This window comes from Sphingobacterium sp. HMA12 (assembly GCF_002933815.1).
In the GTDB taxonomy this organism is placed as follows: Bacteria; Bacteroidota; Bacteroidia; order Sphingobacteriales; family Sphingobacteriaceae; genus Sphingobacterium.
Map to the genome: position 1 here is coordinate 260 of NZ_BEYR01000005.1, position 115343 is coordinate 115602.

A 115343-nucleotide genomic window follows, 5' to 3' on the forward strand; every position below is an offset into this window, starting at 1 on the left:
TTCTCTCGCTTCAACTTCCGTATCCGCTATATTCCGATAGGCATTGCGCCTCTCTTTATCTTTTTTGTTTTTCCCTCCGTTTCCGTTGGGACTGCAAAGGTAGAAATCTTTTCTGAACTTCCAAAAACTTTCTGAAGTTTTTTTTCTTTTTCTTTTTTCCGATTTCCGTGTTTAAAATAAACTGGGCGGGATTTTAAATCCTGTCGAACTCTCTTAAACCCTTCTTTTTTCATCGGCTCCCTCTTTCGAAGTAACCCTGCCTCCCTTGCGGAGTGGTGCAAAGATAGGGAGTTTTTATAATCACTTCCAAGCCTTTTGTTAAACATTTTTTAATATTTAAGTTAACTTACTGTAACATTGGATGATTCATTTGAGATGGCGATCAATTAAATGGCCCAATCAGGTTAAATTATCAAATTAAACTGGGAAACTGCTTCCTATAAATTTCAGTTTAACCAATTCCCTTAGCAAACAATTTCACAGCTAAAAGGACAAATTAAATACTATTTACTGCTTTCTTCTATGCCAATAAAGTCGCTATAGAAACAGAAAAGGTCCAGACATAAGCCTGGACCTTTCTATATGAAATAATCTATAATAGATTAATCTTCTTCTTTCGAAGCTAATAATTGATCGTACTCTTCGCGAGAACCGACAATTAAGTTGCTGTATTGACGGATACCTGTACCAGAAGGGATCAAGTGACCAACGATTACGTTTTCTTTCAAACCTAACAAGTTGTCACGCTTACCTGCGATAGCAGCTTCATTCAATACTTTTGTTGTCTCTTGGAAAGAGGCAGCAGAGATAAATGATTTGGTACCTAATGACGCTCTAGTGATACCTTGCAACAATGGACTTGAAGTCGCTGGAATTGCTTCACGCACTTCTACAAGTTTTAAGTCACGACGTTTTAAGCTTGAGTTTTCCTCTCTCAACTTACGTAAAGAAACAATTTGTCCTGGACGTAAGCTATTGGAATCTCCGGCATCAACGACAACTTTCTTGTCGAACAAGGAATCATTTTCTTCCATGAAGTCCCATTTGTTTACAGCTTCTTTCTCTAAGAAACGTGTATCTCCTGGATCCTCGATGTTAACTTTTTGCATCATCTGGTGAACGATCGTTTCGAAGTGCTTATCATTGATTTTCACACCTTGAAGACGATATACCTCCTGGATACCATTCACGATATAATGTTGCACCGCTGACGGTCCTTTAATCGATAAGATATCTGCTGGAGAAATCGAACCATCCGATAATGGCATACCTGCTTTCACGAAGTCATTATCCTGAACGAGGATATGTTTAGAAAGTGGCACCAAGTATTTCTTGATCTGACCATCACGTGATTCAATCGACATCTCACGGTTACCACGTTTCACACCACCTAATGTTACCACACCGTCGATTTCTGTTACAACAGCAGGGTTAGAAGGGTTACGTGCTTCGAATAACTCGGTTACACGTGGAAGACCACCAGTGATATCTCGTGTTTTACCTGTAGAACGAGGAATCTTAACTAAGATACCACCTTCTTTAACAGTCACTCCGTTAGCAACAGCAACGTGGGCACCTACTGGAATATTGTACGTACGGATAACCTCTCCGGATTTATCAAGAATCTTGATGGATGGGTTTTTCGTTTTATCACGTGTTTCAATAATTACTTTCTCTTTGTGACCAGTTTGCTCATCTGATTCCTCGCGGAAGGTAACACCTTCAATGATTGCATCAAATTCAACTTTACCTGCAAATTCAGAGATAATTACGGCATTATATGGATCCCATTCGACCAATTTATCACCTTTAGCTACTGTACCGCCATCCTCAACGAACAACTGCGAACCATAAGGGATATTTTGTTGGAAAACAATTTTATTATGTGCATCTATGATCTTAACCTCACCAGAACGTCCTAAGACAACCTGATGTGTGCCATTATCATTTGTCTGCGAAACGGTACGCACATTTTCAAATTCGATTTTACCATCGTATTTAGAAATGATACTGGAATCAGCAGCAATGTTCGATGCCGTACCACCCACGTGGAACGTACGAAGTGTTAACTGTGTACCCGGCTCACCAATTGACTGAGCTGCGATAACACCGACAGCTTCACCCAATTGAACTCGTTTACCAGATGCCAAGTTACGACCGTAACAACAAGCACACACACCACGTTTCGATTCACAAGTTAATACAGTACGAATTTCGATACCCTCAATACCTGATTTCTCGATAACTTCAGCGATTTCTTCCGTGATATCTTCATTCGCGGAAACAATCAACTCATCTGTTTCCGGATGGAACACATCATGTAATGGTGTACGACCTAAAATACGATCGAACAATGGTTCAACAACATCGTCATTATCTTTCAACGCTGTTGTATAAATACCACGTAAACCACCACAATCTTGCTCCACAACGATCATATCCTGAGCAACGTCATGTAAACGACGAGTCAAGTAACCCGCATCGGCCGTTTTCAACGCCGTATCGGCAAGACCTTTACGCGCACCGTGGGTAGAAATAAAGTACTCCAATACAGACAAACCTTCTTTAAAGTTTGACAAAATCGGGTTTTCGATAATCTCACCACCAGAAGTACCTGATTTTTGAGGTTTCGCCATCAAACCACGCATACCACATAACTGACGGATCTGCTCTTTCGAACCACGGGCTCCAGAATCCAACATCATATAAACTGAGTTGAAACCTTGATTATCGTTAGAAAGAATGTCCATAACGTGTGCCGTCAATCTGTTGTTGATACGCGTCCAGATATCGATGATTTGGTTGTAACGTTCGTTGTTGGTAATGAAACCCATGTTATAGTTGTTCATTACTTCTTCAACTTCGTTTGTTGCTTGCTGGATCAGCTCAGCTTTCGCAGCAGGAATGTTCAAATCTTCCAAGTTGAAAGAAAGACCACCTTTGAAAGCTGTTTGATATCCTAATTCCTTCATATCATCCAAGAACTGTGCTGCACGAGCCATACCCGTCGTCTTCACAATCTCACCGATGATATTACGCAAAGATTTTTTAGTAAGCAATTCATTGACAAATCCCATTTCTTCAGGAACAACTTGGTTGAAGATCACGCGACCTACAGTTGTCTCTAATAAGGTATCAACGATGCTACCATCTTTTTGTCTAATTTTTGTTTTAACTTTAATCCAAGCATGAAGGTCAATTTGCTTCTCATTTAAAGCGATGATTACCTCTTCAGCCGAATAAAAAGTCATATCTTGACCTCTTACGATGTGATCACCAGCAGTTCTACGGCCTTTAGTAATATAATAAAGACCCAATACCATGTCTTGAGATGGTACCGTGATTGGCGAACCATTTGCAGGGTTTAAGATATTGTGTGCTCCCAACATCAAGATTTGGGCTTCCAAAACTGCAGCATTACCAAGAGGTAAGTGAACTGCCATCTGGTCACCGTCAAAATCGGCGTTGAACGCTGTACACACTAATGGGTGTAATTGAATAGCTTTACCTTCTACCAATGTAGGCTGGAAAGCCTGAATACCCAAACGGTGAAGCGTAGGTGCACGGTTTAGTAATACAGGGTGACCTTTCAATACATTTTCAAGGATATCCCATACTACTGGATCTTTACGATCAACAATTTTTTTAGCTGATTTCACTGTTTTTACAATACCACGCTCGATCATCTTACGGATGATAAACGGTTTGTAAAGTTCAGCAGCCATATCTTTAGGAAGACCACACTCGTGTAATTTCAAGTGAGGGCCTACAACAATTACCGAACGAGCCGAATAATCCACACGCTTACCTAACAAGTTTTGACGGAAACGACCTTGTTTACCTTTCAAAATGTCAGATAAAGACTTCAATGCACGGTTACCTTCCGTCTTAACCGCATTCACTTTACGTGAGTTATCAAACAAAGAGTCTACCGCTTCTTGAAGCATACGTTTTTCGTTACGTAAGATTACTTCAGGAGCTTTGATCTCGATCAAACGTTTTAGACGGTTGTTACGGATAATGACACGACGGTATAAGTCGTTCAAATCCGAAGTCGCAAAACGGCCACCATCCAAAGGCACCAAAGGACGCAATTCAGGTGGAATGATCGGCACAATTTTCACAATCATCCATTCTGGACGATTCTCGATATTTTCACGTGAGCTACGGAAAGCTTCAACCACATGAAGACGTTTTAACGCTTCATTTTTACGTTGTTGCGAAGTCTCGTTAGCAGCTTGGTGACGTAAATCGTATGACAATTGATCCAAATCAATACGTTTCAACAAATCTTCCAAAGCCTCAGCACCCATCTTAGCGACAAATTTTTGAGGATCGTTATCGTCTAAATATTGATTTTCTTTTGGTAAAGTATCTAAAATATCTAAATATTCTTCTTCAGTCAAGAAGTCCATGAAGTTGATACCATCTTCTTCCTTAATACCAGCTTGGATAACCACATAACGTTCATAGTAAATGATCATATCCAATTTCTTGGTTGGAAGTCCCAATAAATAACCGATTTTATTAGGAAGAGAACGGAAATACCAGATGTGCGCAACAGGAACCACCAAGTTGATGTGTCCCATACGCTCACGACGTACTTTTTTCTCCGTTACTTCAACACCACAACGGTCACAGACGATACCTTTATAACGGATACGTTTGTATTTACCACAGTGACATTCGTAATCCTTTACAGGACCAAAAATACGCTCACAGAATAAACCATCACGTTCTGGTTTGTAGGTACGATAGTTAATCGTTTCCGGTTTTGTAACTTCACCACTTGAGCGTTCCAAAATAGTTTCTGGAGAAGCCAAGCTGATCGTAATCGAAGTGAAGTTGCTTTTAATTTTATTATCTTTTTTGTAAGACATACTTATTCAAAAGTTAAAGCTTTATAAAGAAGCTTTGAAGGACTGGAGCCCTTCAAAGCCCTAATTGCTTAATTAATCCAATGTGATATCTAGACCCAATCCGCGCAACTCGTGTACCAATACGTTGAACGATTCTGGTACCGATGGTGTTGGAAGATTGTTACCCTTTACGATTGCCTCGTAAGTTTTGGCACGACCAACCACATCATCCGATTTCACAGTCAAGATCTCTTGAAGGATGTTAGATGCACCGAATGCTTCCAATGCCCAAACCTCCATCTCACCGAAACGTTGACCACCGAATTGTGCTTTACCACCCAGAGGTTGTTGCGTGATCAATGAGTAAGGACCGATAGAACGTGCGTGCATTTTATCATCAACCATGTGACCTAATTTCAACATGTAGATTACACCCACTGTCGTTGGTTGATCAAAACGATCACCTGTCAATCCGTTGTACAAATATGTACGTCCGGATTTTGGTAGACCTGCCTTCGCAACCCAATCTTGTACCTGATCCATTTCAGCACCGTCAAAGATTGGCGTAGCAAATTTAACGCCCAATTTTTGACCAGCCCAACCCAATACGGTTTCGTAGATCTGTCCCAAGTTCATCCGTGAAGGTACCCCTAGTGGGTTCAACACGATATCAACCGGAGTACCGTCTTCCAAGAATGGCATATCCTCATCACGTACGATACGTGCAACGATACCTTTGTTACCGTGACGACCAGCCATCTTATCCCCTACTTTCAATTTACGTTTTTTAGCAACGTAAACTTTAGCCATCTGCACAATTCCTGATGGAAGTTCATCCCCCACAGATACTGCGAATTTATCACGTTTGAACGAACCTAACTCTTCATTAATTTTAATATTATAATTGTGAAGGGCCATTTTGATCAACTCATTTTTATCTTCGTCAGTTGTCCATCCCATTGGGTTGATGTTGTTGTAATCTAATTCAGCTAAGATTTTTTGCGTAAACTTAGCACCTTTAGCGACTAACAACTCTTTATATACATTGTATACACCTTGGCTTGTTTTACCATTCACTACAGTGAATAATTTTTCCACCAAACGCTCCTTCAATGATTTAACAGCTCTATCGTGAGCAACCTCTAGTTTCTCTAACGTTTTTCGTTCAACTTCTTTAGACATTTTCTTCGCACGAGAGAACAACTTCGTATCGATCACGACACCTTTTAATGAAGGTGGCGTTTTCAGTGAAGCATCTTTCACGTCACCAGCTTTGTCACCAAAGATTGCACGCAATAATTTCTCTTCCGGAGAAGGGTCGGACTCACCTTTAGGCGTGATTTTACCGATCAAGATATCACCGCCACCAACTTCTGCACCGATACGGATAATACCGTTTTCGTCCAAGTCTTTTGTCGCTTCTTCAGATACGTTAGGAATATCAGCGGTCAATTCTTCTTCACCACGTTTCGTATCACGAACTTCAAGTTCGAATTCTTCAATGTGAAGAGAAGTAAACCAGTCTTCTTTCGCTACACGCTCAGAAATTACGATCGCATCCTCAAAGTTATATCCTTGCCAAGGCATGAACGCTACTTTCAAGTTACGACCCAATGCCAATTCACCATTTTCAGTAGCATAACCTTCACACAATACCTGTCCTGGTTCTACTCGTTGGCCTTTTCTAACGATAGGCTTCAAGTTCATACAAGTATTCTGGTTGGTTTTCTTGAATTTGATCAATTTATATGTTCTGACATCATCATCAAATGATACAAGGCGATCATCGTCGTTTCTGTCATAACGGATCTTAATTTCATCAGCATCTACATACTCTACCACACCGTGACCTTCAGCGTTGATCAAAGTACGTGAATCTTTCGCTACCCGCCCTTCAAGACCAGTACCTACGATAGGAGCTTGTGGACGCAATACAGGCACAGCCTGACGTTGCATGTTCGATCCCATCAATGCACGGTTGGCATCATCGTGTTCCAAGAAAGGAATCAACGAAGCCGCAATAGATGTAATTTGGTTTGGAGCGACGTCCATATAATCAAGCATATTAGGCTCGATAATCGGGAAGTCACCCTCATATCTGGCTTTCACTTTCGCATCTTCGAAATTACCTTTGTCATCATACAAAGCATTCGCCTGTGCAATTGTTTTGCCATCTTCATCCTCAGCAGATAAGTATACGACCGGTTCGTCAACCACAACCACTCCATCTTTTACCTTACGGTAAGGAGTTTCGATAAAACCTAAGTGGTTAATTTTCGCGTGTACAGCCAATGAAGAGATCAAACCGATGTTTGGACCCTCTGGTGTTTCGATTGTACAAAGACGACCGTAGTGCGTATAGTGAACGTCACGAACCTCGAAACCTGCCCGCTCACGAGAAAGACCACCTGGACCTAAAGCTGACAAACGACGCTTGTGCGTAATTTCAGCAAGAGGGTTAGTTTGGTCCATGAACTGAGACAACTGGTTTGTACCGAAGAACGAATTGATTACCGACGAAAGTGTACGTGCGTTAATCAGATCCGTTGGCGTAAATACCTCGTTATCGCGGATGTTCATACGCTCACGGATTGTACGGGCCATACGAGATAAACCTACACCAAATTGAGCATATAATTGTTCACCTACAGTACGTACACGACGATTTGACAAGTGGTCAATATCATCCACCTCTGCTTTAGAGTTGATCAAATTGATCAAATACTTCACAATTGCGATGATGTCCTCACGTGTTAATACTTTCGTATCGTCCGGAGTACCCAACTTCAATTTACGGTTGATACGGTAACGACCTACGTCTCCCAAATCATAACGTTTATCAGAAAAGAACAAACGGTCGATGATACCACGAGCAGTTTCCTCATCTGGTGGTTCAGCGTTACGCAATTGACGATAGATATGCTCTACCGCTTCTTTTTCTGAGTTGGATGTATCTTTTTGTAAAGTGTTATATATAATAGAATAGTCCGCATTATTAGACTCGTCGTCTTTTGCTAAGATAATAGACTTAACACCAGCTTCGATAATCAAATCAATGTGATCCTCTTCTAGAACAGTTTCACGCTCAAGGATAATTTCGTTACGGTCGATAGATACTACTTCACCAGTATCCTCATCCACGAAATCTTCTACCCATTTTTTCAATACCCTAGCCGCAAGACGACGACCAACATATTTTTTAAGACCAGATTTACTAACTTTTACTTCATCCGCTAAATCGAACAATTCCAAGATGTCTTTATCCGAATCGTAACCGATAGCACGCAATAAGGTAGTAACTGGGAATTTCTTTTTACGGTCGATATAAGCATACATGACATTGTTTACGTCTGTAGCGAATTCGATCCAAGATCCTTTGAAAGGAATTACCCTTGCAGAATAAAGTTTAGTACCATTTGTGTGTCTACTTTGACCAAAGAAAACGCCCGGCGAACGGTGTAATTGCGATACGATGACACGCTCTGCACCATTTACCACGAAAGTACCTTTAGGAGTCATATAAGGGATAGTCCCTAAATATACATCCTGAACAATAGTTTCGAAATCTTCGTGTTCTTCATCATTACAAGATAACTTTAACTTAGCCTTTAAAGGAACGCTATAAGTCAAGCCACGCTCGATACATTCTTGGATATCATAACGTGGTGGATCAATGAAATAATCCAAAAACTCTAGCACAAAAATGTTTCTTGAATCAGAAATAGGGAAGTTTTCCGAGAATACCTTGAACAGCCCTTCCTGATGGCGGTTGTCAGAAGTAGTTTCTAATTGAAAAAACTCCTTGAAAGATTCCAATTGCACATCTAAGAAATCTGGATATTCCAATACTTTCTTACTTGTTGCAAAGTTTATTCTTTCTTGTTGAATATTATTGTTTGCCAAGGGAATATGAATTTTAGTTTTAAAAAAACTGCGCTTACATGTATGCTGTAAACCACATGTCCACTGTGCCCAGCATATACACAGCATAGTGGCGTATTATTATAAATAGGAATAGACTCTGACGAAAAATCGTCAGAGTCTAAACCTTTTCGGGCTAATTAGTTGAGATTATTTAATCTCAACAACAGCACCAGCTTCTTCTAATTGTTTTTTCAAAGCTTCTGCTTCGTCTTTAGATACACCAGCTTTCAATTCTTTAGGTGCTCCGTCAACTAAATCTTTAGCTTCTTTCAAGCCTAATCCAGCTAAATCTTTAACCAATTTAACTACAGCTAATTTTTGACCACCAGCTTCTTTCAAGATAACGTCAAATGAAGTTTTCTCTTCTGCAGCAGCAGCACCACCTTCAGCTGGAGCAGCAGCTACAGCAACAGCAGCAGCAGCAGGCTCGATGCCATACTCGTCTTTTAAGATATCAGCTAATTCTTTAACTTCTTTTACTGTTAAGTTAACTAACTGTTCAGCAAGTTGTTTTAAATCTGCCATTTTATTTTGAATTTTTGAATGTACTTTGTAAAAATTGTTAATTAAATTGTAACGAATGATTCTGTTCTAGAGGATTCGTTAACCTCTTTCTTCTAAAGCTTTTACTAAACCTGCAACCGTATTTCCTCCTGATTGAAGAGCTGAAATAACATTTTTCGCAGGTGACTGCAATGCAGCGATAACGTCAGCGATAAGTTCGTTTTTAGATTTAAGATTAACTAATGCAGTTAATTGATTATCTCCTACGAATGCTGTTGCTTCAATGAAAGCCGCTTTTAACAACGGTTTCTCACCTGTTTTGCGCAATTCTTTGATCAATTTAGCAGGTGCATTAGCGACTTCGGAAAACATCATTGTAGACGCACCTTTAAGCGTTCCAAAAATATCTTCTTCTTCAACACCAGCTTCGATCAATGCTTTCTTGATTAAAGTGTTTTTAACAGCTTTAATTTCGATACCTTGCTCAAAACATTTACGACGAATGTTATTCACTTTTTCAACGGACAACTCAGCAGTATCGGTAATATAGAAGTTACCGTAAGATTTAATCTGTTCGGCCAAAGCTTGAACAATTTCTTGTTTTTCTTCTTTTCTCATGATTAAATACCTGCTACTGATTTAGTCTCAATATGAATACCAGGACTCATAGTTGAGGAAATGTGAATACTTTTAAAGTAAGTTCCTTTAGCTGCAGATGGTTTCAAACGTGCTAGAGTTTGTAATACCTCTAATGCGTTATCATATATTTTATCTGCATCGAACGACGCTTTACCAATAGAAGTATGGATGATACCGGTTTTGTCAACTTTGAAATCGATCTTACCACCTTTTACATCTGTTACAGCTTTACCAACTTCTGTTGTAACTGTACCAGTTTTAGGGTTAGGCATCAAGTTTCTTGGACCTAAAATACGACCCAATTTACCAACTTTAGCCATAACACTAGGCATAGTAATAATGATATCAACGTCAGTCCAACCACCTTCAATTTTGCTGATGTAATCATCTAAACCTACGTAATCTGCACCTGCTGCCTTAGCTTCTTCTTCCTTATCAGGAGTACACAAAACTAAAACGCGAACAGTTTTACCAGTACCGTGAGGTAATGTTGCAATACCACGCACCATTTGATTTGCTTTACGAGGATCTACGCCCAAACGAACGTCGATATCCACAGAAGCATCAAATTTGGTCAATGAGATTTCTTTAACTAAAGCCGAAGCTTCTTTCAAAGAGTATGCTTTACCAGCTTCAATTTTGGATAGTGCCGCTTTTTGATTTTTTGTTAATCTAGCCACTTTTCTTAAATTGATTTCTTAATTAATTGTTCCAAGGAGCATTACCGGAAACAGTAATACCCATACTACGTGCTGTACCAGCTACCATTCTCATAGCAGCCTCTACAGTAAATGCATTTAAATCAGGCATTTTATCTTTAGCAATTGTCTCAACTTGTTCCCAAGTGATAGCCGCAACCTTTTTACGGTTAGGCTCGCCAGATCCACTTTTTAATTTTGCAGCATCTTTCAATTGAACTGCTACCGGTGGAGTCTTGATGATAAAATCAAATGATTTATCCGCGTAAACTGTAATGACAACAGGCAATACTTGACCTGGTTTGTCTTGCGTACGAGCGTTAAACTGCTTACAGAAATCCATGATATTCACACCTTTAGCACCTAATGCAGGTCCTACTGGAGGTGAAGGATTCGCAGCTCCGCCCTTAACTTGTAATTTTACTAACGCACTGACTTCTTTTGCCATTTTGTTTTGAATTTAATTTTGTTAAATGTCTGTTAGTAAGTTGGAAGCAAATAACGTAACATTCATCGATCGGGACGTAACACCCCAACCGAGGTGCAAATTTAATAAGAAGATTTGAATCCTGCAAGTATATAACTTTTAATTTTTCAGGAATTTACGTTTTTTTATGTTTACCGCAAATCGAATCATTCAAAATTTTACAATCTTATTGTTCAATAAGCTATTGTGAATTATTTTCGGTTCCAAAAAAAGATTAATCAGCCTTATTATTTCCTAACGGACTTCAACATCCAAACCATTCTTTCCCGAAGATAGCGTCATAAACACGGTGCACCACAGGAACACCTTTCACCACACCAGGTCTTTTACCTTCAACTTGATAATAAGATCCAGCATCCATTAAAGCCCACGGTAAATGGGACTTTGGCAGTTTGGGTACGGGTATGGACAGTTTAGGCTTTTCTACCAAACTGATCTGTTCTTGACTTCCACTTTTCAAACGGCCTCGGAGCAGCATATAGGCACTATTGACACAGGAATACAATATCCCAATAGAACCTCTGTAGTCAATTCCAATTGGTAATAATAAAATGCCGGATATCTAAAAGCCGAACAACCATCAAACGTAGCTGTCAGTTGATTTTCACATATACGAAGAAACAGAGCGGAAAACATTTTCCACAAATTATGCACTACGTAAATTGAGATCCCGTTGCATAGCCTACAAAGGGGGGCTGGATAAAACGATTGCACTTTTCGGCACTTATACTACTCACTATGCTAATATATATAACAATAGATTCAGATAAATCGTTCGCCTTTTCATTTGCAGTAAGATAAAAAAAAGCCTTACATTTTCATGTAAAGCTTTTCTCTATCGTTAATTACTAATCTTATTCTTTTTCTACTTGCATATAGTTCAACTCAAGTGGAGTCTTACGACCAAAGACCTTCACCATGACGATCAATTTCTTCTTATCTTCATGAACTTCTTCGATCTCACCAGTAAATCCATTGAAAGGGCCATCGTTTACTTTCACTGTTTCACCCACATAGTAAGGAACATTAATGGTTTCACCTTGTTCAGCCATTTCATCCACTTTACCTAGGATACGATTTACTTCTGCTTGGCGCAAAGGAACAGCATTACCAGCTTTATCTCCCAAGAAACCAATTACGCTATTGATATTTTTGATAACGTGTTCTAACTCTCCGTCAAGAGCAGCTTCCAATAAAACATAACCAGGATAATAGTTACGCTCTTTAGCAACCTTCTTGCCATCGCGCATTAAGTAGTATTTTTCCATTGGAATCAACACTTGAGGAACCAAGTGTTCAATACCTAAACGACTAACCTCGGCATCAATATATTGCTTTACTTTCTTTTCTTTACCACTTACAGCACGAACTACGTACCACTTTAAACCTTGATCTGCCATAAATAAATACGATTGAAAAATTAAGAAGCAATACCGTACAAGAATTCTAACCCTACACTTGAAGCTTTATCCATCACAAAGACTACCAATGCAATAAGAAGAGACGCAACAAGCACAATAACAGCTGAACTTTGTAACTGAGACCATGTAGGCCAAGTCACTTTCTCAGTGATCTCTACATAAGAGTCTTTAAAAAAATCAAGTACTTTTGCCATTTTAGTTTATCTGTTTTTATAAGCACGGGCACCAGGACTCGAACCCAGACCAAAGGTTTTGGAGACCTTCGTTCTACCTTTAAACTATGCCCGTGTATTTCTTATTTTGTGATGCAAATATAGTGTTTTAAACCACTTTCTGCAAATCTTTTTTAACTTTTTTTTATTTTAATCCGATAAATCGCTTATCGAAAAAAATAAGCTAATCAACTTCAGTCGATTAGCTTATTTTATATTTTTCTAGACCTTTATAGACTAGATGATTTCAGTTACCTGACCAGCACCTACTGTACGACCACCCTCACGGATAGCGAAACGTAGACCTTTTTCCATAGCGATAGGAGAGATCAATTTAACAGAGATCGTAACGTTATCACCTGGCATAACCATTTCAGTACCTTCTGGTAAAGAGATTTCTCCAGTTACGTCAGTTGTACGGAAATAGAATTGAGGACGGTATTTGTTGAAGAATGGAGTGTGACGACCACCTTCAGCTTTTGACAATACGTAAACCTCAGCTTTGAAATGATCGTGAGGAGTTACTGAACCTGGTTTACAGATAACCATACCACGTTTGATATCAGTTTTCTCAATACCACGTAACAATAAACCTACGTTATCACCAGCCTCACCGTAATCTAAGATTTTACGGAACATCTCAACACCTGTTACTGTAGATTTCAAGTTCTCAGCACCCATACCTAAGATCTCAACTGGATCACCAGAGTTGATTACACCTCTTTCGATACGACCTGTAGCAACTGTACCACGACCAGTGATTGAGAATACATCCTCGATAGGCATCAAGAAAGGTAAGTCAGTCAAACGTGGAGGAATTGGAATGTAGTTATCTACAGCATCCATTAATTCCATGATTTTCTCAACCCACTCAGGCTCACCATTCAATGCACCTAAAGCAGATCCTTTGATTACAGGGATATCATCACCTGGGAATTCGTAGAATGACAATAACTCACGAACTTCCATTTCTACTAAGTCTAACAACTCAGGGTCATCAACTAAGTCAGTTTTGTTCATGAATACTACTAACGCAGGAACACCTACCTGACGAGCCAACAAGATGTGCTCACGAGTTTGAGGCATAGGACCATCAGTCGCAGCAACTACGATGATAGCACCGTCCATTTGAGCAGCACCAGTTACCATGTTCTTAACGTAGTCAGCGTGACCTGGACAGTCAACGTGTGCATAGTGACGGTTAGCTGTAGAATATTCTACGTGTGCAGTATTGATTGTGATACCACGCTCTTTTTCTTCAGGAGCAGAGTCAATTGAATCAAATGAACGAGCTTCTGACAAACCTTTATCAGCCAATACTTTAGTGATAGCAGCTGTAGTTGTAGTTTTACCGTGGTCAACGTGACCGATAGTACCAATGTTTAAGTGTGGTTTACTACGGTCAAATTTCTCTTTTGCCATGTTTATGCGAATTAGTAATTATAAATTATTTCTATTTGTTATATACTCTTGCTTAACTTTTACACAAGTACGAGCCAAAGATGGGATTTGAACCCACGACCTCTTCCTTACCAAGGAAGTGCTCTACCCCTGAGCTACTTCGGCTTACTAAAAAACCTTATTTACGTATTAATGCCCCCACCTTTAGATACATTATTATCAAAGAAGATAGAGACTAAATTTAATACTTGAAAAATTTGAGCGGAAGACGAGGTTCGAACTCGCGACCTATAGCTTGGAAGGCTATCGCTCTACCAACTGAGCTACTTCCGCTTAATAATTAGAAACTAGAGTAAATCTAAACTCCAATTAAAAAAAGTGTGGAGGGAGAAGGATTCGAACCTTCGAAGCCGAAGCAACGGATTTACAGTCCGTCCCATTTGACCGCTCTGGAACCCCTCCAGACCTGTAACTTTCGTTACATTTAGAGCCTCTTATCGGGATCGAACCAATGACCTACTGATTACAAGTCAGTTGCTCTACCAGCTGAGCTAAAGAGGCTTCTAATATTTTTAAAATAACTTACGTTCTATCAACGCCAATCCGACAACTTTATCTTTTCAGCGAGTGCAAATATCGAATTTACTTTTGATTTTTGCAAGTTTATTTTTTACTTTTTTTTCATTTAAAGAACTAAGCAAACTTCGTTATTGTGAACCGTTGTTCCCTTGTTTGCTGATGCAAAGATAGACACAAAACTCACTTTACAAAAATATTTATCAAAAAAAAACGACACTTTTTGTCAATTATACTGATATGCAGCACAATAATTTTTAATTGACTATTTGCCTATTTTGGTTATTTGCCTAATGTGCTATCTTTGGGCATGCAAATTTTACCGCAATCACTTTCAAAACTTACCCGCTATACAGCACTACTTGCGCTATTTATAGCTGGTAAAGGCGATTTGAAAGCTCAAAATATTATTCAAAAATTGAGTAAAAAATTTCTTTCGGCTGAAAAAGACTCTACCCGATCAGGCAGTTTTATGGTTTTACCTGCCGTCGGTTACGCACAGGAAACGGGAGTAGAATATGGATTAGCAAGTTCATATAACTTTTACCTGGACAAGTCTGACCCCCATATCCGTACCTCCACAATGACGCTCATGGGGACATTTACATCCAAACATCAGTCAAATTTTAAATTTCAAACTGACCTTTGGACAAAAAATAACGATTACCATTTCGTCAGTGAAGTCCGATACCGCAACTGGCCATTTAATTACTATGGCATTGGCATGGATACCTGGAAGACGGATGAAGAACGGGTTGATCAAAAGCTATTTCGATTAAAACTGGAAGCGGAGAAAAAAGTCGGCAACCATCTTTATTCCGGTATCAATATACAGTACGATAATTTTTCAATCCGTAGCGATAGCAGCGACCATATATTCAATCAATCGGGTCTTATCGGAAAAGAGGGCGGTCAACAATTGCTGCTTGGTGTATCTCAATTATTTGACAATCGAGATAATGTTTCCTATAGTACACGTGGATATTATGCCAAATTACGCCTGGCTTACGCACCTAAGTTATGGACCAGCACAGACTTCAATGGAGCAAATCTGGATCTGGACCTTCGTGGGTTTATTCCATTGCATAAAAAAGTCACACTGGCACTTCAGGGGATCTTTCGTTCGACATTCGGAAAAACAATTCCTTTCTATAATTACCGTGAACTAGGTGGTGACATGATGATGCGCGGCTATTACCTCGGTCGTTATCGTGACAAAAATTACCTTGCTTCGCAAGCGGAATTACGTTACCGTTTTCATCCTCGTTTTGGTATTGTCGGTTTTTCGGGAATTGGATCAACCTTTTCAAAAGAAAATAGCAGCAGATATGTACCGAGTTACGGTGGTGGCTTGCGCTACTTCTTTAGCTTAGAACATAATAGCAGCATTCGATTTGATTATTCCTATGGTGAACAAAGAGCCGGGGAGAAAAGACAATCTGGTTTTTACCTATCTTTAAGCGAAGCTTTTTAACTAAAAACGGGGGCTTCACCTTTTCGACTCCCCCGTTTTTTTAATTTCATTCGGATCCCACAACAGTTTCTATTCAGTTGTTAACGAGTCCCCTTTCAGCTTCTAAAGACCCTCTCCATTCATAAAAAAATCAATCAGGCATCTGATTAATGCTATTTTCGTTCTGTGACCTTAATTAAGTAAGCCATGACCCCACGTCAAGTCCACCTTTTCATATGGAATCATTATACTGATAAGATGCTCGCATTTCGATCATAAAACGAAGCTGAATGCTTCCGGGCTCTTATTACACTTTAAGCAAAACTTGTAGGAAGTAAAGAGAAAACTAAAACCTGATCAGAAAATTTTCCTTTCGTTGTCCGGCTCTGAAAAAGACCAAACCAATTCGATACAGATCTATGGTGACAACTACGCGATCATCATGCTTGAGCTTGTTCCAATAGTTTTCCCGTTCGACCGACAAATGGGGCTCATTTACGATCAGCATATCGCGTTCACCCACAGTCTCCAGAAAATTCAGGTCTAGATTCGTCTGGTCAATATAATAGATCTTGCGAGAAGAATGATTTCCAAGATTATTCTTCAATAAGTTCACATAGCTTATGCTGTTTTTTTCGGTTAAATATGCAAACTGATCGTAGGCAAAAGCCTTCAGTAGACGTTCGAGCAATAGATATTTTTTATTTTCCGCCTTCCCCTTCGCACGAATAGCGGCAGGCAAATTTCCGATCGCACGCGCATCCTCTTTCCGATAGATTACTTCATCCACCAATTTATAAACAAACGGAGAATGCGTCCCATGCCGGCTATGAGATATGAAATAGTGGTGCCAATACTTCAGATGGTAGTTCATTTCGCTGCAAACATCGAAAAATTTACCCTGATATGCAATTAAATTCTTGCACTATAGCGGGATATTTGAGCATCTAAGGCAACACAAAAACATAAATTAGGTTACCAAGAATAACTGTGATTAGTTACATCCCCAGATACCGCTTTAATTAATTATTTCACATGGAACATTCAATAACAATTTAAAGGAGAAATCCAGTTAAACCCCGCCCCGATTAAAAAGAAGGACTACAGCTAAAACATACTGTTGCCAGGATAGTACGTTAAAACTGGAGTACGAAAGCACTACCTTCCCCTTCCACGCTGTTGAGAAAAATGGTGCCCTTATGCAACAGCATAATCTGCTTGCTCAGCGTCAACCCAACCCCGGTACCCGTTTTCTTTGTCGTAAAGAAAGGTGTAAATATTTGTTCTTGAAGATCCGCAGGAATTCCTGAACCATTGTCTTCAATACGGATCTGCACTTTTCCGTCTATTTCCAATGCAGACAAACTAATATAGGCCTCCGTCCTTGCTTTTACGGCATCAATCGCGTTTAGCATCAGATTAATGATAACTTGTTCTATCAGATTGACATCAGCATACAGTATCAACCGGGTGTTCTTCAGGATAATATCAACATCAATATTCTTCTGAATCAGGGTCGGTTCGAGCAATTGATAGATATGTTCAAATAGCTGAGAGACCTGAATTGGAGCCACCTGTGGCTGATCTACTTTGTTGATCATACGGTAGCTTTTTGCAAAATGCAGCAGTCCTTCGCTTCGACGCTTGATCGTGGATATACCTGTTTTTAAATCTTCAATATCCTCATGCCCTCTAAAATGATCCAAACGCCCATTGAGCGTTTCGGCCAACGAACTGATCGGCGCGATAGAATTCATGATCTCGTGCGTAAGCACACGTAATAATTTATGCCAGGCTTTTGTCTCAGTCTCATCAATAGCTTCGTTGATATTTTGATAGACGACAATCCGAAATACGGCATCCTGGGTTTCAAAACTAGAACTCTGGATCAACAATTTTATCTTTCCTTTACTCGATTGAACAGACTCCATTTGTTGCCGCCCATTGTCCAACGCCATGGTCTTTTCATAAAGGTCGGGATTTTTCTTTTTCAGTCCGGCAATATTCCCAAGATGTGGTAGATGGAACAGCTGTTTAAAAGCATCGTTCACCCACATTACTTTTCCCGCGTCCATTTCATAAAAGATGATAGCCGAGTTAAGCATATTGATGACACGATCGAGGTACTGATGCTGTATCTCCTGCTTAATACTGATTTCCTTATACGTTTCGTTAATTTGATTAAAAGCGCGGAAAAGCTGCCCTTCAACCGACTTTGGATTTTTAACCAAAAAACGTCGCGTGAAGTCACGGTATTTGACTGCTTCGGCAAATTCTACAAGCTGCCGTTCCAAAAAATTATATTGGGCATACAGGTTGAAACCAAGATAAAGCATTATACAAAAGATCAATGCGGCTTGTACGTATTCATGCTTCATCAACAGGTAGGCACCGACAACCGAAGCCGCCAAAAGCAAAATAATCTTAATTACATTTAAAACTTTTCCATGTCTCATAGACTAGATATCGTATTTCTCCAAACGTCTGTAGAGTGCCGCGCGCGTTAGCCCCAATTCCTTTGCAGCTTTACTGATATTGCCATTATAACGTTCGATGGCTGATTTGATGGCTTTCCGCTCCAATTCTTCCAGATTTTGACTACTGGGTATGGATTCAACAACAACCTGCTCAGTCTGTTGTTCAATGGGTGAGAAAAATAGATCATTTCCCGCAATACTTACTTGGTCAGCCATAATGACTGCCCGTTCGATGCTATATTGTAGCTCACGAACATTTCCCGGAAAATGGTAAGCAAAAAGCTTTTTTATGGCGTCCGGTTCAAATCCTTCTATTCGCTTATTGTATTTCTTAGCATAGATATCCAAAAAATGTATGGCCAATAGTCTAATATCTTCTCCCCTTTCACGTAACGGTGGTACCTGAATCTCTACCGTATTGATCCGATAAATCAAATCTTTTCGAAAACGACTTTCGTCAGCCAACTGTTTCAGGGATACATTAGTAGCTGAGATTAAGCGTATGTCAACCGGGATCGGCTGGTAAGAACCTAGTGGCGTAACCTGTCGGTTTTGCAGTACGGTCAATAGTTTGGCCTGCTGCTGTAAGGAGATATTTCCAATTTCATCCAGAAACAACGTTCCACCACTTGCTGCCTCGAAACGTCCCTGACGGTCCTCCCGCGCATCTGTGAACGCTCCTTTTTTGTAGCCGAAAAGTTCACTTTCAAATAAGGTCTCTGTCAATGCGCCCACGTCAACTTTAACATAGACCTGATCCGAGCGTAACGAGCGCCGTTGAATCGCCTGTGCAATCAGATCTTTACCGGTACCATTCTCGCCCAAAATCAAGATATTGGCATCTGTTGGCGCTATTTTCTCAAGCTTATATTGCAGTTCATCCATGACCACCGAATTACCAATTAGGTCCGGGCTATTACTTGACCGCAACAGTGAACTTTTATTTTTCTTCTCTTTGTTTTTTGATTCTGCGAGTGTGCTTTCAATTGTTGCCAGCAACTGTTCATTTTCCCATGGTTTGACCACGAAATCGGCGGCTCCCTGTTTTAGCGATTTTACGGCCAGATCCACCGCACCATAGGCTGTGATCATAATCACATGAACCTGTGGAAACTTTTCTTTGATCCGTGACAACCAATATAAACCTTCATTCCCGGTATTGATGGTACTTCTGAAATTCATATCCAGAAGCACAAGGTCATAAGGCATTTTCTCCAAATGCCCAATCAGGTTTTCTGGATTAGATTCGACTTGAACATGGTTAACTTTAGGTTTTAGCAGGATCCTTGCTGCTGTGAGTAAATCTTGGTCATCGTCGACAACTAAAATAGATGCTTTTTTCATATTCCCTGGCTTCTTTCAGACACTAAGATAACTATAAATTTAACGAGCCTGCGTAATAATCATTGATATATTTTTGTAGCAACCATTCATACTGCTTGACAACCAACTGGATCTGGCTATTATCATACTTGTTCTTCGCCGTTAAAAATATGACTGAATTACTGTTCCCCAGTTCGAATACAACTTTGGCGATGCGAAATGATTCCGCATAATTTGTATTTTGCTCATGCAATTGTACAATGGTATTACTTGCATTCTTGAGATTAAAAACAGCATTTGCAGTCTCGGCCCTCAAATTATTTAACGCAATCTCGCGTTGAAATTTGCTCGATTCCAAATCCAATTTAGCCAGTTTAACATCATTCCTAACCTTAAATCTATTAAAAACAGGGATTGAAAGATTTAATGATACGTACTTTCCTACATTATTTTTCATCTGATACCAATAATCCCCATCCATTCCATTTTTGGAATAATTCGTATTTAATCCACCATTTAAAGATAAAGAAGGCCAATAAGATGATTGCGCTATTTTGATATTCTTTTCGGCCGCCTTAATTTTCCATTCCAATGCGGGAATATCCGGGAGGCTCTCCGTCGCCAATTTATAAAGCGCTACCGCCTCCAATTTTTGTGCGTCAGCTGTTAACGCCAATGCCTGCAAATCGCCCAATTGCGACTCCTCCATATTTAAAAAACCGGCTAACTTTACACGATTCGTATACAGGATTTGTTTATTGCTTTCGATCATATTAATATCGTTAGCAAGTTGCCCTTTTAGATCAAAATAATCTCCGGGATTAATTGCTCCTTCTTTTTGCATCGCTTCAGCACGACGTACCTGCTCTCGCGTTACCTCTGTTTGCATTTCCGCTTGCTTCAAAACATCCTGTGCGGTTAACACCTGAATATAAGCCGTAATAACATCCAGTTTCAGTGCGTTGACCTGCGAATCAAACTCAAGTTTTCCAGCCGTCTTCGCATCTGCGCGCATTCGAATATCATTCAATATGCGAAATCCATTAAAAACGGGCACACTAGCGTCCAACGAAAAATTTCCAGAGGAATTATTCCTAGTAATATACTGATTTGTGGAGTTATCGACTGAACGCCCCGAAGTGAGGCTATGACCTAGATTTCCATTTAAATTAGGTAATCGATTCGCTTTTGCCTGTGAAAGATTCACCTCCGCACGTTTAATAGTTAATTCATTCTGTAGTAAGGTAGGATTGGCTTTTATCGCCAATTGAATACATTCGGCCAAGCTGCGTTTTGATCCATCCTTATCTCCGTTAGTTGCGACTTCTATTTTTACAACATCCTTTTCTCCAATTCCTTGCTCGGTCTGTTGTGCTTCAACTTTCATATAGGTCAGCAAAAAACACAATGTACTATATATATAGATTCTCTTCATATCTACTTTTTGTTTTCCAAGCAGACCATCCCCATGCCAAACAATAAAATTTCTGATTATCAACAACATGCATAAAACTCCAAACGACCAATGTCCAAGTTCGTACAATGAACTGTCCGATATTGAACACCCTGATAATCTTATTAAAATACAACAAAAATAAACACTAAAAACCCAAGATACCGCTAGGGTTGTACGCCATCGTACATGAAGTGTCCGCTATCGAACACCAAACAGCAGTACACACAAAATAAACAACTAAAAATCAATAAGTTAAATTATTGGCACAGCTTTCATAGTTACATAGCAAATTGATATTAAATTATGGACAGACCTTTAGAAAAGAAGAAGTGGAATAGCAAACGTATCATGACCATCGTAGGGATTGCTGGCATTGTCGGACTAATCGGTGCTAGTTTTTACTTTACCTCGGGCAAAAGTAAGCTAAATGTAGAAGCGGACCGTATCTCTATTGTCGAAATAAAAAATGGTAACTTTCAGGAGTTCATTCCGATCAACGGTACAGTTCTTCCAATCAGCAGCATCTATTTAGACGCTTCTGTGGGTGGTCGCGTAGAAGAAAAATTTGTTGAGGATGGTACTGTCTTAAAAAAAGGAGATCCTATTATGCGCCTATCCAATACCGATCAAGAGCTCACATTGGTTCAACAGGAAACTCAGGTACTGAACCTTTTGACACAGTCGCAGATCGCCCAGACCAATGCCCAGCAAGCATCTATTAACAACCGCAACCAAATGGCAGATGTTGAACAGGCCTATAGGGAGGCTGAACGGATTTACCGCCTAAATCAGAAATTGCTGAACGAAAAAGCCATAGGATCACAGGAATTTGAAAAATCAAAAAATGAATATAACTACCAAAAGGAACGCGTTAATCTAACGAAACAGATCTTAAAGCAAGACGAGATATCCAACGCTCAAAAAACCAATCAGGACAAACAGACCTACCAACGTACACAAAGTGCGCTGGAATTAATGAAAAGGAAAATCGGAGATCTCATCGTACGCGCACCTGTAGATGGTCAGTTAACAGCCTTTGATGCCGAAATCGGACAGAACAAAAATGCAGGCGAGCGTCTGGGCCAAATCGATGTTTTGACAGGTTTTAAAGTCCGTGCCGATATTGACGAACATTATATCAACCGCATTTTTCCTGATTTGCAAGGAGAATTTTCCATCGGTGATAAAACCTATAAGCTACGCATCAAGAAGGTTTACACACAAGTAACCAACGGGCGGTTTCAAGTCGATATGGAATTTATCAATGACGTACCTAAAGGAATCCGTCGTGGACAAACTTTACAGATACGTCTCGCCTTAAGCGACGAAACCAAAGCTTTATTGCTAGCCAAGGGTGGATTTTACCAACAAACCGGTGGTAATTGGATCTTTAAATTGGATAAAAATGGAAATACAGCTTACCGCGTAGACATCCAACTGGGCAGACAGAACCCTGAATATTATGAAGTGATCAAAGGATTACAACCGGGAGACAAGGTAGTTGTATCAAGCTACGAGACCTATGATAAAGTGCAGGAACTAAGTATTAAGAGATAAGTTTAAATTGAAAAATAAAGCCAGGGGTAATCCACTGGCTTATTTAACAAAAATCTGAATAAGCAAACACCAATTACGCAATACCACGATGATAAAGAACTTTATAAAAACAGCCTTTCGTAACCTTTGGAAAACCAAAGGTTACAGCTTTCTCAATATATTTGGGTTAGCGATAGGCATTGCAGCAGCTTCGTTGATCTTTTTATGGGTAGAAAACCAATTGAGTTACAACGATAACTTCCCAAACAAGAAGGACATCTACGTTGTCAAGTCAAAACAGACCTATGAAGGTGCAACCTTTGTTTTCGAATCAACCCCCGGTCCCCTGGCACAAAATATAGCGAAAGAGATTCCGGGTATCAAGCATGCCGTACGTATGACCTGGAATAGCCCAATGTTGTTCTCTGTTGGTGACAACAATTTATTCCAAAATGGGTTATATGCTGACCCGACCCTCGCAGATGTACTTTCTCTTGAATTTATGGAGGGAGACCGTAAGACCGCGTTTGACAAAGTAGATAACATTATTTTATCAGAATCTGCTGCGAAAAAATTATTTGGCAATCAGCCAGCCCTTGGTAAAACAGTAAAAACCAATAACAAAGAACTCTACATCGTTTCAGCTATCACAAAAGATCTTCCTAAAAATAGCAACTATGAATTTCAATGGCTAATTCCTTTTAAAAAATTTGAGACTACTCAAGAACAGCTAGTTAACTGGGGAAACAATAGCATCCAGACATTGATCCAAGTTGAAGAAAATGCAAATATTGACCGCATCAACAAACAGCTAATGAACTATGTCAAAAACAAGACCAATGGTGAGGTTACTTTTTCACAAAACTTCCTTTATCCAATGGAAAGATGGATTACGTATAACCGTTTTGACAACAGTGGAAATGAGATTGAAGGAAGCTTAAAAAATATTCGTCTATTCACCATTATTGCCTGGATCGTTTTACTAATTGCCTGCATCAATTTTATGAATCTCGCTACTGCCAGATCCGAGAAAAGAGCAAAAGAAGTCGGAATGCGAAAAGTGGTTGGCGCAAGTCGCCAATCGTTAATTAGTCAATTTCTTGCAGAATCTTTGGTCCTAGCCGCTATTTCCTCTTTAGTCGCTATTTTACTGATCTATATTTGTATTCGGCCATTTAACACCTTGATTGGCCAAGACCTTCAGGTCGATTTATTAAAACCGATACATCTTGCCTTTATCGTCACAATCACTTTAATCTGTGGACTATTTGCAGGAAGTTATCCAGCATTCTTTCTGTCTGCTTTTAAACCACTATCGACGATCAAGGGAGCAAAGCAGAAAACTGGGACCGGAAGTCTAATACGCAAGGGATTGGTTGTGCTACAGTATACCGCCTCAGTTGTACTGATCATTTGTACAATCATCATTTATCAGCAGATACAACATAATAAAAATAGAGACCTAGGCTTTGACAAGAGCCAGGTATTGACCACCACACTGCAAGGTGACATGGCCAAACATCTTCCTCTGATCAAAAACCAGCTCATAGCAACGGGGCTGGTAGAACAGGTAGGTGTCAGTGATGTGAGTATCCTCAACATTTACAATAACACATCTGGTTTCAATTGGGAAGGAAAAGATCCCAACACAAGTATTCTAATCGGAATGCTGCGCGCAGATGAAGGATTAGTACCAGCATTAGATCTTAAAATGTTTGATGGAAGAAACTTCCACGCCAACTTACTAGGAGACAGCACTTCGGTTCTTATTAATGAAACTCTGGCTAAATTAATCCGCAAAGATGGTCATGTAGTGGGTAGTATCCTTAATTACGGCGAAGAAAATTATACCATTGCCGGAGTCGTCAAAAACTTTGTTTATAACAACGTATATGCCGATCCAGATCCGATGTTATTTATTCCCTTGGTCAGAGAGAACGGTCTACTAAATATCCGAACAAAAGCCGGAATTGATCTACCACAAGCTATTCAGCAAATTGAAAAGATTATTGTAAAAAATAATCCCGGATTTCCTTTCGATTACAAATTTTTGGATGAAACCTTCAATAGCAAATTTCAGGCTGAACTTTTTATACAACAGCTATCCAGCGTATTCGCCATCATATCTATTATTATCTCGTGCTTGGGCCTATTTGGTTTAGCCGCCTTTGCTACAGAACAACGTGCCAAGGAAATCAGTATCCGCAAAGTACTAGGAGCGTCAGTTTCTAGGCTTATCCAGATGCTCAATCGTGAATTTATTATCCTTATTGGTATCTCCTGTATTATTGCTTTTCCAATTGCCTGGATTTTTATGCACAAATGGCTGGCAGACTACGCGCATCATATCACAATTTCCTGGACAGTTTTTGTGTTGAGTGGACTAGCTGCAATAGTAATAGCTTTATTGACGATCAGTTCGCAGGCCTTTAAAGCTGCAATTGCCAATCCGACCAAAACACTCCGAGACGAATAAACAGACAAATAAACAATTTGAGAAGAATATAATTAAACAGAATAATAACCGCCTAAAGCGATTGCCAGGCAAAAAAAATAAAACCATGAGCGCAAAAAATATGATTAAAATAACCAATCTTCAAAAGTATTACCGCACAGAAGAAGTAGAAACTGTCGCATTAAACAATTTAAATATTCACGTGAAAGAAGGTGAATTTGTTGCCGTGATGGGTCCTTCTGGTTGTGGCAAATCAACTTTACTGAATATTATCGGTTTATTGGATGATTTGGATGAGGGAAGCTACCTGTTCAACGAGATTGAAGTCGCGAAATTCAAAGAACGTGGCCGTTCAGATTTACGCAAGCACAATATAGGCTTTGTATTCCAGAGTTTTAATCTGATTGATGAATTGACGGTATTTGAAAACGTGGAACTTCCTCTTGTCTATACCAATGTCCCGGCAGCCGAACGTAAGAAACGTGTCGAGGAAGTACTGGAGAAAGTACAGATCATGCACCGCCGCAACCACTTTCCGCAACAGCTTTCCGGAGGACAGCAACAGCGCGTGGCTGTAGCTCGTGCTGTCGTCAATAATCCCAAACTGATCCTTGCTGATGAGCCTACCGGTAACCTGGATTCCAACAACGGTAATGAAGTGATGCAGCTCTTAACAGAATTGAACGAAGCCGGCACAACCATCGTGATGGTAACGCACAGTGAACATGACGCCAAATTTTCGGATCGTGTCATCCGTATGCTGGATGGTCAGGTCATTATGGAAACAACATCATTAGGATCCTAGCAAAGCTAGCGGCCCATTTTAAGGACAAGAAATGTTCTTAAATATCAAGAGCGCTTACCAATAGCGGATCAAGAGCTATTAAACGAGTTTAAAGTATAAAACGATGAAAGGTTTAAAATTAATTTTAAGACAATGGGGACGTAACCGTCTCTTTACCTTCCTTAATATCATCGGTCTAGCGATCGGGATCAGCGCAAGCTGGGTGGTATTTCGAATTGTCAACTACGAATTCAGTTTTGACCAGAATCATCCCGGCAAGGAACGGATTTATAAACTTTACTCGGCCTTTAAGGAAGGTGAAAATATACACCGTTTTGATGGGACCCCCTACCCTCTAGGTGCTTATCTCGGTGCTAATTTAAAGAAGGATCTGACCGGATTGGAATTGGTTGCACCTATCGCTAACCGATCATTTGAAAGCATCAAGGTTAAGCGTTCCGATAATGAAACCTTGGAGTTCAATGAGCAGGACAAAATTGTTGCAGCCACTACGGACTATTTTAAACTTGTTTCCTACAAATGGATTGTTGGTAATCCGAATACCGCACTCAAAAACAACAATGAGATCATCCTGACGGCCTCACGTGCAAAACAATATTTCCCCGATGCAGACTTAAAATCCCTTCTCGGCAAGACTATGCAATACGATGATCAGCTCCTTACTGTGGTCGGAGTGGTCGCCGACTTAGACTATCCGAGCAGTTTTGTCAATAAGGAATTTATACGTGTAAACCCCAATCCTCAGGAAGCAGAAAATTGGGAGAATTCAAGTTCAAATTTCCATGTTTATGTTAAATTAACCGACAACGGAAGTGCCGCGCAAGTCACTGGCACTGCAACCAAAAAGTTCAATGAGATGGTGGGTGATAAATTTAAACAGCACAATATAACTGCTGGTTACGAATTAGCTCCGCTTAATGAATTACATTTCAATAAACTCATCCTAAACAGCAGCGACAAGCAGATCATGTTTGGACTTATTGGCATCGCGGCATTTTTGCTCATACTGGCTAGCATCAATTACATCAACTTGACGACAGCCCGCGTTCCCGCCCGGGCCAGGGAAATCGGCATTCGAAAAACATTAGGCGAGCAACCCCGACACTTGACATTGTCTTTTATCAAAGAAACCTTTTTAACCTGTCTATTTGGGCTATTATTCTCCTGGCCATTGGTCAAAATATTTGAACTTACCTTTAGTTCATATCTCCCGGAAAATATAAATGCCTATTCAGATAGTCTACCTGTGTTTATCTTTCTAGTGTGGCTTATTATCCTACTAACGTTGATTTCAAGTCTGTATCCAGCCGTCCTTATTAATAAAGTCCATGTCGTCGAAGCCATAAAAATACATACGGCCGATAAAATTTCCTTTGGTGGTATTTCACTTCGAAAGATTCTCATCGTCTTTCAATTTGTGATCGCTCAGGCTTTTGTTGTACTGACTGTGATCATGGGTTTACAGCTCCAACATGCCTTAAACAGCGATGCTGGCTTTCAGGATGATGCTGTTATTACCCTCAAACTACCCTATAAAAAAGCAGAAGATTCAGGCAAAAGTCCGTTTCTTTTGAAAGAACTTCTTCGAAAATATCCTGAAATCGACCAGGTTTCGCTAGGCCACCTCCCAATGAATAACGACCAATGGGGAAATAATATCATAATGCAGAGCGATACCGGTCAGGTTCTGGTCAATATGCCTTTTAAATATATCGAAGAAAATTACCTGGATGTATTCAAAATGAAACTACTGTCAGGGCGGGCGCTCAAACTTTCGGATACAACCTCAGGAATACTGATCAATCAAATGGCCATTGGTAAGTTTGGATTTAAATCCCCTACTGAAGCCGTTGGAAAAACCGTTTCCGTAAACGATCGTCTAACGACAATTGTCGGCGTACTGGCCGATTTCCATAACTTTAATCTTCACGCCCCATTAGAACCCCTTGCTATGCAAATATCAACCAACAAGGGCACGCTGCAGAATATTAATATTAAATTAAATGGAGATCCAAAAAAATGGCGTCAGGCGATTGCATCCATAAAAAATGAATGGAAAAACGTATATCCAAATGCACCGTTTACCTACCAATTTTATGATCAGCGGATCAAAGAACTCTATGAGAAAGATTATCGCTTTTATAAAATAATCAATTTGTCAACATCCATTACTATTTTGCTAAGTTGCCTGGGATTGATTGGATTAGTGACATTAACCACACATCAACGGACAAAAGAAATCGGTATACGGAAAATTCTGGGGAGCACAATCAGTGGAATTGTGCTATTGCTATCCAAAGATTATATCAAACTAATTATTATTTCGATCCTAATTGCTACACCAATTGCCTGGTTAGCGATTGATAAATGGCTAACAGATTTTGCTTTTAAGATAACACTCAGCTGGTGGATGTTTATCGTTCCGGCGATAGTAACTATTGGCGTAGCGTTTTTAGCCATGAGCTATCAATCCGTCAGTGCTGCCCGTGCAAATCCTGTAGATAGTTTAAGAGATGAATAAAGAGACATTTTATAAAATAAACCCAATAAAACTGAATTGTAATGAGTAATATAAAATTGATTTTTAGACAGCTTTGGCGTTATCGTCTTTTTACTTTTTTAAATATATTGGGGCTCGCTATTGGGATAAGCGCCTGTTGGTTTATTTTTCGTATTGTCAATTATGAATTTAGTTTCGACCGAAAGCATCCTGAAAAAGAGCAGATCTACAAAGTATATTCGCATACACAACACGAAAATGAAAGTGGAGATTTTGACGCTGTACCCTTTCCTCTTGCGTATTACTTAAAAGAGAACACACAAGATGCCGAATTGGTCGTGCCTTACTATAATCGTTATTTTGAAGTCGTGACGCCTTCATCCAAAGGTGAAGCACCGACAGAATTTGCAGGACAGGAAAAGATTTTCGCGACCACTGCCGACTATTTTAAAATGGTCCCTTACAAATGGCTTGCCGGAAGTCCGAATCAGCTTTTCAAACTCCAAAATGAGGTTGTCCTTACCGCATCCCGCGCAAAAGCCTATTTTCCCAAGCTGCAAAATCAGGATATTATTGGCAAAACCATTTCGTATGATAGCACGCAATTTACGGTATCGGGAATTGTCGAAGATCTAAGCTATCCAAGTACTTTTATTGGTAAGGAATTTATCAAAATACCTGATCAAGATCCAAATATGGACAATTGGCTCATGCTGATGAACTACTACCAGCTTTTTGTTAAAGTCAAATCGTCTGATCATATCCACAATCTTGAGAACATCATCAACCGTAAGACACTGGAAATGAATGGCGAGGAATATAAAAAAAGAAATATTAAACGAAGTATCCGTTTCTCGGCGCTGTCTGACCTCCACTTCAATCCTATTATACAGAATCACAGCAATATCAAAGTGCTCTATGGCCTTATCGGAATAGCTATTTTTCTACTTGTTCTGGCTGCTATCAATTACATCAATCTAAGTACAGCAATGGTACCTATGCGTGCACGCGCTATCGGTATCCGAAAAACATTGGGTGAACGGGAAATTTACTTGACCCGAAGCTTTTTGACAGAGACTTTTTTGATCGCGCTATTTGCGTTATTTCTTTCCTGGCCATTGACAAAAATGATGGAATTGCTGCTCAGTGATTTTATCCCGCCAGACATCAACAACTACAACGATCAGTTCAACCTCCTATTATTCGTCATTGGATTGCTCGTCTTAATTACATTATTTGCGGGAATATATCCATCGATACTGATCAACAAAGTAAGATTGATCGAAGTGATGAAAATAAAATCACTGTCAAACAATTCCAACAAAGGGGTATTTCTCCGTAAAGGTCTGATTATCTTTCAATTTATTATTGCACAGATTTTCCTTATTGGCACGTTTGTGATCAGCATTCAGATCAAACATATGCTCAAAAGCGATTTAGGCTTTGATCAGGATGCTATAGTCACCGTATCAATTCCAAATAGAAACGCCGATAAAGCGACAACAGATCCATTTGTTTTTAAGCAGGCATTAGCTAAATATCCCGGAATCAGCCGTGTTTCCTTGGGGCATTTTCCTATGGACGACAGTTATTGGGGTAATCCGATTCGCAAATATGGCGAAGAGGAAAGTAAAAATCAGTTTATGCAATACAAATTTGTGGATCAGGATTACATTGACCTTTACCATATCAAATTGCTTGCAGGTCGTAAACTGTCGATGTCCGACACAAGTTCGGGTATTGTAATCAATGAAAGAGCCATGACAGAATTGGGCTTTAAAAACGCTGACGAAGCAATTGGACAGGCTGTTGTATCCCGCGACAAAAACGTTAAAATTGTTGGTATCATAGCCAATTTCCACAGCAAAGATCTCCACCAGCAATTGAACCCCATTGTGATGGAGGTTTCGACCAATAGAGGTCCACTGGGACATATTAACGTTCGCTTGGACAGTGATCCTAAAAAATGGCCAACTGCACTGGCAAACCTCGAAAAAGAATGGAAAAGTATCTATCCAAATGCAAAATTCAGCTACCGTTTTTACGATCAGGAGATCAAATCCCTTTACGAGACTGACATGCGATTGTCCAAGATTATCAATTTGGCGACCGCAATCACCTTATTGCTGAGCTGCCTTGGTCTCGTCGGTTTAGTGACGATAACAACCGTACAACGCACAAAAGAAATTGGAATCCGCAAAGTATTGGGAAGTTCGGTTACCGGTATCATCGGTTTACTGTCCAAAGATTACATCAAACTAATTATCATTTCAATTTTGGTATCGACACCAATTGCGTGGTGGGCCATGCATGAATGGTTACGTGATATTCCATTTAAAATTGAAATACAGTGGTGGCTATTTTTTATCCCGGCGATACTCACGATAGTGATCGCATTTATGACATTAAGTTTCCAATCATTGCGGGCTGCCCGTGCAAATCCGGTAGATAGTTTAAGAGACGAATAGAACAGTAAAGAGGCACAATAATAATCAATGCAATAAACACCTATCCTCATGATAAAGAATTATTTAATAACGGCAATCAGAGAATTAAGGAAAAGAAAATTCTATACCGCTATCAATATATTAGGTTTATCGGTCAGTCTTACAGCCTCGATATTAATTATTCTATGGGTACAGGATGAACAAAGTTTTGATAAATTCCATCCAGACTATGAACAGATCTACAAAGTCAATTCTCATTTGGATCCCGAGCACAATGGCGCGATATGGGGTATCTCACCGGGTCCGATCGGAAACTATGCACAAAATATACCTGAGGTGGAGTATGCGACACGCGTTTCACAGGATTATAGTATCACACTGGTCAATGATAAGCTGAAACGTCCCGTAACGGATATAAACATCTATTATGTTGATGATAATTTTTTCAACATATTTCACTTCCCTTTGCAAGAGGGTTCCCTATCAGGTTTTCAGGCAAATTACAAACAGGCACTTATCACCCCATCGATAGCAGAAAAGCTTTTTAGTAGCCAGCAGGTTATCGGAAAAACTTTCCGTTATCAGAAAGATCTATTCACCGTGGCGGGTATCCTAAAAGATCTCCCACAAAACTCCTCGATGCAGTTTGACGTGGTTATTCCATTGGGTTATTATGCACAGCGGTTTACAAAATCGGGCGGTAATGGCAAATGGAAAACAATCGATGAAGATATGGGCAATTACAGTTTTTCAACTTATGTTAAAGTCAAACCCAACGCTTCTGCAGCACTTATCGGTAAATCTGTCACCGACTCCTATACCAAAGCCCGCGACGGCGAAAATTCAACTGTATTTGTTTTAGACCCCTTAAAAACCATGCATCTAATTGCACCCGACGGGAATAAATCAACGCTTCGCATGGTGCAGATTTTTGGGATCATAGCGGTATTGCTGCTGGTCATCGGGTCGGTAAATTATGTCAATCTGAGCACCGCAAGGGCATTAGATCGGTCGAAAGACGTTGGTATTCGCAAAATAATCGGTGCCAACCGTCTCCACCTATTCCTACAATTCATTACGGAAACGGTTGTTGTATTCCTTTGCTCACTACTAATCGCTTTCATTCTTATATTCATCCTTCATACAGGATATAATCAGATCACACAAAAATCAATCAGTTTTACCTTCCATAATACCGCGATATGGCTATACATTGGGATCGCAATTATAGGGACACTGGGTCTATCTAGTATATACCCTGCGATACAACTTTCATCATTCAATCCAATCCATTCGTTAAAAGGAAAATCCGTAAAAGGTGTTTCCTCAAATACGATGCGTAAAATATTGGTGGTTTTCCAATTTACGCTCTCCGTGACACTGATTGTATGTACCCTAATGATCCGAAACCAATTGGCTTTTATCCAAAAGATCAATCTCGGCTATGACAGAGATCATGTCATGAGCCTTCGTCTTCCACAGGAAGCCTATAAACATATGGATGCGATACGGACCGAACTCAAAAACAACAACGCTATTCAGGCTGTTTCCTTGTCCAGTGTTTACAATATGACGGATTACGGAAATGCAACCAGCGATATCGAATGGCCGGGCAAGTCTAAAGACAACAAACTGATTGTTGCTCAGGCCACCATTGATAAGGATTTTATCCCTCTAATGAATATACAATTTCTGGAAGGAAAAAACTTTAGCGGCATGCCTGCTGATTCATCTGGATATATCATCAATGAGACCTTGGCAAAACAAATGAGCTTAAAACCGCCATACGTGGGATTAAATATGAGTTTTCATGATATCCCGGGAAAAATTATCGGTGTGGTAAAAGACTTTCACTTCAAATCCATTAAAGATAAAATAGGACCGCTGGTCTTTTGGACGCGTTATGGAGGTGGCACTGTATATGTCAAAACAAGTACGACAAAAGCTCCTGAGGCCATTAAGGCATTAGAAAAGATCTATAATCGCTATCCTTCCGATGCTCCATTTAATTATACATTCATTGATCAGCAGTTTGACAATTTGTATAAATCGGAACACCGCACCGGCCTGTTATTCAACATTTTTGCGGGCATCGCAATTTTTATATCCGCTTTGGGCCTGTTTGCGCTGGCAACGCACGAAGCACAAATGCGCATAAAGGAAATCGGAATCCGCAAGGTACTTGGAGCAAGCACCTTTGGTGTCGTCAGACTACTGGGCAAAAATTTCGTGATCCTCGTTTCCATTGCTATTTTGATCGCATGCCCTATCGCGGTTTACCTGATGAAACAATGGTTGAGCAATTTTGCCTATAAAACAGATTTGGACGTACAAACCTTTATCCTCGGAAGTATTTTGGCCTTGCTGATCGCAATTATCACCGTTAGCTATCAGGCCGTTCGCGCAGCTTTGAGCAATCCAGTAGACAGCTTAAGAGACGAATAATTTTCAATATAAAAGTAATCGAAGAAAAATCCATCAGTCGGGATTTGAACAATAGGTTAATAATCGATTAATATCAAAAAGGAAAGACTTACAATGGTTAAGACATACATTAAAATAGCCTGGCGCAACTTAGCAAAAAATAAAATGTTGAGCGGTATCCATATTTTTGGATTGGCTATCGCTATAACAACTGCTACCTTACTTTATCTGACATCGATGCATGAATTGTCATATGACAAATTTATTAAGGAATATGAGCGAGTAGGATTGATTTATTTTCAGACACAACCTGAAAATAGCATCAACTACAATGCTACGATGGCAGCTCCGATGCATGACATTCTAAAATCAGAAATACCAGAAATTAAATATCTTAGTCGTTACCTTCATAGTGTGCTGCAGCTTCGCAAAGGTCAGAAACAATTAACGTTGAGCAACAAATATGTAGATGCAGATTTCCTTCCTATTTTCAGTTTACCGATGTTATCGGGAAATAATAAAGCACTCGATAATCTAGATCATATTGTCCTTGACGAACAGACAGCAAAGAAACTCTTTAATAGCAGTGATGTGATCGGTCAGCAAGTTGAAGTCAATTTAAATGGACAATGGGAGGCTAAGACTGTTAGCGCTGTCTTGAAAACTTTACCAAGCACTTCAAGCCTTAACTTCAACACGCTGCTACGCTTTGAAAAAAATCCCAATTACCCGTCTTATAAAGATAGTTGGGATCAACAGGATCATGTCCTATTTGCAAAAATGAATTCGGAGAACGCGGATGATTATATTTTCAGTCAAGCAGCTCGATCGTCTATGCAACAACATTTAAAAACGAGCAGTGACAAATTAAAACGTAGTGGTGCATTACCCGATAAAAGGGGGGACTATATTTCCCTCCACATTCTGCCCATGTCCGAATATCACCTAAACTCCCTTGGGTTAGGGAATGGTGGATCTCCTACTTTTCCATGGATGTTGTTACTGATTGCTGGACTGATTTTATTTGTTGCAAGTTCCAATTTTGTTAATCTCTCTCTCGCTAACTCGATAGTCCGCAACCGCGAAATCGGTACACGAAAAACTTTAGGTAGTACTATTGGCCAATTAATACTGCAATTATGGACCGAAGCTCTACTCCTTTGTGTGATAGCACTTAGTTTAGGCATAGGTTTAGCTTGGTTAGTACTACCTGAGTACAACGCGATGACTAATTATAAGCTAACCTTTGTTCAACTGTTTACCTTGCCTAATTTTATCGTTTTTGTTTTAGTATTTATCACACTAACGTTATTTACTGGTGCATATCCTGCATGGCGCATAGCCCGCACCAATCTTATACAGAACCTCAAAGGTACCGCAAGAGTTAGAGCAGGACGGTTACGCAATAGTCTTACGATACTGCAATTCAGCATCGCCATGGTTATGATTGTGGCTACCATAGTTGTAGGAAGCCAACTCCATTATATTGCCAATCGTCCATTAGGTTTTGATAAAACTGAAGTGGTAAGCATTCCAATAGGCAGCGGTATAGATCCGGAAATAGCGCTCCAGCGAATGCTCAACGAACTGGCGTCGCAACCCTGGGTAAAGAGTGTGAGTGCGTCAGATATGAATATCGGCCGAGGAAGAGATGGAAGCACGGGTACCAGTATGATCGGATTCGAACATAATGGAAAGCAGATTCATACGAATTTCATGTGTATAGATTACGACTACTTAAAAACGCTAGGCATCCGATTGCTTGCTGGAAGGGACTTTAATCGTAATTTTAGTACCGACACTACGGCTGTGCTTATTAATAAGCAGATGGCTGAGGCGTTAGGTGGCATAGATAAAGTTCTCGGCAACAGCATCGATATGAATGGCAAACCTAGGGTTATTGGTGTGGTCGATAACTTCAATTTTCAGGATCTATACAAAAAAGTAGGTCCATTAACGCTTGTCATCAATCCACATGGCTTCCCTGTAGAATATATTTTTGTGCGTATACAAACCGATAATTTATCTAAAAGCATTGCCGATATTGAACAAATTTGGAAAAAAATTAACCCCAAAGCCAATGCATCTCCTTCCTATCTGGATGAGAACACAGAAAATATGTACAACGCCGAACAGCGTTTTTCCCGTATCATAATCGCCGGAGCAACAGCAGCCGTTATGATAGCCTGCTTGGGATTATTCGCTCTGGCGCTGTTGACCATTAATCGCCGAATAAAAGAAATAGGTATTCGAAAAGTATTAGGATCTTCGGTATCTGCTATTGTCTTATTGTTATCCCGAGATTTTGTAAAACTACTTTTCATCGCTTTTGCCATAGCGGCGCCTATAGCATGGTGGATGCTAACTAAATGGCTGGAAGACTTCGCCTACCATATTGAACCGAGTTGGTGGATGTTTGCGCTTGCCGGCACAACAACAATAGGCCTTGCCCTGTGCACAATCGGCATACAGGCCTTTAAAGCAGCACGTGCTAACCCGGTAGATAGTCTAAGAGATGAATAAAAGAAGCTCAATAGTGATCAGAGAAAGTGATGGGTATCAGAAATGATCCCATTACGATCTCTAAACGATTATTTCATCAACAAACAAAGGGCATTAACTCCATACATAGTTTAAAATACGAATACATAAGATAATGAAGAGCTCATAAGGCAATTACTAGAAACAGGTAACCTACATAACTGAATAAATTAAAAAACAGCAACCATGATACAAAATTATATTAAAATAGCCTGGCGCAATATTCTCAAAAATAGAGGTTATGCCACCATCAATATAGTAGGCCTCGCCATTGGCTTGGCTTGCTGTTTATTAATTGTTATTTATGTACAGAATGAACTTTCCTACGATAAATATCATGTCAACAAAGACCGCATTTTCCGCGTCGTACATGACTATAAAGAAGTCGGTAGTACAGAACAACATCAGATCTGGGGAAATGCCCCGATCGGAGAAGCCCTGAAAGCCGACTTCCCAGAGATAGAGAAGATCGTTCAATTCTCCGGGCAAACGTCCATCCTATTCAAACAAGGAGAAAATAGGTTCCAGGAAGAAAATGTATTTTTCATGGATTCTACTGCATTTGATGTGTTCAGCTGGAAAATTTTAGCCGGCGACCCGCATACAGCACTAAAAAATGCCTATTCAGTTGTATTAACAGAAAGCACCGCTAAAAAATATTTCGGCGACCAGAATCCTATTGGTAAAACCATTGAAGGCGGGCTCGCTGCCGGCCGCGCAGATGCAGGCTTATATACCGTAACTGCTGTGATGGCAGATGTACCGGCCAACTCACACTTTACCTTCGATGCTCTGCTCTCAATGAGTACATTCCGAAAAGCAAGACCTGATGTCTTTGAAAAAGAAGGTTGGGGCTATGTGGACTTTTACACATATTTTCTCGCCTCAAAAGACTTTGATCCAGTAAAATTCAATCAAAAAATACCTAATTTTCTCAAGCGACATATCCCGGTGCAAGAAAATGCCAATTCAAGATACAATTTCCGTCTTGAGCCCATGCTTCAGGCTTATATGCATTCTGCAGCAGATCGTCAGCCGGGAACGACTGGTAGCTTTCAAAATTTGTATATTTTCGCGATCATCGGCGGATTTATATTGCTGATCGCCTGTGTTAACTTTATGAATCTTGCAACTTCCAGATCCATGGAACGTGCCAAGGAAGTCGGTGTCCGAAAAGCAATCGGCGCAAATAAAGCCAATCTGATTTTCCAGTTTATGGCTGAATCGTTGGCGCTTGTTTTTCTCAGCGGATTATTGGCAATTGTTCTTGTACTTGCTTTTCTCCCTTTTTTAGAAGCATTTTCTGGAAAACACCTGACCTATTCCGCATTGATGAATGGTACTACTTGGGCAATATTCATTTTAGCAACAACCGTCACCGGACTTTTAGCGGCAAGTTACCCTGCATTGATCTTGGCAAGCTTTAAACCGATTAAAGTCCTTAAAGGAGCTTTTAGCAACAGTAAAGGCGGGACTTTGTTACGTCGGAGTCTCGTCGTTTTTCAATTCTGCCTTTCCATTGCACTGATTGCAGGAACTGTGATCGTATTTTCGCAATTGAATCAGTTGCAACAGCAAGACCTTGGATTTCAAAAAGCACAACGGCTAGTCATCGATTACAACTTTGACGAAAAAGTCAACAACAACTTAGAAGCAATCAAAAATACACTCGCAAAAGATAAAGATGTACAGTCGGTGACAGCTTCACGCACCGTTCCGGGAACTTTCTTTCCAAATGCCGGAACAGAAATTATGTCAACAGATGGAAAAATGACCAATTTCGCTCCATCACTCTATGAAGTAGATATAGACTTTATCCCAAATATGGGCATCAAGATGGCTGCGGGAAGAGCTTACTCACGCGATTTTCCAGCAGATAGCGCCCATTCACTTATCATTAATGAATCTGCAGCCAAATTATGGGGCTATTCAAACCCACAGGATATCATCGGAAAACAATTTAGACAATGGGGCAAAGAAGGTACGGTCATCGGCGTTGTAAAAGATTTCAATTACCTGTCCCTGCATCGCAAAATTGAGCCTCTAGCGCTACGACTTGAGCCAAGTAGCAGCCGTTATCTAGCCGTTAATTTACAACATGTCAATCAACAAACGATCGACAGAATCGGTAAATTATGGACTGAACTCGCTCCCCATCGTCCCTTTTTGTACAGTTTCTTAGATGATAATTTTAACCGTCAATACGAAGCCGATTTTAATTTTAGAAGACTCTTTACCGCATTTTCAAGCCTTGCCCTTTTCATTGCTTGCTTAGGTTTACTTGGACTGGTGACTTATACGGCGCAACAGCGCACCAAAGAAATCGGAGTGCGGAAGGTTCTCGGCGCATCCATCTATAATTTGGTGCTATTGCTTTCCTCTGACTTTATCCGACTATTGGTCATCGCAATTTGTATCGCCACACCATTATCGTGGATAGCAATGAACAAATGGCTGGACAACTTTGCGTACCATATTGAACCAAAATGGTGGATGTTTGCTTTTGCAGGGTTGTCCGCCGTTGTCATTGCCCTGATTACCGTTAGCTACCAAACATTTAAAGCCGCGAAAGCAAATCCGGTCGATAGTCTAAGAGATGAATAGATAAGAAAGAAAAGTTATGATCATCATAAAATAATTAACAATGAATACGCTTATATTAAAATCAGCTGTTCGCCAGCTTTTGAAAAATAAATTATTCTCTCTGTTGAACATTGTCGGATTGTCTATTGGCATTACCTCCTGTTGGATGATATTCAAAATTGTTAATTATGAATACAGCTTCGAAGAGGGAATTCCAAAACTGGAACGCAGTTTTCGTTTAATATCTAAATTTGGTAATGAGGGAAAAGCGACTTATAATTCAGGCGTCGCAAAGCCATTTCATCAGGCCATAAAAAAAGAAATTCCCGGAGTCGAATTAGTGGCACCGGCATTTCGAGATTATGGTATATCTGCTGTTACCATCAACAAAGGTGCTGCTGATCAGAAATTGGTAGAAGATTTTGCCGATGCTGATGGAAATGTTATTGAAACGACAACAGATTATTTTAAACTCGTGGGCTACAAGTGGCTCGCCGGTTCGCAGGAAAACGCATTTACTACACCTGATAATCTGGTATTGACCCAAAAACGGGCAGCGCTATATTTCCCTAATCAGCCAGTAGACCAGTTAATCGGCAAAACTATCTTCTATAACGATACAATCCCTAAAACTATTTCAGGCGTGATAGCTGATCTGGATTTTAACAGCGAATTCAATGGCACCGAGTTTATGCCGGTTAAAGATGAAATGTATCCGCTCTATGTTTGGACAAATGTCAGTGGTACAAACCGTCTATATATCCGTTTGAAAGATGGTGTTAAAAATACCGATATCCAAGCAGCCATAGCAAAAATAGGCAAGAAAAATTGGATCGCGTTTCAAGAAGCGCAGAAGGCCGAAAACGAATATAAGTGTCAAATAGAAGTGATGCCGCTCAAAGAATCTCATTTTGCGGCACATGTACAGGATTGGAAAGGCGAAAAGACAAGCAAAACACTTATTTATGGGCTGGTAGCGGTTGCTATTTTCTTAATGGCTCTTGCCTGCATTAATTACGTCAATCTCAGTACCGCACAACTCCCGGCACGCAGCAAGGATATTGGAGTCCGCAAGACATTGGGAAGCAGTCAGGGTACATTGGTTCTTCAAATTATTTTCGAATCCCTTATCACCATTTTTATAGCACTCTTATTTTCGGTCTTATTGTCCAAACTCGCATTCCACTATTTTCAGGAAATGATCCCCAATAAAGTGCAGAGTTTTACCAGTTCAGGTTCATCTAGCTTATTTATCGCTATCCTGCTCGCAGTAACAACGGGAATAGCCGCAGCTTATCCGGCTTGGTTAATCAAAAAGGTACAACCTGTCAATCTATTTCGGGCAGGAAAACAATTCCAGATTGGAAAGACGCAGATCAACTTGCGTAAAACCCTCATTGTCTTTCAGTTTTTTATTGCACAATTCTTTACTGTATCGGCCCTGATCATCGGCCAGCAGCTATCGTATACATTGAACAAAGAAATGGGATTTAATAAAAACGCTGTTGTCACCTTGGATATGCCATATAAATTGGTTGATAAATTTTGGAACAAAAGTATAGACCAGCAAAAGAAACAGACTTTGCTCAATGAAATCAAAAAAATCAAAGGCATCTCCGCTGCTTCAGTGGGCACGCTACCATTAACCGATAATTATTCCTCCTCATGGCTTCATTTCCAAGATCCTTCGGGCAAAGAAAAAGTCTCATCCGATGTTTACTTTAAAAATGCGGATCCCAATTATATTGAAGTCTATGACATGAAATTAATAGCAGGAAATAATCTTACGCAGTCAGATACCACCAATTCCTATGTAATTAATGAATCTGCCGTCAAAGCTTTTGGGTTTAAATCGCCACAAGAGGCACTCGGCAAATACATTGGTCAAGGACAGAGCACCTACCCTATCGTCGGTGTAATTAAAGATTTCCATGCGCAAAATTTCTATACAGAAATCAAACCTTTAGCATTGTGTAGTTTTAGCTTCGGATCCTACACTTTCAATATGAAATTATCAGGTAACAGTAGTGAATGGAAATCCGCCATTGAAGATATTAAAAAAGTATATGCTCGGTTCTTCCCGGAATATCCTACCGAAATCAAATTCTACGATGAGACCATTGCCTCTCTTTATCAAAAGGAGCAAAATATGGCCAAACTGATCAACTGCAGTACAATCGTTGCCATCCTAATTGGTTGTTTGGGACTATTTGGACTTATCACATTAGCAGCCTTTCAACGTAGCAAAGAGATCGGGATCCGAAAAGTTCTGGGCGCTAGCATTCCCATGATTTTTCATTTGCTGGCCAAAAATTTCATACAGTTGATTTTGATCAGTATTCTCATAGCGGCACCACTAACTTGGTGGCTGAGCAATAAATGGCTGGAAGACTTTTATTACCGCATAGATATTTCAGCGGCTCCATTTTTGCTCGGAGCGGGCCTATCGCTATTCGCAGCAGTTTTTACCGTTAGTTTTCAGGCCGTAAAAGCAGCTATTCAAAACCCTGTCAATAGCCTTAGAGACGAATAAATAGTATAATCCAGAAAAAACTTTATATATAGCACGAAACAAACACATACGATCATGATCAAGAACAATATAAAGACAGCATGGCGAACGATCAGAGCCAACCGATTTTTCAGTATTCTTAATATTAGCGGGCTTGCTATTGGGATCTGTGTATCGCTATTATTATTTGCCTTTATCCGACAGGAATTGAGTTTTGATACCATGTATTCAAAAGCTGGTAATATCTATCGGGTCTACATGAAACTTTCCGCAGAATATAATCAGGAAAAAATGATCACGCTACCTAATGCAGTAGGTCCAGCCTTAAAATCAGATATTACGCAGGTGGATAATATGGTGCGTCTCGTAAAAGACGGCTACGGTGCCACAGCCTCTATCCGTACCGAAAATAATAATTTCTCCGAAAAACAACTCTACCTCGCAGATTCAACCCTGTTTTCCATCTTTGATTTCCAATTTATTGAAGGGAATGCACGTACCGCTTTTTCGAACAAAAAAAGCATTGTCCTTTCCCAATCATCAAAAGAGAAATTATTTGGTTCACAGGAAGCAGTTGGCAAACTAATCAGCATCAATCAACGAGATACCGTACAGGTCACCGGTGTCTTTAAAGATCTTCCGGCCAATAGTACTATAGATTGTAACATGGTCATGAATATTATGGATTCATGGATGGGACAAAATGTGTTTTGGAGCAATGCGAGCTATGAGACCTATATCCTATTAAAAAACGGAGCAAATCCGGCAACCATTGCCCAGGAAGCAACCAAATTGATTGATAAATACATCGAAAAAGACCATCAATATTATACGCAATTTTTTCTGCAACCTTTATCGCAGGTACACCTTTATTCTTCAGATCTAACAAAGGGTGTTACTACACGTGCCGGAAATATAAACATTGTTAGGACATTATCGGTTCTCGCTTTTTTAGTCATCGTGATTGCATGCATCAACTACATGAATCTAGCGACAGCCAAATCACAGAAAAATGCAAAACAAGTAGGTGTCAATAAAGTACTTGGCGCTACGCGTAACCAACTTATCGTGCGGTTCTTCGTGGAAACTGCTACGATCAGTCTCTTCGCAATGCTCATAGGGGTTATTCTCGCCGTCCTATTCATCCCCGCATTCAATTTGGTGGGTAAGACCAATATGACAATTCAACATCTTCTTAATTGGAATATGCTGGGGATCTTGGCATTCGCATGGTTGATCATTACACTTGTTGCCGGCAGCTATCCAGCGCTATTCCTTTCAAATATCAAATCAATATCCTTAATGAACAAAGGATACAATAAGCAGGGAAAAACAGTCTTAATCAGACAAATACTTGTTGTCTGCCAATTTTCTATTTCGATTGTACTGATTATCGGGATCAGTATCATGCTAGCGCAAATGAATTTTATACGGAACAAGGATTTAGGCTATCAGCCCGAAAATGTTGTCTCTATTTCTATCCGTTCTTTAAAAAGTCAGAAAAAACTCCAGACCCTTAGTCAGCAGATTCAAAACCTGACCAACACAGTATCCACGACCTTGGCACAATCTATACCCGGATTTAATGAAAGTGGAAAAACAACTTATAAATTAACTACCGACAAGCAGGGCTTGCCGACTTCAACCTGTGTTACCTATGGCAGGACAATCAATACTTTGGGATTAAAATTACTTGCGGGGACGGATTTACCGGATGTTATCGGGGGTACTGATTCAACATGTTATGTGTTGATCAACGAAAAAGTAATGAAGTTTTTAGGGTATAAAACACCAGAAGATGCTATAGGAAAGCATATCGTGACTGAAATGAGCGCAACTAATTCCATTATAACGGGTATTGTTCGCGATTTTAATTATACGAATCTAAAATCTGAGATTGGTGGATATACCTATTACACCATGAATGGTTCATCCGAATCACCACGGAATTTGTTGATCCGCTATAAAACAGCAGATCTTCAAAGCTATATTGAAGGGGTAAAAAAGATCTATACCGCTATTGCTCCCGACGCAGCATTTGATTTTTCTTTTTTAGATCAACATGTACAGAATCAATATGAAAATGAAATTCGTTCATCCAATGTCATGACCCTATTTTCATGCTTGACTTTATTTATTGCCTGTCTAGGTCTATTGGGACTGGCAGCATACACAGCCGAATCAAGAAGCAAAGAGATCGGTATCCGTAAAGTTCTTGGAGCTAGTATTGCCAGCATCATTCATTTACTTTCTGTTAACTATATCAAATTGATCTCTATTGCGTTTCTGATTGCGGGACCAATTGCATATTACTTATTCAGTAGCTGGCTAAATGATTTCGTGTACCGCATCGATATGCCTTGGTGGGCCTATATCGTCGCCGTCTTGACAGTTGCACTAGTGGCTTTTATCACGATAGGATTTCAGACATTTAAAGCTGCATTGCTGAATCCGGTAAATAGTTTGAGAGACGAATAGATCCGGTAATGGGGGCAAAAATGATAGACGTTAATTTCGAATCTAAAACATATCACAATGATAAAGAATTTCATCAAAACCGCATGGCGCAGTATTTTTTCCAACAAATTTTACAGCGCTATCAATATCCTGGGGTTGACCGCAGGATTAGTTGTGGGAATCTTCCTACTACTATGGATAAAGGATGAATTATCCTTTGATCGTTTTCATAAGAATCAAGATTCAATCTACAAAATTGGGATCGAGGGCGGAACGGGAATCTCAAAACGAATATTTGGATCTATCATTGCCCCTATTGGGAGTTTTGCCAAAAGAGAAATTCCCGAGGTTCAGGACGCCGTACGTATCTTTAGGATCGGTGATGCCACCATCAAGTATAAAGACAAACGATTTACAGAAAAGAATTTCGCTTTTGTAGATCCCAGTTACTTTAGTGTTTTTGATTTTCCTCTTATTCAAGGCAACCAGAAACAACCTTTTCCCGACAACAATTCCGTTGTTCTTACTGAGACTACAGCCCGTCGGTATTTTGGTGATGAAAATCCAATCGGTAAAACGGTGGTATTGGGAATAGAAGATTTATGTGTAGTAAGTGGAGTTATCCCCGACTATCCCGAAAATTCTTCCTTCCAATTTCAGGTGCTTCTCCCCCTTTCACGGTTTAATGAACAGGCTTACATCAAAAACAAAACCACCTATGACAATAAAACCTATCTGTCATCGATGGATGAAGATTGGTCCAGCTTCTCCTTTGAAACTTACCTCCAATTGAGACCCGATGCGAGTCCCACGGTAGTGGCCCAAAAATTACAAAAGATACACGAACGCAATAAACCCGAAGATGGCCCCGTACCTTACATTACGCAAGAATTAGCTAAAATGCATCTTTACCAGATGGATGGCAGCGATGGAGGAATTGGCATAGTCCATATCTTTATCGGCGTCGCTTTGATGATTCTTGTCATTGCGAGTATCAATTATATCAACCTCTCTACCGCACGCTCCTTGTCCAGATCCAAAGAAGTTGGCATCCGGAAAATCATCGGAGCCGGAAGAAAAGAGTTATTTTTCCAATTTATTCTGGAGACGACACTGCTCTTCGCGATCGCCGTTATTTTGGCCATCAGCATTGTTTTTATCTTTCTCCCCCTTTTTAATAATTTCTCCGGCAAACATATTTCTTTGCAGCTATCCAGTATTGATCTATGGAGCTATATTTTAATCATGTTAATAGGCACATTGCTATTGACCAGCATTTATCCTGCCCTGTTACTTTCAAACTTTGACCCGATCAAAGTATTAAAGGGCAGATTCGGAACAAAGAAATCAAATTTTAGAAAGATATTAGTGGTAGTACAGTTTACAGTAGCTATTGTTCTTATCACAATGACGATCGTCATTGGTCGACAATTGGAGTATATACGTAACAAAAACTTAGGTTACGAAAAGAGCAATATTATTTCTGTTCCCATGGCACCAAAAATGGCACAACATTTTGATGCCGTCAAGAGTGATCTCATGAAAAATAAAGGTATCAGTGATGTCATTCGACTTGGAAGGGATATGGTATATGGCGGTGGATCGACAGGAGATAACGATTGGGACGGAAAACCCAGCAATTCAAATCTTTGGTTCAGCATTACTTATTCGGATCAATCTGCACTTGATTTTTTCAAAATAAAACTGGCACAGGGAAAAGACTTCACCGGCTCGACTGCGGATTCTACGCATTTTCTCATCAACGAAACTGCCGTTCGTGAGATGGGATTAAAGAATCCAATTGGTGCCCGTTTACGGATCCGAACTGTTCCGGGAACCATTATTGGTGTTGTCAAAGATTTTAATTACGCCAGTGTACGTCAAAAGATCGAACCCATGGTCTTTCAATTTAGTCCAAAAGATTGCCAGCAGCTTTATATAAAAACAAATCCTGCCGGAACCGAATCGGCATTGCATGCTTTGCAGCAGATCTGGAAAAGCTATTATGACGATATGCCGATCAGCTATAGCTTTCTGGAGGAAAGTTACCAAAAGCAATATATGAGCGAGCAAAAACAGGGAATATTGTTTAATTTCTTTGCCATAATAGCGATACTGATTTCCTGTCTCGGGCTTCTTGGACTATGCACCTATACGGCACAACTGAAAACCAAAGAGATTGGCATTAGAAAAGTCCTCGGTGCCACAGTCTTCCATATTATCCAAATGTTGAATAAAGAATTCTTGCTTTTGATCATTTTCGCTAATATTATTGCACTACCCGTTGCAGGCTATTTCACATCGAACTGGCTGGCTGGATTTGCCTTCAGAACAACAGTACCGATAATCATATTTTTAAGTGCAGGTTTCCTAACGATTATTATCACCTTGTTTACTGTTAGTTTTCAATCGATTAAAGCAGCTATCGCTAACCCGGTCAAGAGTTTAAAAGACGAATAGCTTGAACGCACGAAAACCAGTCCTATGCATTGAACAATTGATCAGTACACCAAAACAACAACACAAACATCAAACACCGCCATGATTAAATTATTTTTGAAAACCGCTTTACGGAATCTTAGACGCAACCCTTTAAATACGGCAATCAATATCCTCGGACTGTCCTTCGGATTTACGGTTGCTTTGGTGAGTACGTTATGGGTATTGAAACAATTCTCTTTTGATAAATATTACAGCAATTATCAACATATTTATCAGGTGATGATGACGGGAACTTTCAATGATGAGAAATCTACTGATCGCTCCACCCCTATTCCTTTGGTCAAAGCGATTGCATCTGATTTCAAAAATGAGATGCAAGACGCAGCTCTGGTGACCAATATGGAAAGCAATAATATCAAAGTAGGCGACAAAAAACTGAATGCACCTGGATTTTATGCTATGGGAAAGTTTGCTGAACTATTTTCCTTCGAATCCTTGCAGGGAAATAGCACTACGCCAACTACTCCATCCACCATCATTGTCTCCGAATCTCTAGCCAAGCGACTATTTAATAAAACCGATGTTATTGGGAAAACTCTACAGTTGAATGGGAAAGAGCAATATACCATTCAAGGTGTTTATAAAGATATTCCCGAAAATAACACCTTTTATGGTTTGGATTACGTATTACCATTTGTCGACTATCTCGCTAAAAACCAAGGCATAGAAGAAAGCTGGTCCAATTGCTATTTTAGCACCTTTGCCAGGATCGAAAATCCTGCGTTTGTTTCCTCCTTGGAGAATAAACTGACAAATATCATCAACAAAAATCTGACAGATATAAACCCTGAGATTCTGTTGCATCCCATGTCCAAATGGCATCTTTATGATTCATTCAAAAATGGTAAAAATGTAGGCGGGCAAATTCAATATGTGTGGATGTTTGCCTGGATCAGTATATTTATTCTTTTGTTGGCCAGCATAAATTTTATCAACCTCAGTACGGCCCGAAGCTTAAAAAGAGGGAAGGAAATTGGTATTCTAAAATCGTTCGGTGTCAACCGTCGGCAACTGATTGCCGGATTTCTAGTGGAGTCCATCCTGTCCGTATCCTGTGCTTTTCTGATAGCGCTTATAATAAGCACTTTGCTTCTTCCGTGGATAAATACCATCACCAATACCACATTGCGCGTTCCATTTACGAGTATTCAGTTCTACTTATACTCCTTTTTGGGGATTCTCTCCATTGGAATTCTGGCTGGAATATACCCCGCGCTATTCTTATCCTCTTTTAATCCGATCCTCGCGCTCAAAGGAAAGATGAACATCGGCAAAAGAGGATTCAATGCCAGAAAGGGAATGGTTATCGTACAATTTGCGATTTCCATCTTTTTGATGATTGCAACCTATCTGGTGATAGAACAATTGCACTATACAAAAGACCGTCCGATCGGTTATAAAAGTTCAAACTTAGTCAACGTTACTAGCAGTAGCCAGTTAATTTCCAAAAACTTTGAGATCCTGAGAAAAGAACTGATTGATCAAGGCCTGATTCAGGAGGCATCACTCACTTCGAATTTTGTCAATAAGCTTTCCTTAACTGGCGGTGGTTTTAACTGGCAGGGGAATGAAGCAAAGGAAGGATCCATTATGGGCATTTTCACCGTAGATGAAAACTTCGCCAAAACGGTACAATGGAATTTTTTGAAGGGAAGAAATTTCTCCAAGGATTTCAAGACAGATTCCACGGGAGTAATTATCAATGAAGCTGCGGCCAAATTTATGGGGGTTACAGATCTGACAAGCAAACAATTGTCCAAAAGAGGGATTAACTACACAATTATCGGTATTATACAGAACACCTTATCCGAATCCCCATTCAAGTCCATTACGCCCACGGCCTATTTTCTTGATTTTATACAAAAAAATAAAATAACACTTCGACTGAATGAACAGCAAGATATCAGTCAGACGATGAAAGCAATCGCACAACAATTCATTCGCTTTGATCCAGATCTCATTTTTGATTATGCATTCACAGATAAAGAATATGCCAAGCAATTTAAACAGATGGAAATGATTAAAAGCCTGACAAGCATTTTTACAGGCCTTGCAATTCTGATTTCGTGCCTTGGCCTATATGCTCTGGTTGCCTTTCTAACCGAGCAACGGGAAAAAGAAATTGGTATTCGAAAGGTGCTGGGAGCTTCTGAAATTGGCTTGTGGAGATTACTATGCACCGAATACTTCTGGTTGACATTGATCGGTTTTCTTATCGCCGCTCCTCTGGCCTACCTGTTAATGGAAAAATGGCTCGACGATTATGTCTATCGTATTTCAATTAAATGGACGGTATTTGCCCTTACGGGATTAACTGCACTTGGCATCACCCTCATAACGGTTAGCTATCAAGCTATTAAAGCGGCATTGGCCAATCCGGCCATCACATTACGTAACGAGTAGGTACACATGTACGGCGACGGACAGCAAACTGTCCGTTTCCGAACATATCCCGGGGCTACCGGAACAAAAACACAACTAACAATCAACAAGTTACACTTATGGCAAACGAATTGAAATAGCTATTTCTATCATGGCATGCCCAGCATACGGCTATCTATTTGGATAAACGGCTTTGTAAAACAGAAAATTATGAAAAAGTTACAAAAAACTCAATACGATGATAAAGAATTACCTTAAAATTGCCTGGCGAAATATCAAAAAAAATAAAGGATTTTCCTTATTAAACATGTTTGGTTTAAGCTTGGGTATTACCTGCTTTTTGTTACTGGCAGCCTATATATTTCACGAATCAAGTTATGAACGTTTTTTTCCAAATGCTGACCGTTTAGCTTATTTCAGTCTTACCTATAAGGCACCCAACAGTGCAGAAGAGGTAAATTCCAGTGTAACGCCAACAGCCTTGGCACCCACCCTGCAAGCAGAGCTTCCTGAAATCGAACAGGCTACACGATTATATGGATATTCCAAAGCGGGAAACGTAGAATCGAAAGACGAAACGACGAAGGAAAAACAACTCATGTATGCCGACCCCAATTTTTTTAACACCTTAGGTTACACCTTTATCGAAGGTGATTCCAAACATGCATTAACTGAACCGAACCAGATCGTGCTGACCAAGGAGCTAGCCGAAAAATACTTTCCCAAACAATCCGCATTGGGAAAAACATTATCCATTGATAAGGTCAACTGGAAAGTAACCGGTGTCATACAAGACCTGCCAACAAATACACAGATCATCTTCTCTGCCATTCTTTCCAACAAAGGTTTAGCGCGCTACAAGCAACCTGAATGGTCTTCCGCAAACGATATCACGATTGCACTGTTAAAGAATAAGGAGAGTTTTGGAGCCATTCAACAGAAAATAGATCAGATCACCAAAGCAAAATTCGCTGAGGCGACGAAGCAAGGTTATCAATTTAGCTTTTCAATTGAAAAACTAATCGATATCCATCTACATTCTAAGGCGGCAGGTTCCGGTAATCTGATGTATATCTATATTCTGATGGCCTTAGGTGCTGCACTTATCATCCTGACCAGCATTAACTTCACAAATTTAATATTGGCACATGCCATCGAACGCAAAAAGGAAATTGGAGTCAAGAAAGTTCTGGGGGCGGCCCGACATACAATTTTTCTTCAGTTTTTTTCAGAATGCAGTTTGATGGTGTTGCTCTCCCTCTCCTTAGCCTTACTGGCTACATTTTTATTATTGCCTGTATTCGGTTCGTACATGGGAAGTGAGATTAAATTAATCGTATGGACCGACCCTAGATTCTATGCTATCCTGTTTTTATTTTTTATCGTATTGACATTAATTTCCGGAGGATGGCCGGCCTATTCTATTGCCAGTTCAAAACCGATGTCTATTTTCAAACGGAAATTGACCGAGAAGCAACGCGGAATATCTTTTAGCAAAGTATTGGTAGCTTTCCAATTCAGCATATCCATCTTCTTTATCATCTGTACCTTATTTGCAGTGCGGCAGATGCAATTTATACAGTCCAAAAATACGGGACTGGACCGTACGGATATGCTTGTGATCGACGGACAGGGATGGCAGGATAAAGAAAGGCAGTTGTTAAAAGATGAGTTGATGCAGCTCAATAGCGTCGAAGGCGTTACAGCTTCCTATGACAATCCCGTTAATATTCAGGGCGGATATAGCATTAATGAAGTTGAGGGGCAGCCGAGCGATTTCGAAATGAATGTGACGGCAATTCCTATCGAGAAAGATTTTGTCTCCGTCTTTCGTATAAAAACAGTGGCTGGGGAGCCTCTTTCGGATACGGATATTTTACGTGCACGGGATACTGTATCTCCGGAATATAGTTTTGTGATCAATACCCTCGCTGCTTCAGCCATGGGATTTACCCCGCAACAGGCTGTCGGTAAAAAAATCAATATGAACGGTCGTAAAGGAAGCATTAAACAAGTGGTCGCCAGCTTTAACTTTGCTTCTCTTCACAACGAGATTAAACCTATCGTACTTTTTCCCGAATACTATTATTTTGGCAATATTTTTATCAGACTCAACCCCAATACACCAATTCAAGACGCAATAGCACAAGTGAATTCTGTCGTGAAAGAGATAGACATGAAGAATCAATTTGAATATCATTTTTTAAATGATGACTATAGCAAATTGTATTTAAAAGATCAGCAGACAACAAAGGTTATGCAACTCTTTTCGATTATTACCATTGCCATTGCTTGTATGGGTTTATTCGCACTATCTGCTTACACCGTACAACAGCGTGTAAAAGAAATTGGAATCCGTAAAATACTGGGCGCTTCCGTATTCAAAATCGTAAAAATACTCAGCGTCGACTTTATGGTACTCGTCTGTTCCGCCCTCTTGATCACGATACCCTTGGGTTGGTACGCCATGCATCGCTGGATGGATAATTTTGCCTATCACATTACATTGGACTGGTGGGTGTTTATTGTAGCAGGATCCGGTGCACTGTTGGTATCCTTTATTACAATCAGTTTTCAGACCATAAAGGCAGCAGTCACAAATCCCATTGACAGTTTAAGGGATGAATAATTGTTAAAATAGCAACGACATGATGAAGACATACATCAAAATTGCTTGGCGCAACCTGATGAAGAACAAATCCTTTTCCTTGATCAATATCATAGGGCTGGCTATCGGCATGGCAGGAGCATTACTTATTGCGCTTTGGCTGCAAAATATGTTAACCATGGATCGTTTCCATGAGAAAGATGACCGCCTTTACGTATTGAGCAATCGGGATGAATTTCAAGGGGATAAATATGCTTGGACATATACTCCTAAAATATTAGGCCCATCGATGGCTGCAGATTTTCCAGAGATTGAAGCATTTACACGATATGATGAAGGCAATAAGTTCTTAACCACATTCGGGGATAAAAAATTAATTGCAAATACAGTATTTGTCGATCCCGGATTTTTTAAGATGTTCTCATTTCCCCTTGTCAAGGGATCTAATAATATTCAGTTTGACAACCCAAAAGGTCTTGTCCTAACCGAAAGTTATGCTAAGGCTTTATTTGGCGATGAGGATCCAATTGGCAAATCGGTTAAGATAGACTCCGTTAACCAAGTCGCTGTCCAAGCTATACTCAAAGATCTACCTACGAATTCAAGCTTCAAGTTTGAAATATTGCTCCCTCTAGCATATGCAAAAACAATTGGTTATGTGGATGACAACTGGAGCAATAACTCGATAAGCACTTATGTTTTATTAAAAGAAGGTGCCTCTTTAACAGCATTTAATAGCAAAATCAAAACTTACCTGAGAGATCATATCAATGCAAAAAATAAAGCGGAAGGCAGTCTGTCAGCTAGAAATACAGGTGAAATTTTTGCTTTTTCTTATCCAGATTCTTTCCTTTACAATAATGGTAAGGGCGGAAATTATACTTCAAGGCGCATTGACATCGTCAAGCTTTTTGCCTGGATCGGTATTTTTATATTGTTGGTTGCCAGCATCAATTTTATGAATTTAAGCACGGCACGTTCTGAGCGACGAGCGAAAGAAGTGGGAGTCCGAAAGGTAATTGGTGCAAATAAGGCAAGCTTAATGGTTCAATTTCTGACCGAAAGTATACTGATTAGTCTGATCGGAATGGTGCTGGCAACAGTATTTGTTTTTATTCTTCTACCTTTCTTTAATGAACTTGTCGAAAAACAACTCAGCCTTTCCTTATTGAACTTACAAACTTGGTTGTTTCTCATGGCCTTTGCATTAGTGACAGGCATATTAGCAGGTACTTATCCAGCCTTTTTCCTCTCCTCTTTTCAACCTATCAAGACACTGAAGGGAAAATTTGTGTCCAAAACAAGAGGACTTAGTATTCGTTCGATTTTAGTGGTTGTTCAATTTAGCCTGGCCATTATATTAATTATCGCCACAGTCATCGTTGCAAAACAAATACAATACACCAAACAGCGCGACCGTGGTTATAATGAAAATGGTCTACTCTATAGCAGTATCAAGGGTGACTTGGAAAAGAATTATAAAATCCTGCGGGACGAATTGTTAGCTAGCAATGCGGTTGTTTCGGTATCCAAGAATATGTCTCCATTGACAGATTCATATAGCAATGGTTGGGGGTATACCTTCGGTACACCGACTGAAGAAGACAAACGAATTTCTTACAACCGTTTTAGTACCGATGCAGATGCGGTAAAGAATCTTGGACTGACATTAATCCAAGGTCGAGATATTGACATCTATAAATTCGCTACCGACAGTACTGCCCTATTAGTAAACGAATCGGCTGTCAAAAGTCTACATCTCAAAAATCCGATTAACAGCATCGTTGATGGTGATGGTACAAAATGGACTGTAGTTGGTGTCATCAAAGATTTTATTGTAGGCTCACCATATGGCGATAATACGCCAATGATTATCATGGGACCTAAAACATGGTTTACAACAATTCATTATCGATTGAATACAAATCGCAATATCACAGAAAATTTGAAGACTATTGAATTAATCTTTAAGAAATTCAATCCAGATTATCCTTTTGAATATGAGTTCATTGACAAAACTTATGAAGAGAAATTTAAAGAAACAAAAGCAATAGGTACGCTTTCTATGGTATTTGCAGGATTGACCATCTTTATTTCCTGTCTCGGTCTATTGGCTTTGATCGCCTACATGGCCGAAACGCGAATGAAAGAAATTGCCGTGCGTAAAGTGCTTGGCGCGACTGTCGCGCAAGTAACCTCATTACTTTCGTTAAATTTTATCAAACTTGTCATCGTCTCCATTTTTATTGCCACACCAATCGCTTGGTGGGCAATGGACAAATGGTTGCAAGATTATAGTTACCGCATCCAGATCCAATGGTATTATTTTGTTATTGCAGGGCTAATGGCAATTTTAATCAGCATGGCAACCATAAGTTACCAAGCCATTAAAGCGGCACTTAGCAATCCGGTGGATAGTTTAAGGGATGAATAATTGTTAAAATAGATAATAAAGATTAAAAACCCGATAGATGGCAAGCTGGATCTTTTTAAAACTCCTGTTTTTGCTATCTATTTATAACCAATTCGAGAACAATGCTTAAAAACTACTTTAAAATTGCATGGCGCAACCTGTGGAAAAGCAAAGGCTACTCCGCAATTAACATCATTGGGCTTTCCATCGGTATGGCTGCTGTACTGATTATTGGGATATGGGTACAAAACCAGTTGCAATTCGATAATTTTTACAGCAATAAAGATCGCCTATATAAACTTTGGAATAAATATCAAAATGACGAAGGAAAAATAAGTTTAATGGATGTCACCTCAGGGCGAGCAGCTCCTGCGCTATTAGAGGATTATCCAGAGGTCGAACGCGCTGCTCGTATGTATTTTGGTATAAACAGATTACTGTCGTTTGATGACAAAAAAATAAAATCAAAAGGAAACGAGGTCGACCCATCATTTCTGCAGCTATTTGATTTCAAACTTCGACGGGGAAATAATCATCAGGCGCTAGCAGAAACAAAGAATATTATCCTAACGGAAAGTCTCGCAAAAAGTATATTTGGGGATATCGATCCATTGGATAAAACTATTATTCTCGACAATAAAGAGCCCTATAAAGTTTCTGCGGTTATGCAAGATTTACCGAGTAACACAAATTTCGATTTTACCTATTTAATCCCATTAGCAGACGCAAGCAAATATTCTCCAAATTGGAATACGATCACATTCTCAACCTATGTGCAGTTAAAATCGGGGACCGATATCGACGCTTTCAATAATAAGCTCATCAATATTATCGAAAAAAAAACCAACAAGGAGCTAAAAGGATCACTGTTTTTATATCCTGTATCCAAAATGCATCTATATTCCAAATTTGCACAGGGCATTCCAGTCGGAGGAAAGATTGATCAAGTTAAATTGGTTGCAGGAATCGGCCTATTGATATTATTGATTGCATGTATCAATTTTATCAATCTCAGCACGGCAAGAAGCCAAAAAAGAGCAAAGGAAGTTGCTGTACGAAAAGTTGTAGGAGCCAGACGTCTCAATTTAATTGTCCAATTCCTAACAGAATCTATACTGCTGGCTTTTATATCAGGGCTAAGCGCGATATTATTGACTAAGCTTGCGCTCCCCTTATTTAATAAGATTTTAGATAGACCTTTAGCCTTTTCATTTTCAGATACAACAATATGGCTGTCGTTGGTAGGCTTTATCTTCATAACGGGACTATTGGCTGGATTATATCCAGCATTTGTACTTTCCGCTTTCAAACCCATTAAATCACTAAAAATATTTGCGCGGTCAAAACAGTTTTCATTGAATTTCCGGGAATTATTAGTTGTTTTCCAATTCAGCATAGCCGTTATTCTGATTATTGCTACGATTATCGTCAAGCAGCAAATTGAGTATGCAGGACAGCGTGACATAGGCTATAATACGGCTCAGTTGCTCGAAGTCGGAATAGAAGGTGATTTAGGGAAAAACTATGAAGCTATCAAATCAGAATTGATCGAAAACGGAGTTGCTACTGCCGTAACACGGATAGGATCATCAATCACAGGCGGGTCTGGAAACTCCTGGGGTGGTTTTTCGTGGCTGGGAGCTACTCCTGAACAGGAGAAAAAAATGGGTTTTGACCTGGGAAGAGCAGAAAGTGACCTTGTCAAAACACTCGGATTAAGGCTTATAGCAGGTCGTGATATAGATTATTCGAGATTAGCTGCCGATAGTACTGCTGCGCTACTAAATGAAGCAGCTGTCAAAGAAATGAAGTTGGAAAATCCAATTGGAACTTATCTCAAGTGGGGAGACAACACCTATACCATCGTTGGAGTAATTAACGACTACATCAGTGGTTCGCCTTATAACCCGGTAAAACCGATGCTTATATACGCAAACAAGACAGCACTATATAATCTGGTTATCCGTACAAATCCCAACGCTTCCATGGGCGATCAACTCAAAAAAATCGAACGAATTATTAAAAAATTCAATCCCGCATATCCATTCGAGTATCAGTTTGTCGATCATAAATTTGCAACTAAATTCAAAGACCAACAACAAACTGCTCAGCTCGCGTTTATCTTTTCGGGGCTAGCAATCTTTATTTCCTGTCTGGGTCTATTTGGGCTAGCATCTTATATCGCTGAGTTGAGGACGAAAGAAATTGGTATTCGTAAAGTACTGGGCGCCTCAGTAAGTGGAATTACGGCTATGCTATCGAAAGATTTTGTCAAGCTTGTTATTATTTCCATTCTAATTGCTTCACCAATTGCATGGTGGGCAATGAACAAATGGCTACAGGATTTCTCGTATCGCATTGAGATACAATGGTGGATTTTTGCATTGGCAGGGATCGCCGCCTTGCTGGTGGCCTTCGTAACGGTAAGTTCACAAGCTATCAGAGCGGCAAATCTCAATCCGGTAAAAACATTAAGGGATGAATAATTACTTCAATAGAAACAACATGATCAAGACATACATCAAAGTCGCCTGGCGGAATTTACTTAAGAACAAAGCTTTTTCGGCAATTAATATCTTTGGGTTAGCCATCGGTATGGCTGGGGCCTTACTTATTGCCCTATGGTTGCAGAATATGTTGGGTACAGACCGTTTTCACGAAAAAAGTGATCGGCTTTACATTATCAGTAACCGCGATACCTATCAAGGCGAATTACAGGCCTGGACAAATACGCCTAAGATCATGGGGCCAACACTGAAAAGTGATTTCCCCGAAATCGAAAGTTTTACGCGTATCGAGCAGGACGATAAATTTCTAACAAGCTATGGGGATAAAAATCTTGTTTCCAGTGCCAGTTTTGTCGACCCCGGATTCTTCAATATGTTCAGCTATCCATTGCTTAAAGGAGATAAAACCAATCCGCTTAAAGATGCAAACTCAGTTGTCATTACAGAAAAATATGCAAAAGCGCTGTTCGGTGATACTGATCCAATCGGAAAAACCATCAAAATAGAATCGAAATATTTAGTCACCGTCCAGGCGATTGTAAAAGATCCTTCCAGCTACAGTAGTATACAATTTGATTATCTGCTTTCATGGGAGCTGGCCAAGAAAATGGGCTTCGTAGATGAAAATTGGTCAAACAATTCAACCTATACTTACGTGCTGTTACGGGAAGGGACTACATTGGAAAACTTCAATGCTAAAATTAGACTTTTCAGCCAGAACCATATCAATGTAGGTGATAACGAAATCAAATCAACAAACGAAATCTTCGCATTTCCATACAAAGACACTTATCTCTACAACAAAAGCGAAAATGGTGCCTATACAGCCGGAAGGATCCAATTAGTTCATTTATTTACCTGGATCGGTGTTTTTATTTTGCTTGTTGCCTGTATCAACTTCATGAATCTCAGTACAGCTCGCTCCGAAAGAAGAGCCAAAGAGGTCGGCGTACGTAAAGTAGTCGGTGCACAAAGAAAAAGTCTTATTCTACAATTTATTATTGAGAGTATCCTGGTCAGTATTGGAGCAATGATACTCGCGCTCGTAGCCATCGTATTAGTTCTCCCAGCCTTCAATGATCTGGTTGAAAAAAACCTTACCATCTCTATTCTGTCCGGTGATACCTGGTTGTTCTTAATTGGCTTCACATTGTTGACTGGAGTATTAGCGGGAAGCTACCCTGCATTTTTTCTCTCCTCCTTTAAACCTCTGAAAACATTAAAAGGAAAATTAAACACCTACAGCAAAGGGATCAGTGTACGCTCTATCTTGGTTGTTGTCCAATTCAGCCTCGCAATTATCTTGGTCATAGCGACCGTCATCGTTTCGCAACAGATCCAGCATACCAAGGATCGCGATCGGGGTTATAACGACAATGGACTTGCTGCAACCCGATTTACGGGCAAACTTAACAGCGGAAAGATCTACCAGACTCTTCGAAATGAATTGTTGGCCAGCAATGCTGTGCTCTCGGTGACAAAAAATATGTCCCCTGTCACGGATCGCTACAGCAATGGCTGGGGCTTCTCCTGGCAGGGCAGTACAGAGAGCGATAAAAGAATCTCCTTTGACCGTTTCAGTACCGATGCCGATGCCGTGAAAACGCTGGGTTTTAAACTTGTTGCCGGACGAGATATAGATATATACAAATATCCAACAGACAGTAATGCCATGTTACTGTCTGAAACAGCCGTCAAACAGATGCGCTTGCAGCATCCCGTTGGGCAAACAATAAACGGTGACGGTCAGGACTGGATCGTCGTTGGAGTAATTAAAGATTTTATCACGGAATCTCCTTTTTCGGCAGGTTATCCAATGGTCGTCTTTGGGCCTAAATCCTGGTTTACAAATATCCACTATCGCTTAAATCCAAACAACAGCACTGCGGCGAATTTGAAAACCATCGAAGCCATCTTTAAAAAATTCAATCCGGAATATCCATTTGAGTATAAATTCATCGACGAAAATTTTGAAGCTAAATTTAAAGAAACGCAGTCTATCGGGACGATTTCAATGCTTTTTTCAGGTTTGACCATCTTTATTTCCTGTCTTGGTCTACTTGCTTTGATCGCATATATGGCCGAGACACGTATGAAAGAAATCGCGGTCCGCAAAGTACTCGGAGCAAGTTTGACACAGGTGACTTCATTGCTGTCAGTAGACTTTATTAAATTAGTGATTATTGCTATTCTGATCGCCTCACCAATCGCTTGGTGGATAATGGACAAATGGTTGCAGGATTATAGCTACCGCATCCAGATCCAATGGTATTATTTTGTGATTGCGGGGCTAATGGCGATATTAATCAGTATGGCAACCATAAGTTATCAAGCCATTAAGGCCGCACTTAGCAATCCGGTGAATAGTCTGAGGAATGAGTAAACAATATGAACAACCAATACGATCCCATTATGATAAAGAACAATCTAAAAATTGCGTGGCGGAATCTAAGAAGAAATTCTTCCACCTCGATCATTAATATCACCGGGTTAGCCTTGGGGATTGCGATCTGCTTACTGATAAGCCTATATGTCGCTGATGAGTTCAGTTTTGATCGGTTCAATACAAATGCGGATCGAATTGTACGTGTCGTCTTTCGGGGTACGGTACAAGGGGGAACGATGAATGAGGCACATGTCATGCCGCCTGTGGCAGCCACAATGAAAGCTGAATTAGCCGAAGTACAGGAAACAGCACGTTTGAGACAAGCTGGAGCACCCTTATTTACGGTTGGTGATAAAGTTTTTCGTGATGAACAGATGGCCTATGTGGATGCCGCTTTCTTTAAAATATTTACCTTACCGTTTATCAAAGGTGATGCTAATACCGCAGTGAAGATGCCTTACACCGCAGTAATATCTGAATCCATGGCACGTAAATATTTTGGAACGACAGATGTTCTAGGTCGGGATCTCGCCATAAAAGGTGATCAAAATATCCTAAAAATTACTGGGGTAATGAAGGATATTCCCAGAAACTCGCACTTCCATTTTGATATTTTTACCTCAATGACGGCACTGGAAGACTCCCGTTCAAACTCCTGGATGACATCCGAGTATTATACGTATGCGCTGCTCGCAGAAAATACCTCATTAAAAAGTCTAGAGAAAAACTTAGCGACATTATTTGACAAACATGTTGGCGCCCAGTTTATGGCAGGATTCGGAATGAGCTACGAGGATTACAAAAAATCAGGCAATACAATAGGTCTCTATTTACAGCCCCTGACCGATATTCATCTACACTCCAATTTTGGCTACGATCTAAGTCCATCGGGTGATATCCGATACATTTATATTTTTAGCGCTATAGCCCTGTTTATGCTATTGATCGCGACGATCAATTTTATGAACCTATCAACGGCGAGTGGTTTCCAGAGAAGTCGCGAAGTAGGTGTACGGAAAGTGCTAGGCGCTGACAAGCAAAGCCTGATCCGTCAGTTCCTCTCCGAAGGCATTCTGCTGACCTATCTGGCATTGTTTCTGGCAGTCGGCATTGTTTTACTTGCCCTTCCCCTATTTAATCAGTTATCAGGTAAATCTATAGCCATCCATCAGCTCAATTTTGCCAAAATAATCCCCCTCCTACTCGCATTCGGCTTATTGGTCGGTCTATTTTCGAGTACTTATTCTGCTTTATATCTAGCGGCATTCAACCCTTTGACCGTATTAAAAGGACGTTTGTTGCGATCTACAAAACGGTTCAATCTCAGGAGCAGCCTTGTGGTCTTCCAGTTTATTATTTCCGTGGGACTCATTTTCTGTACCGTAGTTGTCGTCCGACAACTCGATTATATGCGGAACATCAAATTAGGCTATGAAAAAGAAAATGTCATTGTGATCCAGAGTTGGCCATTGGGCGAAAACGAAAAAACGTATGTCAAGCAGTTATCTGAAGACAGCCGTATCAAGCATATCTCCCGCTCATCTTACCTACCCGCTGGAGAAACCAACAACAATAACTTCTTTGTCTATCCGGACGGAAATACGGAAAAATGGGTCAAGACACTACGTTATGATGTAGACGAGGAATACATTGCTGCAATGGGCATGCAGCTTCATGAGGGACGAAATTTTTCGAAAGCTTTTGGTAACGATACCTTATCCATTATTGTAAATGAAACCGCCGCAAAAGATCTGGGTTGGAAAGGAAAAAGCCTTGGCCGTACATTGACCAATAAGGATAATAAAACCTATCGTGTCGTGGGTGTTGTCAAAGATTTCCATTTTAAATCGCTACATGAACCCATCTCGCCCTTGGTCATGGTACTGGGCGACCAAGCTGGAAGTCTGATTGTCAAAACAGAGACAAAAGATACCGAGGCGCTGATTCAAAAGTTGAAAGCTGAATACGACGCTTTCCCTTCCGATATCCCATTCAACTATTCTTTCCTCGATGAGCGCTATGCCCAAACCTATCAGGCCGAAGTCAAAACAGGAATATTGTTGAGCATATTCGCCGGACTGACGATTTTTGTCGCTTGTCTGGGTTTATTTGGATTAGCTATTTTTACGGCAAACCAGCGCCGGAAAGAAATAGGTATACATAAGGTCATCGGCGCCTCTGTCCCCGGTATTACAGGGATGCTTTCGGCAGAATTTATAAAACTTGTCCTTATCGCTATCGTGATTTCTTCACCGATAGCCTGGTGGGCGATGTACAAATGGCTGGAAAATTTTGCTTACCGCATTGAAATACAATGGTGGATGTTTGCCGTTGCAGGGCTACTCGCCATACTGATCGCCTTGCTGACCGTTAGTTCGCAAGCCATCAAGGCCGCTCTAGCAAATCCGGTTGATAGCCTGCGGGAGGAATAATCTCCAATACGACAAAACGATGATATTGTAAACGCAACACAATAAAATTATGATTAAAACATATTTCAGATCAGCGCTACGTCAACTATTGAAACATAGCTACTATACCTTTTTAACAATTGCCGGTCTAGGTTTGGCAGTTGCATGTAGCTTATTTATCTATAGCTATAATAGCTTCCAGTATAGTTTTGATCAGTTTCATATCGATAAAGATCGCACCTTTCTAGTCGTACAGGATCTCAAACTAGAGCAGGTCGAACATAGCAAAGGGGGATCCTATGCCATGTACAACGCTATTTCACGTGAAATTCCACAAGTGGAACGAACAGCGTTGTATATGGATAATAAAGACCTGACGCTACGGGTAGCGGATCAATTGTATAAGACAGAGGGTAAAGCAGCGTTTGTTTCATCAGAATATTTCAGCACCTTAAATTTCCCTTGGCTGGAGGGATCCCCAAAAGATCTGGATCAGCCTAACACCGTCGCGTTGACCAAAACAATTGCCAAAACTTATTTTAATAACGATAATCCTTTAGGTAAAACGATCCTGGTCGATAGCAAATTCCCAGTGAAAGTTGTGGGTATCATAGATGACCGTAACAAAAATTCAGATTTCCGTTCAGAAATCTATTTTTCGCAAAGTTCTGCTTCTACTTTATGGCAAATCCCTCAAAACGACGGGTTCTTTAATAATTGGGGCTACTCCAACTCAAGCAATAATATCCTTGTCACCTTAAAAAACGCCGCCGATAAAAATACCGTCGAGCAGGCCATACATGCGCTGGTTGCCAAGTACTGGCACAAAGATGTACTACAGACATTCAGTTATAAACTCCTGCCCTTAACAAGTTACCATTTTGACACAGATTACGGAAAGGGAACACAACGTACACTGCTGAATATTCTGGTCGCAATTGCCATCGGAGTCAGTATCATGGCATTGGTCAATTACAGCAACATCACCTTTGCCAGACAAATGAACCGCAGTGTAGAAATGGGCGTGAGAAAGGTACTGGGCTGTTCCAAAAGACAACTCTACATTCAGTTTCTGATCGAAACCCTGATCCTGACCGCTGCTGCTATCATCTTCGCCTTAGTTTTATTGCTGATCTTTTCCAATTGGGCAAATCAGGCTCTTTTTCCTAATGAACCCATACAGATTGTCCATCCCCTGTCATTTATAGCGATCATTGGTGTCATCTGGATTTTAACGAGCCTATTGACTTCCGTCTATCCCCTCATTTTTGTCAACCGGATGAACATCCAGCAGGCACTGAAAAAGCTGACCATAGGCCCCTGGAGTTTTAGTCGTAAAACGCTTATTGTTTTTCAGAATGTGATCGCCATGATGCTGCTGATCGCTACTTTTGTGATTGTCTTACAGGTAAATCACCTCAAAAACACCGATATAGGATTCAGCAGGGAGCAGGTTATCTTACTTCCGTTCACAAAAAAAATGATCCAATCAAAAGCGAAAATCGCTCATTTTATCAGTAATAGAACCGATATTCAATCCTATACTTTTAGCGATAATCCACCTTCATCTGAAAAGGTATGGGGCGGAACCATCCAGTTTGATAACAGAACGGAATGGGAAAAATGGCCCGCCCGATACGCTATTGGTGATTCTGCTTACATCAGCACATTCAACATCAAATTATTGGCAGGAAGAAATTTCAATGACAATACGCAGAAGCCAGAATTTCTGATCAATCAGAATATGGCTACCGCATTAGGCTTTAAAGATCCCAATGCTATTATCGGCAAGTCTTTAAACGCCGGTGGGCTGAATGAAGAACAAGCGGGAACAATAGTAGGCGTTGTTGCAGACTTTAGCACCAATTCGCTGAACGAACCCATCTCCCCTACTGTAATTGGGTATAATGAAACACGGTTAAAAAATGTAGCGATTAAACTAAAAGGTACCGATCATCAGCTGCTCGTGAAAGATCTGGAACAACAATGGAAAAACTGGTATCCCGATGAAGTGTTCCAATATAAATTCTATGAGCAGCAGATTGCTCAGCTCTACAAGAAAGAAGCATTACTGGAAAAACTGATCTGGATCGCTGCTATCGTCGCGATAAGCATCAGTATACTCGGTTTTCTAGGATTGCTCTCCATCAATATCCTAAAACGAACAAAAGAAATCGGAATCCGGAAGGTGTTAGGTTCTTCGGTAACAGGTATTATTGTATTGTTGTCACAAGATTTCTTTAAATGGATAACAATTGCTTTTTTACTTGCTACACCACTTGCGTATTATCTTATGAACCGCTGGCTGGACAATTTCCCTTTTCGGATCAGTATGGGCTGGTGGATCTTTGCATCCGCTTTCTGTGTTGGACTTATGTTAACGATTGCCGTGGTATCCCTACAATCTATAAAGGCTGCCACAGCCAATCCTGTTGATAGTTTAAGAGACGAATAGGAAGAGGAGGCTGTCTGCTTATTTACTATTCGTTCGGGAAATCGGCGAGATCAAGGTGTTCGCGGGTGTACAATGACTGTCCGATTTCGGACAGTCCAGTCGCCGAAACCAATTTTAATAAACTAACAATCAACAACCTACACACTTGGCTAAGGATTTGTATTATCGTACACAAATTAACAAAAATCAAAGTCTGCATCCGTTCCGTATGCAGTGATGAAAATAAACCTTATACGAGTGACAATGACTTTTACAAACTTCAAGATTGCCTGGCGGAATATTCTAAAGAAAAAAATTCAAAACCTGATCAACCTAGTTGGATTGACTCTTGGCATTACCTTTTTACTACTGGTGGGAGCCTATGTATGGGATGTTCAACAGGTAAATAGCAAGATCAAAAACATAGATCAGCAATTTTTATTACAGAGCAAGTATAAGAAAGAAGGATTTGGAATCAATTTGACCACGATCGGAGCACTACCCAAAGCCCTATATGAAGAATATCCAGATTTGGTGGCCAGCTATTATCGTATTGATGGATTGACAGGTATTATCGCCAATGGTGCAACGATCCATGAAGAAGGGATGGCTCTCGGTGATCCTAGCCTTTTGACCATGTTTGGTTTTGAGCTTTTAGCAGGCAATCCGAAGACAGCACTGAACAATCCCTTTTCTGTGGTGATCACTGAACAGGCCGCCTTAAAATATTTTGGAAACGTCGATGTTCTGGGAAAAACCCTGCAGATTAAAAATTTCAAAGGCGAAAAACATGATTTTGAAATTACTGCCGTTATAAAAACTGCTCTACAAAATGCGATCATGGATCTGACAAAGGATATGCATTCCGATATCTTCCTACCCATTGCCAACGAACAATACTTCGGCAGATCCGTGGATAACTGGAATAATCCTTACATTGCAGGTTACCTCGAATTGAAAGTCGGGGTGACGACACAACAATTGGATGCGGCGATTCAAACGCTGGTGCATAAAAACACCGATCAGGAATTCGCCAGCCAATACAGCCCCGACCTAAAACCGTTGAAAAGCTATTATCTAGATGATAATCAAGGCGCTGTCCGCAAGATGATTCAGACGTTAATCTGGATAGCCATTTTTATCCTGGTCATGGCCATCATCAACTTTATCAATTTTAGTATTGCACAGCATATTACACGATTGAAGGAAATCGGTGTGCGCAAGATTATGGGTTCTTCCAGATTACAATTGGTAAGGCAATTGCTGACAGAATATATCCTCATCGTAGCTATTGCAGCATTGATCAGTCTACCCATCTATAGCGTAGTACGCCCCCTATTTGCACATGTACTGATGCGCGAGCTGCCCTCTCTGATCAACCTGCCGGGATATTTTTTTGGTTTATTAGGTCTGTTAACCGTAGTGGTCGGTATGCTGGCGGGACTATATCCGGCAATTAAACTGTCCAATATCAAGATACTTCCCTCGGTCAAAAATCAGTTCTCCGCATTGGGCGACAAGCAATTGGTTCGAAAAGTGCTCTTATTCTTTCAGTTCGCCGTTGCGCTGCTCCTCCTGGTCTGTACCCTGATTATCTCCAAACAGGTCAATCTATTTATAAACAGCAATTTAGGATACAACAAGGATTATTTATTGACGGTACAGGCACCAAGGGACTGGTCCGAAAATGGTATCCGGAAAATGGAGACCATCCGGCATGAGCTGCTGCAAGAATCAGCGGTCAAGTCCGTGAGCCTTTCCTATGAGACACCCGGGCTATTAGGCTTCAATATGCAGCCTGCATTTGGCAATAATAACGATACTGATATCCAGGTACAACGGATTAACAGTGACGGTTACTTTCTGGAAACTTATGAAATCCCCCTGTTGGCGGGTACTTTTTTACCGAAAAATGCGGTGACCGGTACCACAAATCGACCCGTTGTCATCAACAAAAAAGCCATGGAAGATTTTGGTTTCAGTAACGCCCAAAATGCGATCGGTCAACAGATCGCACTAAACGATCCAAAAGATAAGATGACCATTGTGGGCGTCACCGACAACTTTGTCGCGAATTCTCTTCATCGGGCATCTCCGGCTATTGTCTGGACAGATATCCATGAGAGTTTCCAATACCGATACCTGAGTATCCGTTTAGAACCGGGCAAAATGTCCAGCGCGGTACAAGGACTGGAAAAGAAATGGAAAGAATTAATGCCTGATGCACCATTTAAGTATCAATTTATGGATGACCGCATCAAAGGTTTATATGAAACGGAACTGCAACTGCATCGGGCAGCGCAGATTGCGAGTGCTGTTTCACTTTTGATCGTTGTATTGGGGTTGACCGGTCTGATCTCCCTATCGATCCATCTCCGTAACAAGGAAGTAGGTATCCGCAAAGTACTGGGTGCCTCATTAGCACATTTGATGCTGTTATTTTCGAAGGAATACTATGGCATATTTCTGTTAGCGGTTTTGGTTACAGTCCCATCTAGCTATATGCTGATGCAACATTGGCTACAGAACTATATCATCCGGATAGAAATCAATGCATTTACCTACCTGTTGCCACTGGGCATACTACTGAGCGTACTTGGTCTACTGGTGGGCTTCATTGTATTTCGGGCCACCCGGTTTAATCCGGTCGAAAAATTAAGGGATGAATAATATCATAAACCAATCCATATAAACAGTATGATAAAGAACCATCTTAAAACCGCCTGGCGGACATTGACACACAATCGGATCTATTCGCTATCAAACCTCGTTGGGTTAACCATTGCTTTGTTCGTATTTATGTTGATCAGTTCACTTGTCGTTGATGAGCTTTCCTACGACAGACAATGGAGCAGATCCAATGAGCTTTACCGAATGCGAATAGTGCCCAAAGAAACAAAGGAAGGTATCACAAACAATATTTCAGGAGCTCCCGAAGGTATCTCGGCCACATTAAAAGCTAATTTTCCGGAAGTACTTGGTTATACTTCAATCAATTCATTTTCACCAAAATTAACCATAAACAAGCGCTCGAAGCAACTAGCCGAAATCAATACGCTGGAAATTGACAGTGGTTTTTTCAATCTTTTTGACGCAAAAATAATCGCTGGAAATCCGAAACAAGTCATTGCCGGAGCAAAAAATATCACATTGACAGCCTCCGCTGTACAAAAACACTTCGGCGGAAAAGACGTGCTCGGCAGCACATTCTACAATAAACCACAAGAAGGGGAGCCCGAAGCTTATTATGTCAATGCCATTATTGAGGATATGCCCTATAATTCTTCCTTTCAGACAGAAGCCCTCGTGCTGATGCCTAAGGTCAATGAATTCAATCCGGCAGAGACTGGTTCATTGCAAACACAGCTTCTATTGCTCAAAAGCACAACTGACATTAACAGCTTTTCAACTAAAATAAACAAATGGTACAATGCACAGAAACTGAATGACTGGGCGAAAGGACACAATCTTATCATTGAGCCCATCAAAGACATACATTTACAAAGTATTACAGGATGGGAGAATCCGATGCAGGATATTTATCTGCTGGCTGGAATAGCGCTCTTGATCCTTGTATTGGTCAGTATCAATTACATCAACCTGAGCTTTGCCCATGCCTTAAAACGCGCACAGCAGATAGGAATCCGCAAAGTATTGGGTGCAAGCCGAAAGAATCTGATTATGCAAATGGGCCTGGAGAGTACCATACTCTTTGCCGGCTCTTTTCTGGTTGCATTTTTTGGTTATGTGCTTATCAGCCCGGCATTTGAACATTATTTAGAACATCCATTGACGATGAGCTACCAGCATTCCTTATTGATGTTTGTTGGATTATTATCCATCTGGATCCTTCTGGGCTGGCTGTGCAGCTTACCTACGGCATTGTCTCTATCAAAAACGCAGCCATCATTGGAACTTCGGAGGCAGCTTTCTTTCTTCAGACTTCCGCTCAATATGGCATTTACCAAAGTACTGGTTGTTATCCAGTTTGCCATTGCCATTGTCGTAGCGATCTGTATGATGTCCATGCGGGCGCAATTGAATTACCTGTACAGCAAAGATCTTGGCTACGAACCTAAAAATCTTTTGGCCATCAACTATACCTCCTGGGAAGGAAAGGATCAGGCTTTCAAACAGGAGCTATTAAAAAATTCATACATCTCATCGGTCAGCCTCACAGGTTGGACTCCCTTTAGTGGGAGTGTGGATTTTAAAACAGTAAAAGACCCCGATAATCCGAACGAAGATCTCGCTGTTGTATTTGTTTATGCGGACTATGATTACATCAAAACAATGGGCATAAAGCTTCTTGACGGCCGGCCTTTGAGTGCGGACTATGCAATGGACAGACCATTTACGGATTCTGTACACAATGGACAACCGGTCTTTACAAACATGCTCATTTCCGAAGGCACCGCCCAGCGGCTATCTTTAAAACTCAATAGGAGCAACGAGCCTCTAAAAAATACACCGGTGGGCGTATTTAAAGAGTTTAACGGAGCAAGTTTAAAGTTTCCGATCGGCCCTTTTGCGATTAAGGCACAAAAGGAATGGGAAGGCGGCTGCATGCTTATCCGCGTAGAAGAAGGCAAGAAAAAGGAAGCTTTAGCCTTGGTAAACAGTACCTGGAACAAATTTTTCCCTAACCGGATCGCACAGATCAACTGGCAGGAAGATCAGGTACAGCATCAATATAACAAAGAGAGAAAACAGTACCAGCAACTGGCACTCTTTACGGGTTCCAGCATGCTGATTGCTATCTTAGGGATCGTAGCTATTGCCATCTATACGCTAGAGCGGCGGGTGAAAGAGATTGGTATCCGGAAAGTGCTTGGTGCTTCGGTCAATACGATCACCTATATGATTTCCAGATCCTTTATCATACTTCTGCTGATCGCTATTCTAATTTCTTTCCCAATAGCATGGTGGTTTACGCACAAGTGGCTGGAAAACTTCTACTACCATATTGATGTTCCGATCGCTCTATTTGTTTTCACCGGAATGTTTATCGGTCTGATAACTTTAGCGATTATCGCCGTCCGGATCTTCCAGACAGCCCGTATCAATCCTGTCAATAGTTTACGGGATGAATAAGAAAAAATAAGCCGTAGGTTGTTAGAAGTCAAAAGTGCATTTATTATTAACCGATTGGGAATGAAAGTTTATAATTGGTGTACCTACGGCTTAGAATCTTTGAAGCAATTTTTAGCTGTTTGCTGTGAACAGTTAAAAATTGCTTATTTCTTTTCAGTCGATTCTGGCTGAGCAGCTAAAACATAGACAAATGCATATGGAAATTCTTTCCGAACAATTTTGCGTTCGTCAGACAGACTGAGCAGATCATCTAGCACCTTCATCAGATTTTTAGGTCGTACATATCTCTCCAGTTTCTTGCAACATAACTTATGCACCTCGTCAGGTTGTTTTTCCTCGTTAAAATATCCAGCATCAATTGTCTCTTCCAAAAAAACCGCTATCTTTTCCACTTCATTCGCTGTAGAACTTTCATAAGGATCAATATCATGACGAATGTCTATTAATTTAAATTCGGTTACTCGCTGATCTTGCTCTTCATCAACTTGATATAGTTCATAAATAATTCGGTCAGCCAGTTTTGTCATATGCAATTCGTATCTTTTTTCCGCTGACGATATATTAACCCCCATATGCACCATAGTATCTAGATTATTTATCGCTAATACATCATTCATGACAAATACATCGTGCATAAAAATTTGCTTAATCCTGAATGTCTCAATTTTAGTCATAAAATCCAATGGCTTACCCATCAAAAAAGAAACTTCCTCAGGCGACAAATGCCGCGAGATACGGTGCAATATCATCCGGTAAAATATCAATATTTCTATCTCTTGACATTTCCTTTTATACACTCTCGTGCTGGGTTTAAATTTATTATCCATAATATCTATATAGATTTTCAATACAAAAGAATAGAAAATATCTCAAAAACAAAAACATTTGTATAAATAAAAATAACATTATATATATTTATCTATACAAAAGGACAGATTATTAAAATAAAAGGATGACAAAATTAGGTGAATTTTTAGCGAAGAAATCTGTGAATAAATCCCAGATTGCCCGCAAAACAGGATTAAGTAAAGCTAGGATCAATGAATTAACCATGACCGAAACAGCTAAATTACGTTTAGATGAAATGTACTTGATTGCCCTGGCCATCGATACAGATCCGGCCAAAATGATGCTCGAACTCTGCGCACATCTCGAACTGAAAGAGATTGAGGAATAAAATACGTTCCCGGAAACCTTTAACAAGATGATCTGTGCGGTATTGGACGAAAAACTGTTCGATATCGTACAGGCATAAAATTCATTAACTAAATCAAAATGTTAAAAATCAGAAACTTAACAAAATGGCAATACAATTGACTTCAGTTTAAGGTCTTCATTGATCGGTCGATTACAGATCAATAAGATCTTAAAAATGTATTGTTATGATAGGAAATAGCCTTAAAATCGCTTGGCGGAACATGGCAAAAAATAAACTCTATTCTTTTATAAAGATCGGAGGATTTGCTTTTGGTATCGCAATATGTATTCTTATCGTACTTTACATCAAGCAAGAGACGAGTTACAACAAATTTTATCCAGCGATGGATCGAATTTATCGTCTGGTGGTTCAGCTTCCGATTGAAGGTAAAATACAACGTTGGGTGTCACTTTCAGCACCCGTGGCCCCAACGCTTAAAGCTGAAATTCCTTCCATAGAACAAACAGGCCGAATACTTCCCAATCCTTTATTTGGTGCGGGCAGCAACCAGCTCTCCCTGAACGATAACCCGCAAAGCTTTTACGATGATGGCTTTGTGTATATTGATCAATCTATTCTGGACATGTTTCCGACACCTATGGTTTCAGGAAGACTTGCGCACGCATTGGATCGACCCAACACATTGGTCATTACGAAAAGTAAAGCGGAAAAATATTTCAAAACTGATCCTATCGGACAGACCATCTATCTGAACAATAACAAGTCCAGACTATATACCATTACCGGCGTAATCGAAGACATGCCTCAAAATTCTACCCTGGCCGATTATAGCTTCTTTATCTCTCTTGCTGGGGAACCTTTTTACCCTGGCGAACAAAACCAATGGCTCAGCAATAATTACACGGTCTACGTTAAATTAAAACCACAGGTCAACATTGAACAAACAGAAAAAGAGATCTTAAAAAACTATAAAGAGCACTATCTGCCTGAATACAAAAAATCAGGCCGTAAGCTCAATCCTTTATTCGAGCAGGCAAAAATCAACTTACAAAATGCACTTGATATCCATTTAAAGTCTACGGATATTGATGATGATAAAGTCAGTACACTGAATCGAGGTGATATCCGCATGGTCTGGACATTTGCCACAGTAGCGTTATTTATTCTGCTGATTGCCTGTATCAACTTTATCAACCTGTCTACGGCCAATGCCGCTACACGGGCCAAAGAAATCGGTATCCGGAAAACAATTGGTTCGACAAGGTCATTATTGATCGCACAATTCTTGCTCGAAGCGATTTGTTATAGTGTATTATCTCTTTTCGTGGGACTATTGCTGAGTTGGTTTTTGTTGCCCATATTCAACAATCTCGCCAATAAGTCCTTGACCATTCCCTGGACATCCCCATACTTTTTCCCGTCTTTATTGCTGGCGATAATTTTCATCGGTAGCTTGGCCGGAATCTACCCAGCCGTATATCTATCCCGATTTAAACCGATTGCTGCATTGAAAAATAAGACCGCGGGAGCCAAATCATCATTATTCAGAAATGGTCTTGTCATTTTTCAGTTTGCAACTTCCATCATCCTCATTGTAAGCGCCCTGGTGACCAATCAACAGATACGCTATATCCTGGAAAAAGACCTGGGTTTCAAAAAAGGACAGGTGATCGTCCTGCGTGGCGTTGGTACATTGGGAAATCAGATCCCTAGTCTTAAGAATGAATTAAAATCCATTCCAAATGTCAGCTCAGTTTCCCTCGGTGATTTCCTCCCTGTCCCCATTGATGGTGCCAAAAGAAATGGTAATCCTTTTTGGAATGAAGGTAGACGAGAGATCGATATGGCGACACAGGGGCAGTTTTGGGAGATTGACCAGGATTATCTGGCTACGTTCGGATTACAATTGACCAAGGGCAGAAATTTCGATCCCAAAATGGCCACGGACAGTACCGCTGCAATCATCAACCAGAAATTGGCGGATGACCTGGGATTAAAAAATCCGATCGGAGCAAAAATAACCAATGGTAATATCTGGACAGTAGTTGGTGTCGTGGACAATTTTATTTTTGAGTCGCTGAAAGGTAAGGGGTACGCTGGTCTATGTATGGTACTGCGGGGTTATCCTTCACTCCTCTCGATTAAAGTTAAGCCCGAAAACCTACAGGAGACCCTGAACGGAATTAACACGGTATGGAATAAATTTTCACCTAATCAAAAAATCAATTACAGCTTTTTGGATGAGGGTTTTGCTTCCCTTTATCAAGATGTGGAGCGGACGAAAAATATATTCAGCTGTTTTGCAATCGTCGCCATTTTTGTGGCTGCACTTGGTCTATTTGGACTGGTCACCTATGTGACACAACAGCGGACAAAAGAAATCGGTGTGCGGAAGGTGCTTGGTGCCAGTACCCTCAGATTGCTGAAACTGCTGTCCGGAGACTTTATAAAATTGGTGTTTGTTGCCTTGGTCATTGCCTCACCTGTTGCGTGGTGGGCAATGAACCAATGGCTCAGAGACTTCAACTATAAAATAGATATCAACTGGATGTACTTTATTCTGGCGGGTATGGGGGCTGTCCTCATCGCCTTAGGTACCATTAGTTATCAAACATGGAAGGCTATCCGAACCAATCCGGTCGATAGTCTGAGGGATGAATAAAATCAGAAGATCTTAAAAATTGGTGTTTGTTGCCTTGGTCATTGCCTCACCTGTTGCGTGGTGGGCAATGAACCAACGGCTAAGGGGGATGAATGTTCGATTGCGAACGAAAACTGTCCGAAATCGAACAACAAAAACAAACAAAAACTCCCTAACAAACTCATAATAAAAGCATTAAAACACTGGCAAGGGGATTGTATTTTTTATAGCATGGCACAAAATGATTTCAAACTGGCTTGGCGTAAACTCTTAAAAAATAAGGGGTTCACGTTCTTGAACATTATCGGACTGACGCTTGGTTTTACCGGTTTTATTCTTTCCTATCAATACATCAATCGGGAAACAAGCTTTGATAAATGGAATCCAAACTATAAGGAAATCTATCAGGTTGGTCTGGAAGCCGAAGGTGCTTTTACGGACGAAACCTCGCCTTCCCTGGCTCCGTTGCTAAAACAGCATTTACCGGATATTGTCTATGCCGGTAGAAAAATGGTCTACAACTATGGTAGCTATCCGTTATTTGGGGAGAAGACGGTGCTTATCAAAAACGCGGCATTAATTGATTCTTCTACTGCCCGGATCTTTCAGATAGAAAATGCCAACGGACCGCTCTACAAAAACAAAGATCAAAAGGATGCGACCATAGTCAAAAGTCCTATTGCCGAACAGCTTTTCAAAAAGGAGGATTTAACATTTGACAGCCCCCATTCCATCCCGTCTATGAGCCTTGATCTGGGTATGCGTGATATGATTTACGGCACCATCAAAAAGCAAGGTCTTTCGATGATTGATTACGACCTTCTTTTTATCCGTGAACCACAGGATCTCTTTGCTGAAAATAATCCCTTTTTATACCAGACTTTTATTCAGGTCAGACCGGGAACAGATATCGCTAAGTTGACCGATCAGATCAACACTATTTATCACAAGGAAATCGCACCAAAAGATAAAATACGCTCTTCCGGTTATGCCAAAGGCAAGATCTACTTAGACCCCTTGGCCAACCTGCACCTGCGACCAAAAACCGGAAGTAACACGGCCTATATCATGACATGGATTATCGGTATTCTTTCCCTGTTGATCCTCCTGCTCGCCTCCGCCAATTTCGCCAATATGATCATGGCGCAAGCCGATCAACGTCTTAAAGAGCTTGCCCTCAAAAAGATATTGGGAAGTTCGCGCTGGGCTATCGTAAGGCAATTGTTATTGGAAGTGTTTATACTGACCAGCAGCGCTGCAGTATTGAGTTTCATCACCTTGGCACTTACCGGGAACATATTACAAAGATGGTTCAATGATGATCTGAGAAGTTATATTTCAAGTTCCGAAACCATTATCCAGCTCTGTGTCGCTGTACTATTAACAACAATCCTTTCCGCAATATACCCTGCCATAGTTCTTTCAGGTTTCAAATCCGTCAATCTGCTCAAAGGCGGATTATCCTCAATACTTAAAAAAGGAACATTCCGAAATGCTTTACTAACCTTTCAGATCAGTATGGCGATTCTGTTTATTTCAGGTATGCTGGTCATTAGGGCCCAGCTTCAATACATGCAACATACAGATAAAGGGTTTGAGCCAGCGCAAGTGGTCAATTTCAAAGGAGTGGGCATGTATTACGACTCCAAAATTGATGGTTCTTTCCACCAATTGAAACGGCGATTAGAAAATGATCCGAGCATTGAGGTGGTGGCTTCCGCAACAAATATCCCGGGAGAAGGGGAACAACCTCCCAATATGGAATTCTCCTATGCACAAAAGAATATTTCCTTTGCGCATGTCGGTATCGATCCGGGTTATTTCAAAACATTAAATATCCCCAATCTACAAGGAAATAGTGATCTGTCAATGGATCAGTTGCTCCGTGACTCCCTTTCAAACTATGCGGTCATCAATGAATCTGCCGCTAAAAATCTGGGACTATCAAATCCCATAGGCGCTAAAATCAGTGGCTGTGACACAAATTTCGAAATCGTAGCCCTGGTCAAAGACATCAAGGCCTATGGTTTTGAGAATGCCGTTCAACCTACCCTCTATTCTTTTAAAAATGAATGTGGGAGCATGCGAATTCAGACGACACTTATGGTGAAAACAACCCCCGGAATGGTCGATCGGGCAATTGAGACAGTCAAAAAAGAATGGACAAAAAATACATCTGCCAAGGATTTACCGCTAGACTATTCCTTTATGGATCAACAATATGCTTTACAACACCAAAAACAGCAGGAACTACAGGTTGCTTTCAATAGTTTCGCCAGCCTATCGGTTATTATCGCTGCATTGGGCCTGTTCAGCATGGCCGCTTATCAGGCCGCATTACGCAAGAAAGAAATGAGTATCCGAAAAGTACTCGGTGCCTCAGCACAACTGCTATTTGTCCAATTGAATAAACCCTTTTTCAGACTATTTCTGATCGGTATCGGCATAGCCCTTCCCTTAGCTTACTTACTCATGGACAAATGGCTTTCCAATTTTGCATATCATGTCGATATACAGTGGTGGTCGTTTTTGATCCCGATATTTTGCATATTTATCTTAATATTGATTTCCATTAGCTTCCAATCGTTGAAAGTTGCAAGAACAAATCCGGTAGATAGCTTGCGGGATGAATAAGTAAAAATTAAAAGACAAAATAAAAAAGAGATACCAGGTAAGCCCAGGCTTGTACAACCAAAATCTCAATACTCAATACTAAAATCTCAATACTAGAAAATGATACAATTAAAACATTTATTCAAGTGGTATAACGTAGGTGGTACACGCTCATTTGTTCTCAAAGATGTCAGTTTAGATATAGCAGAAGGTGATTTCATATCCATTATGGGCCCTTCGGGTTCAGGCAAATCCACCCTGTTGAATATTATTGGTATGCTCGACGAACCGGATGAAGGTGAATATATTTTTATGGATGAAAATGTATTGGAGATGAAAGCAAAAAAACGGACGCAACTCTACCAATCCCATATTGGATACGTATTTCAAGCTTACCATTTATTGGATGAATTGACGGTATATGAAAATATAGAAACACCGTTGATCTATAAAGACATTTCCAGCAAGGAACGAAAAGCCATTGTTGCCGATATGCTTGACCGTTTTGGCATTGTGGGAAAGAAAGATTTGTTTCCCGCACAGCTATCCGGTGGACAGCAACAGATTGTCGGCATCGCACGTGCATTGGCCGGCTCCCCGAAACTCTTGTTGGCAGATGAACCTACGGGTAACCTCAATTCCAAACAAGGCGAAGAGATCATGGAGCTTTTCAAACAATTGAATGATGACGGTGTCACGATCATACAAGTTACCCACTCCGAAAAAAATGCGGAGTACGGCAAAAGAATTGTCAATATGCTGGATGGCCAGCTCAAATAATTGTTTACCAATTTAACCTGAATAATCCCTACTTGGTACATGAATTACTGTAGGGATTTTTTTGTATCCATTTCTCAATTCATTTTTTTAACTTCGTTATGATGAATGAGAGAGAGCTGAAATCGTTAATATTCCTGTTGGACGATACCGATCAACAGATTATTCAGGAAGTGGAGCATCAATTGAAAAGCCAAGGTCCTGAAATTGTTCCTTATTTGGAGAAATTTTGGGAATCCAGCTTCGATCCAAGGGTACAGGGGCGGTTGGAAAACATTATCCATGAAATTCAGTTTGAGCAGACCAAAAATGAGCTACAGATCTGGAATCTGAGCAATTCCTTCAATCTGCTGGAGGGACTTATCATCCTCAATAACTATCAGTATCCTTCTTATGAAGACCATAAAATCGTGTTGAAGATCGAAGATCTGAAAACAGAGGTCTGGCGCGGACTGCAATACGATATGAGTCCCCTGGAGAAGGTGAATCTGCTGAATCACGTGCTATTTGGCTCCTTTGGCTTATCGGGCAATACAAAAGACTATCACCATCCGCAAAACTCTTATATCGGTCAGGTTTTGGACACGAAACAGGGAAACCCTCTGACCTTATCCTGTATCTATAGCATTATTGCACAAAAGCTGGATATCCCGATCTATGGGATCAACTTACCCAAGCACTTTATCTTGGCTTACATGGATACCGATGAGCATGGGAAAGAACATGTTTTGTTTTACATCAATGCATTTAACCGGGGGCAGATCATGCAAAAAAGCGATGTGAATTCGTTCCTGAAGCAGTTAAACTTAGGTCCGGACCGAGAGTTTACTTATCCTTGCGACAATGTGACGATCATGAGGCGCGCCTTACGAAATCTGCTCTCGGCCTATGAAGCGAATGAAAGTGTAGGCAAGCAACAGGAGATCAAAGAACTGTTCGAATTACTTGCCTGATACATATTGACAAACTAGAAATTAGTTCTTTCCCTGGCATCCAGAAAGATATAATTTGGAGTCAGTGTCCCATAATTTTTTGTCATCTCGGGTGTTGCATTCCCTTGATCCGTTAATTTAAAACGCGAGATCTTTTTCGTAGTCAAATCGGAGACGTAAAAGAATTTGCCATTTTCAGTACGCTCGTCAATGGCTACTCCCCAAGGTGCGCTCAATCCCGTACTTGTGCCACCGACCACATAATCAGGGGCAATCGTTTTTTCACCACTTCCACTGAACAGCTCCTTCGGGTTTTTAAAGAACAACACCTCTGCCCCCGCGGTAACAGCCAATAACGCCTTATTTGGTGCGTAAGACACGGCTCCCAAGGCTGTTTTTCCCTGTACATAGACTTTAACGGCCGGGGAGAAAGTATTCGAATTCACAATGGTGTCTGCCGCTCTGTCGATCAACTCCCGCTTAAGACTTGTATAAACGGCAAAACCGCTTCCCTTATTTGCACCATCCTGATCAAATCCAACCAACAACAATTTTTCATTGGGGTCACTCGTGTTACTTTGTAACAGGGTCACTGAGGTCGGAACAATATTCCCCAGACTGATCTGCTTATCGATAATCTTTGAACCACCCGTTGATCCGCCTTTTCCTTCCGGACGGCTTACCGCATATAACATATTACGTCCTGTCACTGCAAGTAGAAAATTGGTCACCGCCGATCCCGATGTACCATTTTGTTGCGCATAGGTATAATAAGCCAGTCCCCTGACATTCGTAAAGCCCGTATAGCCAATAGCACTTGCATTTCCCGGAATCCCGTAAATATCGTCTAGTGCGATCCGCTGGATAAAGGTATCCTGAGCAACTGATCCTTCACTCGCCTGAAAAATTGATTTCGCATTGGGATCAAAAATCACCGGTCCCCCACCTTTGGCTGGAGAAAGATACTGATAGATATTATCCAGGTTATTGGTATCAGCAGGATCCACAATAAAGAGATTTTTAATCGAAGAATTATTCGGCTGATAATCCTTAAAGGAGATATACAATCTTGAAATAAGTGTTGCCTCTCCACGATCAGGTTCATCATCTAATTTTTTACAGGAAGCAACGCCTATTAAACTGGCGAATAATACAATAACACAGGTTTGAAATGAAAATTTCATATATTTTTTATTATAAATAGCTTATTGCGTCAAACATACAAATCTACTAATATATGCAGAATATCAATGAATTTATATAATTCTTTTGGACATATATTACGACAACTCAAACGGAAATATTTGCCATTCCGCTACTTTTTGATTAAAATTGCCTTTGTTTTTGATATCATATACATTATGGAAAAGAAGGAATTTGTACGGGAGAAGTTGGCATTACCGGGAGAAGGCAAGAAATTGCTTTTACATTCCTGCTGTGCACCCTGTTCCGGAGAAGTCATGGAAGCATTGATTGCTTCAGATATCGATTTTACGATTTATTTCTACAATCCCAATATTCATCCACGCAAGGAATACGATCTGCGTAAGGATGAAAATATCCGGTTTGCCGAAAAACACAATATCCCTTTTATTGATGCGGATTACGATGTGGACCATTGGTTTGACCTGGCTAAAGGCATGGAACAGGAGCCTGAACGGGGGATCCGTTGCACCATGTGCTTTGATATGCGTTTCGAGAAAACAGCAGAATATGCGGCGGCCAATGGCTTCGATGTGATCTCGAGTTCTTTGGGAATTTCCCGTTGGAAAAACATGGAGCAGATCAACGACTGCGGCCTACGTGCAGCTTCCCGTCACGAAGGTATGGAGTACTGGACATTCAACTGGCGCAAGAAAGGTGGTTCAGCACGGATGCTTGAAGTCTCGAAAAAAGAAAAGTTCTACATGCAGGAATATTGCGGCTGCGCGTATTCACTACGTGACACCAATAAATGGCGCATGGCAAATGGACGCGAAAAGATAGAGTTAGGTAAAAATTATTATGAATAAGTCGTGCCATGCGTATATATAAAGCATTCGACTGGAATATTTAAAAAAATATTTCGATCCTAATGATTTTATACATACCTTTGCAGGCTCAAATGCAAGATTGTGAAACATCTAAAACAATACAGAATTCCCTTTTCGGGACTCAACGCTGGAAAGCACAATTTTGAATTTGACATAAATAAAAAGTTCTTTGACTGCTACGAACATTCGATTGTAAAAGATGGCAATCTGAAAGCAGAAGTTGAATTGCAAAAACAGGAAAACCTGCTGATTTTGCATTTTGATATCCAAGGCGAGATTCAATTGACTTGTGATACCTGCTTGAAAGAGTTTATGTCACCGATTTCAATTCAAGAACGGATATTGGTCAAATTCACGGATGAAGATTGGACAGACAATACTGAAGAAGTGTTGATCTTATCAAAAAGCGACCATGAGTTGGATATAGCTGAGTTATTGTACGAATACATCAATTTAGCTGTTCCCTATATCGTGAAATGTGAGGAGCAGGGAGAAGGCATAGCATGCGATCCTGAAATGCTGGCTTTATTTACAAGCGAGCCGGATGCAGAGGAGCAAAAAGAAGAAGAAATTATCGACCCACGTTGGGAAGCATTGAGAAATATTAAAAATAACTAAAACAAAAATACGAGATGGCACATCCAAAACGTAAAACTTCTAAATCAAGAAGAGACAAAAGAAGAACACATTATAAAGCTGAAGCTCCTAGCTTGACAGTATGTAAAGAAACTGGCGCAGTTCATTTACCACACCGTGCATACACTGTAGACGGAAACTTGTACTACAACGGTAAATTGATCATTGAAAATACAGCTGTTGTCTAAGGTAAACCTTTCATAACACCAAAACATCCCAAACAAGCAATATTTTAGAAATTTGCTTTATTTTGGGATGTTTTTTGCGTATTATTGATTTACTAAATAATAACGGATGAAGATTGGTTTAGATATTTTAGGAGGAGATTATGCTCCTAAAGCAACGATAACAGGTGCGATTGAAGCACAAAAACAGCTTACTGGAGACCAAAAAATAGTCCTTTTTGGTAAAACTGAAGAGACTAAACAATTAATCGATCAAGCCGGAGGAAATTCATCTGACTTCGAATATGTGGAAGCTCCAGAAGTCATTGCAATGGGTGAACATCCAACCAAAGCGATAACTCAAAAACCCAACTCAAGTATTGCGAAGGGATTTGAATATTTAAAAAACAAAGAAATCGACTCATTCGCATCCGCTGGTAACACCGGAGCTATGCTCGTGGGATCGATGTTCAGCGTGAAAGCTATTCCAGGCGTATTGCGCCCAGCCATAGCATCAATTGTTCCAAAATTGAAATCAGGATTCGGACTCCTACTGGATGTCGGCGCAAATGCAGACTGTAAACCGGAGATGCTGAATCAATTTGCAATGTTGGGCAGCCTCTTTGCCGAGCATGTATTCAATGTATCCAATCCTAAAGTCGGATTATTGAATATCGGAGAAGAAGAAGAAAAAGGAAACATTCTGACAACCTCTACCTACCCCCTACTTAAAGCCAACGACAAGATTAACTTTATCGGAAATGCAGAAGGCCGTGACCTGTTCAGTGACCATGCCGACGTATACGTCTGCGATGGATTTACGGGTAATGTGGTCTTAAAACTTGCAGAATCATTTTATGTAGTGACCCTAAAAAAAGGTTTTAAAGATGATTTCTTCGACCGATTCAACTACGAGCAGTACGGCGGTAGTCCAATCTTAGGAGTCAATGCTCCTGTCATTATTGGTCATGGTATTTCAACACCGGAGGCCATTAAAAATATGGTTTTATTTTCAAGAGATATGATCGAGTCTAAATTCATTGACAGCATCAGATCTATTTTCAATTAAGTATTTATGTCAAAGATTCATGCCGCAATTACGGCTGTAAATGGTTACGTTCCGGATTACATCCTCACCAACAAAGAGTTGGAAACAATGGTCGATACCAACGACGAGTGGATTGTATCACGAACAGGAATCAAAGAAAGACGCATCTTAAAGGGCGAAGGGCTTGCTACATCAGATCTCGCTGTACCTGCCGTTCAAGGTTTATTGAAAAAGAGAGGAATAGAAGCGACGGATATCGATTTAATTATCTTCTGTACCAGTACACCAGACATGTTGTTTCCTGCTACAGCAAATATTCTAGCTGATAAAATCGGAGCGACAAATGCTTGGGGATTCGATCTTCAGGCAGCTTGTTCAGGCTTCTTGTTCGGCCTAAATACCGGAACACAGTTTATCACCGCAGGCACACACAAAAAAGTGCTTGTTGTCGGTGCAGATAAAATGTCATCGGTCATCAATTATCAAGACCGTAATACCTGTATCCTGTTTGGAGATGGTTGTGGCTGTGTGTTATTGGAGCCAAATGAAGAAGGATTGGGTATACAGGATGCGATTTTGAAAACAGATGGTTCTGGTGGCCAATACCTCAATATTAAAGGTGGTGGTTCATTAAATCCAGCTTCACATGCTACTGTAGACGCAGGATTACATTATGCGTACCAAGAAGGCCGTACAGTATTCAAATTTGCCGTAACCAATATGGCGGACGTAGCGCATGAAGTGATGGAGAAAAACAATTTGAAATCAGAAGATATCGCTTGGTTGGTACCACATCAGGCCAATAAACGTATCATCGATGCAACAGCCGAACGTGTCGGCCTTCCAGATGAAAAAGTGATGGTAAACATCCAAAAATACGGTAATACCACCAGTGGGACAATCCCACTATGCCTATGGGAATGGGAATCTCAATTGAAAAAAGGAGACAACCTGATCCTTGCCGCTTTCGGCGGTGGTTTCACCTGGGGATCCATCTATTTAAAATGGGCGTATTAATTGTCCATTTTATGGTATAATTTATTACTTTTGACAGTTAGAATTTTTTAAGAAACAAACAAAACCTAGAATACTATGGGTATGGATATCAAACAAATTCAGGACTTGATTAAATTCGTTTCAAAATCAGGTGTGAATGAAGTCTCGATTGAAGAGCAAGATTTTAAAATTACAATAAAAACAAATCAAGAGCCTACGTACGTAACAGCTACTGTTCCTGCTGTAGCACCTGTTGCTGCCGCTCCGGTTGCTCAAGCAGCAGCTCCAGCTCCTGTGGCTACTCCTGCTGCGCCAGCCGCTAGCAATGACGCAAACTTGATTACCGTTAAATCACCTATGATCGGTACATTCTACCGTTCAGCAGGCCCGGGTAAACCGTCTTTCGTTAATATTGGAGATGATATCAATACTGGTTCTGTATTGTGCATTGTTGAAGCAATGAAATTGTTCAACGAAATCGAATCTGAAGTTTCTGGTAAAATCGTTAAGATTTTGGTAGAAGATGCTCAACCTGTTGAGTATGATCAACCATTATTCTTAGTAGAGCCTAAGTAATTTACAAACGTAAATGAATACTATGTAGCCTCCAAAGGGCTACATTTTTGTAAACTTCATAATTCAAGAAAATGTTTAAAAAAATATTAATTGCAAATAGAGGAGAGATTGCCCTGCGCATTATCCGTACCTGCCGTGAGATGGGTATCAAAAGTGTTGCAGTATATTCAACCGCAGATAGAGACAGCTTACACGTACGCTTTGCTGATGAAGCGGTCTGTATTGGCCCTCCACCGAGTAAAGATTCTTACTTAAACATTCCTAATATTATTTCTGCGGCTGAATTGACAAATGCAGATGCAATTCATCCAGGATATGGTTTCTTGTCTGAGAACGCTCGTTTTTCAGCAATCTGTGCAGAGTATGGCATCAAATTTATCGGTGCTACTGCTGAACAAATTGAGAAAATGGGCGACAAGTCCCGTGCGAAGGATACCATGAAACAAGCAGGTGTGCCTACTGTTCCGGGATCAGATGGTTTGATCTCAAACGTAAAAGAAGGCATCACATTGGCCAATGAAATAGGTTACCCTGTTATTATTAAAGCAACTGCCGGAGGTGGCGGTCGCGGGATGCGCATCATCTGGAAAGACGAAGAGTTCGAACCAGCTTGGGATTCTGCTCGTGTTGAATCTGCGGCAGCATTTGGTAATGATGGTATCTACCTTGAAAAATATGTTGAAGAACCCCGTCACATTGAATTCCAGATCGTAGGCGACCAGTTTGGTACAGTATGTCACTTATCCGAACGTGACTGCTCGATCCAACGTCGTCACCAAAAATTGATCGAAGAATCTCCTTCCCCATTTATGACACCTGAATTAAGAGCTGAAATGGGTGAAGCTGCGGTGAAAGGTGCAAAAGCTGTAAACTATGAAGGTGCCGGTACAATCGAATTTTTGGTTGACAAACACCGTAACTTCTATTTTATGGAGATGAATACGCGTATTCAAGTAGAGCATCCTGTCACAGAAGAAGTGATCAACTTCGATCTGATCAAAGAACAGATCAAGGTTGCTGCTGGTATTCCGATCTCCGGAAAAAATTATGAACCGGAAATGCACGCGATCGAGTGTCGTATCAATGCAGAAGATCCGTTCAACAATTTCCGTCCTTCACCGGGCAAAATAACGAACTTTCATTCTCCGGGAGGCCATGGCGTACGCGTAGATACACACGTTTACTCGGGCTATACCATCCCACCAAACTATGACTCGATGATCGCTAAATTGATCACTGTGGCACAAACACGTGAAGAAGCGATCTGTACCATGGAGCGTGCACTGAGTGAATTTGTAATTGAAGGGATCAAAACAACCATTCCTTTGCATCTGAGATTGATGCGTGACCCTAACTTTAGAGCAGGCAATTTCACAACAAAGTTCATGGAAACATTTGACCTAACTGAATATCCTGTAGAAGATTAAATAAAATTATCTTTACATACATAAAAAATACCATTCTTTACAATAAGAATGGTATTTTTGTTTCCAAACAATTTTTATGAGTACACCAAATTCGAAAGATCTAATACAAGCTATCAAAAATAAGGGAAAGAATATAGAAGCAGAAATGTCTTTCTTTGACCATCTTGAGGTCTTAAGATGGCATTTGGTTCGTTCAGCTATTGCAATCTGTATCTTTGCGGGAATCGCGTTCACATTCTACGATTTCGTATTTAAAGATATTATCATGGGGCCCAAAAATCTGGATTTTTGGACTTATCGCATGATGTGTAAAGCTGCCGATGCTTTTAATCTTGCTGACTTCTGTGTTAAGAAAATACCTTTTAACATTATCAATACGGAATTAGCTGGGCAATTCATGCTCCAGATAAACTCTTGTCTACTGATGGCTTTGATGATGGGTTTTCCCTATCTCTTATTCGAAATTTGGCTATTTGTAAAACCAGCACTGACAGATGTAGAAAGACGGTCGGCACGTGGATTTGTGTTTTACTCTTCCATGTTATTTATTTTAGGTGCGCTTTTCGGATACTATATCGTTGTACCCCTATCCATCAATTTCCTGGCGAACGTATCTTTAAGTGACGAAATTGTCAACCAGATTACCATTGACAATTACCTGTCTACGATTGCAACATTGACATTAGGTTGTGGAATTGTTTTCCTGCTTCCGATTCTGGTATTTATTCTTTCTAAAATAGGAATTATGACACCTGAATTTATGCGCGCCAGCCGTCGTTATGCAACCGTAATCATTTTGGTCATAGCAGCGATCATCACACCTTCTGCAGATATTATCACGATGCTGACTGTTGCAGCTCCGATGTTCTTATTATATGAAGTAAGTATCATGGTCTCTGCAGATGTCAAAAGAAAAAAATTAGCACAAGAAAAATAAAATAACAATAGAATGAGCAGCGTAAAGAAAATTGCGATTGGAAGTGACCATGCAGGTTTTGAGTACAAAACAGCATTGGTTAGCTTTTTAAATGAATTGGGTTATGAAGTAACGGATTTTGGTACAAACTCGCCAGATTCAGTAGATTACCCAGATTTTGCCCACCCAGTCGCATCCGCAGTAGAAAACAAAGAGGCTGATGCTGGCGTATTAATTTGTGGCAGCGCAAATGGTGTTGCGATCACTGCCAATAAACATCAAAATATCCGTGCCGCAATCTGTTGGCTGGAGGAAATTGCCGCATTGGCACGCCAACACAACGATGCGAATGTCGTATGTGTGCCGGCCCGATTTATAGATCTTGATTTAGCTAAAAAGATCGTGTCAACTTTTATGACAACAGAATTTGAAGGTGGTCGTCATGCCAACCGTGTCAACAAAATAGCTTGCAGCTGTTAATAAATTAACATATTTTAAGAAGCGGATGAGAAGTAAACCATACTTTTCATCCGCTTTTTTAGTTATATTGTGTAGATGTAAGGAAGGCGGGAATCATAAAAACAAAGTAATAGATACAGCTTAATGTCTAGGCTTAACAGTACCTAGATCGCTGTATTAAACACCAAATGAATAAAATAAACAATGAAGAAAATACATAACCTGATCTGGGTAGCATTTGCTATGGTGAGCTGTGCTCAGGCACAGGACGTTAGCAGCAAATATGCCAGCGAAATCACCGTAGAATCTACACAAAAGCATTTGCGGACACTCGCTTCCGTAGACTTTGAAGGAAGAGGAACAGGACAAAAAGGCGGGCAGCTGGCTGCAGATTATATCGCAAACGAGTTCAAGAAATATGGGCTTTCAGCTCCGGTCAACGGGTCTTATTTCCAACCTCTTCAGCTTATACATAACAGTTTTAAGGTCAGTCAATTTACAATCAATGACAGACCTTTTCTAAACGGAAAAGATATTTTTGTCATTGGTAACAACGAGGACAAACTCTTTGAAAGCAATGAGATTATCTTCGTAGGCTACGGCATAGATGATCCAAAGTATTCTGATATCAACGGTTTAGATTTGACCAATAAAGTTGTCATGTTATTGAATGAAGGAGAACCGACGGATGACAAGGGAAATTCTTGGATTACCGGAAAAAAGACACCGTCTGACTGGTCGACAAGCAGAAATAAAAAAATAAAGGAAATTCTCAAGAAGAAACCAAAGTTGGTGCTGGCTGTCAACAGTCAGCTTTCGCAATTACTTGAAGATGCGGGAGACCGTGCTACCGAAGGCCGCTTTAACCTGGCCATAGATCAGCCGGCACCCGAAAAATCCCCTATGATCCCCGTGGTCAACATTACCGATCATGCAGCGAATTATATATTCAATCTGGCACGGACAAATCTTGCGGCTGTTGTCGGTAAAATCAACCGTTCCGGACAGGCAAATTCCTTTGCGATCAGTACAAACCTTAAAGCGGAGTTTGGCACAAATGCAAAACCTTTAACTGACCCAAATATCCTGGGATATTTAGAAGGAACTGACAAAAAAGATGAAATTGTCGTCATTGGCGGGCATTATGATCACGACGGCAAAGATTCCAAAGGAAACATCTTCTTCGGTGCAGATGACAATGCATCCGGAACAACGGCTGTACTTGAGCTCGCGCGTAGCTTTTCCCGCGCAAAAGCCGCAGGTAATGGTCCAAGGCGCAGTATTTTATTTATTACCTATGCAGCTGAAGAAAAAGGTTTACTCGGCTCTAAATTTTATATCGAAAACCCGGTCTTTCCTTTGGCAAATACAGTAGCCTGTATCAACATCGATATGATCGGGCGTGTCGATGACAAACATCTCAAAGGAAATCATGATTATATTCATGCGATCGGTTCAGACAAACTAAGCTCTGAACTCTATCAGATCAATAAAGATGAAAATGACAAAAACACCAAACTGGAGATAGATTACATGTATGACAATCCCAAAGATCCAATGCGTCTTTATTACCGTTCTGATCATTATAACTTTGCAAAGAAAGGCATACCATCCATCTTCTATTTTTCGGGCCTCCATCCGGACTATCACACACCGGCGGACACCTATGATAAAATCGACTTCCCGCTGATGGTCAAACGGGAAAAATTGGTCTTTTTTACAGCATGGCAGATCGCCAATAGAGAAAATCGCCTGGCAATAGACAGTAACAAAGAATAAGTATACGCTTTTCAATAAACGAACAAAGTCCCTGGTATTAAATTCCCGGGACTTTGTGTTTTTGATCAAAATCGAGAACAAAGCCCCTAAATATTTGTTATATTTATTATAACACAGCAAAAGATATATGGCATTTGTAGACTATTATAAAGTGCTTGACATTGATAAAACGGCTTCGGCGGATGATATCAAAAAAGCATATCGAAAACTAGCGCGTAAATATCATCCTGATGTCAATCCCAATGATAATGAGGCTAAACAACGGTTCCAGGAGATCAATGAAGCGAATGAAGTCTTATCCGATCCCGAGAAACGTAAAAAATATGACCAATATGGCGAACATTGGCAACATGGAGAGGAGTACGAAAAAGCACAACAGCAATACCGACAATCCCAATCTGGCGGTGGCAATCCTTTTGGCAGCGGCGGGACCCCATTTGGAGGCGGTTCGGGTTCCTACGAGTATACCGGAAATTTTGATGATGGTCAATTCTCAGATTTTTTCGAGCAGATGTTTGGCAGTCGACGCGGTGGTGGCAGACAAAGTACCTTCCGTGGGCAGGACTTTAATGCCGAACTGAGTTTAACGCTCCAACAGGCCTACACTACCCACCAACAAACCTTTAATATCAACGGCAAGAGTATCCGTATTACGATTCATGCAGGTGTTGAGGATGGACAGAAAATCAAATTAAAGGGCTATGGTAGCGAAGGAATCAATGGTGGCCCTAAAGGCGATTTATATATTACCATCAACATCACGCCCGATGCAACTTTCAAACGTCAGGGAAATGATCTGTACACCTCGCTGGATGTAGACCTCTATACGGCGATTTTAGGTGGCGAGGCAACACTCGACACCTTTGGCGGTAAGGTCAAATTAAAGATCAAACCCGAAAGTCAAAACGGCGCAAAAATGCGGCTCAAGGGCAAGGGTTTTCCAATCTACCGCAAAGAAGGTGAATTTGGAGACCTCTACGTAAGCCTCAACATCAAAATGCCCAGCAATCTTTCCGATGACGAAAAAGCGCTGTTTCAACAATTGAAGGATTTAAAACAATAATCTTATGGAAACGACACTCATAAAAGTGATAGACTTCTGTCAGTCCAGAAAGGTTGAAACAACTTTTCTACAGACCATGGAGGAATATGGACTCATTCATATTGTCATCCAGCAGGAAGAACAATATATCGACGAAGATGAACTCAAGAAATTGGAACGCTTCTCCAATTTATATTATGACCTGGAAGTAAATCCACAGGGAATCCAAGTGGCCAGCCACCTATTGGATAGGGTCGAACAACTTCAACATGAAATTTTGCAACTCAAAAATAAACTAAAAGCCTTGGACTATTAATCCAAGGCTTTTATACGATTCAATAAAATAGAACAACTAAAATACAACATCCACTTCGGTATTGATTTTGGTCTGCCAGACAATCTTATCCTGCAATGTTGTATAGTTAATCTCATAATCGCCTTTACAGACAACAAAGGATCCATAAAAATCTTTTGGTTTCATTAGTCGATAAACCACCAATGTACGCTTCCCATTAACATTTCCATATGCCTTCATCAGCATATATCCGGTTTTATTAATCTTCTCCTCAGGAATCTTATAGTCCAGATGCGAGCGGCTTCCATCATCAGGACATAAGATCTCCGTACGGCTTGGCGTAAACTCATAACGGTCACGATACATAGCCACATTAGATAATACAATATCCTTCGCCCAATCGATATCATTAAAATCAGCCGGAAGCAGAAAGATCATGCTGACCATTTTTTCCTGCCAGAGCTTATCAACGAACGGAATGACAAAATGCAATACCTGCTGTCCTCTAAATGCAGTTGTGCTATAGAAATAACGCCCCTCTTTGTTTTCCTCCCGCTGAAAAGTCGTCAAATCCAGCAAATGATTTTTCTGACCCTTGATATTTGGGAAGTTGTTTATCACAGCAAGAATATCATAACTATATTTTCCCTTCAGACGCCCTGTAAACAATACTTTATAAGCTGTGTCCAGATAATTTAGATGCTTAAGTACCTTTTTATATTTCGTATCAACCTTACTGACATTGATCGGTCCAACATGGGTTTGCCAATTTTCCTCTTTTAAAACATCATCTCCCAAAAATACAGCGAGTTCTTTGTCAATATTGATAAAATATTCATCCCCCTCCACCGTGTAGCCATTAGGCACTATTTGATAGGATTTGCAGGACGATAGTATAGAATACAGCAACAGCGCGATAAACAGAAGTAAGGTTCTTTCTTTTTTAAACATCCGGACGGTCTTCTAAGATTTTAAATTCTGCATCTTTAATCCTTCCCAACGGTAAACATCATAAAAATCACCATTCACCTTCATTACCCTTAATGTCAACTCATATTGATTTCTAACAGGGCTGCCATCAAGAATACCGGGCTTCCATTTTGCTCCAGATCGCAACAGTCGGACTAACTCATCACCAGCCTTCATATTAGGTGTACTGACTACTTTAAAATTATTCAGCTGACCATTTTTTTCAACGACGAATTGCACAACGACATTCCCATCTTCGCCCGTCGAATTTGGATTATAATTCTTCATGACATAATCACGTAAAGCAATCATCCCTCCGATAGGTTCTGATGTCACGTCTACACGCGTATAATTTTTTACATAGCCACCATTAGGGGCAAATTTGAAATAGAAGGCAGCTTTTGATTCAACAGGTTTACCATCCACCAGGGCAGGCTCCCATTTTGACTGCGACAATAATTTGGTCGCTTGATCAACAAACTGTTTGTCCAGATCCGTCCTGATTTTTAAAGACTTGATTGTACCATCGGGATTAATAATGAAGTAACTTTCAATCACGGGATCGAGGTCTTTATTGGATATTTTCCGTGGCATTTTAAAATTCTGGGCAAACCAGCTGCTCAAGCCATCAACACCAAGCTTTGGGGTAGCAACCGCTTTTTGTGCTTTAGCTGGCGAGCTGTCCTCTTGCATAGTATTTAAACGAATCGGTAAGGTATAGGCCACACGTACTTTTCGACCATTTTGTACGCCGGGGTTCCATTTTGCTGCACTTTTCATTAACTTCAATGCAGCTTCACCGGTACCATAGCCCAGGTCTTTTTTGATTTCAAAACCCGACAAGCTCCCATTCTGTTCTACAATGAAGGAAATTTCAATAATACCATTTACTGCGTTTTCCAATGCGGCTTTCGGGTAGTCGTAATGGCTGCCAACCCACATCATAAATTGCCGCATTCCACCAATGGGTTCAGGAACAACTTCAACTTCGGTAAAAACAGCATCCTTCCGAGGATTCGTTGTATCTTGCCGGATCAAGGCATCGGCGGCTCCCTTTGCATAAGCATTGCTTCCCGCCACGGTTGGTGAAGGTTCAGCAATCGCATTCCATTGCCCTCCCAATGCTTGGTTAGACGAGGTCAATTCTTCAACAGGCATAGCTGATTCTTTTGATCCGGGGATCTCCAATTGGTTAATGGAGCTTTCCACGTCGGTAACAAGATCCTTTGCCCGGCTCGTATTAAATACCAGGGTCGAAGCCGTTACCACCAATAGCATCGGTAAAATGGTTACATACAAAAACTTATGTCTCTGTGTTGACTTATTCTTAAATAACATCATAATTCTTTTCTTTAAAAACGAATGATTAGAAAACTCATGCGTCAGCGGAAGATGATCCGTCTGCAGGGCATGAGCGACCAACATTTCGGCATAAGCCACCTTATCTGTCGAACAGATTTCGTCGGCTATACATTCGTGCTGGAACTTTAACTCCTTTTGAAAGAAATATAAAATCGGATTAAACCAGTTGAAAATTTTCAACAGCTCCATCAAAAGCAAATCATAAGAGTGGCCCTGATCGACATGTACACGCTCATGTAATTCGATACTGCCACTGTCTTTAATAGACTCCCCAATGATGATTTTATTGAAAAATGAAAAACTTAAATAGTCCTGCTCATGACCCAAAGCGCGAAATAACCACATTAGCCGAACGATCAGGAAAACACAGGAAATCGCAACCCCTGCCCAATAGACATAAGTCATTATGTCTATCAAATAAATCGGCTGCTCCTGCGGGTTGCTAATGGCAATATCCATATAGCCGCTCAGATCCACCATCGGTATGGAATACGCGATTATCTCGGCTTTCGGTAATTCAATAAAAATCCCAATGGGTGCCAGGAGCGAGAAAAATATCATCCCGATCAAATAAACCCGATTCCATTGAAAAAAGGTAAGTTTTCGAAAAATCAGCCTATAGAGCGCAAAGCTGATAATCAATGAAACATTGACAATCAATAAGTAAATCATAATCAAAAGTTTATAAGAGGTGGTTGTTGTTATTTGTTTTGTCGGATAATCGAAAGAATATCATCTAATTCCTTGACATCCAATTTATTCTCTTCCAGAAAATAAGAAAGCATACTTTTGGGAGAATTATCAAAATAATTATTCAACAACTTACCAGTGATTCCTTTTTTATATTCCTCTTTTGAAATCTTTGGCAAATACTGATGGCTTTTACCAAAAGACTCATGCGAAACAAAACCCTTGGTTTCGAGAATACGCACTATCGTTGAAACTGTATTGTAAGCAGGTTTTGGTTCAGGTAGTCGGTCAATGATATCTTTGACAAAACCACGTTCCATTTCCCAAAGCTCCTGCATGATCTGTTCTTCTGCTTTAGTCAATTCTTTAAAATCTTCCATAACTCCTTTATATTAACAGTACTGTTGTAATCGATTACCATACAAGTATATAACTAAAGAAATAGTTTTACAACTATTTCTTTAGTTATATATCTAAGTGACTGATTATAAATAAAATAAAATTAAACCAGATACTAATTTATAACAGACTAGTTCTCAAAATTACGTCTGCGTGAAGCTTTCAGTTGGGACTGCTGCTTCTTCCGGCCTAGTCTTTTTAACACACTGGAATAGGGTATTTTGGTTTTCTTTCTTGGTTTTATGGGTATAAGGGCATCCTTCACCAGGTGAAGAAAACGATCAATGGCAATTTCCTTGTTGCGTACCTGCGAGCGGTCTGTATCAGATTCCAGCTGCAAAATGCCTTCTTTATTTATGCGGTTTGCAAGCTTTTCAGTCAGAATGGCCTTTTCCTCCGCTGATAAAACTGTCGACTGCTCCACATCCCATTGTAGGGTCACTTTGGAGGACACCTTATTGACATGTTGCCCCCCTGCCCCACCGGACCGTGAAAATTTAAACGTCAGCTCTCCTATTAATCCTGTTATATTCATTTGTTTTTAAATGCTTCTTCTATTTTTTCCATCTTCTTGAGCAGAAAGCCTAATTTTTCCACTTGGTCACGCTGCACTTCAACCAATTCCTGCTCTTTGCGAATAATGAGATGGTCAATTTTTTCATGTAATTCCCTGATTTCAAGTTCAGCTTTGAGGTTGACCATATAATCATTCCGTGCCCGTTCACGGTCTTTGGCCTCTTGCCTATTTTGGCTCATCATAATGACAGGTGCCTGTAGGGCGGCAACACAAGATAAGATGAGATTAAGCAAAATAAATGGATAAGGGTCAAAACCCTTATTATTTAACCAATAGATATTGACCGCAATCCAGATCAGCAAAAATACGACGAAAGAAATAATAAATGTCCAGCTCCCACCAAATTCGGCAACTTTATCCGCTATACGCTCCCCAACTGAAGTCGCCCCCCCCACCTCACTGTCCATACCTGCACTAATGACCTTATTGTCCTTAAAGCTTTGTATCACTTGTTGATCCAACTGACTGAGCTGTCCAGACTCATCCTTCAAAAATTCCGTAATATAAGCTTCCTTAAACCGCGTCAGCTCCGTCGCAGCAATGCACTTATCTTTCGCAAAACTCGGATATTCCTTCCGAATCAACTTAAAAATAGGTTGTCGAATAGACGCGCCCCAAATACGCTGTTCGATAGGAAATTGTTGTCCTGAAATATCACTTGTGAAATTGTCCATATACCGCTTAAATGTCTACTTAAAGATAATGCTTTTTAAGTAATCAAAAAATTCACAAAACTATGGCAATTGGTTTTTGTTATTTTAGGCATAAATAGTCGAAATTTGCAGCACAAAAAATTAGTTATGAAATCATCAGGATTTATTCGCACAAGGAAAAGGTGGGTAAATCTGAACCTTCATTACCTTTAAAATAGAACCGAGTGCAGCGAGTTCATTTGTACCAATGAAAGCGAACACTAAATAAAAAATTATATCAATGAAAATAGGCATTGTTTGTTATCCCACATTTGGTGGCAGTGGTGTTGTGGCAACGGAATTAGGAAAGGCTTTGGCGGCCAATGGACATGAAATCCATTTTATAACCTACCGACAACCTGCACGCCTAGATTTCTTTTCGGAAAACCTATACTACCACGAAGTAGCAGTATCCCAATATCCCCTTTTTGACTTTTTACCTTACGAATCCGCCCTAGCCAGTAAACTGGTTGATGTTGTACGTTTTGAAAAGCTGGATCTGATTCATGTGCATTATGCAATTCCCCATGCTTCGGCAGCGTTCATGGCAAAGCAAATATTGCTGACGACTTATGGCATTAATATCCCTGTAGTAACCACACTTCATGGTACAGATATTACGCTGGTGGGAAAGGATAAGAGCTTTAGTCCGGTCGTCACCTTCTCGATCAATCAGTCAGATGGTGTAACCGCCGTTTCACAAAATCTAAAAGATGAGACACTTCGGTATTTTGATATCTCCAGAGATATTAAAGTGATTACCAACTTCATCGATCTCGATAGATTCAGCAATAGGGATCGCTCTCATTTCAAAAAAGCGATTGCTCCGGGCAACGAACGGATCTTGGTGCACACCTCCAATTTCAGAAAAGTCAAAAATACAGAAGACGTTATTCGTATATTTAAGAAAGTACATGATGTCATTCCTTCCAAACTGTTAATGGTAGGCGATGGGCCCGAACGCCGCAACGCCGAAGAATTATCCAGAGAATTAGATGTGTGTAAAGATGTTCGCTTTTTGGGCAAACAGGATGCCGTGGAAGAGATCCTATCTGTTTCCGATCTCTTCCTGATGCCTTCCAGTTCCGAAAGTTTTGGATTGGCCGCACTAGAAGCAATGGCTTGTCAGGTCCCGGTAGTTTCATCCAATACAGGTGGATTACCAGAGCTCAATGAAAATGGGGTCACAGGATTCCTCAGCAATGTGGGTGATGTAGATGATATGGCCAAGAATGCAATCTATATTTTAGAAGATGCAGAAAGATTGGAAAAATTTAAAGAAGCGGCATTAAATCATGCTAAAAAATTCCAATTGTCCAATATCATGCCTTTATACGAACAATATTACCAGGAAGTGATTAATCAAACCACAAAAGCGCAATAAATATCATTTTTGGCCTTAAGGGTTGAAAAAAAAATTTTATCTTTGACCTTTGGAAAATTTCCAAAAAAACAATTATGAAATACAAACGTATCTTATTAAAACTTAGCGGTGAATCCTTAATGGGTGACCAAAGCTATGGTATCGATATTAACCGTGTATCGCAATACGCTAATGATATCAAAGAAATTCACGATCAAGGTCTAGAAATCGCAATTGTTATCGGCGGTGGCAACATTTACCGCGGTTTAAGCGCTGAAAAATCAGGGATGGACCGTGTTCAGGCCGACTACATGGGAATGCTTGCGACTGTCATCAACAGTATGGCACTTCAGGATGCACTTGAGAAAGTTGGGAAAAAGACACGTTTGCTAACAGCAATCAAAATGGAACAGATCTGCGAACCATTTATTCGCAGAAGAGCAGTGCGCCACCTGGAAAAGGGACGTATTGTTATTTTTGGAGCTGGTACCGGAAACCCATATTTCACCACCGATACTGCGGCTTCGTTACGCGCGATTGAAATCAATGCCGATGCTGTATTAAAAGGAACACGTGTAGATGGTATCTATACCGCTGATCCGGAGAAAGATCCTAGTGCAACAAAATTTGAAGAAATCTCATTCACAGAGGTATATGAGAAAGGATTGAACGTCATGGATATGACCGCCTTTACACTTTGTCAAGAAAACAAATTACCAATCATTGTATTTGACATGAACAAGCCAGGCAACTTATTGAAACTTGCCAATGGTGAACATGTTGGAACAGTGGTAAAATAATTAATATCTGTAAAAAACGTAATCTTATATGAACGAACTAATTTCAATTGAATTGGACGATTGTAAAGACAAGATGTCCAAAGCAGTTGCTCACACTGAGTCAGAATTAACAAAAATTCGCGCCGGTAAAGCTTCACCGTCTATGTTAGATGGTATTTCAGTCGATTATTATGGTAGTGCTACCCCACTTTCGCAAGTAGCTAACATCAATACTACTGATGCACGGACAATTGTCATCCAACCTTGGGAAAAATCGCTCATCAACGCAATTGAAAAAGCTATTACGGATGCTAACCTTGGCATCAATCCTCAAAATGATGGTATCGTAATCCGCTTAAATGTCCCTCCTTTGACTGAAGAAAGAAGACGTGACTTGGTAAAAAAAGTAAAAGAAGAGACTGAAAGAGGCCGTATCGCTATCCGTAATATTCGTAAGGATACAAATGAGTCCATCAAAAAACTAAAAAATGATGGCGCTTCAGAAGATGAAATCAAAACTGCTGAAGGTGAAGTCCAAAAATTGACTGACGCATACATTGTAAAAGTTGATAAATTGGCTGAACTGAAAGAAAAAGATATCATGACTGTTTAAGTTGCTATTCTTAAACAAGTAAAACGAGGATGTTCAAAAAGATTGAATATCCTCGTTTTTTTATGGTACTTGTATACCACTACCCGCTCTCGTTAAATATCCGACGGGCCTACTATAAAATATTCCGGGAGGTTTTATTGATTTTTGAGTAAAATAATTGTACATTGTACACTAACAAATAATCAGTTATATAATGAACAATTCTCGCCGTCAATTTTTAAAGCAAGCTGGAATAGGTCTTTCGGCAGCTTATCTGATGCCCAATTTGATATCTTGTCAAAATAAAACGGGCGCTGTCAGTGACAATCCCCTGCAGAACATAGGTGTACAGCTCTACTCCATACGGGATTTAATGGATAAAGATCCGAAAGGTTCTTTGGAGCAAATTGCAAAAATTGGCTTCAAACATGTTGAGTTATATGGTATTGATCCCACCGCAAAACAATTCTGGAAATTACCTTATAAAGAGTTAAAAAAGATTTTGGATGACAATGGTTTAAAAACCCATTCAGGTCACTACGACATGTCTAAATATCTCAGTAAATCCCATACAGATAAAGAAGATTTATCCATTTACTTTGATGCAGCCAAAGAACTTGGTCAGGAGTATGTTATTGCTCCGGTAACACCTATGTTCGATATTAATGCGCTTAAAAAAGATGATTACCTCTATGCCGCAGAACAACTGAATAAGGCAGGTGAGCAGGCGAAGAAACTCGGATTGAAGATTGCATACCACAACCATTTCTGGGAATTTAGAGATCTGGGCAATCATACCATGGGGGAAGAAGTCATGTTAGCTTTCACAGAACCTGATCTGGTGGATTTTGAACTTGATCTTTTCTGGGCCGAGAAAGCCGGAAAAAACCCAATATCTATATTCGAAAAATTCCCGAACAGATTTAAATTATGGCATGTGAAGGATATGGACCGCACCAAATCCAATCCGATCGAATGGCCTAAGGACGGTAAGTTGCCGGTTGAACAGATCTTTAAAGATATCAGATATACCGAAGTGGGTACCGGAAGTATCAATTTTACCGAGATTGTCAAAGAAAAGGCTAAAGCAGGGCTGAAATATGCTTTCGTGGAGCAAGACGACATCTATATGCCAAATAAGATGGAGAGTCTTAAAAAGAGCTACGACTATGTGCAGGCAAATCTTATCAAATAAAAAAGGGAAGCAAATGCTTCCCTTTTTTATTTGATAAATTCCCTTAGAATTGTGTATCCTCTACTTCAACGGCTGTCTCAATTACTTTACGCGCCAGCTCCTCCTTGAAGTCAATAATATTTTTACTAATCGTCTCATCATGAGTTCCTAGAATCTGAGCAGCCAAAATACCTGCATTTTTTGCAGCATTTAAAGCAACTGTAGCTACTGGAATTCCGTTGGGCATCTGCAGGATTGACAATACCGAATCCCATCCGTCGATAGAATTGGAGGATTTTACAGGGACACCGATCACAGGCAAATGCGTAATTGAAGCGACCATTCCCGGTAAATGCGCAGCACCACCAGCTCCAGCAATAATTACTTTCAAACCGCGGGATGCGGCATCTTTCGCATAATCAAACATGCGTTGCGGCGTACGGTGCGCCGAAACGATCGTGACTTCAAATTCTACTCCAAGGACTTTTAGGACATCAATGGCATCCTGCATAACTGGAAGATCGGATTTACTTCCCATGATAATGCCTACCTGGGCCTTATTATTGACTGACATAGTATTATTAAGCTTTAACTTTTAATATTTCTTGTACTTTTCTTGCATTGGAGATTGCTTTATCCCGGTCATCATTGATGATACATACGTGGCCCATCTTGCGGAAAGGTTTTGTATACTTCTTACCATACAGATGCAAATAAACTCCTTCCATCGCCAATACTTCCTCTACACCATCATATTTTGCCAAACCTTCATAACCGTCTTCACCCAAAAGATTGATCATGACCGCATTTGTCCGACATCTCGTATCACCCAATGGTAAATTGAATATTGCTCTTAAATGTTGGGCAAATTGAGAAACATAATTGCCCTCTATCGATTGATGTCCGCTATTATGTGGGCGCGGAGCCAGTTCATTCACCAAAATATCACCGTTTTTCGTTAGGAACATTTCCACAGCAAGCAAGCCCACGATCTGCAAATCGTCCGCAATTTTCTTTGCAATTGCTTCCGCACGCTGCTGAATTTCCACGCCATACAAGGATGGCGCTATAAGAAACTCTACCAAATTAGCTTGTGGATTGAATTCCATCTCTACCATCGGAAAGGTAGAGACATCCCCCCGATCGTTACGGGCGACAATAACAGCGATTTCCTTTTCAAAATCTACCCACTCTTCAATTAAACTCGGTTCTTCAAAAGCATCCTGAATATCCGCTTCAGTAACAATTTTCTTAACCCCTTTTCCATCATAACCATCTTTACGCAATTTCTGAATGTAAGGTAGACTCAAGGAAGGATTTTTTAAATTATCCTTTGTTGATATCAATTGAAATGCCGAGGTCGGGATATCATTTTGTTTAAAGAACTGTTTCTGTAAACCCTTATCCTGGATCAGACGAATGATACGCGACTGTGGATAAACGATTACGCCTTCCTCTTCCAGTTTCTCCAGGGCATCAACATTTACTTTTTCGATTTCGATCGTTATCAAATCCAGGTCTTTCCCAAAATTATATACTGTCTCAAAATCACTCAATGAACCACATTCAAACTTATTACACAGTTTCCGACAAGGAGCATTCTTATCAGGATCCAATACATGAACGTTTACATTGTAATTAATGGCTTCCTGGATTAACATTCTTCCGAGTTGACCACCACCAAGAATGCCTAATTGCAGTTCGCCATAAAAATCTTTTGCCATAATTGATTTTAAAATCTTATAAAATTTATCTTCTAAGCTTTTTCCTTGAACAGTTGTTCGCCTAATAAGCTCTCTTTATCTATCTTTTTTTGCAGTTCAATAAAAGCACCGATAAGCGCTTCTGGCCGCGGAGGACAACCTTGAACATACACATCCACCGGAATGATCCGATCCACTCCCTTAACCACATGGTAACCGTGTTGCCAATAAGGTCCACCACAATTGGAACAGGATCCCATCGAGATCACATATTTGGGATCTGGCATCTGCTCGTATAGTTTTTTTATGCGGTCAGCCATTTTGAATGTAACGGTACCTGCTATTATAATGACATCAGACTGTCTCGGCGAAGGCCTTGGAAAAACGCCCATCCGATCCAAGTCATAAGTCGACGCCATCGCCCCCATCATCTCGATCGCACAACAGGCAATGCCAAAACTCATGGGCCACATGGACGAAAGCCTCGCCCAGTTTAGCAAATCATCTAATTTGGCAACAACGACACCATTATTTTGCAGTTGACTATCTAAACTCATGCTTACTCAGGTTTTTTAAATCGAGGTTTAAAAGCAATCTTTGGAGCAGCCGCTACTTCCTGTACGACAGTATTCTCCATAGCCGCGTTTGCCGGCTCCCTGTAGTCCCGCACCTGATAAGTGCTATTATTCAATGTGGAATAAGCACTTTGCGGAATATTTACAGGAACCTTAGGCAGAGATACGTTAGGTTTCACCCATTCCAGATCGCCTTTTTTCCAGACAAAGACCAATCCCAAGATTAATATACCGATAAACATGGCCATTTCAATCATTGTAAACCAGCCCCATCGACCGTCTGCGGCAATGTATTCCGATTGCCCAAATACAGTTGCCCATGGAAAAATAAAAATAAGCTCTACATCAAACAACAGGAACACCAGGGCAATGACGTAGAATCGAGGGTTAAATTGTACCCAAGAAGATCCGACAGGATCTTCACCACATTCGTAAGTACCAGATTTAATGGGATTATTCCTTTTGGGAGAAATTAAACGTGCTAGAAAAATGGTCGCACAGACTAACAGCGCCCCTATCAGCAGAATGATAAGGATTTTGCCGTATTCCGATAATTGCGCGGGGTCATCCATAATAATTACAAATTTAACAATTATTTCGTTTACTCGAGCGAGGAACTTGAAATTACAAATTATTTATTAAAAAAATGGGGCATTGTATGCGTACAATGCCCCATAATATATAACTATACACCAAAATTACATTTTTCCGGGCATTTTAGGCATATTGCGCATCAACTTAGCGGCCATCGCCGGGTTAGACATTTGCTTCATCACTTTGCGCATATCACCAAATTGCTTCAACAATTTGTTCACTTCATTAATGTCTGTTCCGGAACCTTTGGCAATCCGTAAGCGACGTTTTTGATCAATTACATCTGGATTTTCACGCTCAAAAGGAGTCATTGAATCAATGATCGCTTCAATAGGTTTGAATGCATTGTCATCGACTTCAATATCCTTCATTGCCTTTCCTACCCCGGGAATCATGCCCATCAAATCTTTCATATTACCCATTTTTTTGATCTGTTGGATCTGGGATTTGAAATCATTGAAATCAAATTTATTCTTACGGATTTTCTTTTGAAGCTCAGCAGCTTGTTTTTCGTCGAACTGTTGTTGTGCACGCTCCACCAAGGATACCACGTCACCCATGCCCAAAATACGGGATGCCATACGATCTGGATAGAAAACATCCAATGCATCCATCTTCTCTCCGGTACCGATAAACTTAATTGGTTTATTGACAACAGATTTTATGGATAGCGCAGCACCACCGCGTGTATCGCCATCCAATTTGGTCAATACAACACCTGTAAAATCAAGACGATCGTTGAATGTCTTCGCTGTATTGACAGCATCCTGACCAGTCATCGAGTCAACTACAAATAAGATCTCATCCGGTTTTGTCGCTTCCTTAACGGCAGTGATCTCCACCATTAACGGCTCATCTATCGCCAGACGACCGGCGGTATCGATGATTACAACATTATGACCATTGCGTTTTGCCTCTTCAACACCTGCTTTTGCAATAGCAATCGGATCCGTTGATTCTCTATCGACATAAACCGGAACACCAACTTGCTCAGCCAGCACCTCCAATTGATCAATCGCTGCCGGACGATAAACGTCACCCGCAACCAACAATGGTTTCTTATTCTTTTTATCTTTTAGGTATAAGGCCAACTTGCCGGAAAAAGTTGTTTTACCGGCACCGTTCAGACCTGCGATCAAAATAACAGTAGGGTTTTTACCGATCTCCAACTCTGTAACTGAACCACCCATCAATTCCGTCAGCTCATCATTCATGATTTTAGTCAACAACTGACCTGGAGAAATACTTGTCAATACATTCTGCCCTAAAGCTTTTTGTCTAACATCATCTGTAAAAGTTTTAGCAGTCTTGTAATTCACATCGGCATCCAACAATGCTTTACGAATTTCTTTCATCGTTTCGGCAACGTTGATTTCGGTAATACTGCCTTGTCCTTTTAATACCTTAAAGGCCCTATCTAGCTTATCTTGAAGATTTGAAAACATAAAATCTGAGTCTTATTCTATATAAACAGCAAAGTTAAAAAAATTGTCTGTAGTAACCTCATTAACACCCCATAAAAAATGCGACTATTAAAAATAATCGCATTTATATGTAAACTAAAGTTACAATCTCGCCCCTTAATCGCTTCGACGCCCACCAAATAAGATGGAAGCATAGTATAAAAGTGTCACCAAGGCACTCAAAGCAGCGACAACGTAAGTCATAGCAGCCCATTTTAAAGCATCTTTTGCACCATCATGCTCCTCACCATTATAGGTAACACCAGCATGGTTCAACCATTCCAAGGCACGGTTTGAGGCATCAAATTCTACCGGAAGTGTAATGAAGGAGAAAATTGTTGTGATCGCCAATGCACCTACACCTACAGCCAATAACCATGGATTGCCACCTTTAGAAAAAGCAAATAACATCACACCCAGCATCAATACCCAAGAGGTAATTTTGGAGGCCGCATTTACCATAGGTACCATTGCCGAACGGAAACCTAACCACTTATAAGCTTTTGCATGCTGGACCGCATGCCCACATTCATGGGCAGCCACAGCCGCCGCTGCAACACTCCGCCCACTATACACCTCAGGACTTAGGTTTACCGTTTTATCCGATGGATTGTAATGATCTCCCAAGCGATCAGGAATCGACAATACCTTCACATCATATATACCATTATCATTAAGCATTTTTTGCGCAATCTCCGCACCTGACATCCCATTACCCAAGGGCATCTCCGAATACTTCTTAAATTTGTTTTTAAATCGTGTCTGGACAATCAGGCTTACCACCATTATTCCAATAAATAAAATCAAGTACATAGCTTTTTATATTTTTATCGTTATTCTGTTTTAATCGTTTCAATATGATAATCAAACCCCATTCCAATTCCTATAAATTGATGAAGACATGAACTTCTAAGATAATAAAAAGCGTATAACTGACAAAAACAACAAATTCTTCTGATGCCAACATGACATTGTAGCATAAAAAAGGGAGTGAAAAAATCACCCCCTTCGATTGTTATTTTCTAAATTATAGTGCTTGTCCGATTATCCCATCTGAAAAACCAGGTCAGAACCTTCTATCATTTTACGTAAATTGCTCAATGCATAGCGCATTCTCCCTAAAGCTGTATTGATACTCACTTCTGTTATCTCAGCAATATCTTTAAAACTCATATCACAAAAGTGACGCATAATTAAAACCTCTTTCTGATCATCCGGTAGTTTCTGTATCATTTTCTTTAAATCGACATCGACTTGTTGTTTCAGCATTTTAGATTCAGCGCTTTCATCACTGAATTCCAATACTTCAAAAATGTCAAAACCATCTGCATTTACAATATTGGGGGCCCGTTTGGCTTTCCTGAAAAAGTCAACGATCATATTATGCGCAATACGGATTGCCCATGGCAAAAATTTCCCCTCTTCGTTGTATTTGCCCGATTTTAAGGTGTTGATGATTTTAATGAAAGTCTCCTGGAAAATATCTTCAGCAAGATATTCGTCTTTTACTTTCATATATATAGAGGTGTAAATTTTCGATTTATATCGATTCAACAATGCCTCTAGGCCGGATTCTTGGCCACCGACATACATTTGGATCAATTCTTGATCACTCTTACTTTTCAAAAGTCTCATACGTCACTTACTTTTTTAGCAGTTCGCAATTAAATTATCAGTTCTGTTGTAAAATGTAAATGTTTAGCGTATAGTGTTCCTTTCTTATTGTAAAACAATCAATTAATACTCTCTCAAAGTACCGTAAAATTATTGAGTAATCAAATTTTTACATTTTATTTTAAGACTTTTTAACATTTTAAAAGTTAAAAAGTCCCTTCCCTTCGCAAAAAATGCACCTGACAAAACACGTAGGTCTGACCCAATTTATCCGATGATTTACGCTGATCCTTATTCATAAATAATAGGAGCTAATAGGACCTCATTCGGATAAAAGCGTATAAAGTACCTACTAATTCCCTATTATATTCCTATAAAGTATATATTATTTAAAAAGTAGTTTCCTTATTACCAGCAAGAGAATATAGGTTAGTTTCGCAGTTTTCATACTGCCGCGAAAATACATCTTAGAAGTGGGGAGCAAACATAGGCAGAACAGGGAGTTCTAACTGTAGTCTATGTTCAAAACGAAAAAAGCGGAACCACCCCAATTGGAGTGATTCCGCTTTTCTATATAGAGACAATCGTCTTATTTATACAATGGAAATTCAGCCATCATGGCTTTTACCTTGCCATGGATTTTATCCAATTCAGCATCGTTCGATGCATTTTGCAATGCTTCGTCAATTAACTCTCCGATTTGAACAATTTCATTTTCTTTGATTCCACGTGTCGTGATCGCCGCAGTACCAAAACGTACACCTGAAGTCACAAAAGGAGAACGTGTATCAAAAGGAACCATGTTTTTGTTTGTTGTGATACCTGCTTTACCCAATACCGCTTCTGCTTCTTTACCGGAAATGTCTTTGTTGCGTAGGTCAACCAACATCAAGTGGTTATCTGTACCACCAGAGATAATTTTATAATCTTTATCAACGAAATACTTCGCTAATGCTGCAGCATTTTTCTTCACCTGAACAATGTACTCCATATACTCGTCTGATAAAGCTTCACCGTAAGCAATTGCTTTTGCAGCGATTGTATGTTCCAATGGGCCACCTTGTGTACCAGGGAACACAGCAAGATCCAACAATTGCGTTATTGTACGGATTTCGCCTTTAGGTGTTTTGATACCCCAAGGGTTTTCAAAGTCCTTACCGACCATAATCATACCGCCACGTGGGCCACGTAATGTTTTATGTGTCGTTGTTGTGACGATATGACAATGTGGAAGTGGATCATTCAATAAACCACGAGCGATCAAACCCGCAGGGTGGGAAATATCCGCCAAAACAATCGCACCGATTTCATCAGCAACTTTACGGATACGGGCATAATCCCAATCACGCGAATAAGCCGAAGCACCACAGATGATCATTTTTGGTTTTTCACGAAGTGCGGTCTCCTCCAATTGCTCGTAATCAATCAGACCTGTATCTTCTTTTACACCATAAAATAATGGTTGATAAATCTTACCGGAAAGATTTGCCGGTGATCCATGAGTCAAGTGTCCACCATGAGATAAATCAAGACCTAAAATTTTGTCGCCAGGCTTGATTGTTGCCAAAAAAACAGCAGCATTCGCCTGTGCGCCAGAGTGAGGTTGAACATTTACCCATTCTGCGCCGAATAATTGCTTCGCACGATCAATAGCGATGGTTTCAATCTCATCCACAACTTCACAACCTCCATAGTAACGTTTTCCTGGGAGGCCTTCTGCATATTTATTTGTCAACACTGAACCAGCAGCTTCCATCACTTGTTTTGAAACAAAGTTTTCCGAAGCAATTAATTCAATACCTTCTTCTTGGCGTTTAAGCTCATCAGCTATTAAATTAAAAATGGCTTGATCTCTTTCCATTGTTTTTAAATGTTGTAAAGTAAATTTTGTTTTTATTTTAATGCCTCAAAGATAGCATATTCCATAAAGAATATCGACAAAAAGCCATATTTTATTAAATGTTCTTAGAAAAATAGCCTTATTTATGCGAATTACCTAATTTGCATAACACCCATTTAAAGCTTAATACCTAGGCGCCAATCCAAAAAGAATTGAATGTTTTGTAAATGTCAAAAAATCCAATACAAACAATTTGCGATTTAAAATATGTATTTTTGCTTAAGAATTGGCTAAAACGATATCAAAATGAGCACAGAACATACAGCAATTGCTCCCGTTACCTTAACTCAAGGGGCAATCAAGGAACTCAATAAATTAAAGGATCAGCAAGAAATCTCTGATGATTTTGGTTTACGTGTCGGTGTAGAAGGTGGTGGTTGTTCGGGTATGAGTTATATCCTGGGCTTTGACCAGAAAAAAGATGGAGACAACGAGTACGAAATCGAAGGTATCCGCATTTTTATGAACAAAGCACACGGCCTATATCTTGCAGGCATGGAAATTGATTTCAAGTCAGGGCTGGATGCAAGAGGTTTTACTTTCAATAACCCAAATGCGACAAGCACCTGTGGTTGTGGAAGTAGTTTTTCAGCATAAAGTTGAAATTTAAACATATTCCAACAAAAAGGGGACTGCAATGCGCAATCCCTTTTTTGTTTCATGCTGATTCCAGCAGCTCGATTGGCTCATATTCCACCAGAATTTCCCTGCTTTTTTTAACTTGCAGTTCCAGTTTACCTGCCCCCTAGCCGTACAACCCTTCCGATTGGACGAGAATGAGAATTTTCAAATATAGGAACTCCGCATTTAATGATATTACAGCTACAATGCCCTCTTTCTTTTTCCATCATAATTCACTAAATTAGCGACCTTTAGAAAAGAAGCATACAACAGTCTGATGTACAAAGAATATAAGCAGTTAGATTTACCGGAGATCGGTAAAGAGATTTTGACCCGTTGGGAACAGGAAAAAATATTCGAAAAAAGTATCAATAATCGCCCTGAGAGCAAATCATATACATTTTTTGAAGGGCCACCTTCTGCAAATGGAATGCCTGGGATCCATCACGTGATGGCGCGTACGATTAAGGATATTTTCTGTCGCTACAAGACATTGAAAGGCTACCAGGTAAAACGTAAAGGAGGCTGGGATACTCATGGTCTTCCAATTGAGCTTGCCGTCGAAAAAGCGCTTGGTATTACAAAAGAAGATATCGGCAAAAAGATTACCGTCGAAGAATATAATGAAGCTTGCCGCAAGGAGGTGATGAAATATACAGATGTCTGGAATGACCTAACCAACAAAATGGGCTATTGGGTTGACCTTGAACATCCTTACATCACCTATAAAAACGAATACATCGAAACACTATGGTATTTGTTAAAAGAACTTTACAAAAAAGGCTTACTATACAAAGGTTACACCATCCAACCCTACTCTCCAGCAGCAGGTACCGGACTAAGCTCGCATGAGCTTAATCAACCGGGTACATACAAAGATGTCAAGGATACAACCATTGTTGCTGAATTCCGATTGATCAAGAGCCAGCTGCATCCGGCAATCGAAAAACTGGTTGATGATGAAGCCGAAGATGTTGCGTTCATCGCTTGGACGACTACACCTTGGACATTACCTTCCAATACAGCCTTGGTAGTCGGCAAGAAAATAAACTATGTGAAGATCCGTACGTTCAACAAGTATACGGGAGCGCCTGTATCTGTTGTATTGGCAAAAGATCTGATCGGGAAACATTTTAAAGCTGAAGGTGAAAATGCATCTTTTCAAGACTACAAATTGGGTGATAAAGTAATCCCTTGGGAACTTGCTGCAGAATTTGTCGGCGAGGAACTGGTTGGCTTACGTTACGAGCAATTGTTGCCCTATATAACCAATGAAGATTTACAGGAAAATGCCTTCCGCGTAATCCCTGGCGACTTCGTGACCACGGAGGACGGTACGGGGATCGTACACGCTGCACCTACTTACGGTGCGGATGACTTTCGCGTAGCAAAAGAGCACGGTGTTCCGGGCATCCTGGTGAAAGACGAAAATGGAAAAGATGTTCCTACGGTAGACCGTACAGGCCGTTTCGTCAATGAAATCACGGATTTCGCCGGACGATTTGTCAAAGAGGAATACTACAGTGCCGAAGAACGGGCAAAAGAGGACTTCAAACCTACTGACGTCTTGATCTCCATTAAATTAAAAGAGGATAATAAAGCATTTGACGTAAAAAAATACGAGCACACATACCCACACTGTTGGCGTACAGACAAACCGGTTTTATACTATCCATTAGATAGCTGGTTTATCCGTACAACAGCGGTAAAAGAAGATTTGGTTGCTTTAAATAAAACAATCAACTGGAAACCAGAAGCTACTGGTACGGGGCGCTTTGGAAACTGGTTGGAAAATTTGGTGGACTGGAACCTTTCCCGCTCACGCTACTGGGGAACTCCACTTCCTATCTGGCGCTCGGAAGACGAGAATGAAGAAGTTTGTATCGGTTCATTGCCAGAGTTAAAATCGCTATTGGAAGCCTCCCTGAGGTCGGACGTTTTATCCGCAGATGAGAAAGCAAAAAATCAGGCTTACTTGGATAAATTTGATACAGAGGAGTTGGATTTACACCGACCTTATGTCGATGATATTGTCCTTGTTTCTGATGCCGGTCAAAAATTATTCCGTGAACCCGACCTAATTGACGTATGGTTTGATTCTGGTGCAATGCCTTATGCCCAATGGGGACTGGATCATGAGAAATTGGCCAAAGGTGAAGAATTTCCATTTAAAGCCGGATTCAATCATGCATACCCGGCAGACTTTATTGCCGAAGGTGTTGACCAGACTCGTGGATGGTTCTTTACGCTACATGCGATCTCCACGATGATGTATAAATCGGTCTCTTTTAAAAACGTTGTCTCCAACGGTCTGGTATTGGATAAAAACGGAAATAAGATGTCCAAACGTCTGGGAAATGGTGTTGACCCTTTCTCTACTATCGATCAGTATAGTGCCGATGCAACACGTTGGTATATGATCAGTAATGCTGCTCCTTGGGACAACTTAAAGTTCAACATGGAGGGATTGGATGAGGTCCGTCGTAAATTCTTCGGTACGCTATACAATACCTATGCATTTTTTGCACTTTATGCCAATATTGATAAGTTCTCCTACGCAGAACCAGATATTGCATTGGAAAACCGTCCTGAAATCGATCGCTGGATTATCTCATTACTAAATTCACTAACGAAAGAAGTGGATGAATATCTAGCGGATTACGAACCGACAAAAGCGGCTCGTGCAATCCAAAATTTTGTGGACGAGCATCTGAGCAATTGGTACGTTCGCTTGTGCCGTCGCCGTTTTTGGAAGGGAGAATATACAGAAGATAAAATTTCGGCCTACCAGACCTTATACACTTGTCTGGATACCATTTCGAAATTAATGTCACCGATATCGCCATTTTTCTCGGATAGACTGTTCCTGGATTTGAATACAGCAACAAATAAAGAGCAAGTTGAATCCGTTCACTTGGCGAACTTCCCGGTATACAACGAAAGTTTGGTGGACAAAGCTCTGGAAGAACGTATGGCCCTGGCGCAAGACATCTCCTCGTTGACATTATCGCTGCGTAAAAAAACGTCCATCAATGTGCGTCAGCCGTTAAACAAAATCCTTGTTCCGGTATTGGACAGTGCTTTCCAGGAAAAAGTGGAGAAAGTAAAAGATTTGATACTTTCAGAAACAAATATCAAAGATATTGAGTTCATTACGGATACGACAGGTATTATCAAGAAAAAAATAAAACCCAACTTTAAAGCTCTTGGCGCGAAAGTTGGTAAGGATATGAAGTTAGTCTCTTCAGCTATCCAATCGTTGACTATAGATCAAATCAGCACGTTGGAATCAACAGGTGAATTAGCCTTAACGGGTACGCCATATACTATTCTATTGAGCGATGTAGAAATTATAGCAGAGGATGTGGAAGGATGGCAGGTTGCTAATTTGGGTAAATTAACCGTTGCATTAGATGTCCATATCACCGGAGAATTGAAGAAAGAAGGTTTATCAAGAGAATTGATCAACCGGTTACAAAATTTACGGAAGGAAAAAGGTCTCGAAGTAACGGATAGAATTAACGTAAAGTTAACAGTTTCACCAGAAGTGGTCGATGCTGCGAAAGAAAATTTATCTTATATTTGCACCGAAATTCTAGCCGATTCATTGGTATTTGAAGATTCACTAACTCAAGGAGAGACCATCGAGATCGATGGCAAAGAACTTAAGGCATTAATCCAAAAAAATTAAATTATGGCAAACAACAACGAGAAAACACGCTATAGCGATTCAGAATTACAAGAATTTAAAGATATTATCTTGGACAAGCTTAGAATAGCAAAAGAAGAGCTTTCCTCGTTGACAGCAACGCTCAATAACAGCAATGCGAATGGTACAGACGATACGGCAGGTACTTACAAGACCTTAGAGGACGGTTCTGCAACGTTGGAGAAAGAACAAACAAACCAATTGGCTGCGCGTCAAAAGAAGTTTATCGACAACCTCGAAGCAGCGTTGGTGCGCATCGAGAACAAAACGTATGGTATCTGTAGAGAAACCGGAAAACTGATTCAAAAAGAACGTTTGAAAGCTGTTCCGCATACGACGTTGAGCATAGAAGCGAAAAACAAACAATATTAATTTTAAGCAAAAATATATGGTCTTTGCTCCGGCAAAGACCATTTTTATAGCACAATGAAGGGGTATACGAAACCAGTCGCACTAATTGTCGCGATTCTTTTAATAGACCAATTGTCAAAAATATGGGTTAAGCTCTCTATGACAATTGGACAAAGTCATCACATATTAGGTAAATTCTTCCAGATCCATTTTATTGAAAATAATGGAATGGCTTATGGAATGGAGTTTGGTGGCGATTACGGGAAATTGTTCCTGACCGTGTTTCGGATACTGGCCGTAGCTGGTATCGGCTATGGTTTACATTACATGGTTAAGAATAAATACAACCGTGGTTTTATATTAAATGTAGCTTTGATTCTCGCTGGTGCTTTGGGAAATATCATTGATTCGGCATTCTATGGCGTGATCTTCAGTGAGAGCACCTTTTACGAAAAAGCATCTTTATTTCCAGCAGGTGGCGGCTATTCGTCCTTCTTGCATGGAAAGGTCGTCGACATGCTTTATTTCCCATTAATCGAAGGAACTTTCCCAACTTGGGTGCCTTTTTGGGGTGGAGAAGATTTTCTATTCTTCAGGCCAGTATTTAATATCGCTGATTCGGCAATCTCAGTAGGTGTTGTGTTAATATTACTATTCCAAAAGCGGTATTTCAAAACGGAAAAAGAGGAAAAATCAAGTATCCACAGCGAAATCGTTGAAGATTAACGAAATATCATACAAAAGCCTTGTTAATCGCAAGGCTTTTCTTTTAAAACGTTAAAAATAAAAATGGGGATTGTAATCCGATTATCAAATAATCCGATCATGCAGGGCTATGACGATCTCCCTACTAAATACTTAAAAATGAAAAACATAAACTTATACCTAATCGTCTGCTTCCTTTTTGTGACAAAATACACACAAGCTCAGCAAATTGAAATTCCCAAGCTGAAAAAACATATCTACTACCTGGCTGATGACAAGATGAAAGGTAGGGGAACTGGTAGCAAAGAAGTATTCAAAGCAGCAGACTATATCGAAAAAGAATTCAAAAAATATAAATTACAACCCAAAGGTGAACATGGTTACCGTCAGTCTTTCAAAGCCAAAGTATGGAAAGTGAAAGTAGCCGACAGTATCCGTGATGCAGACAACATTATCGGCTTTATTGATAATGGAGCAGCCTTGACAGTGGTGATAGGCGCTCATTACGATCATTTGGGTACAGGCCACCAAGGTAGTTCAAAAGATTCCTTAGGTGTGGGTAAAATCCACAATGGTGCTGATGACAATGCTTCCGGTACTGCCGGTTTATTGGAACTTGCCCGTTATTTTAGTACCAATAAGGAAAAAGAACCTTACAATCTATTATTTATAGCCTTTGGCGCTGAGGAGCTGGGATTAGTAGGTTCCAAATATTTTACGGAACACCCCACCCTGCCGCTTGAAAAAATCACCGCCATGCTCAATATGGATATGATCGGCCGTTACAATCCTGACAATGGGCTTGCCGTCATCGGATATGGTACAAGCAGCCAATGGCCGACGATTTTCAAAAACATCCAGGCGCCTATAAAATTCAACCTGAGCAAGGACGGTAACGGCGGATCCGATCAAACTTCCTTTTATAAGAAGAATATTCCGGTATTATTTTTCCATACCGGTGGGCATCCAGACTACCACATGCCTACCGATGATGCAGACAAAATTGATTACAAGGCATTGAAATCTATTCTTGACCTGGAGAAATCGGTGATTGAAAATGTGATGAAACAGTCCGATAAAATGGACTTTATCTGGACGAACTAAATACATAAAATCCGCTTGTTTTTTCGAAGTTCTTAGCCGCGGGGACATCATGATCGGATTGAATGAAGACGGATACAAAAATAACTATACGGATGAAAAAAATTCTTGTCACAGGATCCAACGGTTTTTTGGGTCAAAAGATTGTAGACCTACTTGTTGGAAATGATCGCTATGAAGTTACAGCTATTTCAAAAGGCTCAAACAGAAATCCAAATCAAGCTGGATATGTATTTGAGCAAATTGACTTACTGGATCATACAAAACTGACGGATTTTTTATCCAGTCATACCTTTGATGCGATTGTACATACTGCAGCGATGACTAGTGTCGAAGCATGTGAAGCCGATAAAGCGGCCTGCCAGCTGACCAATGTAGATCTCGTACAAACCTTAGCGAACTACTGCGAAAAAAATCAGACACAGTTGGTTCATCTCTCAACCGATTTTGTATTCGATGGCAAAAAAGGCAGTCCCTATCGTGAACAGGATCAACCCAATCCCCAAAGTGAATATGGGAAAAGTAAATATGCCTCGGAGCAAGTACTCGCACAGTCTGCCTGCAACTATGCCATTTTACGTACAATTTTAGTCTATGGTATAAATGCTGACCCAAATCGTTCTAATTTAGTGCTATGGGCAAAGGGAAAGCTTATACAAAAAGAAGCGATAAAAGTAGTCAATGACCAATGGAGAATGCCTACATTTGTAGATGATTTAGCGTATGCTTGTCAATTGGCCATTGAACGAGAGGCTCAGGGAATATTCCACATCTCTGGGGCAGAATTGATGTCCATCAATGAAGCGGTTTATGCAGTTGCAGATTATTGGCAACTGGACAAATCATTGATTTCGGAAATCAGCGCCGCAAGTATCGGACAAGCGGACAACAGGCCTCGTCAGACAGGTTTTGATCTGAGTAAATCCAAAAACGAACTGGGCTATGTACCGACGCCATTTGTGGAATCCTTGGCAATAATTGATAGGCAATCTAAGGAACTTGGAAGATAATGACAAAAAATAACATGATAGAGAAATTTGCGAGAGAGTCATACACGGAGATGAATGAATTGGTCCTCCCGAATGATACCAATACGTTTGGAAATCTCATGGGCGGTCGTTTATTATATTGGATGGATATTTGTTCGGCTATTGCTGCACAGAAGCATTGTAGCAATGTCGTTGTTACAGTATCTGTAGATAATGTATCTTTTAAGCGTTCGATCAAACTGGGTGAAGTGGTCACCATACAGGCACAAGTCACCCGTGCATTTAACAGTTCGTTAGAAGTACGCATGGAAATTTTTGCATCAAATTTGCCGGAGGGCACTCGCGTAAAAACCAATGAAGCATATTATACTTTCGTTGCTGTTGATGCCGACAACAATCCGAAGGCTGTGCCGGTATTGATTCCTGAAACAGAATCAGAACACAAAGCTTTTGAAGATGCATTGCAACGTAGAGAACTTCGCCTTATTCTCGCCGGAAAATTAAAGCCCGAAAATGCAAAAAAGCTAAAAGCGTTGGTCAGCCTGTTCAGCCAGAAGAACTAATTCAGGATTGATAAACTAAACTGCTATATATAAAGCGAGGATATACATGTATATCCTCGCTTTATATATTTATATGCTACAAAAAACAGCGCGGTTCTCTCCTTTATTTTGAACGGTTATTCCGAACTGCCTAAAGCCAAGATCCGATCGAATTCCTCAGGCTTTAGCGGCATCACCGATAGACGGCCTTGTCTCACCAAAGCGATGTCCTGTAATTGCTCATCTGCTTTTATCATCTCCAGCGTAACAGACTTCTTCAATGTTTCAACAGGAGCCAGATCTACGACAACCCAGCGCTCATCATCGGTTGTTGGGTCCTGATAAAATTCTTTCACGACCTTCGCGACACCAACGACATCCTTTCCCTCGTTGCTATGATAGAAAAGGACCAAATCCCCTTCTCTCATCGCCTTCATATTATTCCTAGCCTGGTAATTGCGTACACCATCCCAAAACGTCCGCCCATCTTTATTAAATTGCTCCCAACTATATTTAAATGGTTCAGATTTCACTAAGAAATATTGCATAATCAACTGTTTATTAAGCGTTAAAAACTATTGTTGTGGCATTAATACTTCCATTTTATCCGCAAAATGCGCGCAGTAATCGCGCAAGTCACCAATAACCTTCTCGGCCATGGGATCTCCGCCCGAAGAACGGATAAAGGAGTCCCCCAAAGTTTGTAAAGTTTCGTAAAAAAAACGTTTCATCTCGTCGTAAGGCATGTCCTTCGTCCAAAGGTCGATCCGCATTGAATTTTTATAATGTGAATCCCATAGGGCTAAAAACATCGCTTTCGCGGGTAATTCTTCCGCATTATTCCCATCTGTGGACGACCACATGATGTTTTCAGGAACATTGTTTTCGTCAAGCTCTACTTGTAATTTTATTTCTGCTTTTTTCATTTTAGTATTGAGATATGAGTATTGAGATATGAGTATTGAGATTTTACCTCAACAAGCCTACGGCTTACGCACTATCTCCATTTTTTAATTTTCACTTTTAAATATATCAACTGAATGTCACTTTAACGATCAGGCTGACAACACAGACCACCACCAAAAATGCCAATTGCAACATCCACATTTTTTTATTTTCTTTAATAAGTACTCTAAACAAAATATCGACAACTGTCAGTATTATCATCAATGCAATAAATGCCCCCCATGTAAAGAGTGCCTTTTCGTCATTAGGATTTTCCATGACAAACCAGGCGACCAAGCATGCAGCAGCAATATTTAATGGGGTAAACCGCATGTTTGTTATCGTTTCTTGAAATTACGGCTTGATCCGGTTGATTTACCACCACCCGATTTGCCTTTGCTTTTAGCCTTTGGCTTATAGCCTGAGGCACGTTGTGCTTCACGGACTTCCTTTTGTTTGATCACATATTTCTTCTCATGGAAAGCGCCCTGATAATCTGGGTTGTCTTTTTTCTTTTGATTATCAATATCACGTGCAATATCCTGCTTCTCCTGAAAAGGCGTCTTCTCCACGAATACCTCCTCCGGGATTGGATAAACCGGAATACTCTGTTTGATCAACTTTTCAATTTTTCGAACATAGTACTTCTCGGCCTCATTGCAAAAGGTAATCGCATCCCCTTCATTGAACGCCCGGCCTGTACGTCCGATACGATGTACATAGTCTTCGATGACAATAGGCACTTCGAAATTGATCACGTGGCTTACATTGGAAACATCGAGCCCGCGTGCTGCAACATCCGTTGCAACAAGGATACGGATATTTCCTTCCTTAAATGCATTGATTGAGTTAATACGTGTATTCTGCCCTTTATTGGCATGAATAACGCGGACTTCATCTTTGCCATATTTACGTTCCAGGAAATGAAAAACATTGTCCGCTACTTGTTTCGTTTTGCAAAAAACAATCAATCTGCTAAACGCTGCATCGTCTTTCAATAGATGCTGCAGTAAGTTCAATTTCGTTTTTTGATTGGGCACAAAATATAAAGCCTGACTGACCGTTTTAGCCGGAGTCGCCTGTTCCGAAACTTCTATTACAGTAGGGAATGCCAGAAAATCACCTGCAATTTTACGGACAAGTTCGCTCATGGTCGCTGAAAACAATAAATTTTGGCGTTTGCGCGGCACGATTTCCAATACGCGGTGAATCTTGCTGATAAAGCCCATATCCATCATCTTGTCCGCTTCATCCAACACCAAAAACTTGAGTGACTTCACGACAATATGTCCTTCCAAATATAAATCCAAGAATCGGCCAGGTGTAGCGACAATGATATCAACTCCTTTTTCAAGGGTTTCAATCTGTGTTTTAGGCCCCAGTCCACCGTATAAAACGACGGAACGCAAATCGAGGTAGGTAGAAAACAGCTTGATATTCTCTTCGATCTGCATAGCCAGTTCTCTTGTTGGTGTCAAGATCAACGCCCGCGGATCATTTCCCTGAGCGTATTTCAATTTCATCAGCATGGGCAATACAAATGCAGCCGTTTTTCCGGTTCCTGTCTGGGCTATTCCCATCACATCCTGCCCCGCCAATATCGGTGTAATTGCCTTCTCCTGGATCTCAGTCGGTTGTTCATAACCTGCTTCTGTGATCGCATTTAAGATTTGTTTATTGAATTTAAAATTTTCAAATGATTGCTGCATCTGACAAAGATAAGGAAAAGAGTCCATTTGACTTTCCTCGATGAACATTCCCGTACACATTTACTTTTAATTGACATAAAAATTGGGAAAAAGCACAATATAAAGTCTAATATTTTGGTTTTTAACAGAATTAAAGCATTTTTGTAGGGTATAAACAAACTTTTTATCAGGTTGATATGAAAAAATTATGGATGTGTTTGTTGCTGATAACAACAAGCTTTGCTGCATTTGCCGATGAGGGAATGTGGTTTTTAATGTATCTAAAGCGTCTGAATGAGGCTGATATGCAGAAAAAAGGTCTTCGT

The 115343-nt window shown here is 40.3% G+C and carries 84 protein-coding genes and 5 tRNA genes (1 of these 89 cut by a window edge); 50 read left to right on the forward strand and 39 right to left on the reverse strand.

Features of this window, described 5'->3' with window-relative positions:
- Positions 1 to 26: 26 nt before the first annotated feature.
- From HMAT_RS21080 to HMAT_RS21155, 16 genes are all read right to left on the reverse strand, one after another.
- Entirely contained in the window at positions 27 to 326 is a 300-nt protein-coding gene (locus tag HMAT_RS21080; protein ID WP_104384849.1) for a hypothetical protein, read from the reverse strand.
- A gap of 276 nt (positions 327 to 602) precedes the next feature.
- Complete coding sequence (gene rpoC / locus HMAT_RS21085; protein WP_104384850.1) at positions 603 to 4880, reverse strand: DNA-directed RNA polymerase subunit beta'; 4278 nt, start codon at positions 4878 to 4880, stop codon at positions 603 to 605.
- Between the two features lie 72 nt (positions 4881 to 4952).
- Entirely contained in the window at positions 4953 to 8762 is a 3810-nt protein-coding gene (rpoB, locus tag HMAT_RS21090) for a DNA-directed RNA polymerase subunit beta (protein WP_104385114.1), read from the reverse strand.
- A 168-nt stretch (positions 8763 to 8930) separates the two neighbouring features.
- Entirely contained in the window at positions 8931 to 9308 is a 378-nt protein-coding gene (rplL, locus tag HMAT_RS21095) for a 50S ribosomal protein L7/L12 (protein ID WP_002992785.1), read from the reverse strand.
- A gap of 78 nt (positions 9309 to 9386) precedes the next feature.
- Positions 9387 to 9905 carry a 50S ribosomal protein L10 gene (rplJ, locus tag HMAT_RS21100; RefSeq protein ID WP_104384851.1) on the reverse strand — a complete coding sequence of 173 codons (519 nt, stop codon included), beginning with the start codon at positions 9903 to 9905 and terminating at the stop codon, positions 9387 to 9389.
- A 2-nt stretch (positions 9906 to 9907) separates the two neighbouring features.
- Entirely contained in the window at positions 9908 to 10606 is a 699-nt protein-coding gene (gene rplA, locus HMAT_RS21105; protein ID WP_046672240.1) for a 50S ribosomal protein L1, read from the reverse strand.
- A gap of 22 nt (positions 10607 to 10628) precedes the next feature.
- The gene (gene rplK / locus HMAT_RS21110; protein WP_028072660.1) at positions 10629 to 11072 is read right to left on the reverse strand and encodes a 50S ribosomal protein L11; all 444 of its coding nucleotides are present in this window, start codon (positions 11070 to 11072) and stop codon (positions 10629 to 10631) included.
- 283 nt (positions 11073 to 11355) lie between these two features.
- A complete protein-coding gene (locus tag HMAT_RS21115; RefSeq protein WP_104384852.1) occupies positions 11356 to 11589 on the reverse strand; it encodes a hypothetical protein in 234 nt (77 codons plus the stop codon).
- A gap of 376 nt (positions 11590 to 11965) precedes the next feature.
- Positions 11966 to 12511, reverse strand: coding sequence for a transcription termination/antitermination protein NusG (gene nusG / locus HMAT_RS21120; RefSeq protein ID WP_104384853.1), 546 nt, complete (start codon positions 12509 to 12511; stop codon positions 11966 to 11968).
- 20 nt (positions 12512 to 12531) lie between these two features.
- The gene (gene secE, locus HMAT_RS21125) at positions 12532 to 12726 is read right to left on the reverse strand and encodes a preprotein translocase subunit SecE (RefSeq protein ID WP_028072657.1); all 195 of its coding nucleotides are present in this window, start codon (positions 12724 to 12726) and stop codon (positions 12532 to 12534) included.
- Between the two features lie 23 nt (positions 12727 to 12749).
- Positions 12750 to 12820, reverse strand: a tRNA-Trp gene (locus HMAT_RS21130).
- 161 nt (positions 12821 to 12981) lie between these two features.
- A complete protein-coding gene (gene tuf / locus HMAT_RS21135) occupies positions 12982 to 14166 on the reverse strand; it encodes an elongation factor Tu (RefSeq protein WP_077437774.1) in 1185 nt (394 codons plus the stop codon).
- 72 nt (positions 14167 to 14238) lie between these two features.
- Positions 14239 to 14310 (reverse strand) — tRNA-Thr (locus HMAT_RS21140).
- Between the two features lie 95 nt (positions 14311 to 14405).
- Positions 14406 to 14478, reverse strand: a tRNA-Gly gene (locus HMAT_RS21145).
- A 48-nt stretch (positions 14479 to 14526) separates the two neighbouring features.
- Positions 14527 to 14607, reverse strand: a tRNA-Tyr gene (locus HMAT_RS21150).
- A 26-nt stretch (positions 14608 to 14633) separates the two neighbouring features.
- Positions 14634 to 14706: transfer RNA gene (locus HMAT_RS21155), tRNA-Thr, on the reverse strand.
- A gap of 325 nt (positions 14707 to 15031) precedes the next feature.
- Here HMAT_RS21155 and HMAT_RS21160 point away from each other — a divergent pair.
- Complete coding sequence (locus tag HMAT_RS21160; RefSeq protein WP_104384854.1) at positions 15032 to 16195, forward strand: BamA/TamA family outer membrane protein; 1164 nt, start codon at positions 15032 to 15034, stop codon at positions 16193 to 16195.
- A gap of 325 nt (positions 16196 to 16520) precedes the next feature.
- On the opposite strand, the gene HMAT_RS27480 is transcribed toward HMAT_RS21160, so the two are convergent.
- The 4 genes from HMAT_RS27480 to HMAT_RS21180 form a co-directional block, all read right to left on the reverse strand.
- The gene (locus tag HMAT_RS27480) at positions 16521 to 17048 is read right to left on the reverse strand and encodes a hypothetical protein (RefSeq protein ID WP_104384855.1); all 528 of its coding nucleotides are present in this window, start codon (positions 17046 to 17048) and stop codon (positions 16521 to 16523) included.
- 262 nt (positions 17049 to 17310) lie between these two features.
- Positions 17311 to 18630: a PAS domain-containing sensor histidine kinase gene (locus HMAT_RS21170; RefSeq protein WP_104384856.1), complete on the reverse strand. Its 1320-nt coding sequence runs from the start codon at positions 18628 to 18630 to the stop codon at positions 17311 to 17313.
- A 3-nt stretch (positions 18631 to 18633) separates the two neighbouring features.
- On the reverse strand, positions 18634 to 19995 hold the full coding sequence (locus tag HMAT_RS21175; RefSeq protein WP_104384857.1) for a sigma-54 dependent transcriptional regulator: 1362 nt from the start codon (positions 19993 to 19995) through the stop codon (positions 18634 to 18636).
- A gap of 31 nt (positions 19996 to 20026) precedes the next feature.
- Positions 20027 to 21409 (reverse strand): TolC family protein, encoded by a 1383-nt coding sequence (locus HMAT_RS21180; RefSeq protein WP_158656036.1) that lies wholly within the window; start codon positions 21407 to 21409, stop codon positions 20027 to 20029.
- A 324-nt stretch (positions 21410 to 21733) separates the two neighbouring features.
- On the opposite strand from HMAT_RS21180, the gene HMAT_RS21185 reads away from it, so the two are divergent.
- The 20 genes from HMAT_RS21185 to HMAT_RS21280 all read left to right on the forward strand — a co-directional run bounded on the left by HMAT_RS21185 (position 21734) and on the right by HMAT_RS21280 (position 68427).
- Complete coding sequence (locus HMAT_RS21185; protein WP_104384859.1) at positions 21734 to 22987, forward strand: efflux RND transporter periplasmic adaptor subunit; 1254 nt, start codon at positions 21734 to 21736, stop codon at positions 22985 to 22987.
- Between the two features lie 88 nt (positions 22988 to 23075).
- Entirely contained in the window at positions 23076 to 25442 is a 2367-nt protein-coding gene (locus HMAT_RS21190) for an ABC transporter permease (RefSeq protein ID WP_104384860.1), read from the forward strand.
- A gap of 100 nt (positions 25443 to 25542) precedes the next feature.
- The gene (locus HMAT_RS21195; RefSeq protein WP_104385115.1) at positions 25543 to 26226 is read left to right on the forward strand and encodes an ABC transporter ATP-binding protein; all 684 of its coding nucleotides are present in this window, start codon (positions 25543 to 25545) and stop codon (positions 26224 to 26226) included.
- 103 nt (positions 26227 to 26329) lie between these two features.
- Entirely contained in the window at positions 26330 to 28747 is a 2418-nt protein-coding gene (locus tag HMAT_RS21200; protein WP_104384861.1) for an ABC transporter permease, read from the forward strand.
- Between the two features lie 41 nt (positions 28748 to 28788).
- Entirely contained in the window at positions 28789 to 31194 is a 2406-nt protein-coding gene (locus HMAT_RS21205) for an ABC transporter permease (protein ID WP_104384862.1), read from the forward strand.
- A gap of 48 nt (positions 31195 to 31242) precedes the next feature.
- A complete protein-coding gene (locus HMAT_RS21210; protein ID WP_104384863.1) occupies positions 31243 to 33618 on the forward strand; it encodes an ABC transporter permease in 2376 nt (791 codons plus the stop codon).
- A 93-nt stretch (positions 33619 to 33711) separates the two neighbouring features.
- On the forward strand, positions 33712 to 36120 hold the full coding sequence (locus HMAT_RS21215; RefSeq protein ID WP_104384864.1) for an ABC transporter permease: 2409 nt from the start codon (positions 33712 to 33714) through the stop codon (positions 36118 to 36120).
- 204 nt (positions 36121 to 36324) lie between these two features.
- Positions 36325 to 38742 carry an ABC transporter permease gene (locus HMAT_RS21220; protein ID WP_104384865.1) on the forward strand — a complete coding sequence of 806 codons (2418 nt, stop codon included), beginning with the start codon at positions 36325 to 36327 and terminating at the stop codon, positions 38740 to 38742.
- Between the two features lie 40 nt (positions 38743 to 38782).
- Positions 38783 to 41254, forward strand: coding sequence for an ABC transporter permease (locus HMAT_RS21225; protein WP_104384866.1), 2472 nt, complete (start codon positions 38783 to 38785; stop codon positions 41252 to 41254).
- Between the two features lie 54 nt (positions 41255 to 41308).
- Positions 41309 to 43711, forward strand: a complete 2403-nt coding sequence (locus HMAT_RS21230) for an ABC transporter permease (protein WP_104384867.1) — start codon at positions 41309 to 41311, stop codon at positions 43709 to 43711.
- A 57-nt stretch (positions 43712 to 43768) separates the two neighbouring features.
- Positions 43769 to 46150 (forward strand): ABC transporter permease, encoded by a 2382-nt coding sequence (locus tag HMAT_RS21235; protein WP_104384868.1) that lies wholly within the window; start codon positions 43769 to 43771, stop codon positions 46148 to 46150.
- Positions 46151 to 46231: 81 nt separating this feature from the next.
- Complete coding sequence (locus HMAT_RS21240; protein ID WP_104384869.1) at positions 46232 to 48595, forward strand: ABC transporter permease; 2364 nt, start codon at positions 46232 to 46234, stop codon at positions 48593 to 48595.
- A 217-nt stretch (positions 48596 to 48812) separates the two neighbouring features.
- Positions 48813 to 51203, forward strand: coding sequence for an ABC transporter permease (locus HMAT_RS21245; protein WP_104384870.1), 2391 nt, complete (start codon positions 48813 to 48815; stop codon positions 51201 to 51203).
- 19 nt (positions 51204 to 51222) lie between these two features.
- A complete protein-coding gene (locus HMAT_RS21250; RefSeq protein WP_104384871.1) occupies positions 51223 to 53616 on the forward strand; it encodes an ABC transporter permease in 2394 nt (797 codons plus the stop codon).
- 101 nt (positions 53617 to 53717) lie between these two features.
- Positions 53718 to 56081, forward strand: a complete 2364-nt coding sequence (locus tag HMAT_RS21255; protein ID WP_104384872.1) for an ABC transporter permease — start codon at positions 53718 to 53720, stop codon at positions 56079 to 56081.
- On the forward strand, positions 56074 to 58485 hold the full coding sequence (locus tag HMAT_RS21260) for an ABC transporter permease (protein ID WP_233789482.1): 2412 nt from the start codon (positions 56074 to 56076) through the stop codon (positions 58483 to 58485). Before HMAT_RS21255 ends, HMAT_RS21260 begins: the two co-directional genes overlap by 8 nt.
- A 29-nt stretch (positions 58486 to 58514) precedes the next feature.
- Positions 58515 to 60920 (forward strand): ABC transporter permease, encoded by a 2406-nt coding sequence (locus tag HMAT_RS21265; protein ID WP_104385117.1) that lies wholly within the window; start codon positions 58515 to 58517, stop codon positions 60918 to 60920.
- A gap of 49 nt (positions 60921 to 60969) precedes the next feature.
- Positions 60970 to 63354, forward strand: a complete 2385-nt coding sequence (locus HMAT_RS21270; protein ID WP_104384873.1) for an ABC transporter permease — start codon at positions 60970 to 60972, stop codon at positions 63352 to 63354.
- A 243-nt stretch (positions 63355 to 63597) separates the two neighbouring features.
- On the forward strand, positions 63598 to 66003 hold the full coding sequence (locus HMAT_RS21275) for an ABC transporter permease (protein WP_158656037.1): 2406 nt from the start codon (positions 63598 to 63600) through the stop codon (positions 66001 to 66003).
- Between the two features lie 27 nt (positions 66004 to 66030).
- Positions 66031 to 68427 (forward strand): ABC transporter permease, encoded by a 2397-nt coding sequence (locus HMAT_RS21280; RefSeq protein ID WP_104384875.1) that lies wholly within the window; start codon positions 66031 to 66033, stop codon positions 68425 to 68427.
- A gap of 143 nt (positions 68428 to 68570) precedes the next feature.
- Here HMAT_RS21280 and HMAT_RS21285 read toward each other — a convergent pair whose 3' ends face one another.
- Positions 68571 to 69254 carry a hypothetical protein gene (locus HMAT_RS21285; protein WP_104384876.1) on the reverse strand — a complete coding sequence of 228 codons (684 nt, stop codon included), beginning with the start codon at positions 69252 to 69254 and terminating at the stop codon, positions 68571 to 68573.
- Between the two features lie 125 nt (positions 69255 to 69379).
- Here HMAT_RS21285 and HMAT_RS21290 point away from each other — a divergent pair, with 125 nt between their 5' ends.
- From HMAT_RS21290 to HMAT_RS21310, 5 genes are all read left to right on the forward strand, one after another.
- Entirely contained in the window at positions 69380 to 69604 is a 225-nt protein-coding gene (locus tag HMAT_RS21290; protein WP_104384877.1) for a helix-turn-helix transcriptional regulator, read from the forward strand.
- A 241-nt stretch (positions 69605 to 69845) separates the two neighbouring features.
- Positions 69846 to 72248, forward strand: coding sequence for an ABC transporter permease (locus tag HMAT_RS21295; RefSeq protein ID WP_233789484.1), 2403 nt, complete (start codon positions 69846 to 69848; stop codon positions 72246 to 72248).
- A 210-nt stretch (positions 72249 to 72458) separates the two neighbouring features.
- Complete coding sequence (locus tag HMAT_RS21300; protein WP_158656038.1) at positions 72459 to 74861, forward strand: FtsX-like permease family protein; 2403 nt, start codon at positions 72459 to 72461, stop codon at positions 74859 to 74861.
- A 99-nt stretch (positions 74862 to 74960) separates the two neighbouring features.
- On the forward strand, positions 74961 to 75620 hold the full coding sequence (locus HMAT_RS21305) for an ABC transporter ATP-binding protein (RefSeq protein WP_077437800.1): 660 nt from the start codon (positions 74961 to 74963) through the stop codon (positions 75618 to 75620).
- A 98-nt stretch (positions 75621 to 75718) separates the two neighbouring features.
- The gene (locus HMAT_RS21310; protein WP_371412056.1) at positions 75719 to 76570 is read left to right on the forward strand and encodes a transglutaminase-like domain-containing protein; all 852 of its coding nucleotides are present in this window, start codon (positions 75719 to 75721) and stop codon (positions 76568 to 76570) included.
- Positions 76571 to 76584: 14 nt separating this feature from the next.
- Here the strand turns inward: HMAT_RS21310 and HMAT_RS21315 are convergent, their stop codons facing one another.
- Positions 76585 to 77733, reverse strand: coding sequence for a hypothetical protein (locus HMAT_RS21315; protein ID WP_104384880.1), 1149 nt, complete (start codon positions 77731 to 77733; stop codon positions 76585 to 76587).
- A 177-nt stretch (positions 77734 to 77910) separates the two neighbouring features.
- On the opposite strand from HMAT_RS21315, the gene HMAT_RS21320 reads away from it, so the two are divergent.
- From HMAT_RS21320 to HMAT_RS21375, 12 genes are all read left to right on the forward strand, one after another.
- A complete protein-coding gene (locus tag HMAT_RS21320) occupies positions 77911 to 78561 on the forward strand; it encodes an epoxyqueuosine reductase QueH (RefSeq protein WP_104385119.1) in 651 nt (216 codons plus the stop codon).
- Positions 78562 to 78663: 102 nt separating this feature from the next.
- The gene (locus HMAT_RS21325) at positions 78664 to 79200 is read left to right on the forward strand and encodes a DUF177 domain-containing protein (protein WP_104384881.1); all 537 of its coding nucleotides are present in this window, start codon (positions 78664 to 78666) and stop codon (positions 79198 to 79200) included.
- A 14-nt stretch (positions 79201 to 79214) separates the two neighbouring features.
- Positions 79215 to 79406 carry a 50S ribosomal protein L32 gene (rpmF, locus tag HMAT_RS21330; protein ID WP_046672269.1) on the forward strand — a complete coding sequence of 64 codons (192 nt, stop codon included), beginning with the start codon at positions 79215 to 79217 and terminating at the stop codon, positions 79404 to 79406.
- A 106-nt stretch (positions 79407 to 79512) separates the two neighbouring features.
- Entirely contained in the window at positions 79513 to 80451 is a 939-nt protein-coding gene (gene plsX, locus HMAT_RS21335) for a phosphate acyltransferase PlsX (RefSeq protein ID WP_104384882.1), read from the forward strand.
- Positions 80452 to 80457: 6 nt separating this feature from the next.
- A complete protein-coding gene (locus HMAT_RS21340; RefSeq protein WP_104384883.1) occupies positions 80458 to 81447 on the forward strand; it encodes a beta-ketoacyl-ACP synthase III in 990 nt (329 codons plus the stop codon).
- Between the two features lie 75 nt (positions 81448 to 81522).
- The gene (accB, locus tag HMAT_RS21345) at positions 81523 to 82002 is read left to right on the forward strand and encodes an acetyl-CoA carboxylase biotin carboxyl carrier protein (protein WP_104384884.1); all 480 of its coding nucleotides are present in this window, start codon (positions 81523 to 81525) and stop codon (positions 82000 to 82002) included.
- A 71-nt stretch (positions 82003 to 82073) separates the two neighbouring features.
- Positions 82074 to 83429 (forward strand): acetyl-CoA carboxylase biotin carboxylase subunit, encoded by a 1356-nt coding sequence (gene accC, locus HMAT_RS21350; RefSeq protein WP_104384885.1) that lies wholly within the window; start codon positions 82074 to 82076, stop codon positions 83427 to 83429.
- 76 nt (positions 83430 to 83505) lie between these two features.
- On the forward strand, positions 83506 to 84366 hold the full coding sequence (gene tatC / locus HMAT_RS21355; RefSeq protein ID WP_104384886.1) for a twin-arginine translocase subunit TatC: 861 nt from the start codon (positions 83506 to 83508) through the stop codon (positions 84364 to 84366).
- A 12-nt stretch (positions 84367 to 84378) separates the two neighbouring features.
- Positions 84379 to 84825 carry a ribose 5-phosphate isomerase B gene (rpiB, locus tag HMAT_RS21360; RefSeq protein WP_104384887.1) on the forward strand — a complete coding sequence of 149 codons (447 nt, stop codon included), beginning with the start codon at positions 84379 to 84381 and terminating at the stop codon, positions 84823 to 84825.
- A gap of 183 nt (positions 84826 to 85008) precedes the next feature.
- Entirely contained in the window at positions 85009 to 86583 is a 1575-nt protein-coding gene (locus HMAT_RS21365) for a M28 family peptidase (RefSeq protein WP_104384888.1), read from the forward strand.
- Positions 86584 to 86710: 127 nt separating this feature from the next.
- A complete protein-coding gene (locus HMAT_RS21370) occupies positions 86711 to 87646 on the forward strand; it encodes a DnaJ C-terminal domain-containing protein (protein WP_104384889.1) in 936 nt (311 codons plus the stop codon).
- A gap of 4 nt (positions 87647 to 87650) precedes the next feature.
- Positions 87651 to 87941, forward strand: coding sequence for a chaperone modulator CbpM (locus HMAT_RS21375; protein ID WP_104384890.1), 291 nt, complete (start codon positions 87651 to 87653; stop codon positions 87939 to 87941).
- Between the two features lie 36 nt (positions 87942 to 87977).
- Here the strand turns inward: HMAT_RS21375 and HMAT_RS21380 are convergent, their stop codons facing one another.
- The 5 genes from HMAT_RS21380 to HMAT_RS21400 form a co-directional block, all read right to left on the reverse strand.
- Positions 87978 to 88871, reverse strand: coding sequence for a hypothetical protein (locus HMAT_RS21380; RefSeq protein ID WP_104384891.1), 894 nt, complete (start codon positions 88869 to 88871; stop codon positions 87978 to 87980).
- A 12-nt stretch (positions 88872 to 88883) separates the two neighbouring features.
- Positions 88884 to 90923 carry an energy transducer TonB gene (locus HMAT_RS21385; protein ID WP_104384892.1) on the reverse strand — a complete coding sequence of 680 codons (2040 nt, stop codon included), beginning with the start codon at positions 90921 to 90923 and terminating at the stop codon, positions 88884 to 88886.
- A gap of 29 nt (positions 90924 to 90952) precedes the next feature.
- Positions 90953 to 91321 (reverse strand): BlaI/MecI/CopY family transcriptional regulator, encoded by a 369-nt coding sequence (locus tag HMAT_RS21390; protein ID WP_104384893.1) that lies wholly within the window; start codon positions 91319 to 91321, stop codon positions 90953 to 90955.
- 149 nt (positions 91322 to 91470) lie between these two features.
- The gene (gene arfB / locus HMAT_RS21395; protein ID WP_104384894.1) at positions 91471 to 91875 is read right to left on the reverse strand and encodes an alternative ribosome rescue aminoacyl-tRNA hydrolase ArfB; all 405 of its coding nucleotides are present in this window, start codon (positions 91873 to 91875) and stop codon (positions 91471 to 91473) included.
- Complete coding sequence (locus HMAT_RS21400; RefSeq protein WP_104384895.1) at positions 91872 to 92591, reverse strand: DUF1003 domain-containing protein; 720 nt, start codon at positions 92589 to 92591, stop codon at positions 91872 to 91874. The genes arfB and HMAT_RS21400 overlap by 4 nt, the downstream gene beginning before the upstream one ends.
- 259 nt (positions 92592 to 92850) lie before the next feature.
- On the opposite strand from HMAT_RS21400, the gene bshA reads away from it, so the two are divergent.
- The 4 genes from bshA (at position 92851) to HMAT_RS21420 (ending at position 96538) form a co-directional block, all read left to right on the forward strand.
- Positions 92851 to 93993, forward strand: a complete 1143-nt coding sequence (gene bshA / locus HMAT_RS21405; protein WP_104384896.1) for an N-acetyl-alpha-D-glucosaminyl L-malate synthase BshA — start codon at positions 92851 to 92853, stop codon at positions 93991 to 93993.
- 74 nt (positions 93994 to 94067) lie between these two features.
- Positions 94068 to 94772 (forward strand): UMP kinase, encoded by a 705-nt coding sequence (gene pyrH, locus HMAT_RS21410; RefSeq protein WP_075991132.1) that lies wholly within the window; start codon positions 94068 to 94070, stop codon positions 94770 to 94772.
- Positions 94773 to 94800: 28 nt separating this feature from the next.
- The gene (frr, locus tag HMAT_RS21415; protein WP_104384897.1) at positions 94801 to 95364 is read left to right on the forward strand and encodes a ribosome recycling factor; all 564 of its coding nucleotides are present in this window, start codon (positions 94801 to 94803) and stop codon (positions 95362 to 95364) included.
- A gap of 193 nt (positions 95365 to 95557) precedes the next feature.
- Positions 95558 to 96538, forward strand: a complete 981-nt coding sequence (locus HMAT_RS21420) for a sugar phosphate isomerase/epimerase (RefSeq protein ID WP_104384898.1) — start codon at positions 95558 to 95560, stop codon at positions 96536 to 96538.
- Between the two features lie 43 nt (positions 96539 to 96581).
- On the opposite strand, the gene purE is transcribed toward HMAT_RS21420, so the two are convergent.
- The 8 genes from purE to glyA all read right to left on the reverse strand — a co-directional run bounded on the left by purE (position 96582) and on the right by glyA (position 104327).
- Positions 96582 to 97091 carry a 5-(carboxyamino)imidazole ribonucleotide mutase gene (gene purE / locus HMAT_RS21425; protein WP_104384899.1) on the reverse strand — a complete coding sequence of 170 codons (510 nt, stop codon included), beginning with the start codon at positions 97089 to 97091 and terminating at the stop codon, positions 96582 to 96584.
- 7 nt (positions 97092 to 97098) lie between these two features.
- A complete protein-coding gene (locus tag HMAT_RS21430) occupies positions 97099 to 98241 on the reverse strand; it encodes a 5-(carboxyamino)imidazole ribonucleotide synthase (RefSeq protein WP_104384900.1) in 1143 nt (380 codons plus the stop codon).
- Positions 98242 to 98273: 32 nt separating this feature from the next.
- Positions 98274 to 98777 carry an NADH-quinone oxidoreductase subunit B gene (locus HMAT_RS21435; protein ID WP_104384901.1) on the reverse strand — a complete coding sequence of 168 codons (504 nt, stop codon included), beginning with the start codon at positions 98775 to 98777 and terminating at the stop codon, positions 98274 to 98276.
- 2 nt (positions 98778 to 98779) lie between these two features.
- Positions 98780 to 99367 carry an NADH-quinone oxidoreductase subunit A gene (locus tag HMAT_RS21440; RefSeq protein ID WP_104384902.1) on the reverse strand — a complete coding sequence of 196 codons (588 nt, stop codon included), beginning with the start codon at positions 99365 to 99367 and terminating at the stop codon, positions 98780 to 98782.
- Positions 99368 to 99493: 126 nt separating this feature from the next.
- Entirely contained in the window at positions 99494 to 100834 is a 1341-nt protein-coding gene (gene ffh / locus HMAT_RS21445; protein WP_104384903.1) for a signal recognition particle protein, read from the reverse strand.
- Between the two features lie 135 nt (positions 100835 to 100969).
- Positions 100970 to 101665 carry a zinc metallopeptidase gene (locus HMAT_RS21450; RefSeq protein WP_104384904.1) on the reverse strand — a complete coding sequence of 232 codons (696 nt, stop codon included), beginning with the start codon at positions 101663 to 101665 and terminating at the stop codon, positions 100970 to 100972.
- Between the two features lie 231 nt (positions 101666 to 101896).
- Positions 101897 to 102487: an RNA polymerase sigma factor gene (locus tag HMAT_RS21455; RefSeq protein ID WP_077437828.1), complete on the reverse strand. Its 591-nt coding sequence runs from the start codon at positions 102485 to 102487 to the stop codon at positions 101897 to 101899.
- A 568-nt stretch (positions 102488 to 103055) separates the two neighbouring features.
- Positions 103056 to 104327, reverse strand: coding sequence for a serine hydroxymethyltransferase (gene glyA, locus HMAT_RS21460; protein WP_104384905.1), 1272 nt, complete (start codon positions 104325 to 104327; stop codon positions 103056 to 103058).
- A 285-nt stretch (positions 104328 to 104612) separates the two neighbouring features.
- Between glyA and HMAT_RS21465 the strand changes: the two genes are divergently transcribed.
- The 7 genes from HMAT_RS21465 (at position 104613) to HMAT_RS21495 (ending at position 112405) form a co-directional block, all read left to right on the forward strand.
- Positions 104613 to 104963 (forward strand): iron-sulfur cluster assembly accessory protein, encoded by a 351-nt coding sequence (locus HMAT_RS21465; protein WP_104384906.1) that lies wholly within the window; start codon positions 104613 to 104615, stop codon positions 104961 to 104963.
- Between the two features lie 301 nt (positions 104964 to 105264).
- A complete protein-coding gene (gene ileS / locus HMAT_RS21470; protein ID WP_104384907.1) occupies positions 105265 to 108678 on the forward strand; it encodes an isoleucine--tRNA ligase in 3414 nt (1137 codons plus the stop codon).
- 3 nt (positions 108679 to 108681) lie between these two features.
- On the forward strand, positions 108682 to 109068 hold the full coding sequence (locus tag HMAT_RS21475; protein ID WP_046674049.1) for a TraR/DksA C4-type zinc finger protein: 387 nt from the start codon (positions 108682 to 108684) through the stop codon (positions 109066 to 109068).
- Between the two features lie 54 nt (positions 109069 to 109122).
- Positions 109123 to 109773, forward strand: coding sequence for a lipoprotein signal peptidase (locus HMAT_RS21480; RefSeq protein ID WP_104384908.1), 651 nt, complete (start codon positions 109123 to 109125; stop codon positions 109771 to 109773).
- Positions 109774 to 109911: 138 nt separating this feature from the next.
- Positions 109912 to 110856, forward strand: coding sequence for a M20/M25/M40 family metallo-hydrolase (locus tag HMAT_RS21485; RefSeq protein WP_104385120.1), 945 nt, complete (start codon positions 109912 to 109914; stop codon positions 110854 to 110856).
- 92 nt (positions 110857 to 110948) lie between these two features.
- Positions 110949 to 111863, forward strand: coding sequence for an NAD(P)-dependent oxidoreductase (locus HMAT_RS21490; RefSeq protein WP_104384909.1), 915 nt, complete (start codon positions 110949 to 110951; stop codon positions 111861 to 111863).
- Positions 111864 to 111877: 14 nt separating this feature from the next.
- On the forward strand, positions 111878 to 112405 hold the full coding sequence (locus HMAT_RS21495) for an acyl-CoA thioesterase (protein WP_104385121.1): 528 nt from the start codon (positions 111878 to 111880) through the stop codon (positions 112403 to 112405).
- A gap of 116 nt (positions 112406 to 112521) precedes the next feature.
- Here the strand turns inward: HMAT_RS21495 and HMAT_RS21500 are convergent, their stop codons facing one another.
- The 4 genes from HMAT_RS21500 to HMAT_RS21515 all read right to left on the reverse strand — a co-directional run bounded on the left by HMAT_RS21500 (position 112522) and on the right by HMAT_RS21515 (position 115038).
- Positions 112522 to 112932: an EVE domain-containing protein gene (locus HMAT_RS21500; RefSeq protein WP_104384910.1), complete on the reverse strand. Its 411-nt coding sequence runs from the start codon at positions 112930 to 112932 to the stop codon at positions 112522 to 112524.
- 27 nt (positions 112933 to 112959) lie between these two features.
- Positions 112960 to 113310: a gliding motility protein GldC gene (gene gldC / locus HMAT_RS21505; protein ID WP_088160288.1), complete on the reverse strand. Its 351-nt coding sequence runs from the start codon at positions 113308 to 113310 to the stop codon at positions 112960 to 112962.
- A gap of 106 nt (positions 113311 to 113416) precedes the next feature.
- Positions 113417 to 113662 (reverse strand): hypothetical protein, encoded by a 246-nt coding sequence (locus tag HMAT_RS21510; protein ID WP_104384911.1) that lies wholly within the window; start codon positions 113660 to 113662, stop codon positions 113417 to 113419.
- A 5-nt stretch (positions 113663 to 113667) separates the two neighbouring features.
- Positions 113668 to 115038 carry a DEAD/DEAH box helicase gene (locus HMAT_RS21515; RefSeq protein WP_104385122.1) on the reverse strand — a complete coding sequence of 457 codons (1371 nt, stop codon included), beginning with the start codon at positions 115036 to 115038 and terminating at the stop codon, positions 113668 to 113670.
- A 176-nt stretch (positions 115039 to 115214) separates the two neighbouring features.
- Between HMAT_RS21515 and HMAT_RS21520 the strand changes: the two genes are divergently transcribed.
- On the forward strand, positions 115215 to 115343 hold the 5' portion of the coding sequence (locus HMAT_RS21520; RefSeq protein WP_104384912.1) for a S46 family peptidase. 2010 nt of this gene lie beyond the right edge of the window; 129 of the gene's 2139 nt are visible here — the first part of the coding sequence; the start codon lies at positions 115215 to 115217; its stop codon lies beyond the right edge, outside the window.

Coding starts and splice junctions, on each gene's coding strand:
- HMAT_RS21190 (WP_104384860.1), top strand. CDS start 23,076: ATGATAAAGAACTTTATAAAAACAGCCTTTCGTAACCTTTGGAAAACC.
- HMAT_RS21455 (WP_077437828.1), bottom strand. CDS start 102,487: ATGAGACTTTTGAAAAGTAAGAGTGATCAAGAATTGATCCAAATGTAT.
- HMAT_RS21210 (WP_104384863.1), top strand. CDS start 31,243: ATGATAAAGAATTATTTAATAACGGCAATCAGAGAATTAAGGAAAAGA.
- HMAT_RS21365 (WP_104384888.1), top strand. CDS start 85,009: ATGAAGAAAATACATAACCTGATCTGGGTAGCATTTGCTATGGTGAGC.
- HMAT_RS21315 (WP_104384880.1), bottom strand. CDS start 77,733: ATGAAATTTTCATTTCAAACCTGTGTTATTGTATTATTCGCCAGTTTA.
- HMAT_RS21510 (WP_104384911.1), bottom strand. CDS start 113,662: ATGCGGTTTACCCCATTAAATATTGCTGCTGCATGCTTGGTCGCCTGG.
- HMAT_RS21300 (WP_158656038.1), top strand. CDS start 72,459: ATGGCACAAAATGATTTCAAACTGGCTTGGCGTAAACTCTTAAAAAAT.
- HMAT_RS21195 (WP_104385115.1), top strand. CDS start 25,543: ATGATTAAAATAACCAATCTTCAAAAGTATTACCGCACAGAAGAAGTA.
- HMAT_RS21230 (WP_104384867.1), top strand. CDS start 41,309: ATGATCAAGAACAATATAAAGACAGCATGGCGAACGATCAGAGCCAAC.
- rplK (WP_028072660.1), bottom strand. CDS start 11,072: ATGGCAAAAGAAGTCAGTGCGTTAGTAAAATTACAAGTTAAGGGCGGA.
- HMAT_RS21280 (WP_104384875.1), top strand. CDS start 66,031: ATGATAAAGAACCATCTTAAAACCGCCTGGCGGACATTGACACACAAT.
- HMAT_RS21450 (WP_104384904.1), bottom strand. CDS start 101,665: ATGTACTTGATTTTATTTATTGGAATAATGGTGGTAAGCCTGATTGTC.
- HMAT_RS21175 (WP_104384857.1), bottom strand. CDS start 19,995: ATGAAAAAAGCATCTATTTTAGTTGTCGACGATGACCAAGATTTACTC.
- HMAT_RS21290 (WP_104384877.1), top strand. CDS start 69,380: ATGACAAAATTAGGTGAATTTTTAGCGAAGAAATCTGTGAATAAATCC.
- nusG (WP_104384853.1), bottom strand. CDS start 12,511: ATGGCAGATCAAGGTTTAAAGTGGTACGTAGTTCGTGCTGTAAGTGGT.
- HMAT_RS21480 (WP_104384908.1), top strand. CDS start 109,123: ATGAAGGGGTATACGAAACCAGTCGCACTAATTGTCGCGATTCTTTTA.
- ileS (WP_104384907.1), top strand. CDS start 105,265: ATGTACAAAGAATATAAGCAGTTAGATTTACCGGAGATCGGTAAAGAG.
- HMAT_RS21420 (WP_104384898.1), top strand. CDS start 95,558: ATGAACAATTCTCGCCGTCAATTTTTAAAGCAAGCTGGAATAGGTCTT.
- accB (WP_104384884.1), top strand. CDS start 81,523: ATGGGTATGGATATCAAACAAATTCAGGACTTGATTAAATTCGTTTCA.
- HMAT_RS21170 (WP_104384856.1), bottom strand. CDS start 18,630: ATGAGACATGGAAAAGTTTTAAATGTAATTAAGATTATTTTGCTTTTG.
- frr (WP_104384897.1), top strand. CDS start 94,801: ATGAACGAACTAATTTCAATTGAATTGGACGATTGTAAAGACAAGATG.
- accC (WP_104384885.1), top strand. CDS start 82,074: ATGTTTAAAAAAATATTAATTGCAAATAGAGGAGAGATTGCCCTGCGC.
- HMAT_RS21080 (WP_104384849.1), bottom strand. CDS start 326: ATGTTTAACAAAAGGCTTGGAAGTGATTATAAAAACTCCCTATCTTTG.
- HMAT_RS21185 (WP_104384859.1), top strand. CDS start 21,734: ATGGACAGACCTTTAGAAAAGAAGAAGTGGAATAGCAAACGTATCATG.
- purE (WP_104384899.1), bottom strand. CDS start 97,091: ATGTCAGTCAATAATAAGGCCCAGGTAGGCATTATCATGGGAAGTAAA.
- plsX (WP_104384882.1), top strand. CDS start 79,513: ATGAAGATTGGTTTAGATATTTTAGGAGGAGATTATGCTCCTAAAGCA.
- HMAT_RS21490 (WP_104384909.1), top strand. CDS start 110,949: ATGAAAAAAATTCTTGTCACAGGATCCAACGGTTTTTTGGGTCAAAAG.
- HMAT_RS21245 (WP_104384870.1), top strand. CDS start 48,813: ATGATAAAGAATTACCTTAAAATTGCCTGGCGAAATATCAAAAAAAAT.
- HMAT_RS21380 (WP_104384891.1), bottom strand. CDS start 88,871: ATGTTTAAAAAAGAAAGAACCTTACTTCTGTTTATCGCGCTGTTGCTG.
- HMAT_RS21115 (WP_104384852.1), bottom strand. CDS start 11,589: ATGCTGCTCCGAGGCCGTTTGAAAAGTGGAAGTCAAGAACAGATCAGT.
- pyrH (WP_075991132.1), top strand. CDS start 94,068: ATGAAATACAAACGTATCTTATTAAAACTTAGCGGTGAATCCTTAATG.
- secE (WP_028072657.1), bottom strand. CDS start 12,726: ATGGCAAAAGTACTTGATTTTTTTAAAGACTCTTATGTAGAGATCACT.
- HMAT_RS21240 (WP_104384869.1), top strand. CDS start 46,232: ATGATTAAATTATTTTTGAAAACCGCTTTACGGAATCTTAGACGCAAC.
- HMAT_RS21340 (WP_104384883.1), top strand. CDS start 80,458: ATGTCAAAGATTCATGCCGCAATTACGGCTGTAAATGGTTACGTTCCG.
- HMAT_RS21225 (WP_104384866.1), top strand. CDS start 38,783: ATGAATACGCTTATATTAAAATCAGCTGTTCGCCAGCTTTTGAAAAAT.
- HMAT_RS21375 (WP_104384890.1), top strand. CDS start 87,651: ATGGAAACGACACTCATAAAAGTGATAGACTTCTGTCAGTCCAGAAAG.
- HMAT_RS21400 (WP_104384895.1), bottom strand. CDS start 92,591: ATGGACAATTTCACAAGTGATATTTCAGGACAACAATTTCCTATCGAA.
- HMAT_RS21255 (WP_104384872.1), top strand. CDS start 53,718: ATGCTTAAAAACTACTTTAAAATTGCATGGCGCAACCTGTGGAAAAGC.
- HMAT_RS21385 (WP_104384892.1), bottom strand. CDS start 90,923: ATGATTTACTTATTGATTGTCAATGTTTCATTGATTATCAGCTTTGCG.
- HMAT_RS21310 (WP_371412056.1), top strand. CDS start 75,719: ATGATGAATGAGAGAGAGCTGAAATCGTTAATATTCCTGTTGGACGAT.
- rpiB (WP_104384887.1), top strand. CDS start 84,379: ATGAGCAGCGTAAAGAAAATTGCGATTGGAAGTGACCATGCAGGTTTT.
- HMAT_RS21305 (WP_077437800.1), top strand. CDS start 74,961: ATGATACAATTAAAACATTTATTCAAGTGGTATAACGTAGGTGGTACA.
- rpmF (WP_046672269.1), top strand. CDS start 79,215: ATGGCACATCCAAAACGTAAAACTTCTAAATCAAGAAGAGACAAAAGA.
- HMAT_RS27480 (WP_104384855.1), bottom strand. CDS start 17,048: ATGAACTACCATCTGAAGTATTGGCACCACTATTTCATATCTCATAGC.
- HMAT_RS21515 (WP_104385122.1), bottom strand. CDS start 115,038: ATGCAGCAATCATTTGAAAATTTTAAATTCAATAAACAAATCTTAAAT.
- HMAT_RS21260 (WP_233789482.1), top strand. CDS start 56,074: ATGAATAATTACTTCAATAGAAACAACATGATCAAGACATACATCAAA.
- HMAT_RS21180 (WP_158656036.1), bottom strand. CDS start 21,409: ATGAAGAGAATCTATATATATAGTACATTGTGTTTTTTGCTGACCTAT.
- HMAT_RS21285 (WP_104384876.1), bottom strand. CDS start 69,254: ATGGATAATAAATTTAAACCCAGCACGAGAGTGTATAAAAGGAAATGT.
- HMAT_RS21250 (WP_104384871.1), top strand. CDS start 51,223: ATGATGAAGACATACATCAAAATTGCTTGGCGCAACCTGATGAAGAAC.
- gldC (WP_088160288.1), bottom strand. CDS start 113,310: ATGAAAAAAGCAGAAATAAAATTACAAGTAGAGCTTGACGAAAACAAT.
- bshA (WP_104384896.1), top strand. CDS start 92,851: ATGAAAATAGGCATTGTTTGTTATCCCACATTTGGTGGCAGTGGTGTT.
- rpoC (WP_104384850.1), bottom strand. CDS start 4,880: ATGTCTTACAAAAAAGATAATAAAATTAAAAGCAACTTCACTTCGATT.
- HMAT_RS21235 (WP_104384868.1), top strand. CDS start 43,769: ATGATAAAGAATTTCATCAAAACCGCATGGCGCAGTATTTTTTCCAAC.
- HMAT_RS21390 (WP_104384893.1), bottom strand. CDS start 91,321: ATGGAAGATTTTAAAGAATTGACTAAAGCAGAAGAACAGATCATGCAG.
- HMAT_RS21465 (WP_104384906.1), top strand. CDS start 104,613: ATGAGCACAGAACATACAGCAATTGCTCCCGTTACCTTAACTCAAGGG.
- HMAT_RS21200 (WP_104384861.1), top strand. CDS start 26,330: ATGAAAGGTTTAAAATTAATTTTAAGACAATGGGGACGTAACCGTCTC.
- HMAT_RS21320 (WP_104385119.1), top strand. CDS start 77,911: ATGGAAAAGAAGGAATTTGTACGGGAGAAGTTGGCATTACCGGGAGAA.
- HMAT_RS21475 (WP_046674049.1), top strand. CDS start 108,682: ATGGCAAACAACAACGAGAAAACACGCTATAGCGATTCAGAATTACAA.
- HMAT_RS21265 (WP_104385117.1), top strand. CDS start 58,515: ATGATAAAGAACAATCTAAAAATTGCGTGGCGGAATCTAAGAAGAAAT.
- HMAT_RS21220 (WP_104384865.1), top strand. CDS start 36,325: ATGATACAAAATTATATTAAAATAGCCTGGCGCAATATTCTCAAAAAT.
- HMAT_RS21270 (WP_104384873.1), top strand. CDS start 60,970: ATGATTAAAACATATTTCAGATCAGCGCTACGTCAACTATTGAAACAT.
- HMAT_RS21435 (WP_104384901.1), bottom strand. CDS start 98,777: ATGAGTTTAGATAGTCAACTGCAAAATAATGGTGTCGTTGTTGCCAAA.
- rplL (WP_002992785.1), bottom strand. CDS start 9,308: ATGGCAGATTTAAAACAACTTGCTGAACAGTTAGTTAACTTAACAGTA.
- HMAT_RS21440 (WP_104384902.1), bottom strand. CDS start 99,367: ATGGATGACCCCGCGCAATTATCGGAATACGGCAAAATCCTTATCATT.
- HMAT_RS21485 (WP_104385120.1), top strand. CDS start 109,912: ATGAAAAACATAAACTTATACCTAATCGTCTGCTTCCTTTTTGTGACA.
- ffh (WP_104384903.1), bottom strand. CDS start 100,834: ATGTTTTCAAATCTTCAAGATAAGCTAGATAGGGCCTTTAAGGTATTA.
- glyA (WP_104384905.1), bottom strand. CDS start 104,327: ATGGAAAGAGATCAAGCCATTTTTAATTTAATAGCTGATGAGCTTAAA.
- tatC (WP_104384886.1), top strand. CDS start 83,506: ATGAGTACACCAAATTCGAAAGATCTAATACAAGCTATCAAAAATAAG.
- HMAT_RS21160 (WP_104384854.1), top strand. CDS start 15,032: ATGCAAATTTTACCGCAATCACTTTCAAAACTTACCCGCTATACAGCA.
- HMAT_RS21500 (WP_104384910.1), bottom strand. CDS start 112,932: ATGCAATATTTCTTAGTGAAATCTGAACCATTTAAATATAGTTGGGAG.
- arfB (WP_104384894.1), bottom strand. CDS start 91,875: ATGAATATAACAGGATTAATAGGAGAGCTGACGTTTAAATTTTCACGG.
- HMAT_RS21495 (WP_104385121.1), top strand. CDS start 111,878: ATGATAGAGAAATTTGCGAGAGAGTCATACACGGAGATGAATGAATTG.
- rplJ (WP_104384851.1), bottom strand. CDS start 9,905: ATGAGAAAAGAAGAAAAACAAGAAATTGTTCAAGCTTTGGCCGAACAG.
- HMAT_RS21295 (WP_233789484.1), top strand. CDS start 69,846: ATGGCAAAAAATAAACTCTATTCTTTTATAAAGATCGGAGGATTTGCT.
- HMAT_RS21430 (WP_104384900.1), bottom strand. CDS start 98,241: ATGGCAAAAGATTTTTATGGCGAACTGCAATTAGGCATTCTTGGTGGT.
- tuf (WP_077437774.1), bottom strand. CDS start 14,166: ATGGCAAAAGAGAAATTTGACCGTAGTAAACCACACTTAAACATTGGT.
- HMAT_RS21215 (WP_104384864.1), top strand. CDS start 33,712: ATGGTTAAGACATACATTAAAATAGCCTGGCGCAACTTAGCAAAAAAT.
- HMAT_RS21370 (WP_104384889.1), top strand. CDS start 86,711: ATGGCATTTGTAGACTATTATAAAGTGCTTGACATTGATAAAACGGCT.
- HMAT_RS21275 (WP_158656037.1), top strand. CDS start 63,598: ATGACTTTTACAAACTTCAAGATTGCCTGGCGGAATATTCTAAAGAAA.
- HMAT_RS21205 (WP_104384862.1), top strand. CDS start 28,789: ATGAGTAATATAAAATTGATTTTTAGACAGCTTTGGCGTTATCGTCTT.